This is a genomic window from Janthinobacterium sp. SUN176 (genome assembly GCF_030587335.1).
GTDB classification, from domain to species: Bacteria; Pseudomonadota; Gammaproteobacteria; order Burkholderiales; family Burkholderiaceae_D; genus Janthinobacterium; species Janthinobacterium kumbetense.
This window is the reverse complement of record NZ_JAPWIA010000001.1, coordinates 511,466-626,808: the sequence shown is the minus strand read 5'-3', so window position 1 is coordinate 626,808 and position 115,343 is coordinate 511,466. Positions and strand designations below refer to the sequence as shown.

92 protein-coding genes and 1 tRNA gene (2 of these 93 running past the window's edge) are annotated in these 115,343 nt (G+C 63.8%); 40 read left to right on the top strand and 53 right to left on the bottom strand.

All coding sequences use genetic code 11. The features are described from left to right. From O3299_RS02905 to O3299_RS02825, 17 genes are all read right to left on the bottom strand, one after another. Positions 1 to 786: the 5' portion of an AAA family ATPase gene (locus tag O3299_RS02905; protein ID WP_305061456.1), read on the bottom strand. It extends 258 nt beyond the left edge of the window; the window shows 786 of its 1,044 coding nt (coding positions 1-786); it begins with the start codon at positions 784 to 786; its stop codon lies off the left edge, out of view. Next, complete coding sequence (locus O3299_RS02900) at positions 783 to 2,162, bottom strand: capsule biosynthesis protein CapK (protein WP_305061455.1); 1,380 nt, start codon at positions 2,160 to 2,162, stop codon at positions 783 to 785. The genes O3299_RS02905 and O3299_RS02900 overlap by 4 nt, the downstream gene beginning before the upstream one ends. After that, positions 2,159 to 2,752: a hypothetical protein gene (locus O3299_RS02895; RefSeq protein ID WP_305053288.1), complete on the bottom strand. Its 594-nt coding sequence runs from the start codon at positions 2,750 to 2,752 to the stop codon at positions 2,159 to 2,161. The genes O3299_RS02900 and O3299_RS02895 overlap by 4 nt, the downstream gene beginning before the upstream one ends. 1 nt (position 2,753) lies before the next feature. Further along, positions 2,754 to 4,538 carry a VWA domain-containing protein gene (locus O3299_RS02890; protein ID WP_305061454.1) on the bottom strand — a complete coding sequence of 595 codons (1,785 nt, stop codon included), beginning with the start codon at positions 4,536 to 4,538 and terminating at the stop codon, positions 2,754 to 2,756. Continuing rightward, a complete protein-coding gene (locus tag O3299_RS02885; protein WP_305061453.1) occupies positions 4,535 to 5,512 on the bottom strand; it encodes a hypothetical protein in 978 nt (325 codons plus the stop codon). Before O3299_RS02885 ends, O3299_RS02890 begins: the two co-directional genes overlap by 4 nt. A gap of 9 nt (positions 5,513 to 5,521) precedes the next feature. Further along, entirely contained in the window at positions 5,522 to 6,007 is a 486-nt protein-coding gene (locus tag O3299_RS02880; protein ID WP_305061452.1) for a hypothetical protein, read from the bottom strand. Continuing rightward, positions 6,004 to 7,584 carry an AAA family ATPase gene (locus O3299_RS02875; RefSeq protein ID WP_305053292.1) on the bottom strand — a complete coding sequence of 527 codons (1,581 nt, stop codon included), beginning with the start codon at positions 7,582 to 7,584 and terminating at the stop codon, positions 6,004 to 6,006. The genes O3299_RS02880 and O3299_RS02875 overlap by 4 nt, the downstream gene beginning before the upstream one ends. 75 nt (positions 7,585 to 7,659) lie before the next feature. Then, complete coding sequence (locus O3299_RS02870; protein WP_305061451.1) at positions 7,660 to 7,782, bottom strand: hypothetical protein; 123 nt, start codon at positions 7,780 to 7,782, stop codon at positions 7,660 to 7,662. 14 nt (positions 7,783 to 7,796) lie between these two features. Continuing rightward, a complete protein-coding gene (locus O3299_RS02865; protein ID WP_305061450.1) occupies positions 7,797 to 8,315 on the bottom strand; it encodes a hypothetical protein in 519 nt (172 codons plus the stop codon). A gap of 2 nt (positions 8,316 to 8,317) precedes the next feature. After that, the gene (locus O3299_RS02860) at positions 8,318 to 9,466 is read right to left on the bottom strand and encodes an ABC transporter permease (RefSeq protein ID WP_305061449.1); all 1,149 of its coding nucleotides are present in this window, start codon (positions 9,464 to 9,466) and stop codon (positions 8,318 to 8,320) included. Beyond that, positions 9,463 to 10,644 (bottom strand): ABC transporter permease, encoded by a 1,182-nt coding sequence (locus O3299_RS02855; RefSeq protein ID WP_305061448.1) that lies wholly within the window; start codon positions 10,642 to 10,644, stop codon positions 9,463 to 9,465. Before O3299_RS02855 ends, O3299_RS02860 begins: the two co-directional genes overlap by 4 nt. A 6-nt stretch (positions 10,645 to 10,650) precedes the next feature. After that, entirely contained in the window at positions 10,651 to 11,625 is a 975-nt protein-coding gene (locus O3299_RS02850) for an HlyD family secretion protein (RefSeq protein WP_305061447.1), read from the bottom strand. 2 nt (positions 11,626 to 11,627) lie between these two features. Next, the gene (locus tag O3299_RS02845) at positions 11,628 to 13,052 is read right to left on the bottom strand and encodes a TolC family protein (protein ID WP_289899050.1); all 1,425 of its coding nucleotides are present in this window, start codon (positions 13,050 to 13,052) and stop codon (positions 11,628 to 11,630) included. A 177-nt stretch (positions 13,053 to 13,229) separates the two neighbouring features. Then, positions 13,230 to 14,840 (bottom strand): bifunctional aspartate transaminase/aspartate 4-decarboxylase, encoded by a 1,611-nt coding sequence (locus O3299_RS02840; RefSeq protein WP_099664621.1) that lies wholly within the window; start codon positions 14,838 to 14,840, stop codon positions 13,230 to 13,232. A gap of 76 nt (positions 14,841 to 14,916) precedes the next feature. Next, positions 14,917 to 16,605 (bottom strand): aspartate-alanine antiporter, encoded by a 1,689-nt coding sequence (gene aspT / locus O3299_RS02835; protein WP_305060089.1) that lies wholly within the window; start codon positions 16,603 to 16,605, stop codon positions 14,917 to 14,919. Between the two features lie 56 nt (positions 16,606 to 16,661). After that, entirely contained in the window at positions 16,662 to 18,344 is a 1,683-nt protein-coding gene (gene aspT, locus O3299_RS02830; protein WP_099664623.1) for an aspartate-alanine antiporter, read from the bottom strand. Between the two features lie 272 nt (positions 18,345 to 18,616). Then, positions 18,617 to 19,483 (bottom strand): ABC transporter substrate-binding protein, encoded by an 867-nt coding sequence (locus O3299_RS02825; RefSeq protein WP_305061446.1) that lies wholly within the window; start codon positions 19,481 to 19,483, stop codon positions 18,617 to 18,619. 248 nt (positions 19,484 to 19,731) lie between these two features. Here O3299_RS02825 and O3299_RS02820 point away from each other — a divergent pair, with 248 nt between their 5' ends. Further along, positions 19,732 to 19,995: a heavy-metal-associated domain-containing protein gene (locus O3299_RS02820; protein WP_077402408.1), complete on the top strand. Its 264-nt coding sequence runs from the start codon at positions 19,732 to 19,734 to the stop codon at positions 19,993 to 19,995. 33 nt (positions 19,996 to 20,028) lie between these two features. Here the strand turns inward: O3299_RS02820 and O3299_RS02815 are convergent, their stop codons facing one another. From O3299_RS02815 to O3299_RS02805, 3 genes are all read right to left on the bottom strand, one after another. Next, the gene (locus O3299_RS02815) at positions 20,029 to 20,511 is read right to left on the bottom strand and encodes an SCP2 domain-containing protein (RefSeq protein ID WP_180278580.1); all 483 of its coding nucleotides are present in this window, start codon (positions 20,509 to 20,511) and stop codon (positions 20,029 to 20,031) included. A 77-nt stretch (positions 20,512 to 20,588) separates the two neighbouring features. Further along, a complete protein-coding gene (locus O3299_RS02810; protein WP_034783050.1) occupies positions 20,589 to 21,485 on the bottom strand; it encodes a U32 family peptidase in 897 nt (298 codons plus the stop codon). Between the two features lie 9 nt (positions 21,486 to 21,494). Continuing rightward, positions 21,495 to 22,529, bottom strand: a complete 1,035-nt coding sequence (locus O3299_RS02805; protein ID WP_289906743.1) for a peptidase U32 family protein — start codon at positions 22,527 to 22,529, stop codon at positions 21,495 to 21,497. Positions 22,530 to 22,693: 164 nt separating this feature from the next. Between O3299_RS02805 and O3299_RS02800 the strand changes: the two genes are divergently transcribed. From O3299_RS02800 to O3299_RS02770, 7 genes are all read left to right on the top strand, one after another. After that, positions 22,694 to 23,104 carry a hypothetical protein gene (locus O3299_RS02800; protein WP_305053300.1) on the top strand — a complete coding sequence of 137 codons (411 nt, stop codon included), beginning with the start codon at positions 22,694 to 22,696 and terminating at the stop codon, positions 23,102 to 23,104. Positions 23,105 to 23,227: 123 nt separating this feature from the next. Then, positions 23,228 to 24,976 (top strand): ribonucleoside triphosphate reductase, encoded by a 1,749-nt coding sequence (locus O3299_RS02795; protein ID WP_305053301.1) that lies wholly within the window; start codon positions 23,228 to 23,230, stop codon positions 24,974 to 24,976. After that, a complete protein-coding gene (gene nrdD / locus O3299_RS02790; RefSeq protein WP_092712624.1) occupies positions 24,973 to 25,173 on the top strand; it encodes an anaerobic ribonucleoside-triphosphate reductase in 201 nt (66 codons plus the stop codon). Before O3299_RS02795 ends, nrdD begins: the two co-directional genes overlap by 4 nt. Continuing rightward, entirely contained in the window at positions 25,163 to 25,870 is a 708-nt protein-coding gene (locus tag O3299_RS02785) for an anaerobic ribonucleoside-triphosphate reductase activating protein (RefSeq protein WP_305053302.1), read from the top strand. Before nrdD ends, O3299_RS02785 begins: the two co-directional genes overlap by 11 nt. Before the next feature lie 148 nt (positions 25,871 to 26,018). Continuing rightward, positions 26,019 to 30,074: a Pls/PosA family non-ribosomal peptide synthetase gene (locus O3299_RS02780; protein ID WP_305061445.1), complete on the top strand. Its 4,056-nt coding sequence runs from the start codon at positions 26,019 to 26,021 to the stop codon at positions 30,072 to 30,074. Between the two features lie 21 nt (positions 30,075 to 30,095). Continuing rightward, positions 30,096 to 30,611: a 4'-phosphopantetheinyl transferase superfamily protein gene (locus O3299_RS02775; protein ID WP_305057106.1), complete on the top strand. Its 516-nt coding sequence runs from the start codon at positions 30,096 to 30,098 to the stop codon at positions 30,609 to 30,611. A gap of 198 nt (positions 30,612 to 30,809) precedes the next feature. Then, entirely contained in the window at positions 30,810 to 31,715 is a 906-nt protein-coding gene (locus O3299_RS02770; protein WP_305061444.1) for a LysR family transcriptional regulator, read from the top strand. Here the strand turns inward: O3299_RS02770 and O3299_RS02765 are convergent. After that, positions 31,712 to 32,389: a phosphoribosylanthranilate isomerase gene (locus O3299_RS02765; RefSeq protein ID WP_305057104.1), complete on the bottom strand. Its 678-nt coding sequence runs from the start codon at positions 32,387 to 32,389 to the stop codon at positions 31,712 to 31,714. The two genes, O3299_RS02770 and O3299_RS02765, sit on opposite strands and share 4 nt — an antisense overlap. A 125-nt stretch (positions 32,390 to 32,514) precedes the next feature. Between O3299_RS02765 and O3299_RS02760 the strand changes: the two genes are divergently transcribed. Both O3299_RS02760 and O3299_RS02755 read left to right on the top strand, forming a co-directional pair. Then, on the top strand, positions 32,515 to 32,742 hold the full coding sequence (locus O3299_RS02760) for a protein L (RefSeq protein WP_099664633.1): 228 nt from the start codon (positions 32,515 to 32,517) through the stop codon (positions 32,740 to 32,742). A gap of 62 nt (positions 32,743 to 32,804) precedes the next feature. Then, positions 32,805 to 33,209 carry a hypothetical protein gene (locus tag O3299_RS02755; protein WP_099664634.1) on the top strand — a complete coding sequence of 135 codons (405 nt, stop codon included), beginning with the start codon at positions 32,805 to 32,807 and terminating at the stop codon, positions 33,207 to 33,209. Here the strand turns inward: O3299_RS02755 and O3299_RS02750 are convergent. The 7 genes from O3299_RS02750 to O3299_RS02720 all read right to left on the bottom strand — a co-directional run bounded on the left by O3299_RS02750 (position 33,206) and on the right by O3299_RS02720 (position 38,442). Next, the gene (locus O3299_RS02750) at positions 33,206 to 34,234 is read right to left on the bottom strand and encodes an RNA methyltransferase (RefSeq protein ID WP_305061443.1); all 1,029 of its coding nucleotides are present in this window, start codon (positions 34,232 to 34,234) and stop codon (positions 33,206 to 33,208) included. The two genes, O3299_RS02755 and O3299_RS02750, sit on opposite strands and share 4 nt — an antisense overlap. A gap of 68 nt (positions 34,235 to 34,302) precedes the next feature. Beyond that, positions 34,303 to 34,644 carry a zinc ribbon domain-containing protein YjdM gene (locus tag O3299_RS02745; RefSeq protein WP_077402365.1) on the bottom strand — a complete coding sequence of 114 codons (342 nt, stop codon included), beginning with the start codon at positions 34,642 to 34,644 and terminating at the stop codon, positions 34,303 to 34,305. 91 nt (positions 34,645 to 34,735) lie between these two features. After that, positions 34,736 to 35,701, bottom strand: coding sequence for a CDF family Co(II)/Ni(II) efflux transporter DmeF (gene dmeF / locus O3299_RS02740; protein ID WP_305061442.1), 966 nt, complete (start codon positions 35,699 to 35,701; stop codon positions 34,736 to 34,738). Between the two features lie 10 nt (positions 35,702 to 35,711). After that, positions 35,712 to 35,987, bottom strand: a complete 276-nt coding sequence (locus O3299_RS02735) for a metal/formaldehyde-sensitive transcriptional repressor (protein ID WP_099664637.1) — start codon at positions 35,985 to 35,987, stop codon at positions 35,712 to 35,714. 121 nt (positions 35,988 to 36,108) lie between these two features. Beyond that, positions 36,109 to 36,945 (bottom strand): TlpA disulfide reductase family protein, encoded by an 837-nt coding sequence (locus O3299_RS02730; RefSeq protein ID WP_305061441.1) that lies wholly within the window; start codon positions 36,943 to 36,945, stop codon positions 36,109 to 36,111. A gap of 59 nt (positions 36,946 to 37,004) precedes the next feature. Next, the gene (locus O3299_RS02725; protein WP_354004637.1) at positions 37,005 to 37,733 is read right to left on the bottom strand and encodes a DUF2325 domain-containing protein; all 729 of its coding nucleotides are present in this window, start codon (positions 37,731 to 37,733) and stop codon (positions 37,005 to 37,007) included. Positions 37,734 to 37,836: 103 nt separating this feature from the next. Then, positions 37,837 to 38,442 carry a hypothetical protein gene (locus tag O3299_RS02720; RefSeq protein ID WP_305061440.1) on the bottom strand — a complete coding sequence of 202 codons (606 nt, stop codon included), beginning with the start codon at positions 38,440 to 38,442 and terminating at the stop codon, positions 37,837 to 37,839. Positions 38,443 to 38,727: 285 nt separating this feature from the next. Between O3299_RS02720 and O3299_RS02715 the strand changes: the two genes are divergently transcribed. From O3299_RS02715 to O3299_RS02670, 10 genes are all read left to right on the top strand, one after another. After that, the gene (locus tag O3299_RS02715; RefSeq protein WP_305061439.1) at positions 38,728 to 41,892 is read left to right on the top strand and encodes a type VI secretion system Vgr family protein; all 3,165 of its coding nucleotides are present in this window, start codon (positions 38,728 to 38,730) and stop codon (positions 41,890 to 41,892) included. Beyond that, a complete protein-coding gene (locus O3299_RS02710) occupies positions 41,889 to 43,649 on the top strand; it encodes a hypothetical protein (protein ID WP_305060104.1) in 1,761 nt (586 codons plus the stop codon). Before O3299_RS02715 ends, O3299_RS02710 begins: the two co-directional genes overlap by 4 nt. A gap of 2 nt (positions 43,650 to 43,651) precedes the next feature. Then, positions 43,652 to 44,677 (top strand): PoNe immunity protein domain-containing protein, encoded by a 1,026-nt coding sequence (locus tag O3299_RS02705; RefSeq protein ID WP_099664642.1) that lies wholly within the window; start codon positions 43,652 to 43,654, stop codon positions 44,675 to 44,677. A 342-nt stretch (positions 44,678 to 45,019) separates the two neighbouring features. Then, positions 45,020 to 46,045 carry a PoNe immunity protein domain-containing protein gene (locus O3299_RS02700; protein ID WP_305061438.1) on the top strand — a complete coding sequence of 342 codons (1,026 nt, stop codon included), beginning with the start codon at positions 45,020 to 45,022 and terminating at the stop codon, positions 46,043 to 46,045. A 27-nt stretch (positions 46,046 to 46,072) separates the two neighbouring features. Next, on the top strand, positions 46,073 to 47,179 hold the full coding sequence (locus O3299_RS02695; protein ID WP_305061437.1) for a PoNe immunity protein domain-containing protein: 1,107 nt from the start codon (positions 46,073 to 46,075) through the stop codon (positions 47,177 to 47,179). 233 nt (positions 47,180 to 47,412) lie between these two features. Continuing rightward, positions 47,413 to 48,489, top strand: coding sequence for a type VI immunity family protein (locus tag O3299_RS02690; protein WP_305061436.1), 1,077 nt, complete (start codon positions 47,413 to 47,415; stop codon positions 48,487 to 48,489). Continuing rightward, positions 48,486 to 49,367: a PoNe immunity protein domain-containing protein gene (locus O3299_RS02685; protein WP_305061435.1), complete on the top strand. Its 882-nt coding sequence runs from the start codon at positions 48,486 to 48,488 to the stop codon at positions 49,365 to 49,367. The genes O3299_RS02690 and O3299_RS02685 overlap by 4 nt, the downstream gene beginning before the upstream one ends. A 1-nt stretch (position 49,368) precedes the next feature. Then, positions 49,369 to 50,286 (top strand): PoNe immunity protein domain-containing protein, encoded by a 918-nt coding sequence (locus O3299_RS02680; RefSeq protein WP_305061434.1) that lies wholly within the window; start codon positions 49,369 to 49,371, stop codon positions 50,284 to 50,286. Positions 50,287 to 50,288: 2 nt separating this feature from the next. Then, a complete protein-coding gene (locus tag O3299_RS02675) occupies positions 50,289 to 51,125 on the top strand; it encodes a PoNe immunity protein domain-containing protein (protein ID WP_305061433.1) in 837 nt (278 codons plus the stop codon). Then, on the top strand, positions 51,122 to 52,225 hold the full coding sequence (locus O3299_RS02670) for a hypothetical protein (protein WP_305053321.1): 1,104 nt from the start codon (positions 51,122 to 51,124) through the stop codon (positions 52,223 to 52,225). Before O3299_RS02675 ends, O3299_RS02670 begins: the two co-directional genes overlap by 4 nt. An 18-nt stretch (positions 52,226 to 52,243) precedes the next feature. Here O3299_RS02670 and O3299_RS02665 read toward each other — a convergent pair whose 3' ends face one another. The 5 genes from O3299_RS02665 to O3299_RS02645 are packed head-to-tail and all read right to left on the bottom strand — an operon-like array spanning position 52,244 to position 59,160. Further along, on the bottom strand, positions 52,244 to 53,887 hold the full coding sequence (locus O3299_RS02665) for a DUF2235 domain-containing protein (RefSeq protein WP_305061432.1): 1,644 nt from the start codon (positions 53,885 to 53,887) through the stop codon (positions 52,244 to 52,246). A gap of 3 nt (positions 53,888 to 53,890) precedes the next feature. Beyond that, positions 53,891 to 54,553 (bottom strand): hypothetical protein, encoded by a 663-nt coding sequence (locus O3299_RS02660; RefSeq protein WP_305061431.1) that lies wholly within the window; start codon positions 54,551 to 54,553, stop codon positions 53,891 to 53,893. A gap of 13 nt (positions 54,554 to 54,566) precedes the next feature. Then, positions 54,567 to 55,487 carry a DUF4123 domain-containing protein gene (locus O3299_RS02655; RefSeq protein WP_305061430.1) on the bottom strand — a complete coding sequence of 307 codons (921 nt, stop codon included), beginning with the start codon at positions 55,485 to 55,487 and terminating at the stop codon, positions 54,567 to 54,569. 2 nt (positions 55,488 to 55,489) lie between these two features. Further along, positions 55,490 to 58,369: a type VI secretion system Vgr family protein gene (locus O3299_RS02650; protein ID WP_305061429.1), complete on the bottom strand. Its 2,880-nt coding sequence runs from the start codon at positions 58,367 to 58,369 to the stop codon at positions 55,490 to 55,492. Then, the gene (locus O3299_RS02645) at positions 58,366 to 59,160 is read right to left on the bottom strand and encodes a hypothetical protein (RefSeq protein ID WP_305053326.1); all 795 of its coding nucleotides are present in this window, start codon (positions 59,158 to 59,160) and stop codon (positions 58,366 to 58,368) included. The genes O3299_RS02650 and O3299_RS02645 overlap by 4 nt, the downstream gene beginning before the upstream one ends. 220 nt (positions 59,161 to 59,380) lie before the next feature. Between O3299_RS02645 and O3299_RS02640 the strand changes: the two genes are divergently transcribed. From O3299_RS02640 to tssA, 7 genes are read left to right on the top strand one after another with little or no spacing between them, the layout of a single operon-like run. Continuing rightward, positions 59,381 to 60,223 (top strand): M15 family metallopeptidase, encoded by an 843-nt coding sequence (locus tag O3299_RS02640; protein ID WP_305053327.1) that lies wholly within the window; start codon positions 59,381 to 59,383, stop codon positions 60,221 to 60,223. Positions 60,224 to 60,233: 10 nt separating this feature from the next. Beyond that, positions 60,234 to 60,503, top strand: coding sequence for a PAAR domain-containing protein (locus O3299_RS02635; RefSeq protein ID WP_077402302.1), 270 nt, complete (start codon positions 60,234 to 60,236; stop codon positions 60,501 to 60,503). Positions 60,504 to 60,534: 31 nt separating this feature from the next. Then, positions 60,535 to 61,965 carry a hypothetical protein gene (locus tag O3299_RS02630; RefSeq protein ID WP_305061428.1) on the top strand — a complete coding sequence of 477 codons (1,431 nt, stop codon included), beginning with the start codon at positions 60,535 to 60,537 and terminating at the stop codon, positions 61,963 to 61,965. 53 nt (positions 61,966 to 62,018) lie between these two features. After that, positions 62,019 to 65,783 carry a type VI secretion system membrane subunit TssM gene (gene tssM, locus O3299_RS02625; RefSeq protein WP_305061427.1) on the top strand — a complete coding sequence of 1,255 codons (3,765 nt, stop codon included), beginning with the start codon at positions 62,019 to 62,021 and terminating at the stop codon, positions 65,781 to 65,783. Next, positions 65,780 to 66,763: a type VI secretion system-associated protein TagF gene (gene tagF, locus O3299_RS02620; protein ID WP_289911746.1), complete on the top strand. Its 984-nt coding sequence runs from the start codon at positions 65,780 to 65,782 to the stop codon at positions 66,761 to 66,763. Before tssM ends, tagF begins: the two co-directional genes overlap by 4 nt. Before the next feature lie 2 nt (positions 66,764 to 66,765). Further along, complete coding sequence (locus tag O3299_RS02615; protein ID WP_305061426.1) at positions 66,766 to 67,578, top strand: OmpA family protein; 813 nt, start codon at positions 66,766 to 66,768, stop codon at positions 67,576 to 67,578. Between the two features lie 48 nt (positions 67,579 to 67,626). Beyond that, positions 67,627 to 68,664: a type VI secretion system protein TssA gene (gene tssA / locus O3299_RS02610; protein WP_099664659.1), complete on the top strand. Its 1,038-nt coding sequence runs from the start codon at positions 67,627 to 67,629 to the stop codon at positions 68,662 to 68,664. Positions 68,665 to 68,677: 13 nt separating this feature from the next. On the opposite strand, the gene tssH is transcribed toward tssA, so the two are convergent. The 8 genes from tssH to O3299_RS02570 form a co-directional block, all read right to left on the bottom strand. Then, the gene (gene tssH, locus O3299_RS02605) at positions 68,678 to 71,335 is read right to left on the bottom strand and encodes a type VI secretion system ATPase TssH (protein WP_305061425.1); all 2,658 of its coding nucleotides are present in this window, start codon (positions 71,333 to 71,335) and stop codon (positions 68,678 to 68,680) included. Positions 71,336 to 71,388: 53 nt separating this feature from the next. Then, positions 71,389 to 72,474: a type VI secretion system baseplate subunit TssG gene (tssG, locus tag O3299_RS02600; RefSeq protein WP_305061424.1), complete on the bottom strand. Its 1,086-nt coding sequence runs from the start codon at positions 72,472 to 72,474 to the stop codon at positions 71,389 to 71,391. Beyond that, entirely contained in the window at positions 72,438 to 74,282 is a 1,845-nt protein-coding gene (gene tssF / locus O3299_RS02595) for a type VI secretion system baseplate subunit TssF (protein ID WP_305061423.1), read from the bottom strand. Before tssF ends, tssG begins: the two co-directional genes overlap by 37 nt. Positions 74,283 to 74,284: 2 nt before the next feature. Further along, complete coding sequence (tssE, locus tag O3299_RS02590; protein WP_035817453.1) at positions 74,285 to 74,776, bottom strand: type VI secretion system baseplate subunit TssE; 492 nt, start codon at positions 74,774 to 74,776, stop codon at positions 74,285 to 74,287. A gap of 95 nt (positions 74,777 to 74,871) precedes the next feature. Further along, positions 74,872 to 75,363 (bottom strand): type VI secretion system tube protein Hcp, encoded by a 492-nt coding sequence (locus tag O3299_RS02585; RefSeq protein ID WP_035817450.1) that lies wholly within the window; start codon positions 75,361 to 75,363, stop codon positions 74,872 to 74,874. A gap of 33 nt (positions 75,364 to 75,396) precedes the next feature. After that, positions 75,397 to 76,881, bottom strand: a complete 1,485-nt coding sequence (gene tssC, locus O3299_RS02580; protein ID WP_099664664.1) for a type VI secretion system contractile sheath large subunit — start codon at positions 76,879 to 76,881, stop codon at positions 75,397 to 75,399. 1 nt (position 76,882) lies between these two features. Continuing rightward, a complete protein-coding gene (gene tssB, locus O3299_RS02575; protein ID WP_077402277.1) occupies positions 76,883 to 77,392 on the bottom strand; it encodes a type VI secretion system contractile sheath small subunit in 510 nt (169 codons plus the stop codon). A gap of 73 nt (positions 77,393 to 77,465) precedes the next feature. Next, positions 77,466 to 78,038 (bottom strand): hypothetical protein, encoded by a 573-nt coding sequence (locus tag O3299_RS02570; RefSeq protein ID WP_251351918.1) that lies wholly within the window; start codon positions 78,036 to 78,038, stop codon positions 77,466 to 77,468. A 289-nt stretch (positions 78,039 to 78,327) separates the two neighbouring features. On the opposite strand from O3299_RS02570, the gene tssK reads away from it, so the two are divergent. The 4 genes from tssK to O3299_RS02550 are packed head-to-tail and all read left to right on the top strand — an operon-like array spanning position 78,328 to position 84,784. Beyond that, positions 78,328 to 79,674 carry a type VI secretion system baseplate subunit TssK gene (gene tssK / locus O3299_RS02565; RefSeq protein ID WP_099664665.1) on the top strand — a complete coding sequence of 449 codons (1,347 nt, stop codon included), beginning with the start codon at positions 78,328 to 78,330 and terminating at the stop codon, positions 79,672 to 79,674. A gap of 9 nt (positions 79,675 to 79,683) precedes the next feature. Then, on the top strand, positions 79,684 to 80,466 hold the full coding sequence (icmH, locus tag O3299_RS02560; RefSeq protein WP_099664666.1) for a type IVB secretion system protein IcmH/DotU: 783 nt from the start codon (positions 79,684 to 79,686) through the stop codon (positions 80,464 to 80,466). After that, entirely contained in the window at positions 80,466 to 84,287 is a 3,822-nt protein-coding gene (gene tssI, locus O3299_RS02555) for a type VI secretion system Vgr family protein (RefSeq protein WP_305061422.1), read from the top strand. Before icmH ends, tssI begins: the two co-directional genes overlap by 1 nt. A gap of 41 nt (positions 84,288 to 84,328) precedes the next feature. Then, positions 84,329 to 84,784, top strand: a complete 456-nt coding sequence (locus O3299_RS02550; protein ID WP_099664668.1) for a hypothetical protein — start codon at positions 84,329 to 84,331, stop codon at positions 84,782 to 84,784. Here the strand turns inward: O3299_RS02550 and O3299_RS02545 are convergent. The 11 genes from O3299_RS02545 to cysS form a co-directional block, all read right to left on the bottom strand. After that, on the bottom strand, positions 84,781 to 85,929 hold the full coding sequence (locus tag O3299_RS02545) for an FAD-dependent oxidoreductase (protein WP_305061421.1): 1,149 nt from the start codon (positions 85,927 to 85,929) through the stop codon (positions 84,781 to 84,783). The two genes, O3299_RS02550 and O3299_RS02545, sit on opposite strands and share 4 nt — an antisense overlap. Beyond that, positions 85,929 to 88,115, bottom strand: a complete 2,187-nt coding sequence (locus O3299_RS02540) for a LodA/GoxA family CTQ-dependent oxidase (protein ID WP_305061420.1) — start codon at positions 88,113 to 88,115, stop codon at positions 85,929 to 85,931. Before O3299_RS02540 ends, O3299_RS02545 begins: the two co-directional genes overlap by 1 nt. Positions 88,116 to 88,162: 47 nt before the next feature. Next, positions 88,163 to 88,522 (bottom strand): hypothetical protein, encoded by a 360-nt coding sequence (locus O3299_RS02535; protein WP_289906656.1) that lies wholly within the window; start codon positions 88,520 to 88,522, stop codon positions 88,163 to 88,165. Next, a complete protein-coding gene (locus tag O3299_RS02530) occupies positions 88,519 to 90,222 on the bottom strand; it encodes a tyrosinase family protein (protein WP_305061419.1) in 1,704 nt (567 codons plus the stop codon). Before O3299_RS02530 ends, O3299_RS02535 begins: the two co-directional genes overlap by 4 nt. Before the next feature lie 67 nt (positions 90,223 to 90,289). Next, positions 90,290 to 92,335 (bottom strand): multicopper oxidase family protein, encoded by a 2,046-nt coding sequence (locus tag O3299_RS02525; protein ID WP_305061418.1) that lies wholly within the window; start codon positions 92,333 to 92,335, stop codon positions 90,290 to 90,292. A 341-nt stretch (positions 92,336 to 92,676) separates the two neighbouring features. Then, positions 92,677 to 92,769, bottom strand: a tRNA-Ser gene (locus O3299_RS02520). 110 nt (positions 92,770 to 92,879) lie between these two features. Next, on the bottom strand, positions 92,880 to 94,127 hold the full coding sequence (locus O3299_RS02515; RefSeq protein WP_099664679.1) for an aspartate kinase: 1,248 nt from the start codon (positions 94,125 to 94,127) through the stop codon (positions 92,880 to 92,882). Between the two features lie 196 nt (positions 94,128 to 94,323). Further along, complete coding sequence (tilS, locus tag O3299_RS02510; protein WP_305061417.1) at positions 94,324 to 95,742, bottom strand: tRNA lysidine(34) synthetase TilS; 1,419 nt, start codon at positions 95,740 to 95,742, stop codon at positions 94,324 to 94,326. A gap of 100 nt (positions 95,743 to 95,842) precedes the next feature. Further along, the gene (locus tag O3299_RS02505; protein WP_034756951.1) at positions 95,843 to 96,817 is read right to left on the bottom strand and encodes an acetyl-CoA carboxylase carboxyltransferase subunit alpha; all 975 of its coding nucleotides are present in this window, start codon (positions 96,815 to 96,817) and stop codon (positions 95,843 to 95,845) included. 54 nt (positions 96,818 to 96,871) lie between these two features. Beyond that, positions 96,872 to 97,585 (bottom strand): DNA-3-methyladenine glycosylase, encoded by a 714-nt coding sequence (locus O3299_RS02500; RefSeq protein WP_369811602.1) that lies wholly within the window; start codon positions 97,583 to 97,585, stop codon positions 96,872 to 96,874. After that, on the bottom strand, positions 97,582 to 98,979 hold the full coding sequence (cysS, locus tag O3299_RS02495) for a cysteine--tRNA ligase (protein WP_282408500.1): 1,398 nt from the start codon (positions 98,977 to 98,979) through the stop codon (positions 97,582 to 97,584). The genes O3299_RS02500 and cysS overlap by 4 nt, the downstream gene beginning before the upstream one ends. A gap of 279 nt (positions 98,980 to 99,258) precedes the next feature. On the opposite strand from cysS, the gene O3299_RS02490 reads away from it, so the two are divergent. The 4 genes from O3299_RS02490 (at position 99,259) to O3299_RS02475 (ending at position 102,108) form a co-directional block, all read left to right on the top strand. Next, positions 99,259 to 99,888: a peptidylprolyl isomerase gene (locus tag O3299_RS02490; RefSeq protein ID WP_305061416.1), complete on the top strand. Its 630-nt coding sequence runs from the start codon at positions 99,259 to 99,261 to the stop codon at positions 99,886 to 99,888. Positions 99,889 to 99,961: 73 nt separating this feature from the next. After that, complete coding sequence (locus O3299_RS02485) at positions 99,962 to 100,453, top strand: peptidylprolyl isomerase (protein WP_070221314.1); 492 nt, start codon at positions 99,962 to 99,964, stop codon at positions 100,451 to 100,453. Positions 100,454 to 100,539: 86 nt separating this feature from the next. Next, positions 100,540 to 101,295 (top strand): UDP-2,3-diacylglucosamine diphosphatase, encoded by a 756-nt coding sequence (locus tag O3299_RS02480; protein ID WP_099664683.1) that lies wholly within the window; start codon positions 100,540 to 100,542, stop codon positions 101,293 to 101,295. A gap of 69 nt (positions 101,296 to 101,364) precedes the next feature. Next, on the top strand, positions 101,365 to 102,108 hold the full coding sequence (locus O3299_RS02475) for a DUF72 domain-containing protein (protein ID WP_305061415.1): 744 nt from the start codon (positions 101,365 to 101,367) through the stop codon (positions 102,106 to 102,108). Here the strand turns inward: O3299_RS02475 and O3299_RS02470 are convergent. After that, positions 102,105 to 104,372, bottom strand: coding sequence for a hypothetical protein (locus tag O3299_RS02470; protein ID WP_305061414.1), 2,268 nt, complete (start codon positions 104,370 to 104,372; stop codon positions 102,105 to 102,107). The genes O3299_RS02475 and O3299_RS02470 overlap by 4 nt on opposite strands. A gap of 214 nt (positions 104,373 to 104,586) precedes the next feature. On the opposite strand from O3299_RS02470, the gene O3299_RS02465 reads away from it, so the two are divergent. From O3299_RS02465 to O3299_RS02445, 5 genes are all read left to right on the top strand, one after another. Next, complete coding sequence (locus O3299_RS02465) at positions 104,587 to 104,967, top strand: GntR family transcriptional regulator (RefSeq protein ID WP_077402228.1); 381 nt, start codon at positions 104,587 to 104,589, stop codon at positions 104,965 to 104,967. Further along, positions 104,964 to 105,836: an ABC transporter ATP-binding protein gene (locus O3299_RS02460; RefSeq protein WP_305061413.1), complete on the top strand. Its 873-nt coding sequence runs from the start codon at positions 104,964 to 104,966 to the stop codon at positions 105,834 to 105,836. Before O3299_RS02465 ends, O3299_RS02460 begins: the two co-directional genes overlap by 4 nt. Continuing rightward, positions 105,833 to 106,834 carry a hypothetical protein gene (locus tag O3299_RS02455; protein WP_251351931.1) on the top strand — a complete coding sequence of 334 codons (1,002 nt, stop codon included), beginning with the start codon at positions 105,833 to 105,835 and terminating at the stop codon, positions 106,832 to 106,834. The genes O3299_RS02460 and O3299_RS02455 overlap by 4 nt, the downstream gene beginning before the upstream one ends. Positions 106,835 to 107,595: 761 nt before the next feature. Further along, a complete protein-coding gene (locus O3299_RS02450) occupies positions 107,596 to 114,624 on the top strand; it encodes a hypothetical protein (protein WP_305061412.1) in 7,029 nt (2,342 codons plus the stop codon). A gap of 122 nt (positions 114,625 to 114,746) precedes the next feature. Then, positions 114,747 to 115,343, top strand: the 5' portion of a protein-coding gene (locus tag O3299_RS02445; protein WP_305053346.1) for a TolC family protein. Its footprint extends 672 nt past the window's final position; the window shows 597 of its 1,269 coding nt (coding positions 1-597); its start codon is at positions 114,747 to 114,749; its stop codon lies off the right edge, out of view.

Below are 115,343 nucleotides of genomic sequence, written 5' to 3'. Positions count from 1 at the left end.
GCAGTAGAAATACGTCGTCATGGGCGAGGTATCGCAAAACAGCCAGCGCCGCGCGGCCAATAGCGCGTGCGCTTCGCGGTGCAGCTGTTCCCGGCCGATTTTCAGCAAATCGTCATAGTTCAATATGCCATCCTGGCTTTCCCACAGTTCGCGGCCATACTCAGCCACCCAGGCAGTCTCGAAATGCGCCGCCAGCGTCTGCGCCAAGGTGGTCTTGCCGCTCGATTCGCCGCCGAGCACGCACACGCGCGCGACAAAATCGGCGCGCACAATCGGCGACAGGAAGGCGCTGTGCGCATGCGGATCTTGCCGCACCCTGGTGCCGGACTCGGGTACCAGGGTCCTCGCCTGATCCACGCTCACGTGCGCCACCGGCCCGCCGGCATAATGCCGTTCCAGCACCTGGGCAAAGCCGGGGCCATAGTCTTCGCTGGTGAACACGGCATCGACGGGCAGCGCCAGCACCGTCCAGCACAGCCAGCCCATGAAGTGGCGATGCAGCTCGCCATCGTCGTCGTTGTGCGGCAGATGGCGGACAGGCACGCCGCGCGCGGCGCACAGGGCCGCCAGGCGCGCATCGTCCAGCACCACGATGTGCGCCTGCGGAAATTGCGCGCGCAGCCACCGTTCCCTGCGCGCTGGCTCATAGCCGGGAAATTCGGGCCTGGTGTAGCTGACCACCAGTAGTTCTTCGCAGGCGTCTTGCGCGCGCTTGATCAACAGTTCATGGCCCTGGTGCAGCGGGCAAAATTTGCCGACCACGAGGCCGCGTTTATAAAGGTTCATGCCACTGCTTCCTGCAAATCCGAGGTGTATTGAATGATCTTGTCTTCCGCCAGCAGGGTCTCGACGGTGATGGCGCCGAAAAAAGGCGCGAGCAAGGCGCGCGCCCGGTCAGCCTGCGGCATGGCGTTCGGCGCCAGGCGCAGCGCGATGCCGCCGTCGCCATGCTGGTGCACGCCGAACAGGGCGATGGCCAGCGGTTTCAAGGCATGCGTGATATCGATATTATTGATCCACTCGCCCGTCATCGTCCTGTAGCGCAGGGGGCTGCGGCCGGCCAGCCCCACCAGCACGGGGCCGTGCGGGCCATGCGCCAGCGAGGCGTAATCGCCCGTGCGGTAGCGCACCAGGGGCAGGCAGAAATTGAAGCCGCCCGTCACCGTGATTTCGCCGCGCGCGCCGTCCGGCACGGGCTGGCCCGCACTATCGAGGATTTCCACGTACAGCCGGTGCTGCAGCAGCACGTGGCCGCCCGCCTGCTCGTCGTAGACGGCGACCGGCCCCACTTCATTGAGCGAATAGATATCGAGCACGGGGCAGCAGAACGCCGCTTCGAGACGCGCGCGCATGCCGGGCAACAGCATCATCGACACGGACAGCAGCGCGGCGGGCTTGTGCGCCATGGGCAGGGTCAGCAACTCGGCAAACGAGATGGGGTCGCCCGCGATCAGCTCGGGCGCCATGGCGTCCAGGTAGCGCGCGCGGTCGTCCGGGGCGCGCCAGTCGTCCGGGTGCAGGTTGATCTTCGCCAGGCCGGATTCGTTCATCGTCGGCGTGACGGAGACATAGGTGAAGCAGCGGCGCTGGTGCCCCAGCAGCATCACGCCCACCTGCCCCGCGCCATGGCGCAGGGTCACGCCGAAGCGGCGCAGCGCGCGCTTGTGGAAGGCCAGGTAGCGCCCCGCCACCAGCGGGTGCGAAGCGATCAGCAGCGGATGGCCCGTGGTGCCCGTCGTCTGGAAATTGATCATGCGCGCCAGGTCCGCATCGTCGGGCACGAAGGCGGCGATGTCGTGCGCCAGTTCGGCGCGGCTGATGGGCGCCACGTCCGCCAGGCGCGCGGGCGGTGAGCCGCAGGCGCGGTAATGCGGCACCGTGGCGTAGACCGTCCTGAGGAAATCCGCCAGCCAGGGCGGCGGCACATCGGCGCTCCAGCCGATATCCGCCTGCATGACTTCCTGCTCGTAGGCGCGCAAGGCCGCCACTTCCGCCGCCTGCAGCTTGTTGCCGCTGCGGTTGCGGTAGCTGGGCGCCGCCGGGTGGCTGCGCAGTTTTTCCAGCATGCGCACGCCCTCCTGCGTCAGGGTGGGACAGTAGTCGCGGTCCGATTCCCAGGCGCCGCCCGGCAGATTGACATCAGCTTTGCCAGCGAGCGTCATTCGCGCGACCACTTGTCGGCCGATTCCTCGGCCGCCTTCTTCGCCAGCGCCTCGCGGATCTCCCGCGCGCGCTGTTCGGCCAGGCGGCTCGCTTCAAGCAGGCGGCGCCGCTCCGTGCCGCTGATGGCGGACAATCTGTCCGTGGCCTGCGCCACGCTTTCGTCGAGGGGCCGAAAATCCAGGCGCGCCAGCACGATGCGCGCAAGTTCCTCGCGCCGCTCGGGGTCTTGCGTGAACTGGTGGGCCGGCGTGGCGGCGGCCAGTTCGCGCGCCGCCTCGCCCAGTACCTGCAGCAAGGCTGGCTGCGGCAACTTCTGCGCGGTGAACCACTCGTCGGCCAGCAGCCAGCACAGGATCATGGCCAGCGCCAGCCGGTTGCGGTCCGCCTTCACTTGCGCGCCGATGAACCCCTGCAGGGACGCGGCCGGCGCGCGCGCGCCATGCAGCAGCAAAACGTCGTTGACCAGCGCCGCCACCGCCACTGCCTGCGCATTGGCGACGCCGGCGATGCGGGGCTCGGCGAGGAATTCGACGGGCGTGTCGGCCAGGCGGTGGGTTAATCTTTCGAGGTGGGGTCCGGGAATCTGCATGTCATGATTGTATATAGTGGCGCTGGCTGAACGCCCGCGCAAAGTCCAGCAAGTCCTCGTAGCGCTCAACGGCGTGAATATCCCAGCCCTGCTCGCGGCGCGCGCGTTTCAAGTCGTCATAGGTCTGCTGCAGCCACTGGTGGCTGGCCGCGCCATCCCAGTCGCGCGCCAGGTTCAGGGCCATGGTGCCGCCCGCACCGCCCTGGGCCAGTGCTTTCGCCGAAATATCCCAGCCGCTGTTGCCCAGTTCATCCTGGTCGAACATGGTGGTGATGCCATCGTCGGAAATCATCAAGATGTGCGCGGGCCGTTCGCGCTTGGCCGCATAGGTCTGACGCAGGCGGTGAATGGGGAAACAGGTGCCGCCGCCAAAAAATTCCGTCAGCACGCCGAGGATCATGTCTTCATCGCGCACGAAACCTGGCGTTAGCATCACTTCGTTCTTGCCGCTCCACAGGGTCACCTGCACTTTCGCGCCCGCGCGCAGGGCGGACAAGGCGATGACGGCTCCGGCCAGGGTCAGGAACGAGGTATGCGCCTGCGGGTTCGGCATGGAGCCGGAACTGTCCACGTACATGTCCAGGTCGACGGGCACGGCGTCGGTGGCGCGCGCCGGTTCGCGGCCATACACGCGGCGCACGGTGGTCACGCCCGGCACGGGGCGCGGCGACTGCATCACGGACTGCAGCCAGTCGATGTCTTCCAGCGGGTCGCCAATTTCCCATGGCTCCAGCCCTTCCATCTGCGGCTCCGGCGATTCGGGCGCCGGGCGGCTGGGAAACGCCACCAGGTGCGGCAAAGCCCGCTCGCGGTAGTAGCGGATGGCGATTTCATGGTCGCTCAAGTCCACGCCCGACGCCTTCAGAATGTCGCCCAGCTCGAACGGTTCGCGCAGCTGGCCGCCGCCCGACCTGACTGGCGCCTCGGCCGCAGGTTCGGCGGCAGGTTCCTCGCCATCGAGGCCCGAGATGCGCTTGTCGTGCACGGGATGGATGGCGCCGTCCTCTTCGTCATCCTCGATCTGCTGCGCGCCATACGTCTGGCAGCCGCGTGCCGCGTCGCGCGTGTCCTGCAGATAGCGGCTGGGGTCAATGTCACCCAGGGCATCCGTATCTTCCACCAGGTAGGGCAGCAGCAAGGTGGCGAAGCGGCCCGCCGCCAGCATCCAGTCGTTCGCGTAAACACGGATCAGGCGCGCGCCAAGCCAGGCATCCGTGTCCAGGCGTTCGTCTGCACTACCGCCTCCGAGTTCGCCCTTTTGCAACTGCCACAGATTTTCATAGATGCGCATGTACAGGGTCCACACGCCGCCGCTGCCTTTGGCATTCGCCTCCGCAGAGCGCCCATGCTGCAGTTTGCGGTAGATATCGGCCATGCGCAGATTCGCCTGGCGCTGCAAACGGTCGTTGATGAACAGGTCCGTGTACAGGTTGGCCACCATGGGCGCATGCTGCTCCAGGGTCGGCAAGGCGCGGCGCATGCGCGCCAGCAGGCGGAACTGGTCGCTGGCGCTGCCCGGCGCGAGAATGTGGTGGCCGATTTCATGGGCAAGCACTTCCAGCGCATAGTCGTCCAGGCCCAGCTCCGTCACCAGCGGCAAGTCCACCACCACGCTCTGGTCCAGCAAGCGGATCATGGCGAAGCTGCCGGACAAGCCCTGCCTGCTGGCCTCGACGCGGCTGGCGCACAGGTTCGGGTCGCGCAGGCGCGTAAATTTGCTCCACGCGGCCAGGGCCTCGGGCCAGGCGGCGCGCCAGCGGTCGATCAAGTCGGCATCGTTCTTCATGCGAGCGGCAGCAAACGGATCGCGTGCGTCCACGGCGACGTGATGGCCAGCGTGTGCGCATTCGCGGCAAGCGCGATGTCACCTGCCGGCAGGTCGAGCGCGATGCTGCGCGCGCCGACGTGAACGGTGGCCCCATCGAGGCGCACGGACGCCGGCACGGCGGTTTGCGCCAACTCAAACTCCTGCGCCGTGGCGCTGTGCAGCACGGCGCCATAGGCATCGGCCACCAGCAAATAATGGCGCTCCGCGCTGCGCACAGCGAAGCCAAAGCCGTCCGGCGTGGCGCGCACTTGCGGCGGCGTGGCGAAGGCGCCGCCCAGGCCAGTAAAAGAACCGAACTCCCTGCCCTCGGCGTTGCCGCGCCACGGATTCGCCATGAGCTGCGCATGCACCTGCGGCCAGTGCGCGCCCGGTTCGCCAAAGGCGGCCAACGCCAGCGCATGCGGCAAGGTGTCGGCGGCGGCCAGCGCGCCCTGGCGGAAATGCGCGACGCCGGCGCGCCAGGCCAGCACCTGGCCCACGGCGCGCAGCTGTGCGACGCTGCCGACTTGCGGCGCGACGGCAGCCATCCCGGCCTGCCATTGCGCGGGCCGCGCGCCCGCCACGGAGGAAATGTGGATGGCGGCGTTGCTCAGCATGCCCAGCACGTCGACGGGGGCCATCGCCAGCAGCGGCGCAAACGATGGCGCCAGTTCGCGCCAGACGGTATTGAGGAAGGGATTTTTCGCGGCCGGACCGGCCAGGCCATGGCCCACCAGCTCCAGGGCCATGTCGTAGGCGGCCAGGGTCGCGCCGCCCGCCCGCTCGGGTGCTGCGGCGGCCACGGCCACCACCAGCGGATCGACGCCATCGTGCAAGAAGGCGCCAAAGGCGGCCATGTCGAGCGCGGGAAAGCGCCGGCGCGCTTCCGCCGCGCGGCCGTTGAACTGGGCGCGGCCACTGGCAAGGATAGTTGCGAAGGCAGGAGAAATCATTGTTCCTCCTCAATCGCTGTGCGAAAAATGCAGCAGATAGCGCTCATCCCCTGATTCGAACGCGATCTCGTCCCAGTGGATCGCGTACCAGAAACCGGAGGGCGGCGTCATCGTCACGATATGCACAGTGAATGCGGCCAGCGACATGTCCAGCGCCTCGAGGAAGGCGTTGACGAGGCAGGCGCGGAAACGGTCCGGCGGCGCCGTCCGCATGTGATCCGACGAAAAGAACCAGCGCTGGCACACCTGCTCCAGGTGCGCGCGCCCGCACGGCGCCACCGTGATCTGCCACAAGGGCGCCGGCAAGTCGCGCGCCGGGATGCTCACACTCAGGGCGTAATCTTTCACCCGCAAGCCCAGCGCCGTGAGCAGGTCCGGCGCATCGGGCAGGCGCTGCAGCTCATAGCTTGCGCACAGGTCGCTGGCCTCGCTGTTCAACATGGCCAGCGCGTCGAGAAAACCGCGGCAATGGTCGATGTTCAGTGCGTCGTTCATTGCGAACGCAACCAGCTGCGGTAATTCGTATAGCGCTGGTGCAGGTACTTGAGCTTCAACAAATCATCATACAGGGGTCCGTACAGCTTTCTTCCTTTTGTACGCTCGCCGATCAGCTTTTCGATGCGGTTCAACCGCGCCAGGGTCTCGCGCTCGCTCACGCCATCGAGGCCCAGGTCGAATTCGGCCGACAGCACGCCGACAGGGTCATCGCGGTCCAGGTCCAGGCGGTTGAATTCATCGTTCGACAGATCGAACAGGCGGCGCAGCCAGCCCAGCCTGTCGCTGCGGTAGGCGGCGTTTTCCGGCAGCGCGAAAAATGGCGCATCCGGGTCCGGCTGCAGCTTGTTATGCAGGACGAATGGCAGCACCTGGCGCAAGTCTTCCAGCTCCACCTCGCCATTGCCGCGGAAATACGCCATGGCCTTGGCGTAGATCAAGAGCGCCATCAGGGTGCGCACGGAAATGCCATTCAAGGTCTGGCAGCCGAGATCCTTCAAACGGTCGCGCCCATTGTCGGCCGCCTGCGCGGCGCCACGGTCGGCGCCGGCCAGGCGGGCCGTATCCTTGGTCATGTATTCGAACTGGCCGCCCGCCGTCTCGAACAGCTCGAACTGGCTGGCGAAGAATTCCAGGCGGCGCCGCACGGCTTCGGGCACGCCCACCTGGCGGATGGATTCGCCAATCTGATCCACCTCCGCTTCCGTAAAGATGATATCGGGTGGCACCAGCTCTTCTGGCCGCACGTTTTCTTCCACGCGCAGCAGCAGTTCATTCAGGAAGCGGGGGTTGAAGGCCAGCGCCTGCACCGTCACGTCGACCCGGTCGCGCAGCGCTTCGATCACCTGGTAGGTGCCGCCGCCCTGGTCATCGTTGGCCGTCAGATACCAGGCCGCTTCCGGGCATTCGTAAATATGGTTCAGCACTTCCGCGTAATTGTCGCCCATGACGGTGAGCAGCGCGCTTTGCGTGCGCGTGGGGATGCGGTTGTATTCATCGACGATCTTCACGCGCATGCCCAGCCAGGCGCGCCAGGCGATGCGGATATCGTCCATGCTTTGCGCGTTGACCAGGTCGGCCGGCAGCGGATTGCCGAGCAAGTCGGCCACCGTCATCTGCGGATGGCCATGCTGCATGGCGCGCTTGACTTCCTTGACGGTGGAACCGGCCAGCACGCCCATCAACAGGGCGCTGGCCGTCTTGCCACGCCCCGGCCCGCCGACGAACAGGCATTTGCGGCGCGTGGCGAACGTCAGCAGGGGCAGCAAAATGAAGCTGGAATAGCTTTGCGCCGACGGCAAATTCAGGGTGCGGCGGCTGTCGCCCACGGCATACGTCTGCGACGGGCCATCGTTGTATTCGATATCGTAATGGGGGCTGATGATGGCGTGGTTGACAATCCAAAAGTATGCCTGACGCAGCTTTTCATCGAAAGGCCGGGCTTGCGCCTCGCCTTCCGCTCCCAGCGCGATGGGGCCCTGGTACAGGTCCGCCACGTCGAACTGCCGCGCGGCGGGCGCCGCCTTGGGTTTGGTGGGGGCCTGGGACAGGCGCTGGAACAGATTAAAAGACGGCATGGCAATATTCTTCCATTAAGGAAATGAAATTATTGCACAAGCCACCTGCAAGCACCGGTTCGGATGAAAAGCAGCTCAGCCCGCCATCGGTGTGGCCAAAAACACCGGCTGCCGCTCGGCCAGCGCCGTCAGCGCGGCCACGGCCGGAGAATCGCTGGCCGCCATCACGTCGGGCACCATCTGCTGAGCAAAACGCATGATGGATCCCGTCGCTAGCGATGCGGCCAGAGCAGGTCAACCTTCTCGTCGTCGCTCAGCCACCAGCGCTTTCCGTCCTTATCCTTGTGCACACCGAATATTTTCTGGTAGTTGTAGGTCTTGCAGTGCAGCTTCAGCCAGGCGTGGTAGTAGTCATCAAGAAAAGCGCTGAATATCTGCTGGAAGCGTGGTTCGCTGGCGTCTTTTTCGGGCAACTCGAAGGTGCCTAACCTGGCAACGATGTGCGCGATGTCCGTCCTGCTGACGCCGTCGAGTTTCACGGGATCGGGCAAGGCGATCCTGAACGCCAGCACTTCCGCCCCCTCCTCTTCCCACCACTCGCGCAAATTGAAGCGGGAAATATCTTTTCCGCTTAGTGCCTGTAATTGATCCGCGAGTCTGTCGTATTCGGCGTTGTCGTCGTCGCCATGTGTGTCACAGAACTGCGTATAAGCCAGTATCGATGCCAAAATCGTGGCATACCTTTCTTCTGCCACAGCCAGTGGGGGCTCCAGCGCGTTCTCTGGTTTCATGCTCATCCTTGTTTGATGACGGGTGCCGACGCCTCGGCGCGCCAGCGCCACCAGCCCAGCGCCACGCACACGAGCAGCAAGGCCAGCAGCCCGGCCACTTCATGGCGGATTTCATACAGCGAGGCGCCCATTTGATTAAGCGCAACAAAGCCCTGGATGCCGGCCGTGGACGGCAGCAGCCAGCGCAGCCATTGCAGCACGACGGGCATGGACGACACGGGCCAGGTCAGGCCCGCGAGGAACAGCACCGGCATCGAGGTGGCGATCATCAGCTGCGTGCCCCGCTCGCGCGTGCGGAACAGCATGCCCAGCAGCATGCCGAAGGCCGCCTCACACAGCGAGAACAGCACCAGCAGCAAGAGCATGCCGCCAAAGTTGCCGCCACGGGGGTAATCCTGGAACCAGAAGACAAAGCCGAAGAAATAGCAGCAGTTCAAAAACGCCACGCAGGCAAACGCCAGCAGCATGCCCATGTACCCACCCGCCGTGCGCCTGCCCGCCACGGGGAAGGCCTTGCGCTGGTACCATGTGCCGAACAGCATGGTCATGCCGATCAGCAAAGTCTGCTGCACAATGAGAGTAGCCACTCCTGGCACGACATAGGCGCCATAGCCTTCCTTGACGTTAAACAGGGGCACGGCGTCGAAGGCGATGGGCGAGCGCTGCTGGTTGGCCTGGATGGTGGACGGCGTGCCCGCGCCCAAACGCTTGAGCTCAATACCGGCCGACACCGTGCCCACCACTTCGGCCAGCCCGTTCAGGGCCACCTTGTTCAGCATCAAATACAAGCCATTGCCCGCCACTTGCGCGTGGGCGGCGCGGCCGGCCAGCACGTCCGTCTGCAAACCATCGGGAATGATCAATACGCCCATGATCTGGTCGCGCCATAATAAATCCTGTGCGACGGGCAGGTCCGGCGTGACGGCGACCACGTGCAGCGATGGGTGGGCCATGGCGAAGCGCGTCAGCTGGCGCGACATGGCGCTGCGGTCCTGGTCGACGACGGCCACGGGCACGCGCTGGACGATTTCCGTCGAATACGGCAGCGGATAGAAGAATGAATAGATGATGCCGCCGATAAACAGCAAGGTCAGCGCTCCCTTGTCCGTCAGCATGGCGCGCCAGGTGGCGACAAAGGCCGGCCAGATCATGTGCGCCCCCAGGCCGCAGGCGCATTCGCGCGGCGCGCCAGCAGGAACACGCCCACGGCGCCGCAGCCGATGGCGATGCCGGCCAGTATCAGCATTTCCTGCACGCCATAGCGCCACGGCGCGCCGGCCAGCCAGTATTTCGTTTGCAGCTGCAGATAATGCGTAAGCGGCAAGGCTTCCGCCCAGGCGCGCGCTGGCGCCGGCATGGCCATCAAGGGAAAAGCCTGGCCCGCAAACGCGAACGCGGGCGCCGTGATGAAGGCCGCGCCCGACAGCGCGAGGCGCAGGGACAGGGTGGCGGCGATCAGCAAGGTGGCCAGGCCGCAATACGCGAGCACCAGCAGCAACATGCTCAGCAGCAATGCCGGCAAGCTGCCCGCCACGGCCCAATCCCGCGCCAGGCTGAAGAACAGCAAGTACAGCAGCGCCAGCGCGCAATAGGCGACGAGGGGGAACAGCAGCTTGGCGCCCACGGCGCGCAGCCAGCTGCCATGGGCCGAGGCCAGCCATTGCGGCACCGTGCCGTCGCGCAACTCGCGTCCGATACTCGTGACGACGGCGACGACGATGAAAATCTGCAGCATGGCCGGCATCAGCGCCAACGTTAAAAACGCTTCATAGCTGATGTTTTCGTTATACAAACTGTTCAGGGTCGTGCGTATCGGTTCGAACTGGGCCGCCGCCTGCACGCCCGACATACCCTTTTTCACCCGCGCCGTCATCTCGATGCCGGCCGACAAGGTCGTGCTGACCGTGCGCACGTCGCGCAGCAAGGCGCCCGCGTGCGAGGAAAACTGCGCGTTGTACAGCCATTGCACGGTGGCTTGCCGGCCGCCCAGCAGTTTCTGCTCGAAATCGTTCGGGATCAGCAGATAGCCGAACGCCGTGCGTTCGCGCAAGCGATGCAGGGCTTCATCGCTGGACGCCACTTTCGCCGCCACCTCGATGCCGGGCGAAGCGTCGAGCCAGCGCGTGAGCTGGCGCGACAGGGTGGAATTGTCGTTATCGATGACGACGATGGGCAAGTCGCGCGCGATGCCAGCGGAAAACACCAGCCACAACATGCCGCACAGCACGACAGGAATCCAGCTGAGCATGCCGAAGTCCCAGAAGTCGCCGCGCAGCCGCCGCCACTCGCGTGCCAGCGCCGCCGGCTGCTCTTTGTCAATCTCGCTCATCGGCTATCAGAGCGGCGGGAACACAACCGACATGCCCGGACGCAAGCCCTCGACCTTGATGGCGGGACGCAAACGGATTTCAAACGTGCGCAAATCCGTGCCGCCCGGACGGGCCGCGCGCCACGTGGCGAAGTCCGACAGCACGGCAACCGAGCTGACCTTGAAGCTCAGTTGCTGTTTCAAGGCCGGCACGTTCGCCGTGTGCGTGCTGCCCATGGAAAACGCCGCCATCTCGTCTTCACGCACTTGCAGCACGGCCCAGGCGTCATCGAGGTTCACCAGGGTAATCACGGGGAAACCTTGCGGCGCCAGTTCGCCCGGCTGGATCTGGATCTTGCTGACCTGGCCGGCCACCGGCGCGGCGATCTTCGTCTCGGCCAGCGCGATCTGCGCTTCCGTCAGTACGGCGCCTACCTGGCGCGCCTGGGCGGCGGCGGCCGTCTTGTCTTCGGGACGGGCGCCCTTTTGCGCCATATCAAACTGGGCGCGGGCCGCTTGGGCCAGCTGGTCGGCGGCGCGCCATTGGGCCTGCGCCTCATCACGTTTCTGCTGGGCAATCACGCCTTGCTCGAACATATTGTTGACGCGGGTATAGGTGGTCTTGGCGATGGTGGCCCCCGTTTGCGCCCGCTCCCAGTTCGCTTTCGCAGCCGCAATTTCTTCCGGACGCGCTCCCGCTTGCGCCTTGTGCGCCACGGCTTCGGCCGCTTGCGTGGCGGCCGTCGCTTGCGCGATCTTCGCATCCACTTCCGGACTCGTCAGCTGAAACAGCAGCTCACCTTTCGGCACCGTCTGGCCCAGCTTGACGTACAGCTCACCCACCCGGCCCGGCACTTTCGACGAGACATTGACTTCCTGCGCATCCATCTGTCCCTGCAATGGCAGGCGCTGCGGCTGGAAGGCCTGGTACAAGCCCCAGCCCACGAAGGCCAGGACAATGACGGCGGCGACTATGGCCAAGGGTTTTTTGGAGGTACTCATTATTATTTGTCCACAGGTAATTGGATATCGGCCGCGGCCGCCAGGCTGCCCAGGCGCTGCGTTTCGCCCGTCGCTTCCAGCAATTGCGCCAGCCCCATCACATAGTTATAGGCCGTCTGCGCGCGCTGGGTTTCCACCTTCGCCAGGTTCAGGCGCGCGTCGACCACTTCCAGCGACGTCACTTGCCCTTGCTGGAAAGCCACGGTTTGCAGGCGGATATTTTCGCGGGCCAGCTCCACCGACGAGGCCGTGGACAGGTACTGGATGCGGGCGTTTTCCAGCGCGCGCCAATTCTTTTCGATCAGGGTGGGAATGTCGCGCTCGGCCTGGCGCGCCACCACTTCCACCCGCTCCTGGTCCAGCTTGGCGGCGGCAATCATCTTGCCCGTATTGATGCGGTGCACGAGGGGCACGGACACGACCAGGCCGACGGCCCAGTTCGAGCGCACGAGCTTTTCATTGCCGCGGTTCAAATTGTAGTTACCGATGGCAAACACGGTAGGCGCGTATTCCTTGCCATGCAGCTTCAAGGCTTGCTCGGCCTGCACGCGCTTGCTGTCGATCTTTTTCCAGTTCGCATTTTCGCGCATGCCCGTGCTGATGAACGATTGCAAGGTGCCAACCGGCAAACTGTTGACGAACAGCGGCGTGCTGGGGCGCACTTGCGTATTGACGGCGAGCAAACGATCGAGCGCCACCTGGGCGATTTCCTCGTCGCTGCGCGCCTGCGCTTCGTCGCTGCGGGCGCTGTCCAGGGCCACGTCGGCGCGCAGGCGTTCCGCGCGCGAAATCAGGCCGCCCTTTTCCAGCTTGGCCGCGTCGCGCTGGTGCTGCGTCACGCCGGCCGTCACTTCGGCCCGCACGGCCACCACTCTCTTGGCCAGCAGCAACTGGAAATAGCGCTGCGCCACCAGGGTGGCCAGTTGCTCTTCCGCTTCCGTGCGCTCGGCCTGCGCGGCCAGGGTCAGGCTCGATGCCAGCCCCTTGACGGCGTCCAGGCGCCCGCCCGTGTAGATGGGCCACATGCCCAGCAAGCCGAACGAGGTCAGGTCCGTCACCACTTCGCGGTTCAGGGAATTGGGAATGTGCGGCGTGGGCAAGCCGGGAATGGGCGGCAGCACGGATTCGATGCCGCCCACCACGCCGGACAAGCCGCTCGTGTCGATACTCAAATCCGTCGACAAACGGCCGCGAAACGCCGTCAAGTCCACGGAAGGACCATCGATATTCGACAGCGCCTCCGCCTTGAGGGTTTTGGCGCGCACGTCGAGCGCGGCGCCCTGCACGGCGCCCGAAGCCTGGGCCGCCTGCTGCAGCGCTTCGTTGAATGTCAGCGGCGCGCCGGCCGGCAACTGCGCCAGGGCGGGCATGGCCGCGCCCAGCGCGCCCGCCAGCAATAATGATAAGTGTCCTTGCAATCTGCCCATGTAGCGTCCAGTCAATGAATGAGGGGAAAGCACGGGGTTGCCATGTTTATACTTTCACAATAGCAATTATATCTACGGATGTCTATTCCAGCCTGCACTATTGGTTACCGGAGCCGACACATAAAAACGGGCGCCTCTTGCGGGGCGCCCGTTGAGCTCAAGCAGCTACCCGGCGAATTACTTCTTCGCCTTCTTGCCGCCCTTCTCCTTTTCCTTTTCAAATACGGCAAAGAACTCGGACGCCATGTTGCGGATGGCGCGGCCGATGTTGGCGTAGTCGTATTCGTTCAGGTTGGCCAGCGACACGCGGCCGGACGGGTGCGTGGTGCCGAAGCCGCGGCCAGGCAACAGGATGACGCCCGTTTCCTCGGCCAGGCGGAACAGCGCTTCGTTCGGTTTGAGCTTTTTCAGCAGCCACTGCGAAAACTCCACGCCATGCATCTGCGCGGCCAGCGATTCCATGTCCAGCAGGTGGTAGTAGCGCACGGAATTGGCGTCGTGCACCATCGGCAAGCCCAGTTCGCGGTACAGCGCTTCCTTGCGGCGCAGCACGATACGCTTCATCGACTGCTTGTACTTTTGCTCTTCATCCATCAGCGAGAACAGGGAGAACAAGGTCATCTGCGCCTGCACGGGCGTGGACAGGCCGGCCGTATGGTTCAGCGCCACCGTGCGGCTGTCGGCTACCAGGCGGTCGATGAATTTCAGCTCGCGCGGCTCCGTCGTGATGGAGTGATAACGCGCATCGAGCTGCTTCTTGATGGTTTCCGGCAACTTGGCAATCTTGTCGTCGAGTACATTTTTCTCATGCGTGGCCACCACGCCCATGCGCCAGCCCGTCGCGCCGAAGTATTTCGAGAACGAATACACGAGGATGGTGTTGTACGGGCACATGGCGAACAGCGAGACGAAGTTGTCGGCAAACGTGCCGTACACGTCATCGGTCAGGATGATCAGGTCCGGGCGCTTCTTGATGATCTTCGCAATGTATTCCAGTGTGTCATCGTCGATCTTGACGGATGGCGGATTGCTGGGATTGACGAGGAAGAAGGCCTTGACTTTCGGGTCCAGCAGCTTGTCCAGCTCTTTCTTTGTGAATTGCCAATTGTTCGATTGAGGCGCATCAATATGCACGGTGTTCAGCTTGTAATCATTGAGCTGGGGAATCTCGATGTACGGCGTGAAGATCGGCATGCCCAGGGCAATCGTGTCGCCTTCCTGGATGATGTGGTTCGATTTCAGGCTGGCGAACAGATACGTCATGGCCGCCGTGCCCCCTTCGACGGCGTACATGTCGAAGTTGCCGACGAAGGGATGGTCGCCGATCATTTCGCGGTGAATATACTGGCCGACGATTTTCTCGGACAGGCGCAGCATGCGATCCGGCACGGGATAGTTGCAACCGAGAATGGCTTCGCACATCTCGTAGATGAAGTCGCCCGCGTCCAGGCCCAGCTGGTCGCGTACATACGACATGGCTGCCTCGATGAAATGCACGCCGGGGTTGCCTTCATGCTTGCGCACGAAGATTTCGAAGCGCGCCTCGATGCCGTCGCGCGTGGGGAAGCCGCCCACGTCATCCATGTACACATAGGAACGTTCCGCTTCCGTCATGGCAAACTGGCCGAACTGGAAGAAGCCGTGGCGCGGCGTGGTGGCCAGGAAATTCGGGTTGCCGCGGCCCGCATTGAGCATCAGACGGTTGCTTTGCTTGGCCGTCTGGATCAGCGCATCCTTCAATTCGAAGGGGCTCAACAGCGCGAGTTTGCTTGGGTTACTGAAATCCATTTCAACGACTCCTTATCAACTGACAATATGGGAAAAGCCCCGCACAGGCGGCTTAGGTCCTGCAAATACGCCCGACTCAGACGAAGGCCACGATCAGCGGCCCCAGCAAGGTCAGGAAAACGTTGGCCAGGGCATACGTAATGGCAAACGGTACGGTGGGGATCGAGTTTTGCGCCGCGTTCAGCACTTCGCCGAACGCGGGATTGGCGCTACGCGAACCGGACAAGGCGCCCGCGAAGATGGCGACGTTGTCATAACGCAAGATGTAGCGGCCGATCAGCATGGTCAAGATCATCGGCAGGATGGTCACCACCACGCCCACGCCAAACAGGGTCAGACCGTGTTCGCGCACGGTTTGCACGGCTTGCAGGCCGGACGTGAGGCCGACGACGGCAACGAAGCCGGCCAGGCCCAGGTCTTTCAGGATTTGCACGGCGCCGCTGGGCATGTAGCCAAACGTCTGGCGCTTGGCGCGGAACCAGCCGAATACCAGGCCCGACAGCAGCACGCCGCCGCCGCTGCCCAAGGTCAGCGGAATCGAGCCGATGCGCGCCACCAGCAAGCCCACGAGCAAACCGACGACGAGGCCGGCGCCCATGTAGACGAAGTCCGTCTTGGCGCTCGGCACGATCATGTAGCCCACTTCAGCCGCCACGCGCTTGACGTCCTGCTCGGCGCCGTAGATGGTCACCACGTCGCCCGTCTGCACGACGGTTTCCGCTTGCATGGGCAGAATCTTGCCCATGCGGCTCAGTTGCACGACAAAGATGCCGTGGCGTACACCCGGCGCCGTGGCGCTGCGGATTTCGCCCACCGTCTTGTTGTGGTAAGCCTTGTTGGTCAGCACCATGTCGCGGCGCTGCATCACCAGTTCCATGCCTTCGACGGCCAGCAATTCCTTGCCCAACTGGGAAGACACGCTGAGCATGGCTTCGCGGCGTCCCACCAGCAGCACGATATCGTCGGCCGCCAGCACCAGGTCCGGGCTGACGTCGATGATCTGGCCATTGCGTTTCACGCGTTCGATGGTGATGGCCGTGCTCGGATGGGCGCTTTCGATGTCCGCCACGGAGCGCCCGGCGCCCGGACCCACGTCGTAGATGCGGCCGATGAGGTCGGGCGCGGCCGGCGTCTGGCCCGGCCCCAGCACTTGCACGCCCGCCTGCAACGCCGTTTCCGCCTTGATCGCATCTTCGCGGATGGTGCGCCCCATGAGTTTCGGCAAGATATTGACGCAGACAATGATGGCGCCAAACGAGCCGAACACATACGTCACGGCATAGCCGACGGCCACGTTGCCCTGCAGGCGCGCCACCTCGTCGGCCGCCAGGCCCAGCTTGGTGATCGCGTCGCCGGCCGTGCCGATGATGGCCGACTGCGTCAAGCCGCCCGCCGCCACGCCGGCCGCCAGGCCCTTGTCCAGGCCAAAGACCCTGGCCAGGATGACCACCGTCAGCAGCGCCGTCACGGCCAGCACGACGGCCAGGATGATTTCGCGCACCGACTGGCGGCCCAGGGAATTGAAGAATTGCGGCCCGCTTTCATAGCCGACGGCGTAGATGAACAGCGCGAACAGCACCGATTTCACGCCGGGATCGATGGCGACGCCCACCTGGCTGACGAGCACCGCCACCAGGAGTGAACCGGCGACCCCGCCCAGCTGAAACGAGCCGAACTTGATCTTGCCGATGTAGTAACCCACTGCCAGGGAGAGAAACAAGGCAATTTCAGGCGACTTCTTGAATAACTCATGCAACCATTCCATGCGGACCGCCTTTCGTGTTGAAGGAATTCTTTACTGCGTTTGCCCTTGCTGGCTGCTCATGCATGCACCGACCCGGCCAGGGCCACGATCAGCGGCCCCAGCAGGGGCAGCACCACGTTCGAGATGGCATACGTAATCGTGTAACCCAGCAAGGGCGTGGAATTGCCGGCCGCGTTCTGCACGGCGGACAAAGCCGGCGTACTGCACTGCTGGCCGGCGATGGCGCCCAGCAGCACGGGCGCTTCCAGCTTGAGGAAAAAGTGCCCCACCAGCAGCGACAGCGAGGCGGGGATGACGGCGATCAAGACCCCCATCAGCGGCAAGGACAGACCGTACTGGCGGATCAGATCGATCGCCTGCGGCCCCGACGCCAGGCCCACGCAGGCGATGAAGGTGGCCAGGCCGATATCCTTCATCATGTCGAGCGCGCTGGAGGGGATGCCCTGCATGCCCGGCTTGCGCGCCTGGTACCAGCCGAACACGAGGCCCGTCAGCAAGGCGCCGCCGCCCGTGCCCAGCGAAAACGGGATGCCGCCCAGCTTGGCACTAAAGCCGCCGATATACACGCCCAGCACGATGCCGATGCTGGCGTAGACGATATTGCTGCGGTCGCCCGTGGGCACGCGCTTGCCGATGGCGGCCAGCGCCGTGTTCAGCTCGCGCCCTTCCGTCGTGCCGTACAGGCGCAGCACGTCGTCGCGCTGCAGGGCCAGGTCCGGCAAGGGCGGCATGCTGTGCTCGCCACGCACGACGGCCGCCACGTGCACGCCGGAGGGCAAGGCCAGCTGGCGCAAGGGCTGGCCCACCAGCGCGGCTTGCTGCAGCACCACTTCGACGGCCGAGACGGCCATATTCAAACCCGTCGTGTCGGCAAATTCCTCGCCCAGGATGGCTTCGGCCGCCACCAGCGCGGGACGGTGGCCGATCACCAGCACTTCGTCGTTATTGCGCAGGCGCAATGCCGGTTCCAAGGGCAAGACCTTGCCATGCCGGCGCACGCGCGTGATGCTGGCGCGGCCCGCAAAGATATGCTGCAAGGCGTCGAGGCGGCGTCCCGCGCCGCGGCTGATGCGGTAGGCGCGCCCCACCATCTCCGGCGTGGCTTGCACGCCGTCGCCGTCGGTCTGCGCGCCGCCCATCTTTTCCCACAACTTATCGGCTTCTTCGCGTAGGTTGACACGCAGCAACAGCGGAAAAATCTGGCTGGTGACGATGACGATGGCGATCAGGCCGAAAATGTACGTGATGGAATACGCGGTGACGACGTTGGCCTGCAGCTCGGCGATGCGGGCGGCCGGCAGCGCCAGCTTCGAGATGGCGTCCGTGGCCGTGCCGACGACGGCCGACTCCGTCGCCGCGCCCGCCATCATGCCGGCCGCCGTGCCCTGGTCCAGGCCCAGGAAACGCGTGGCCAGCAGCACCAGCGCCAGCACCACCACCACTTCGATCAGGCACAGCAGCCCTAGTCGCAAGCCCTTGGCATTCAGGTTGGCAAAGAACTGGGGGCCGCCCGCATAGCCGAGGGCAAAGATGAACAGCATGAAGAAGACATTCTTGACGCTGGCGTCCAGGGTGATGCCCAGCTGGCCGATCAGCAGCGCGGCGACCAGGGTGCCGCACACGCCGCCCAGCTGGATGGGGCCGAAGCGTATCTGCCCTGCCGCGTAACCGAGCGCCAGCGCCAGGAACAGGGCCAGTTCCGGCACCTGGTGCAATACGGACGTGATCGAATCGAGCATGGACGAACCTTCGAAAAGATAACGGATGGTGACAAGGGGACAGCGCGTTCGGCGGCTGGCGGCAGCTGGCTGTGGAACGGGCGCACGGCTCCCGCACGACACCTGCGGCAAGCGCTTGTGCTGGGAACGTAGTCCAAAAGAGTTGCAACGTGGAATTATGTTCGGCGAAAATTTAATAAGTGTCAACAGGTGTTCTGTTGAACTCGCTTTGCGCTTCATCAAACATCGGGCGCACGATTGAAGCCGCTGTTTGACATTAATCAATAAGATTATTAGTAATGTTTGGGACGATACCAAAGTGCCTTGCGCGCCAGCGGCGTCTCCTCGGGCAAGTCGGGATTGGCCAGCTCCAGCACGTGGCGCCGGGACAGCTGCAGGCCATCCGCGAGGCGGCCGAAATGGCGCTGGAATAGCTGCGCGAAACTGCCATCGGCGAGCATGCTTTCCAGTCCCCTTGCAATGTGGCGTGCCAGTTCCGGTCTGTGCCGGCCGACAAAGAAGTACAGCGCGGCCGGGTAGCGGATGACCAGGTAGGCGTCGAGCGCCAGCGGCAAGTGCGCATGGCTGGCCAGTTCGCTTTGCGCCTCGATTACGGAACGGGGAAAGTAATCGATGCGCCCTGCCGCCAGTTGCTGGAACAGGCCTTCGTAGGTACTCGAGGTATCGAGGCGCAAGCCATTCGCCTGCAGGATGGCGGAGTCGGGCCAGTCGCGCATCTGGCCGGCCGACAGCCGCGCCAGGGCGGCGATGCTGCGCACGCCGCGCAGCAGTTGCGGCTGGCGGGCCTGGATCAGGGCCACGCGCCAGCCGATCAGGCCGCGGTCGATGGGGATGCGCACCGGCAACAATTGCGTTTCGCGCGCGCGGCTCGTCATGGCCCAGACGACGTCGACACCGCCCGACGCAGTGGCGATTTCCTGCATCGCGCGCGTCTGCACCATACGCAGTTCGGAGCGGCGCAAAGCATACGCCTGACCCGACCTGGCCAGCGCCTGTTGCAGCAAGGCCGTCACATAACCTTGCTGCGGATCATCGAGCGCCTGGTGGCGCGGATACACGAGCGGCAGCGGCGGCACCGCGCCGGCGGCCGCACCCAACGGCCACAGGGCGGCAAGCTTGAGCAGGGGGCGGCGCTGCATGGCCCCTCCTTTCCAGCGCTGTCATAGCGTTCTTATCAGAATGACAGTATCGCGCAGCAGGGCACGCTTGTCGACTGGAATACGGCAACTGTGTACAAAACAACAGCACTTTCAAGGTGACCCGCAGGGCTGGGGATTAATCCAGATCAATAAAACCGCAAATACAAAATAAATCTTGCGTGCTGCTCTGGACGGCATGCGCATGGCTCGCCTACGCTGTTTTTTTATCTGAAAAACAAGAGGAACCCATGCAGACAGCACGCTTGAATATTATCGGAATGGATCATGAAGGCTGCGCCGACAGGCTGACGGGCGCGCTCGAAGCCGTCACGGGCGTGGCCACCGTGTGCGTCTCGCTGGCGCGCCACGGCGCCACGGTGCAGTTCGACGAACGGCTGGCCACGCAGGAACGCCTGCTGGCCGCCGTCAATGACGCCGGCTTCATGGGCGAGGCGACGGATGAAGAACAGCTGGCCTCGTGCAGCGGCGCCTGCGGCCACTGCCGCCACTGAACGCCATTGAGCGCCCGCCCTCCCTTTTTTCGCTCAGCCTTCCCGCGCGCCCCGGTCGCGCAGATGCGCCAGCACGCGGCGCGGCCCCAGCGCCTGCAGGTCGAATGGCGGCAACTCGATGGCATCGAGCGTATTCTTGAACAGCAAGCCCAGTTCCGTGTCGCCTTCCAGGCTCAAACGGCGGCTGAAGAACAGCGTGTCCGGATCTTCCTGGCGCCGCGCCAGCAGCATCAAATCATGCACGCTGGCGGCGATGCACAGGTCCGGCACGTCCGCATAGCGCTCCGCCACGAACACCGTGCCCTGCCACTCGAAATCGAAGGCGATGCCCGCGTCCAGCAGCCGCAAGCGCAAGCTGCGCCCTTCCAGGCTGCCCCGCACGTCGTCGGGCAATTGCGGCGCCAGCAGGCGGTTCAAGCCCTGCACGAACAGCCAGGAGGCGGGATACGGGGGCAGCTTGGACAGCAATTCGGCCAGCGGTTCGGGCAGCCGGTACGACACTGCGGGCTTGCTCATGCCCGGCCTGGCGGGGCTTGGGGCCGGGACGGGCAATCTTTCCAGTTGATCTTGCATGGTGCTTCCTTTCGAGGCGTTCAATGGGCGGCGTGCTGTTCCATGCCGGGCTGGCCGTGCCAGTAGCCGTCGCAGGCGCCGGCCGGCTGGCAGGCCGCCAGCTGAGCCTGGGCGCCGATGCCGCTGACCTGGCCGCGGCGGGCGCGGTCGAAGATGGCGATGACCTGTTCCGTATGCATGGCCTGCGGGCTGATGCGCGCCACCGCCACGCCCATGTCGCGCATGGCGTCGAGTTCGCGCACCAGGTTGTAGACGAGCGCCGACTGCGTCTGCGTGCCATTCAGTACGAGGAAGGGCACTTCGTCGCGCGTGCGCAGCAGCAGGCCGTCCGGCTCTTCCAGGCAGCTGTAGCCGCAATCGTCCTTCGGCAGGTTGCGGTTGCGCGCCGTGAAGCAGCGCGCGGAAAACGCCAGCGGCATGCGCCCGTAGGCGAAGACTTCCGTCTCCAGCCCTTCCGGCTTCTGGCGCTGCATCTCGGCCAGCGCCGTCTGCCCCATTTCCAGCGGCATCACCCAGCGCCGCGCGCCCAGGCGCGCCAGCAATTGCAGGCTGGGGCCATTGAACAGGTTCAGATGGGGACCGGCGACGAAGGACGTGCCCTTTTCCATGCAGTGCACGGCGCCCATGTCGTTGGCCTCGACGCCGTAGCGGCCATTGCCCGTGATGCGGCGCAGGGTCGCCAGTTCGGCGCCCGCCTCGATCAGCGCCTGCGTCGACAGCACCACTTCCTTGCCGGCGGCGGCCAGCATGTCCGCGATATCGAGCCAGTCGGCCAGGCGCACCTCATGCCGGCGCGAGCAGACGGTTTCGCCCAGGTAGACGATATCGACGGCGGTACCGGCGATCTGCTGGTAAAACTCGAAGACGGTGGCGCGCGGCCAGTAGTACAGCAAAGGGCCCAGTGAAAGCTTCAGCATGTTCATCCTCTATTTCCAAGATCTGTGGTAAGCGCCCAAGGTGTGCTGCTGGCCTTCGGCCAGCTTGTCCATGGCCGCCATCCAGCCCGGCTTGACGGCATAGCGCGCATTGCCTTCGCGGCAGGCGTCGATCGCTTCGCGCCACACGCGCGTGACCTGCGCCACGTACGCGGGGCTGCGCTGGCGCCCTTCGATCTTCACGGCGCGCACGCCCATGGCGATCAGCTGCGGCAGCAGCGCCAGGGTATTCAGGCTGGCCGGTTCCTCGATGGCGTAATACTCTTCGTCATTGACTTCGAAACGCCCCTTGCACAGGGTGGGATAGCTGGCGTTTTCGCCGGGCGCATAGCGGTCGATCAGCACGCCGTTCAGGCGCGACTCGAGGCCGTTCGGCGTTTCCAGCCAGCGCACGGATTTCGCCGGCGAGCACACGCCGTGGGTGTTCGGCGCCTCGCCCGTCGCATACGACGACAGCGCGCAGCGTCCTTCGACCATCACGCACAGGCTGCCGAAGCCGAACACTTCGATCTCGACTTCCGTCTTGGCGATCAGTTGCTCCACCTGCGCCATCGACAGCACGCGCGGCAGCACGGCGCGGGCGATGCCGAAGTGTTCATGGTAAAAATTGATGGCTTCGTAGTTGGTGGCCGAACCTTGCACGGACAAGTGCAGGCGCAGCTGCGGGTGGTGCTGGGCCGCATACGCCATCAAGCCCGGATCGGCCACGATCATGGCGTCGATGCCGGCATCGGCGGCGCGGTCGATGGCGCTGCGCCACACGGCCCAGTTGTGCGGCTGCGGATAGGTGTTCAGCGCCAGCAGCACCTTGCGCCCATATTGGTGGGCGTAGCGCACGCCCTCGGCGATGGCCTTCTCGTCGAAATTGAGGCCGGCGAAATTGCGCGCATTGGTGGCGTCGCGAAAACCCAGGTAAACGGTGTCGGCGCCATTGTCGATGGCCGCTTTCAAGGCAGGCAGGCTGCCGGCGGGGCAGACCAGTTCCAGCGGTCCGGCCACGCGGGTGGCGGTGGTTGATTCAAGCATCATGGTGTTCACAGTCCTGTATCGGCTCAGGGTGCAGACTATAGCCCCGCCCAGGCTGCCCAGTCCTTGACGCAGGTGAAGGAATGCATGCATGGCTGGTGCGCGTTCAACTTGCTTGACCTGGCTGTAAAATGCCCCCTTTTCTCCCTCTTCGATTGCCCGCCATGCCCCGCAAACCGCTGCTGATCTTTCTGCTCACCCTGTTCCTCACCGTGCTGCAGGTGCAGTGGGCCTCCCCCACGGAAGGCTACGACGCCGAGGCGCTCTCCGTGCTGTCGCCCGAAGTACTGGGCGCGTATCCGGGCGTGCTGCTGCTGTTCCTGCAAGCCGTCTTCGCGCGCCGCGCCATGCCCGTGACGCGCCAGGCCGCCATCTGCACGGGACTGCTGGCCCTCTACTGGCTGCTGGCCAATTACGTCACGTTCGACGCGCGCGTGGCCAGCTGGAGCACCTTCTCGGCGCGGGAAATCTGGGCGCACGTGCTGCCCGCCTCCATCCTCAGCATCGCCGTCTGCGGCGCCGCCTACTTCGCCGCGAGCGCCTTCATCCTGCGCCAGGGCCGCCTGAAAAAGTAAACGGGGGCGCTTTTTTCACCTGCATCAAGGATTCGTCATGCCACTGCACGCGCCCTTTGACGCCACTATATTTAGTGATTAATCTCCATAAAAACACCGCATGTTGTGTTTATTGGAGGTTTCATGACGACGAATGCAGTTTCCCCCACACGCGGCCAGGTCGATGTCGCCGCGTCCATCAATGAATACCTGGACCGGCGCGACTGGCGTGTCAACGCCAACGCCAACCAGGGTTACTCGCTGGGCGGCCTGATACTCAACGTGTCGGGCAAGGTCATCGCCAACTACTGGCTGGACCAGGTCTATCCGCCGGAAGTGGGCGCGGCGCACCGCGAAGCGGCGCTGCACATCCACGACCTCGACATGCTGGCCGGCTATTGCGCCGGCTGGTCGCTGCGCACCCTGCTGCATGAAGGCTTGAATGGCGTGCCGGGCAAGATCGAGTCCGGTCCGCCGAAACATATGTCGAGCGCCATCGGCCAGATCGTCAATTTTCTCGGCACGCTGCAAAACGAGTGGGCCGGCGCGCAGGCGTTCAGCTCCTTCGACACCTATATGGCGCCCTACATCCGCAAGGACAGCCTGCGCTACGAAGACGTGCGCCAGTACATGCAGGAACTGATCTTCAACCTCAACGTGCCATCGCGCTGGGGCACGCAGACGCCGTTCACCAACCTCACCTTCGACTGGGTCTGCCCGGACGACCTGCGCGAGCAGATTCCCGTCATCGCCGGCCAGGAGATGGACTTCAGCTATGGCGAACTGCAGGCGGAAATGGACATGATCAACCGCGCCTACATCGAGATCATGATGGCGGGCGACGCCAAGGGACGCGTGTTTACCTTCCCCATCCCCACCTACAACATCACCGAGGATTTCGACTGGCATAGCGAAAACGCCGAACGCCTGTTCGAAATGACGGCCCGCTACGGCCTGCCCTACTTCCAGAATTTCATCAATTCGGAACTCAAGCCGAACATGATCCGCTCCATGTGCTGCCGCTTGCAGCTGGACTTGCGCGAACTGCTGAAACGGGGCAATGGCCTGTTCGGTTCCGCCGAGCAGACGGGTTCCCTGGGCGTGGTGACGATCAACTGCGCGCGCCTGGGCCACCTGTGGCGCGGCGACGAGCCAGCCTTGATGGCCGACCTGGACCGCCTGCTGGAACTGGGCAAGACCAGCCTGGAAATCAAGCGCCGCACCATCGAGGAATTGATGCAGCAAGGCCTGTTCCCGTACACGAAACGCTATCTGGGCACCCTGCGCAACCACTTTTCCACCCTGGGCGTGAACGGCATCAACGAGATGATCCGCAATTTCAGCGGCGACGCCTGGGACATCACGACGCCAGAAGGCCACGCGCTGGCCGTGCGCCTGCTCGACCACGTGCGCGCCCGCATGGTGGCCTTCCAGGAAGAGACGGGCCATATGTACAACCTGGAAGCGACGCCGGCCGAAGGCACGACCTACCGTTTCGCCCGCGAAGACCGCAAGCGCTATCCCGCCATCCTGCAGGCGGGCACCGTCGACAACCCGTACTACACGAATTCGTCCCAACTGCCCGTGGGCCACACGGACGACCCGTTCGAGGCGCTGGAATTACAGGATGTGCTGCAGCGCAAATACACGGGCGGCACGGTGCTGCACCTGTACATGACGGAAGCACTGTCCGACGCGAACGCCTGCCGCGAACTGGTGAAACGCGCGCTGAGCCGCTTTTCGCTGCCCTACATCACGGTCACGCCCACGTTTTCCATCTGCCCGCGCCACGGCTACCTGGCCGGCAAGCATGAATTCTGTCCCACCTGCGATGCGGAGCTCATTGCCCGCAAGCAAGCCCAACCTGCTCCATCACTTGAGGAAACGCCATGAATGCACGTCCCGACTTCACTCCCGCCATCACCCTGCTCGATACGGAACGCCAGCGCTGCGAAATCTGGACGCGCGTGATGGGCTACCACCGCCCCGTCGCCTCGTTCAACATCGGCAAGCAGGGCGAATTCCACGAGCGCCAGTATTTTACGGAAGCGAGCGCCCGGGTTGGCCAGCCCGCCTGCCATGGCGGCTGAATTGAAGGTGGGCGGCCTGACGCCCTTTTCCGCCACCGACTATCCAGGAAAACTGGCGGCGGTGGTGTTCGTGCAGGGCTGCCCCTGGCGTTGCGGCTATTGCCACAATCCGCACCTGCAGGCGCGCACGCCGGAAGGCGCCATGCCGTGGCAGGACGTCCTGACCTGGCTGCGCCGCAGAACGGGCCTGGTCGACGCCGTCGTCTTCAGCGGCGGCGAAGCGTGCATGGATCCGGCGCTGGGCCGCGCCATGCAGGACGTCAGGGAACTGGGTTTCGGCATCGGCCTGCACACGGCCTGCATCTATCCGCAGCGCCTGCAGGAAGTGCTGCCCCTGGTCGACTGGGTGGGCTTCGACATCAAGGCGCCGTTTGCCGACTATCGACATGTGACCCGCGTGGCCGGCAGCGGCGACCCGGCGCGCGCCTGCCTGGACGCCATCCTCGCCAGCGGCGTGGCCTACGAATGCCGCACCACCACCCATCCGGACCTGCTGCCGGACGACCAGCTGCTGGCCCTGGCCTCCACTCTGGCCGCCAAAGGCGTCGATAACTACGTGCTGCAGCAATTCCGCGCCGAAGGCTGCGCGGATGCGGCACTGTCCGGGCGCCCCCTGCACGGCTATCCGGCGGCGCGCACGGTGGCGCAAATCGGCGCCATGTTTCCCCGTTTTACATTCCGTAACCATGGCAGTTGAGCCGACAAGCAGATTATTTCGGAAAGCCCCGCAAAATTCCCCGTTCTGCAACGCTGAAATGTCTTGCGTGCTGTAATGTATCAACTGTGCTGCGCACCACGCGCAGCCCGTCAGATTCCTCACACCGCATTACAGATAAGCGTCATCCATGAACGATTTCACCGCAGCCAGCCCAGGCACCCCTTCCACCCATGCCGACATCCTGTACGGCCCGCCGCGACCGGATTTGCTGCGCGAGGAAGTGCTGGCCGACCTGCTGGAAGCGACGGCCCGCCGCTGCCCGCAGCAAATCGCCCTGATCGATGGCGCGCGCCGCATCACGTATGCGCAACTCGATGCCCAGGCGGGCCTGGCCGCGTCGCGCCTGGTGGCGGCCGGCGTGAAGCCGGGCGACATCGTGGGCCTGTGGCTGCCGCGCGGCGCCCATTTGCTGCTGATGCAGGCGGCCATCGCCAAGGCGGGTGCCGCCTGGCTGCCCGTCGATGAAGACACGCCCGTCGAGCGCCTGCAAGTGTGCCTCGATGACGCCAATGGCTTTGGTGTCGTCAGCTGCGCGCATTTCGCGCCACGCCTGGCGGAGGCCAGCGTGGGCCGCCCCGTGTGGACGGCGGAAAGCCTGCTGGCGCCCGCCGCGCCGGGCGAAGTGCTGCCCGCGCGCGGCGCCGTGCTGCCCGAACACCCGGCGTACGTCATCTATACGTCCGGCTCCACGGGAAAACCGAAGGGTATCCTGATCAATCAACGCAGCATCTGCCACTTCCTGCGCAGCGAAAACGCCGTGCTGGAAGTGACGCAGGACGATACCGTCTACCAGGGCTTTTCCGTCGCCTTCGACATGTCGTTCGAGGAAATCTGGATCGCCTACCTGGTGGGCGCCACCCTGTGGCTGGGCCCCAAGGATATCTCGGGCGACCCGGAAGCCTTGCCGCGCGCCCTGACAGAGAACAAGGTCACCGTTCTGCACGCGGTGCCGACCCTGCTGGCCCTGTTCGCCGAGGAAGTACCGAGCCTGCGCCTGATCAACCTGGGCGGCGAGATGTGCCCGGAGTCGCTGGTCGAACGCTGGTCGCGTCCGGGCCGCGCCATGTTCAACACCTATGGCCCTACGGAGGCCACCGTCTCGTGCAGCCTGGCGCGCCTGCGGCCCGGCGAACCGGTCACCATCGGCACGCCGCTGCCCAACTATGGCTTGCTGGTGCTGCAGGTGGCCGAAGCGGGAGAAAACCGTCCCCTGGCCCTGCTGCCTCGCGGCGAGACGGGAGAATTGTGCATCATCGGCCCCGGCCTGGCCGAGGGTTACCTGGGCCGGCCCGACCTGACGGTGGAAAAATTCCTGCCCAATCCCTGGGCGACCAGCGACGATGACGCGCGCCTGTACCGCACGGGTGACCTGGCGCGCATCGATGCGGACGGCCAGGTGCTGTGCCTGGGCCGCGCCGACGACCAGGTGAAAATTCGCGGCTTCCGCGTGGAGCTGGGCGAGATCGAAGCCGTGCTGGCGCAGCAGGCGGGCGTGGGCACGGTGGCAGTATTGCTGCGCAAGGACGACGGCATCGACCAGCTGGTGGCGTATATCGTCGGCAGCGACGAGGCGCCCGAGGACGCCCTGGCGGCGAAAACCCTGCGCACTGCCCTGAACCTGCATTTGCCGCCGTATATGGTGCCGGGCCGCTTTGAATTGCTGCCGCTGATGCCGCGCCTCACTTCCGGCAAGATCGACCGGAAAGCATTAAAGGCCATGCCATTGGCCACGCCGCCCGCAGGCGAGGCGGGCGAATCGGACGTGCCGGAAACGCCGGCCGAAGCGGCCCTGTTCGCGGCGCTGGCCAAGCTGTTTCCTGGCCAGGCGATCTTGCGCCAGCTGGATTTTTTCAGCGACCTCGGTGGCCATTCCTTCCTGGCTGCGCGCCTCGCATCCGCCCTGCGCGCCGATCCGGCCTACGCCCACATGACGGTGCGCGACATTTACCAGAACCGGCAGATCGGCAAGATCGCCGCCGTGCTGGGTGAAGCGCCTGCGCTGGCCACCCCGGAAGCGGAATGGACGCCGCCATCGACCTGGAAGCGCTGGCTGTGCGGCGCCGCGCAGGCGGCGGCCGTGCCTGGCCTCGTCACCCTGCGCATGGCGCAGTGGATGGCGCCCTTCTTCACTTACCACTTCTTCACGGGCGACACGGGCGATACGGTGCCGCGCGCCATCGCTGCCTCGATCGGCGTATTCCTGCTGGCGACGCTGGCCGAATTTGCCATTGCGATTGCCGGCAAGTGGCTGATCGCCGGGCGCCTGAAGCCGGGCAGCTATCCGCTGTGGGGCGTCACCTACTACCGCTGGTGGCTGGCAGACCGCCTGGTCGAATCGGCGCCCGCCTACCTGCTCAGCGGCTCGTCCCTGAACAGCTGGTGGCTGCGCGCGCTGGGCGCCAAGGTGGGCAAGGAAGTTGTCATCGGCTCGATGACCCTGCGCGCGCCTGACCTGCTGGCCATCGGCGACAACGTCAGCGTGGGCAATGCCGTCAACTTTGAAAACGCCAGGGTCGAGCGGGGCCGCCTGTTGCTGGGCCAGATCCGCATCGGCGACGATGCCTGCATCAGCTCTTACGCTATCCTGGAAGGCAATACCAGCGTGGGCGCGTTTGGCCACCTGGAGGGACAATCGGCGCTGGCCGATGGCGCAGCGGTACCTGCCGGCAGGGTCTGGACTGGCTCGCCCGCGCGCGATATCGGCCCGTTTGACGTGGCCAGCCAGCCGCCGCGCCCCGCCGTCTCGCGCCTGCGCCTGACGGGCGAAACCCTGTTCTTCTGCTTTGGCATGGTCCTCATCGCCGTGCTGTTCTTCATGCCCGTCTTCCCCAGCTTCGTGCTGATCGACTGGTTCGACGAGCGCGAAATGATGCCGTGGCTGCAGGGACGCGACGTGACGACCCAGCTGGCCCGCTACTTCCTGCTGGCCTTCCCCGCCAGCGCCGTGCTGATCGTGCTCACGGCCCTGCTGTCGGCCGCCATCCGCTGGGGCGCGCTGCCGCGCCTCAAGCCGGGCAGCTCGCCCGTGCACAGCAATATCTATTGCGCCAAGTGGCTGGTCAGCCATATCCAGGAATCGAGCCTGAACGTGCTGCACGGTATTTACGCCACCGTCTACGCGCCGTACTGGTACCGCCTGCTGGGCGCCAAGGTGGGCAAGGGCGCCGAGATTTCCACGGCGCTGGGCGTGGTGCCCGACATGCTGACCCTGGGCGACGACACCTTCATCGCCGACGCCGTCATGCTGGGCGACGAACAGATCGACGGCGGCTGGATGACCATGCGCCCCACCGTCATCTCGCACCGCAGCTTCGTCGGCAACGGCAGCTATATCCCGGATGGCACCGTGCTGCCCGAACACGTGCTGATCGGCGTGCACACGCATGCGCCACGCAATGAGCAGATGCACAGCGGCGACACCTGGCTGGGCTCCCCGCCCATGCACCTGCCCGCGCGTGAACAGGTCAGCGGCTTTGCCGAGCACCTGACGTTCAAGCCATCGCTATTGCGCCGCCTGGGCCGCAGCCTGATCGAAGCATTCCGCATCGTCGCGCCGCACGCGGTGGTGATCGCCGTCGGCTATACCCTGGTGCTGGACGTGATGCCGATCGCGGGCGCCGGGCGCTGGGGCGAGGTGGTGGGCGACCTGGCCATCGCCGGCCTGGCCTACGGCATCGGCAATTTTTTGGTGGTGGTGCTGTTCAAGTGGCTGCTGCTGGGACGCTACCGCAAACACGCGGCGCCCATGTGGACGCCATTCGTGTGGATTTCCGAAGGCGTGACGAATCTGTACGAAGGCATCGCCGTACCCAACTTCATGCGCTACCTGCGCGGCACGCCGTGGCTGCCTCTTGCCTTCCGCCTGTTCGGCTGCAAGATCGGCCGCGGCGTCTACATGGACACGACGGACATCACGGAATTCGACTGCGTGCACATCGGCGACTACAGCGAATTGAACGCCCTCACCTGCCCGCAAACGCATCTGTTCGAAGACCGCGTGATGAAGATCGACCACGTGGACATCGGCCAGCGCGTCTACATGGGTCCGCGCAGCTCCGTGCTGTACAGCGCCAAGGTGGGCGACAATGCGCGCCTGGGACCGTTGACCCTGGTGATGAAGGGCGAGCACATCCCCGCCGGCAGCAACTGGGCGGGCTGCCCGGCCGCGCCGCTGCGCAGCTGATCGCAGTCGATGAATCGTACGGTGCTCTGGTCTGGAAACGGCGTGCTGGTGATCGGCATCGCCGCCGTGCTGCCGCGCGCCGAGGCCCGCTTGCGCATCCGCGCCGCCGTGCGCGAGGCGCTAGCCCAGTGGCTGAAGCTGGACATCGAGGCGATTTCGGTGGAGTCGACACCTGGCCAGGCCCCGCGCCTGCTGCTGGCCGGCCGCCCAGCGGGTTTGTCATTGACCCATGACGAGGGCATCTCGCTGGCCGCCGTCCATCTGCACGGCCCTGTCGGCCTTGACGTGATGCGGGTGCAGGCTATTGCCGACTGGTGCAATCTGGCGCGCGATTACCTGGGGCCGCAGGTGACACAGGAGCTGGCTTCATTGCCCGATGCTCAACGCCCCTTGGCCCTGGCGCAAGCGTGGACGGCGCGCGAGGCGGCACTCAAGTGCGCGGGCTTGCCGCTGGCGGAATGGGACGGAGCTGCGCCAGCTTGCCGCCTGCAGCCTTTGAGCTTGGCGGCTCCGTATGTGGCGACCCTGGCATACTAGTCTTCCTTGCCCTCGGCCGCCGCGCCGATCTGGACGAAAATCAGTTTTACAATAATACTGACGAGCAGTCCCAGCACCCCGATCAATTCCAGCATGGCCATTCCTTTGCAGTGACAGCAGACCAGGCCACTGTAACGCGAACCCCGGGGCCAGGCTAATATCAAATCAGGCAGTCTACGATCTCAAAAAGGCATACGATTGATTTCCATCAGACAGTTCCGCTATTTTGTCGAAGTCGTCGATGCGGGCAGCTACTCGCGCGCGGCGGAAAAATTATATATCGCGCAATCGGCCCTGAGCCGGCAGATCAAGGAGCTGGAGGGCGAGGTGCAGGCGCTGCTGCTGACGCGCGACGCGCGCCATATCGAACTGACGCCTGCGGGACAGGTCTTTTATGAGCGGGCCAAACGCATCCTCGAAGATATCGACGAAACCGTGCGCCAGACGCGCCATGTGGGACAAGGGGCGCAAGGCATCATCCGCCTGCTGCATTCGAGTTCCGTCACCCTCACGCCCGCCATCGGCGCCGTACTGAACCGCCTGCTGGCGCAGTTCCCCGGCGTTTCGCTGGATATCTCCAAGGGATCGTCGGAAAACCAGGCGGCAGACATCGAGGAAGGCCGCGCCGACCTGGGCCTCGTGCGCCTGCCCACCCTGCGCAAGCATGCCAACATCGTCGTACGCGAACTGTACGCGGAAAAGCTGGTGGTGGCCGTGTCAGCGATGTCGCCATTGGCCGCGCTGGAACGCACGACGATCGCCGCCCTGCGCGACGAAGCCTTCGTCTCGATCCCGCACAAGGACCGGGGAGGCCTCAGCTACCTGGTGGCGGGCCTGTGCCTGGCGCAGGGATTCTTCCCGAAGGCGGCGCGCGCCCTGTCGCGCAAGACTTCACAGCTGAACCTGATCGAAGCGAACATGGGCATCGCCATCGTCCCGGACAGCATGCGCCTGGTGGCGCCGCCCGGCGTGCGTTTTATCGCCCTGCCGGACGAGGAATCGCATTCCATCGTGGGATTGATCTCGCCGCGCGCGGCCAGCGGCAAGGTGGCCGCGTTCACGGAAGCATTCGTGCGCGAGATGGCCAAGCTGCCGGCCGATTAGCCTTCCGCATACAGCGCCGCATCCGCGTCGCGCACGGCCGCCATCAGCAAGGCCAGCTTCATGACATCGAGCTTGCCGTCCGTGCGCACGCGCGAGCACAGGTCGATGCCGTAGGGGCGTACCTGGCGCAGCGCATCGGCTACGTTGGTGGCGTCCAGCCCGCCGGCCAGGAAGACGGGACGGGGGCTGGCGCGCACGAAGCGCGCGCTGACAGACCAGTCGTGCGTACGGCCCGTGCCGCCCAGTTCAGGCACGGCAGCGCCGGGACGGCCCGAGTCGAGCAAAAACGCATGGACGTGGGGCGCATAGGCGGGGATCAGCGCCAAAGCCTCGGGCCCCTCCACGTGGATCACCTGCACGCGCCGCACGTGCGGCAGCAAGCGCGCCAGTTCGGCCACCTCGCCCGGGTCGATATGCCCGACGATCTGCACGGTGGACGGCTGCGTGGCGCGCACGTGCTCGGCGATGGCTGGCGCCGTCGTCTCGGACGTCAGCAGGAACGTGGCCACGGGCGGCGGCGTCCAGGCGGCGATTTGCGCGATGCGCGCATCGGGAATCGGGCCAGGGCCGGACGGCATGGCCGCCACCAGGCCCAGCGCGTCGGCGCCGGCGGCAATGGCCAGTTGCGCTTCGTCGATGGAAGCGATACAGCAAATCTTGATGCGGGTTCTCATGGCCTGGCGTGTTCAATCGGGATGATCAACATTACAACACAGGGCGGCGCGCGCGCCAAGACACGCGGTCAAGCCCACGCGCGATTGTGTGCCAGAATGGGGCCTGCCCACTTCCCGAGGAATCCATGGCCGACTACAAGAACCCCAGCTATGTGGCCCGCTCCATGCACCCGCGTTTCGATGAACTGACGTCACCGGGCGACGCCGTGCCGTATTCGGGCATCTACCGCTGCGACGGCTGCGCGCACGAAATCGTCTCCACGGAAGGCCACGTCATGCCGCCGCAAAATCACCATCAGCACAACAGCGAGCAGGGGCCGATCCGCTGGCGCCTGATCGTCAGCCCGCGCTGATTGACAGGCGCCAGGTGGCGGACGATACTTGATTTATCCGGGATCGCCATTGGAAGCCGCGTATGCGCATCGTCGACTTTGAAATCCGCAAGGAGTGCCCGCCGCAGTTGTGCGACTGCGAACGCGAGCGCCTGCTCGACGATCCGCAGGCAGACGTTTCCATCCTGCGCCTGAACCTGACGGAAGAAAAGCGCCTGCTCGCGCATATCGAGGGCATCGCCACCCATGCGCAGTTGCGGAAGCTGCAGCAGCGCTTGCGCGACAACCTGGGCGTGGAATTGCAGATTACGCCGGGCAGCGGCGAAGTGCGCACCGTGCGCGGTTTCCAGATCCGTCTGCTGGAGCGGCCCGGCCTGTGCCGCAAGACGCGCGCCGCCATTCCGGCCGCCGTACGCCGCTGCCTGGCCGCGCATCCCGAAATCGCGTTTGCAATCCTGAATGAAAACGACTTGCTGGGTGGTGTCTAGACGCCGGCGCGGATGGGAATGACCCGGCCCTTCGCTTCGCGCGCCCGCAACTGTCCGCAGCCGCCCTCCACGTCCTGCCCGGCCGAATCGCGCAATTTGGTCAGTACGCCGCGCGCGTGCAGGGCGGCGGCGATCGCCCGTGCCTTTTCCCAGCTGGGGCGCTTGAACGGCAAGTCGGCTATGGTGTTATACGGGATCATGTTGAGCACCGCATATTTCCCCTGCAAGAGCGCGACGATGCCGTCCATCTCATCCTCGCCATCGTTGACGCCTTCCATCAGGGTCCACTGGTACTGCACCGGGTAGCCCGTCAGGCGCGCATACGACTCGCCGAAGTCCACCAGTTCCTGCGGGGTGAGCCTGGGCGCGCGCGGCAGCAGCTGTTCGCGCAGCTCTCGCTTCGTCGTATGCAGGGACAGGGCCAGCGCCGGCTTGACGCGACCTTGCGGCAGGCGCTCGAAGGCGCGCGGGTCGCCCACGGTGGAAAACACGAGGTTCTTGTGGCCGATATTGCCCTCGGTGCCCAGCAGGTCGATCGCTTCCATCACGTTGTTCAGGTTATGCGCCGGTTCGCCCATGCCCATGAAGACGACTTTTTTCACGGGGCGCAAGGTACGCGCCAGCACCACCTGCGCGACAATTTCTCCACTGGTCACCTGCCGGATCAAACCATCGCGGCCCGTCATGCAGAACTGGCAGCCGACGGCGCAACCGACCTGGCTGGACACGCACAAGCCATCGCGCGGCAGCAGCACGCTCTCCACCGTCTGGCCATCGTGCAACCCCACCAGCAGGCGCGCGGAACCGTCGGCGCCCGGGTGGGTGCTGAGCAATTTCAGCATGCCCTGCAATTCCAGGTCGAGCGCGGGCAAGGCCTCACGCACGGGCAGCGGCAAAAAATCCTCGGCGCGGCGCCGGCCCTGATCGTGCGGCTGCGCCTGTATCCAGTCGCGCAGCACGCGCTGTTCGTGCAGGGGCTTGGCGCCCAGGGCGCGCAGGCGCTGGCGGAGATGGTCGATTTGCATGGCGTCTGAAATAAAAAACGGCGCGCCGGCAGGAATGCGAGGCGCGCCGCGAATGGCAAGGAAAAGGCTTAGACCTTTTTCACGAACTCGGTTTTCAGGCTCATGGAACCGAAGCCGTCGATCTTGCAATCGATATCGTGGTCGCTGTCGACCAGGCGGATGTTCTTGACCTTGGTGCCCATCTTGACGACACCGCCGCCGCCCTTCAATTTCAAGTCCTTGATGACGCTGACCGTGTCGCCGTCCTGCAGGATATTGCCGGCCGAATCGCGGTACACCTTGGCGCCCTCTTCCGCCGCTTCTGCGGCCGTGGCCGACCATTCATGCGCGCATTCAGGGCAGATCAACTGGCTGCCGTCTTCATACGTGAATTCGGATTGGCATTGCGGGCATGGTGGTAATGTGCTCATTTTCTTCTCTGTCTGGTGAACAGCGCGTGCTGTAAAAGCCGACATTATACTGCCTACGCCCCGCATCAGCTTGCTTTTTTCGCCATCATTATCAATGGCGGCGAATAATCTCGATGGTGCTGTGGACAATTTCTTCGTGGATGCCGATGCGCGCGCGCAGTTCGGCCGCCGTCAGGCTGGCGTCGCGGCTGACGACGGACAAGGCGCATGAATACAGCTGCTTGCCGACCCGCCACACGTGCAGGTCGACGACGCGCGGCGTGTCGCCGGCGCTTTCCACTTCCACGGCTTCGCGGATTTCATCCACCACGGGGTGGTCCATCTCGCGGTCCAGCAAGACCTTGCCCGTCTCCTGCATCAGCTTTTTCGCCCACAGGGCCACCAGCACGGCGCCCGCGATGCCCATCACGGGATCGAGCCAGCTCCAGCCGTAAGCCCACGCGCCGGCCAGCGCAAGGATGGCCAGGACGGATGTGGCGGCGTCGGCCAGCACGTGGATGTACGCGGCCTTCATGTTCAAGTCTTCGCCGTGGCCATGCTGCTCATGGTGACCGTGATGGTCATGATGCCCGTGCTCGTGGCCATGGTCGTGGTGCCCGCCGAGGATCAGCGCGCACACGAGGTTGACAGCCAGGCCGAAAGCCGCCACCGCCATCGCCTGCGGATAGTGTATGGGCTGCGGCGAAAACAGGCGCTCGACGGAAGCGGCCACCATCAGCACGGCCACGCCCAGCAGCAGGATGGCGCTCGTGTAGCCGGCCAGCACTTCGATCTTCCACGTGCCGAAGGCAAAGCGCGGGTCGCGCGCATAGCGGCGCGCGGCCGCATACGCAAACGCGGCCAGGCCGATGGCCAGCGCGTGCGAACTCATATGCCAGCCATCGGCCAGCAGGGCCATGGAGTTGTACCACCAGCCGGCGACGATTTCCAGCACCATGGTGGCCAGGGTGATCCACATGACGATGCGCGCGCGGCGTTCCGCCTTGTCGCTGGCGGCGCCAAACACGTGTTCATGCTGCCAGGCGGACAGGTCTTCCTTGATGGATGGCGTTTGCATGACGTGCTCCTTATTTGAGGTAAGTGCGCAGGATGCCCGCGATGTCGTCGGCGCCCCTGGCCCGCTCGTCGCCGGAGATATCGGGACTGGCCACGTGCTCGCGCAGGTGTTCTTCGATGACTTCAGCCATCAGGCCATTCACGGCGCCGCGCACGGCCGCGATCAACTGCAGCACTTCGCCGCAGTCGCGCCCCTCTTCCAGGCCCCGTTCCAGCCCTTCCACCTGCCCCTTGATGCGTTTGATCCTGTTCAGCAGCTTGGTCTTGTTGTGCGCCGTGTGTCCCATGGTTCCAATCCGATAAATACTATAGGGGGGTATACTATCAGAAAGCGCGCCGCATGCGTCAAGGCGTTAAAAAAGCCGCACATCCTCGCGGATGGGCGGCTCATTCAGGCAAGAACAGGCGCTATGGCGCCGGGGCGATCTTGCGCAGCTTGCTGGCCAGCGAGGCGTCGGACAATTCGCCCAGGTGCGTATCGACCAGGCGCCCCTGCGCGTCATAGAACAGGGTGGTGGGCAGGGCCGAGGAACCGGCCGCCTTGCCCAGCGCCGCCTCGCTGTCGAGCAGCACATTGCGCAAGGTCACGCCGCTCCTGTCCAGGAAAGCGCTGGCCGCCGCCGCATCCTCGCGCTGGTTCGCATACACGAAGACGATATCGGCGCGCGCCTGCTGCGCGGCGGCCAGCACCGGCATTTCGCGCCGGCACGGCGGGCACCAGCTGGCCCACAGATTGACCACCAGCGGCTTGCCGCCGGCCAGCGCCGCCAGGGTCACCGGCGCGCCATCGAGCGCCTGCAGCGCCATGGCCGGCAAGGCCGCCGGCTTGTCGTAGGCCAGCGAGATCCCCGCACTCAGCACGCCCCATGCCAGCGCACCCGACGCCACACTGATGGCGAGAGGCCAGCGCATGGCCGCCATGGCGGGACGCCGGCAGCGCCACGCGGCGATGGCCAGCGCGGCGGCGATGCCGGCCGGCGCCATGAAGCCGCCATCGCGGATGTTGAGGATGGACCAGGGCACCGCCAAGGGGGAGCTGAAATACTGTTCGTGCCAGCGCAAGACGAATGCCAGTCGCGCCGCCAGCAGGCCGGCAATCAGCATGTCGGAAACGAGGGGACCGGCGTCCGGCAGTTGGCGATAGCGCCGTAGCGACCACGCCGCGCCGTAGGCGACGCACAGGGAAACGATCAGCAGGACCAGGCCCGTAGGCAGGGCCAGGGGGCCGATTTGCAGGGACAGCATGGGCGCTCTTTATAACGTCGAATGGACGGCCATTCTGCCCGATGCGGATTAAGCGGGCGTTAAGAAGCGGCCAGCGCTTCCTTGCGCACGAAATGCATGGCTTGCGGCTGGTCCACCAGCACGCACTGCTTGCCCGTGCGCTTGCAGTGGTCATGCACGCGCCAGTAGGCGTCGTGGCTGACGCAGCCCGTCTGGCAAATCACCAGGTCGGCCGCCACCAGGCCCGCCTCCAGCGCCGCCGCATCGTCGGCGCCATCGTCGCCACCGGCATGGTGCAGGAAGCGCCCGCCGGCCTGCTCGATGGCTTGCTGCGCCACGTTGGCGCCACCCGCGTCCTGGCCAAGCTCCAGGCTTGAATAGTTGCTTACATATAGCACGGCTTTTTCGCGCACGTCGGCCTGCAAGGCAGGCACGGGCACGGCGGAAGGCGCGGGCAGCCACTGCAGGCGCAGCAATTCGCGCATCAGGTCCTGCACCCGTTCACCGAGCCACTCGACCCGGCGGGCCAGCCGGGCGCGCGTCGGCAAGCCCGGCACGCTGGCCGCCAGTTCGGCCAGCTCGTCGCGCGCCAGCGCCAGCCGGGTATCGCGGATCACAACCTGCGCCCGCGCGCGCATCAATTCCGACTCTAGCTGCGCGATGCGGGCCGCCTGCGCAGCCAGTTGCGCACTGCAGCGCGCCTGCGCGCGGCCATATTCCCCCATCAGCACGCGATGCTCGTGCGCGATCATGTCTTCGTTGCCATACACACTGCCCATCATGCCCTCCTTCACCGACCGTGGCGCCATGGCGCCAGCCCATCGCACCCCTATGGATTCGAATTATAAATGAGAATCATTATTATTTGTCTATGCGCGTGTGCGCAGTAGGGGTATGCGGTAGCCGCCAGCGTCACGCAGCCGGCGGGCAAGACAGCAGGCGCTGCCATACATCGTCCTGCACCTGCCGCACATGCCGCAAGCCGTCGGGGCCACGATAGATCCCCAGCGTGTTCGGCCACGCCACATCGATGAACAGCAGCCGCGCTGGATCGATCAGCAGGGACTGGCCCACATAATTGCCCTTGATCTCGCCCTTGTTCACGATCAGCAGGCGCGCGCCACCGGCCAGCGCCCGCTCTTCCAGCGCCACGCCGCTGCGCTCGGCCACATCGCGCAGCCAGCGTTCGCGCCAGCGCGCCTGCTCCCCGAACTGCCCCGTTGGCGGCCGGTCCAGCTTGACGACGGCTGCCACGGGACCGTCAATGCCCGCCTGCAGCGAAAAGCCCATGCGTTCCTGCAGTTCGACCGTGTAAGCCTCGCCCTTGACGTCGATCTGGTAGCGCCCCGTCCCGTCCTGTACCCGCAGCTCGGCCTGGTGATAGGCGGGTTGGACGCAACTGGCGTACTGATGGACGAGCACATCGAGAAATGGTGGTTCGACGGGCGATGCCGCCGCCATGGCGGGCGACAGGCTGGCACACAGCACGGCGGCAGCCGCGCATTTCATTGTATTCATTCTTGCTCCGGTTCACGTGGGATGGCTGCCGAAAAACAGGCACGGCACGCCATATTATTGTTTTTAAGCAATATTTCGCAGTATTTTTTGCAATGGTGGAATTGGCAAGAGCGGCACTCTAGCAGAAGGGGCAAAAACGACCCGCACGGCCCGCGCACGACCCGGCCTGCCGCACGATTCAATTGAATCGCGCTTGTTAAATCACTATTTCTAAGGTGTAATCTTATAAGCAAGTCATTGAATTAAATGCAAGTACGCTCATTTCTCCACACGGAGTTCCAATCAATGTCCGAACCGGTCCAAGCAAGCGCGTCGCCGTCACCTGCTACGTCACCCGTCGCCAACGGCTTCAGCCAGGCCACGCGCCTGCTGAAGCTGAGCACGCCCCTGGGCCCGGACAAGCTGCTGGCCGAATGCGTGCGCGGCGAGGAAGGCCTAGGACTGGGCTATGTCTTCAACATCGCCGCCCTGTCGCTCGACGCAGCCATTCCCCTCAAGTCGCTGATCGGCCAGCCCATCCTGCTGGAATTGCGCACGGCCGCCGGCACCGAGGACTGGCGCCCGTTCCACGGCCACATCACCGCCGTCGAACTGGCGGGCGCAAACGGCGGCTTTGCCCGCTACAACCTGACCATGCAGCCGTGGACGGCCTTCCTGGCGCACGGCCGCGACAGCCGCGTCTTCCAGGACCTGGCGGTACCGGACATCCTCGAAGTCGTCTTCGCCCGCTACCAGGGCCAGGGCATGCTGGCGCCCGCCTGGCGCTTCGACCTGCTCGACCGCGCGGCCTATCCGAAACGCAGCATCTGCAGCCAGTACCAGGAAAGCGACTGGGCCTTTGCGGAACGGCTGATGAGCGAGGAAGGGCTGTTTTATTATGCGGAACACACGGGCGATACGGGCAGCGCCAGCCTGGGCAGCCATACCCTCGTCATCGCCGACCACAACGGCAGCTTCAAGCCCAACGCCCAGGCCAGCATCGCCTACAGCCAGCCAGGCGCCGTCATGCCGCAAGACACGATGGACCGCTGGCGCATGCAGTTGCGCCAGCAAACCAACGGCATCGAACTGTCGAGCTGGGATTACCGCGCGCTGGGCCAGCGCCCCATCAGCACCGCTGGCGCCAGGGATGGGACGATGGCGCTGCTCAGCCGCGACGCGCCCGGCGCCTATGCCTACCCGTCGCGCGAGCACGGACAACGCCTTGCCGAGCGCCAATTGCAGGCGCTGACGGCGGCCAGGGAAGTGTTTACCGGCGCCGGCACCGTGCGCACCCTGGCGCCCGGCACCACGTTCACCCTGAGCGGCCAGGCGCAAACGGACGCCGCGGGCGAGGGCGACGCAGCGACCTTCCTCGTCACCCGCACGGTGCACTTGATGCATAACAACCTCGATGCGGAACTCGGCGGCGGACTGCTGCAGCGCTTCGGCAAGGGCTTGCTCGACGCGCTGATCGGCGACGAAGCGGCCGGCAGCCTGCATGCCGTCGGCGACACCATCGGCGAACGCCCGCCCTACCGCAACCGCATCGACGCCATCCGCAGCAAGATCCCCTACCGCAGCAGCCATGCCGATGACCACGGCCAGCTGCTGCATCCGCGCCCCAGCATCATGGGCCAGCAGACCGCCATCGTCGTCGGCCCGGCCGGCGTCCAGCTGCATACGGACCGCGACCACCGCGTCAAGGTGCAATTCCACTGGCAGCGGGGGGCGCAAAGCCATAGTCGGCTGGCGCATCCGGCCGCCGACGGCCACACGGGCGCCCCCGGCGACGATAGCGCCGGCACCTGGGTCAGGGTCGCCACGCCGCTGGCCCCCGTCGCCGGCGCCAACTGGGGCAGCAACGCCCTGCCCCGCGTGGGCCAGGAAGTGCTCGTCGATTTCCTGGAAGGCAATATCGACCGCCCCGTCGTCATCGGCACGCTGTACAACGGCCGCGGCCAGGCCGACGCGCAAAACAACCAGGTCAGCCAGGGCACGGGCGCGGCGACGGGCAACGCGCCGGCCTGGTTTCCCGGCCAGGCCGGCGCCCATGCCCACCCGGCGGCCTTGTCCGGCATCAAGACGCAAGCCATGCAGGCCAGCCAGGGCGGCGGCGGCGCCTACAGCCAGCTGGTATTCGACGACAGCCCGGGCCAGGGCCGTGTCGCCTTGCAGCGCCACGCCGGCCCTCACCAGGGCACGGCCGAACTGAACCTGGGCCATTTGCGCCACCAGAGCGACAACCAGCGGCTGGCGCCGTCCGGCTTTGGCGCTGAGCTGAAAACAGAACACAGCGCTGCCCTGCGCGCGGGAGCGGGCATGCTGCTGTCGGCGCATGGCCGCGATGCCGGCGGCAGCCAGATGGATGCGCAGGAAGCGCTGGAACAGCTCAGGCAAAGCTTGCAACTGCAGACCTCGCTGGCCGAGCAGGCGCAAAAACATTTCGCGCTCGAAATGCCCAGCCCGGCCACAGCCGGTGCGGCCGCGCCAGCTTCCGCTGCCACGCAGGACCAGGCGGAGACGCCTGCGCCAGCCGCCCAGCTCCCCGCCCTCGCCCAGATGCAGCACAGCATCGATGTCCTGGGCGCGACGGCCGAGGGCGCCGCCGCTGCGGGCCAGGGCCAGCAGGCGGCGGGCGGCGAAGGCCAGGCCAGTGCGTATGGCGACCCGCAGCTGCAATTATCCAGTCCGTCCGGCATCGCCGCCACCACGCCGGCCAACGCCGTGCTGGTCGCCGGCGGCAATGGCAGTCTGGCGGCGGGCGCGGATCTCAACTTTGCCGCGCAGGGCAACAGCCTGTACGCGCTGGGCAAAGGCATCAGCCTGTTCACCTATGGCAAGACCAGCAGCAAGGATAAGCCCAACCAGGAAACCGGCATCCGCCTGCATGCGGCCAGCGGCAAGGTCAGCAGTCAAAGCCAGTCCGATGCGACACGGCTGACGGCCGACAAGGCCATCACCGTCAGCAGCACCGCCAAGAGCGTCACGGCGGCGGCCAAGCAGCACATCCTGATGACGGCCCAGGGCGCGTACATCCGCCTCGAAGGTGGCAACATCATGCTGCATGGCCCGGGCAAGATCGATTTCAACGCCAGCATGAAGGAATTGACGGGGGCGGCGAGCAGCCAGCCCACCTTGCCGGCGATGCCGAATGCGGCCGACCTGGGCCGGACAGTCGAACTGAACCTGCATTATGGCGATCTCGAACCTGTCATTAACTCCCCCTACAAAATCACGTTCGCCAATGGTACTTCACTCAGTGGATTGCTCAACGACAAGGGCCATGCCCGCCTCGAAAACATTCCTCCCGGCGCATATCACATTGAATATGGCGAGGACCAGCGCGACTGGGTAGCGCCGCCATTGGTAGCGGAACCCCGTCTGCAGCAAGCGAGGCAGCAGCTGAAACAGGCTTCCGCATTGCTGGAAGCGGCCAGGAAAAGCAGTAAACCGGATCCCCAACCATGAGCCAGAACTTTGTCGATGAGATTGTAGAGTTTTTCAAGGACCTGATCCTGGGCGACTTCGAGGATGACCAAGGCAAGGCCGCCATGATCGTCGGCGGCGCCATTTCCCTGATCCCCGTGGTTGACCAAGTGATGGATGTGCGCGATGTCTCGGGCATGATCTACCGGGTCGGCAGGAAAGGCGTGTCGCGCGCGACCCGCGATGACTGGGTCGACATGGCGCTGGCGGCGTTCGGCTGCATTCCAGAAGTCGGCAGCCTCTTCAAGACCATCATCAAGCCTTTGCGCAAGTACCGCAAGGAGGTTGGCGCGGCGGCCGCTGGCGGCAATGTCATGATCGAAGCCATGCTGGGCAAGAGCAAGGGCGCCGCGATCAAATTCCTGAAAACCTTCCAGTGGGCGCAAAACACCCAGCTGGCAATCAGCACGGCCATGAGCGCGCTGGACAACTGCGTGCAATTGCTCGGCTACCTGTCGACCAGCCATTGGTGGCTGCCGTCGGACTTGCAGCATTTGGCACGCGACATGAAGCCGCAAGTCGAAGCGGTGCGCGGCCCCCTCAAGGCCGGCATTGCGCAAGGCGCCAAGGCGTTGCAGGACTTGATCGAGGACATGCTGGGCGAAGACGCGTTATGGGCGGCAAAAAAAATCGCCGTCGCCGCCGGCACCGGCGCCAATACGGCAGCCAGGCACAATCACAAGCCCGGCAACACACATCCGCACAGCGCCAACGCCCAGTTCAAGTCGCCCACGATCAGCACCGATAAAAAAACCAAGGGCGTGGATACCAAAGCAAAAACCAAAGAACGGGACTCGCCGGGCAAGGGCAAGGAACACAAACCCGTGGACGACTCGCACCGCCAGAGCAGCGACGGCGGCACCGCACCGGTGAAGAATACGTCGCGGCCGATTCGCGAATTGCTGTCCAAAGTGCCATTCGGGCCAAAGGGACTCATCGGCGAGCATATGGCAGATTATTATCATATGGAACACGTGCTTAAAAAAGCCACCGCCTGGCCGCACGGTAACGTCAATGGAAAATGGCGCTTTGACTACCCGCGCGTTGTCGGTCCCGATAACGCACACAAACGCCCGACAGAGCTTGTACCCGAAGACTTAAAAAAAATGCTACAAAATGGTGTGGATACCATCTGGCAGACAAATAGCGACACTTTCCATTTCATCGAAGCAAAATTCAGTAGCAGTGCCTACACACTGTTCCAGCGGCTGCAAAAGGAAGTGGAACGTGGCAATATCCCACGCCCCCCGGCATCCCTCAACGACAGAGAGCTGATGTTATGGACTTTGCTCGGTGAACGTATAAAGGGCACGCAGATGGGGAAAAAATGGCTTACCAACAGCACCAAAAACGGTGCCATGCAATCCGTTGAAAATTTAAAAAATCGCTGGACATATCTAATACTGGGAAGCACCGCACTCTCTAATCCGTTTGTGACGGCGGCACACCCGCATGGCAAGCTCAAGTTAGCAGCAGCACCTGGAGTTGTCGACCATCTTGCAGCGACATTGGAATTACTCGCGTCAGGTGATCATTACAATATAAAAATACATGACAAACACAAAGAAACTCATGGCATAAGCGACACATTCAACTATATGGAAATTGATCGCATAGACAAAGGACGTAGAAGCCTCGAAAAAGCAACGTCTAAAAAACCAGTCGATCAACAAGAACAGCAAGAGAACAAGAATAAATCAAGCAAAGCAGTTTCAGGAAAGAGAAAGCGGAGAAAATAACAATGAAGAACCCAGAATTCCATGAACGCCGTCGCCAACAATTCCTTTATGAGGAGCTTTACACTAAAACTCGAGAAAATCAACTTTCACTAATTAAAGGTCAACTTGCCAACAAAAAAGTGGCCGAATCAACACAAAGTCAAACTGTCATTTACCAGTTTTTGTATTTGGAAGCGCTATGGATCTGGATACTCGACTATACGGCAGGTGAGCCGATCGACGCACTGGCGCCGCGCATTGCAGGCATCGTGGATAAATTTGAAGAATGGAATGAAGTCGATCAACTTTATCAACAGGAAGCGGCGCTTGACTTTCCAGAATACGGGCCATACGAATACGAGGGAGCGCCACAGTTTTCCATCCTTTCCGATTATGAAGACACGCTTCAACTACTCAGCATCGCCATCCTGCTACGCGATCAGCGTTCGGTGCGACGCATCATCCACGTACTGCGTAGCCACCGTGGCCACGATGGGCTGTTCGAGCAATTAATTGGCGCATATGTCGAGGACAGTCAAGACCTCGACACCTGCATTATCAGCAAACCCTACGACACCCTGTTGCAAGTATTCTATGAGGAAGATGAGAAAGCTAGCTTAGTCCTGCTGCAAAAATACCTGAAACAGTGGTACCCAGCTATGAGAAATCATCCGCGCTGGTACGATGAGCATCTCAACATCAACGAGGAAGGCTATGCCGCCTATTACGGCTACTGGGCATTCGAAGCAGGGGCGACCGTCTTTATACTCGACCTGGACGACAGCCAGATCGACCATCTGGTCTACCCCAAAGACCTGGTCGATTATGCACGACAGTTATGGGAAGTAGGCCGCTTTACCAGTCAGGAAACAGAACCACTGATGCGCAAGGGACGCGTCGAGGGCGGCCAGCCCTGCCCTCAAACTGGCTTCTGGGAAACCCCAGCAAAATTACACAGCCGCAGCCACTTCGCGCAAGGCCAAATAATGCCTGTTTTTGACGATGCGGCATACGGTGAAACCATCTGGTATTGGAGTGAAGAACAATAGCCAAATTCCATCTCGCACAGCCAGCGACTGGCCCAGCGCAGGAGGCTTTGGAATTGCACGCCTACGCCGCCGAGGCCTGCCCGCAGACCGGACAGTGGCAAGCGCTGGACATTCCGCCGCAAACCCGGCGATTTGAATAAGGCGAGATCATGCGCAATCTGGATTGCGCCTATGGCTTGACGGTGTGGCGCTTCCTGAACGCATAAAAAACAGCGACGGTACTGATGTTCGAAACCATCGAGCTGATGCTCGACTGAAAAAGGCAATCATGCATTGCGGTTTCAGCATGCGCGCACCTTCTTTGACACGAATACAATTTACCCAAGAAAAAAGCAAGTAGCCATGGAAGATTTACCCTTTCATCACCGATGCAGACAGCAATTTCTCCATGAAGAACTTTACAATAGAACACGGAAAAATCAACTTCTTCTCATTGAAGTAGGAAATGATAATGAAAATGTAGCCAACACAACGCAAAGTGAAAATTCGATTTATCAGTTCTTGCATCTCGAACTATTTTGGCTCTGGATGTTGGACTACACCGCAGGCGTCCCCATCCATGAACTTGCCTCGCGCCTTGCCGTTATTATCGACGCATTTGAAAAATGGAATGATGTATATCAATCGTTTCAACAGGATGCTGCACTTGAATTTCCAGAATTTGGACCTTACGAATATGTAGGCGCCCCGCAATTTTCCAATCTTTTTGAATACGAAAATACCCTTCAATTAATTAGCATTGTCATTTTACTGCGCGACCAGCAATCGATCATGCGCATCATTAATGTGCTACGTAGTCACCGTGGTCAAGATGGCTTATTCGAACAATTAATTGGAGGATATGTCGAAGAAGAAATAAATCTAGACAGTTGCATTCTTGAAAAACCCTATGACACGCTGCTGCAGGTATTTTATGAAGAAGACGAAAGTGCGACGCTCAATCTTGTGAAAAAGTATTTGAAATTATGGTACCCAGCCATGAAGGATCATCCACGCTGGTATGACGAACACTTGCATATCAACGAGGAAGGTTATTCCGGTTATTATGGTTACTGGGCATTCGAAGCAGGCGCAACAGTCTATCTACTCGATCTCGATGACAGCGGTATCAATCACCTGGTCTATCCAAAAGACCTTGTAGACTACGGGCGAAAATTACGCGAAGAAAACCGTTACACCAGCTTGTATACGAAACAGCAGCACAATGTCCGCCGTGTTGAAGGGGGAAATCCGTGTCCCCAAAGTGGTTTCTGGGAAACCTCAGCAAGGTTACACAGCCGCAGCCACTTCGCGCAAGGCCAGGTGATGCCTGTTTTTGACGATGCGGCATACGGCGAAACAATCTGGCATTGGAGTGAAGGACAATAGTCAATATTTCATCTCACACAGCCAAGTATGTTAGGCATTTACGTTGAAAGTAATGTCCGACAACATCTTGAAGAAATCTGCACCAAACAAGAAAAATGGTACTTCACCATGAAAAATAACGTCTTTCACGAACGGCGTCGGCAACAATTTCTTTATGAAGAACTTTATAAAAAAACACGGATAAATCAACTTTCCTTGATCCGCCGAGGAGAAAAAAACAGAAAGGATGCATATTCGATAGGCGAAAGCTCCTCCGTTCATCATTTCCTGTATCTGGAATTACTCTGGATATGGATGCTTGACTACACGGCTGGCATAGCCCTCGATCAACTGGCGCCTCGAATCGCCGATATCGTGGACAAATTTGAAGAGTGGAACGAAGTGGATCAAAAGTATCAACAGGAGTGTGCACTGAAGTTGCCTGAATATGGTCCATATAAATATTCGGGGGCGCCCGATTTCGCGACACTTTCCGACTACGAAGACACGCTACAACTGCTGAGCATTGCCATCTTGCTACGCGATCAGCGTTCGGTCCAACGCATCATCCACGTACTACGTAGCCATCGCGGTCAAGATGGCCTGTTCGAGCAATTGATCAGTGCTTATGTCGACAACGTCGTCGAGCGCGATACCTGCGTGCTTGGCGCTCCTTATGACACCTTGCTAGGTGTCTTTTATGAAGAAAATGAGACTGCCACACTCAGCTTGCTCAAGCAATATTTACAACAGTGGTATCCGGCAATGAAGAATCATCCACGCTGGCACGACGAGCACCTTAGGATCAGCGAAGAGGGCTATGCCGGCTATTATGGCTATTGGGCATTTGAAGCCGGAGCTGCAGTCTTTATTCTCGATCTGGACGACAGCGCTATCGATCATCTGGTCTACCCTAAAGACTTGGTCAATTATGGCCGCAAGTTACGCGCGGAACACCGTTACACAAGCATGGATACTGACTTAATAAATAAGGCCGGTCGTGTTGAGGGTGGTCACCCCTGCCCCCAAACTGGCTTCTGGGAAGCCCCAGCAAGGTTACACAGCCGTAGCCACTTCGCGCAAGGCCAAGTGATGCCTGTTTTTGACGATGCGGCATACGGTGAAACCATCTGGCATTGGAGTGAAGAACAATAGCCAAATTCCATCTCGCACAGTCAGCGGCTGGTCCAGTGCAGGGGCCTTTGGAATTGCGCGCTGAAGCCGGCTAGGTCTGCCCGCAGGCCGGCCAGTGGCAAGCGCTGGACGTTCCTCCGTCAACCCGGCGATTTGAACAGGGCGAGATCATGAGCAATCTGGATTCTGCCTATGGCTTGACGGTGTGGCGTTTTATGAAGGCGTAAAGAAACAATGCAGTGAGAGGAGAAAAGATGAGTACAACGGAACGTTTTTTTACTGCCGAAGATGTAGAGGGAATGGTTGCTGACCTCAAAGAATGGCCAAACATGTCCTGTGACGATGGTAATCAAGATCTGGGGGTGTCTCCTTTCATAACATTTTACTTCTTGTATGATACTAAACGCCATCTTGACATATCCAATCTCATGATTAATATCCATGAAGAATTTTATAAAATCACAGGAAATCCATATATTATCGCAACGCATCCGAGTTCTGAGAGACCGCACCCTTACGGATCGAAACGTTTACCTGATCTGCGTGAGTTTGCAAGAAAAACAAAAAAAGAAGACTATTTCATTTTCAATTTTACCGATCAGAAAAAACATAACTCGTCGCCTTCCACTGCTGGATATTTCTGGAAAATGCGGGATCATATGAACGATAATTCAGAACCGTCAAACAGGGATTACTCATTCATTCAATTCTACTATCGCTGGTCATGGTGGAAGGATAACAAAAATGCATGGCGGCGGTTTGTTCTGGAAACCATGGAAAAACTAAAACCTGATCAGGTTTATAGCGGCTTTTCGATGGCCAATCCGATTGCTTTCGGCACCCGCTCGGCAGTGACCGTGTGGGAACGCTCTCTGGCACCTCGATTTTTTGGTTTGGACATTGATTATCCTTTTTCCATGAGCGGCTCGCTGGCAGACGGCATTCGCCCGCCAACCTGGGGCTTCCTGCTGTCGGATATGTGGCGCGAAAAATTGGATCTCAGCCGCGACCAGATAAAACTCAGCCTGCAACATCCGCACATCCGGATCGACGAGCTCGGCGCAGGCCTATGGATCGAACTGGGCGAGGAACCGGCCCTCTACCCGGTGGAGGACGGCGTGCCGGAATTGCCGGCGCTGCTCAACAAACTGCTCAAGCCGATCCGCAACGACCACATGGCGCTGCTGGGCTTTGGCCAATGGGACGGCGCCCCTAACGAACGCTTCAATGACGCCGACTCGCTACGCTGGATGCGGCGCTTCGACGCCGACAGCGACTGGCCCAGCGCCGAGTTGCGCCAGCGAGAAGCAAAAACGACGGACAAACAATGATGGCCGCCCCGTTCGACATGCGGCGCCGGCAGAAATTTCTCTACGAAGATCTTTATCATAAAACGCGGGAAAATCTGCTCGCATTAATTGAAGTCCGACTTGCAAATAAAAAAATAGTGGAATCAACGCTGGAAAAATCTGTGGTACATCAGTTTCTGTATTTGGAAGCGTTCTGGATCTGGATGCTGGATTACACAGCGGGTGAACCGATCGATGCACTGGCGCCGCGTATCGCCGGCATCGTGGATAAGTTTGAAGAGTGGAATGAGGTCGATCAATTCTGTCAACAGGAAGCGGCGCTTGATTTTCCGGATTATGGGCCGTACGAATACAAGGGAGCACCAGACTTTTCCACGCTTGCAAATTATGAGAACACGCTACAACTACTCAGTATTGCACTATTACTGCGCGATCAACATTCGGTCTTACGCATTATCCACGTGCTACGCAGCCACCGTGGCCAGGATGGATTATTTGAGCAATTGATTGGCGCATATATCGAGGATAAGCAAGATCTTGATTCGTGTATTCTCGAAAAGCCCTATGATACTTTGCTTCAGGTTTTCTATGAAAATAATGAGAGAGAGACACTCAAACTGGTCCAGAAATACCTGAAACAGTGGTATCCAGCCATGAAAGATCATTCCCGCTGGCACGACGGGCATCTGAGAATCAGGGACGAGGGGTACGCTCCCTATTATGGTTACTGGGCCTTTGAAGCCGGTGCGACCGTCTTTATGCTCGACCTGGACGACAGCCAGATCGACCATCTCGTTTACCCCAAGGACCTGGTCGATTATGCGCGACAGTTATGGAAAGAAGGCCGCCACACCAGCGTGGAGATGAAACCATCAGCCGAACAAGAACCCGGCGAATAGAATGAAAAATCCACCATTCGATGATCGCCGCCGCCAGCAATTCATTTACCAGGAACTGTATGAAAAAACCCTGGAAAATTCGCTTGCCCTGATACAAGTCCAACAGAAGAATAAGGAATCGGCTGAATCCGCGGCAGATCTCAGTCTGGCTTACAATTTTCTGTATCTTGAAAATTTCTGGATTTGGCTACTCGATTACACTGCGGGCATGCCCATGGAGGACCTCGCACCACGCCTGTCTGGCATCGTGGACAAGTTTGCGGAGTGGAATGAAGTCGATCAAGTACATCAGAAGGAAATATTATCGAAACATCCTGAATATGGCCCATATAGATATCGGGCAGCACCAAATTTTGGCGACCTTGCCGATTATGAAGATACGCTGCAATTACTGAGTATCGCTATATTATTGCGTGACCAGCGTTCGGTCAGTCGCATCATACGCATACTTAGCAGCCACCGTGGACAGGATGGCTTGTTCGAGGAACTGATTAGCGCCTATGTGGAGGATGCGATCATGATCGACACTTGCTTACTGGGCAAACCGTACGATGTCTTGCTGCAGACAGTGTATGAAGATGATGAAAATTCGGCACGAAATTTACTCAAGAAATATTTGAAACAATGGTACCCGGCGATGAAGGACCATCCACGCTGGTACAACGGCCATCTCAGAATCAGCGATGAAGGCTACGCGCCATATTATGGTTATTGGGCATTTGAAGCAGCTGCAATGGTTTTTGTTTTTGACCTTGATGACAGCGACATAGACCATTTGGTCTATCCAAAAGACCTCGTTGACTATGCGCGACAGTTATCGAAAGAAGGTCGCTATACCAGCATGGATAGGAATGAGGCAAGCGATGGCGGGCATGTCGAAGGCAAACAGCCCTGCCGTGACACGGATTTTCGGGAGTAAGAATGCAGACTCTGGACGAACACACTTTTTTGGCCAGGCGCAGGGAACCGCTGCTGTCCTACGCAATTTACCTTGAAAGCAAAGACAGTCTGGACGAGTGCTTCGACATGGTGGAGGCAGGCTTGCAACAGCCTGCCGAAGTACTGCAAAATATCCCGCCAGAAAATTTCATGACGGCCACGCGCCAGCGGGCCTGGGATGGCATAGACCTGCTCAGCCTGGCCTACAGCGCCGGCCATACGATAGCCGATCTGCGCGCGCTGTACCCCACGATACTCGAATACTGGGAAGAGTTTGCCAACTATGACAGGGCTTTTGACGTGCAGGCCTGCGCTGCGGAACAGGGATTTCCCCACTTCGCCCTGCCCGGTGATGGCTACGAGCAGGTCAACCGCATGATCTGCCTTGGCATTCTCCTGGGTTGGGGCAATTTGCTGCCCCGCCTGGCGCCAGTCATCGATTTCAACAACCACGAAAAAGATGGGCTGGTCGAACGCCTGCTGGCATTTTCCATCGATAACAGGGATACCGCCTGGCCGGAATGTACCCGCCACCTGCCCTACATCAAGACGCTCAAGATATTCGCGGCAGAAAAAAACCAGCGCCCGGCGCTGATGAAGGATTACCTGAGGCAATGGTATGACGCCAGCCGCCGCGAACCCTACTATGACAGCCACGCGCGCGACACCTCCTTTTCAGGCTACTGGTCATGGGAAGCGGCGGCCATCACCTGCCTGCTCGATATCGACGACAGCAGCTACCGCGATGCCAAATTCTATCCCGCCGACCTGGTGGCATTCCACCGTCAGCCAGCCTGTATGCGATCGGAGCCGGCATGAGCCACAACCCCGCCGTGATCGCAGCCTGCCTCATCTTCGCCATGCCCGCGCAGGCGCACGCCGCAGACTCGCCCTTTCCGGGGATTTATTCCGTCATCGATCCCGTCACGGGCATAACGCAGGATGTGCTGAAAATCGAACCGTTCATCAACGGCGCATTCAACGTCTTTCCCCGCTTCGCAGGGGAACGGGCGTGGGCTGGCGTGCTCTCTGGAAAGGTGATGGGCGCCAGGGACCGCTATCTGGAGGATGCACTATTTCCGCAGGACAGCAAGGTGCGCACCCTGGCCATCGCAGACATCGGCTACCTCTACCGCACGCCCGGCGACAGCTATTCGCGCGACGGCCGTTCGGATACCGGCTACCTGAGTCATATCTTTGCCATCGGCATCAAGTCCATGCAGCGCCGGCCGCTGCTGGCAGGCCATGCCGAACGCAGCGAGCGCGGCCAGCACGATTACCGGCCCCGGGCCGATGAAGCGAAGATAGCGGTCAGCACCCTGAGCTACAGCGCCCGTCCCATCCAGGTCGGCGTCAGCGATGCCGGCAATCCGGCCAATGCCGTCGATACCGATCCCCTGAACCCTTACATGAGCAGCGCCGCCCATTGCTGTTTCTACCTGCCGGCCACGCCGCACAAACCGGTACAGCTGACCATCGAGTACCGCTGGTTGCCTGACGGCAAGCCGGAAACGCGCACGCTGCCGTTGCCTGCCGGCAATATCACCGAGGAACTACTGGTCGTCGTGCAAGCCGATGGCAAGCTGGCACTGGAATTTCGCGACCCGCACGAATCGCAGTCGATGACGGCGGATGGCAGCGTCAAGGCCGGCAACGGCAGGCTGTATCCGGCCCTGCCCGCTGCCGAGCGCAAGGCCGTGCTGGCCGCGGAACTGGCGCGTCAGCAACGTTCTCTCAAAGACATCAGCAAGAAACTGGAAAAACTGCCGCCGACCACACCGTTGCAGCTCACGCAGCGGGTGGCGGAACTGGTCGAAGAGCGGCAGGCCGCCGTGACGTATCTGGAAGCGTTTTCCGCGTGCAAAGCGGCCGTGCGCGAGTGCGACAAGCAAGCCAGGGCGGCGGCCCGCGCCAGATAGCGGTTAGGCCCGTTTCTGCTAGGCTATCGCCGTGTCGCCACCTGTCGATGCTTCTTTCGGCACCAGCATCGCCTCTTTTACGCCGCCCGATACCGGTTTTGCCCCCTCATATCGCCAATAAAGATATTTCTTGCCTCGTTTCCCCATGAAATACTGCCGGTTTCGGGACCAGCGACTGGCTTCAACAAAGCCGATACTGGCGTCACTCATCTGATTCTTGAATCCCGCAACAGAATCATGCACATAGCGATCGAAGAATTTGTCAAATAAAGTCCGCTCGGCCACCGACAGCGACTTTCGGAGCTTGCCTTTCCAGGCATCGTAGATCGCGTCCTCCAGCGGTTCCGTGGCACTGCGAAAAAATCCTGTTTTCTTTTCTGCAATATTCTGAACGTCGCGTTCCCATTCGCTGTCCGTCGTGGTCATGTACTTGTCAGGCGTGGCATACATGACGGACTGCCCCTTTGCGATGATGGCTTCGCGTTCTTTGCGCGCCGCGCGCTGGCGTTCCGTGCGTCCCCAGCGCCAATGATAGTAATTGTTCATGTGGCTGATGACTTGCGTCTCGAGCCGCTTGTCCGCGCTGACGTGCTTCATGTAAGCGTCGAAGCATGCCTCCAATTCGCTGCTGATGTTAAACAGCGAGCCATAATCCTGAAGAACCTCTTCGGGTGACTTGAACGGCACCCCGGCGGCATATGCCGACAGATACATATTGCACAGCGGAATGCGCGCCAGTTCATTTGACCGTCCCTCCTGATTCATGTCGTCATAACCGCCGCCCACGTCGGAGTGTGCCCCGGGATAAAGAGTTTCCCGACAGTTCGAGTCAGTGGCCTGGTCGATTCGGATAGAGTCTGATGGAAATTTCTCGCGCACTTCATGCGCTGCGACATAATGCTCGCAAAAGCGCACATACGGTGGAATACGCAGATCGGAGGCCCATTCCGCATGGCCGCCCTCGTCTGCCAGATACATCACGCCGCCCCAGACAGGTCCCAGGTGATATTTGAGATTCGACTCAAGGCGGCTACCGCCAAACCCCACCGAGGCCACGGTATCAAAAATACCGAGGAAGTAAATCACCAGACGCGGCTGAATAAATCCGCCACTTTTGATCCAGATCAATCCATCTCCCTGCTGATAACACTGTCCAGCCAACTGACGCACAAAGGCCCGCGCCTGGGCCGCCCCCCGACTGAAACCAAACACGGCAACATTGATTTGATTTACATGCGGCATGTGCTTGTCCACCCGCACCTTCAACTCCTTCAGCATCCAGCTGATCCGGGCCTGCCCTTTTGCAGCCGATGCCATGCCGAGCGCCCCATCGATTCCATCACCGCTGTCTTGAATTTCCGGAAACGGCGTGCCGACTCCTGGCGTATATATCGCGTAAGTCTTGTTTTTTTCGTCTTCGGCCGTATGCGCAAACTTTCCCAGTTTCGCAATATTGCTGTACTTTACATTCGACGAAGCCAGCGAACCATTTCCATCTTTTTTGAAATTATTTCCAGTTCCGTCAAAAAAACAGCTGATCCAGACGGGCTTTTGGCAATCCGACTCCTTCGCACATTTCTCCAATTCCTTGCGATAAATTCCTCGGGCAAGTCTTTCACTCTTCGTGACGTCGCTAAGCCGGCGTATCGTTGGTTTACTCATGGTCTATTCCCTATGCGGTGTGCGAGGTATGCCATAAAAAGGATTCTCGATTTCCTGCTTGCAGAACTGGCCTTGGGGAAGGCGCGTGGCATGCAGTTTCACTTGCTCGGCAGCAAGTGGCGCCTGCGTCTTGAAGGTTCCCAGATGTGCCTGGACTGTTCCATCGGCAAGAAAGTGCAAGAGCACGGTGGTTGGACGATCTGGCCCTTTGGCGGGCAGAATGTCCACAGTGGCCTGACACCAGCGGCTTCCGGGAGAACTCAGCCTGGAAGTGCGTTCGTCGTAGTCAACACTCGATTTTCCATTGTGGTAGGCAGTATCGAACACCACGCTCCAGACCACCCGCACTCTCAGCGGTTTATCCACGGGACTATCCCAGATAAAACAGCAATTTCCGCTGCTGAAACGGACTTTTTCACCATTGTCCATTTCCGCCTCGCTGGCATCGCGAAAAAAAATGGAACCGCCGCTGGGAGCTTCATCGATCTTGAATGGCATTGAAATACCCTTGAAGGTGATGGAGTAAATATCGTACGGCGTGTAGTTATATGAGGTGGTAGTGAAGGTTTTCTCGCTTAATTCCTGTTGCAAGCGATTTTCCTTTTCCTTGGAATTGCAAGCGGCCAAAATAAATAGGCACAATACGATAGAGGTCAGTTTTTTCATGTCGGGATCGCATTCATATGCTGGAAGCGGAAATTTCTTCGAGTGCAGCCCATTGCTGGGGAGTCCAGGCCAATATCCGGTCGCTGAATGACTGCGCCGTTCCCGTGGCCTGCAAAGCGATGGCGGCGATTGGGGACAGATGAAAATCGGCGCCCAGCATGAGCGACAACATGCAGTAGCTTTTCAAGTCTGTGGGCGAACTGAGTCCATATGCCTGCGCCCTGCCCAGCTGTTGAAAGAAAAAGTCATAGCGCTGATCCGGAGGCAAACCGTCGAGCGCCTGCGGATCATCGCTCTCCATTTGCTTCATCAGCATGTACGGCGCTGTTCTATTCATCAGCTCGACATATTGATGTTGTGTCAAAAGCATTCGTTCACTTCCAAGGGGCACAGACTCCTCATCCTTCTCGCCAGGTACAATTTGTGGCACCCCACGCACGTCCATGTACAACCAGCCCGTGATTTCCACGAGTGCAGCCTTGCGCTGCGCCGTTTCCAGCACGTCCAGCCAGTGCGGCAGGATAAGCGGATCGTAGTAGCGCATGATCCACTCCGTACCGTCATCGTGCTCCACCTCGGTCAGCCACGTCAGCCGTTCCAGCACTTGCGGCAGGGGCCGGTCAGAAACAATCAGCGACATGAAATGGGCGCTGCCGGCAGTGCAAAGCAATTGGGCGAGCAAGGGACATTGCTCGCGCTTGATATGCCGCAACAATATCGGGCCGGCGTACAGGGCGTCTGGCTCGGCCAATTCACCTAACAAGGAATACAACTCAACGCTGTGATCGCTTGGCAAGCGGATACGGGCCAAACCATCAAACTTGGCGCCATCAATCAAGCTGTACAGGGTCACACCCTGGTCGGCAGGATGGCTATCGAGCAGCGCAAGCAACTGCAAACCGCAGGCGGGGGCCCCGCCATCGTCGTCGCGCATGCTTACTCCCCCTTCGCGGCAAAGGGCGAGCCGCTCCTGGCCGCATTTAACAGACATTCCTTGCAAATACTGCGAGGCATGACCGGCAGCGGGTAGCTTGCACGGGATGGCCCCGTAAAACTCTTCTTGCCGGCATGCACCGTGATCTTGCCCGGACATTGCACGGTGATGTTGCCGCCCTCGATCGTGATGTTCGCCCCGCCCGCCGTCGACAGGCGGATGCTTTTCGCCGCCGCCCAGTCGATGTGCGCGGCGGCGCTGACGATGTTGACTTCCTCGCGCGCCTGCACGTTGAGCACGTCGGCCTGCGCCTGCAGGTCGATGGCCTGTTTGGCGGCGATCAGTTGCAGGCCGATATTGTTCTCGCCCGCCTTGACCACCCCGGCCAGGGCGCCGATGGCCTGGCCGCTGTGCACACGCAGCTGGCCGCCGCCGACGAACTGGGTGTCCTGGCCGCTCATCAAGGAGGTGGTTTCGCCATTTGCCAGCTGGATATCCTGGCCCGCCAGCACGCCCAGGCCCGCGCGGGCGGCGATGGCGATGATGGCGTCGCTGCTGTGCGGCAACTTGTCATCGCCGGGGCTGGTCGGCTTGCCCGCCGCGTCGCGCCTGGCGGCGGCCGTATCGTCCTGGCTCAGCATGCCGGAGACGCTGGTCAAAAACGCCGGCAGGGGCGACGCCTTTTCGTCGAGCACGCTGGCATTCGCCTTGGCCGGCCCCAGGTGGCTGGCATACGCGACCGTCTTGTGCGTGACGGCGGCGGCGCTGAAGGTTGCACCCAGCTTGGCCGCCTGCTTGAGCAAGACCATGCCCGGCGCATTGTCGCCGGCCGGATCGCGCGCCTGCGCGTCGTGATTGACGAGGTAGCTGGAAATCAGGAGCCCGGCGCCGGCCCGCACGGCGCCGTAAGCGTCGGTGCGCAGCTCGGCGCCCGTGCCGCGCAGGCTGCCCCGGTAATTGTCGGCCGCATGGATCAGGTGACCAAGATTGAGTTCGCTTGCCGCATGGCTGCTCTTGAGCTGGATGCGCCCCTGCTGGTCGGTATCGTCGAACAGCAACTGGTTGTAGCCGGCGGCGCCGAATTCCTTGCTGCGGATACCCCATTGCGCCGCGCCGTTGCGGTGGCCGGCGCTGCCGCCGGCCGCGCCATGCCAGACCGGGCTGTTGCCGCCGGCCACGTTGCCCTGCGCCGACGGCGCATGGTCGCGCGCCGGCTCGAATACGCTGGCATCCGCGGGCTTGTCCGTGATGCCGCCCGGCGAGGGCGCGACGCCGCCCTCGCCCTGCCCGTTGTACAGGGCGCCGACGATGATGGGGCGGTCGATATCGTTTTCCAGGAATTGCACCAGCACTTCCTGGCCGATGCGCGGCAGAAACTGGCTGCCCATGCCGCCGCCGGCCGAGCGCTGCGCCACGCGCACCCAGCACGTGGCGCCACCCTCCTGCTGCCAGTGGAAACGGATGCGCACCCGGCCCAGCTTGTCGCAATGGATCTCGCTGCCGCCGCTGGCGCCGCCGTCGGCGCCGACGACAATGGCGCTCTGGCTGCCGCGGGCCGTCGGTGCCGGATGGTGGCGCGCATCGCCGCCCTCTGGTGCCGGGCGCCATGGCGTATCGGCCGCGATCGCCTCAATATGGTTGGCATAGCCACTCTCGACCGCCTGAGCGATCACTTGCTGGACATGCGCGATATCGCGCGGCGCCAGCGCCTGGCCAGCCAGGCCTTCCTGCAGCAATTCGGGTATGGGGCCGAACAGCTCAGCCAGGCCCTGCCTGGCCGGCGCCGGCAAGTTATTCACGCCCACGCTGTACACGCGCAACACGACCAGCGCCGGCGCGTCGGCGCCGTCCTGCTGCAACGGTCCCTGCGTCAGGGTAAAGCGCGTGCCGGCACGCAAGGTGCGCACGGTCGAACGCGCCTGCCAGCGTTCGCCGCGCGCTTCGAGCGCCTGCATCCGCAGCAAGGCATAGCGTTCGGCCTGGGCCGCATTGGCATAGAAATACTGGCCTGGCGTGTCATAGCTTTCCAGCGCGGGCGCGTTTTTCCCGCCCGGCGCCAGCCGCGTCGGCACGCTGGCGCTGACGGCCTTCTTGGCCTTGTAATCGTAGCTGAGCACGGTCGCCACCGCCGTGCGCAAGGCGCGTGCCCGGCAGAGCGCCTGGATGGCGTCGGCCTGCTCCATGGCCCGCGCGCCATGAAAACGGATGCCGCCGCCTTGCGCGCTGCTGGCGTCTTCCGGCACCGCGCTCAAGGCGCTGCTGTCGGCGAACAGTACCAGGCAATGGCCACCCTCGTGTTCTTCGAAACGCCAGGCCAGGCCTTCTTCGCCCAGCAGACGCGTGACGAAGGCCAGGTCCGACTCGCGGTACTGGCAGCAATAGCTGCGCGGCTGCGCCTCGGCCATGAACGGCCCCGTGTCGCCGCTCCAGCGCCAGTCGGCTTGCGGCGCGTAAGCCTGAAACACGCTGTCGACGATTTCGATGACGCTCTTGTCTTGCCAGACGCGGCTGTTGCGTACCTGGCTCAACAGCCATAGCCACGGCGTCAGGCGCAGCCGGAAACGGGCCAGTCCGCCGTCGCTGCCCAGCATCGCCGCTGCGCTGACATAGCCGCTGAAGACAGCACGGCTGCCGTCGGCCAGGCTGACGTGCAGCGCGGCCCGCTTGCCCAGCAGGGGCGCCAGCGCCACATTCGCCTGCGTGGACAGCACGATGACGTCGCGCACGCCCACGGCCTGCAACTGCTCGTCGGCGACAAACGCTTCCACCAGCCACTGCGCCGTCCCGCCGTCGCCGCCGTCCAGCGACAGCTCATACAATCGCGTCACGCTGCTGAAACCCGCGAGGGAAGCGTTGACCTGAGCGGCGCTGGCGGCGCTCATTTTTCGCCTTTCACGGCAACTTGCCCGGCCTTGCATTGCACATACTCGGCATGGCCCTGGCAGGCGCGCGCGCGGCACGCGGCGGCGGCGTCGCGCTTGAGCGCCGCGCATTGCTGCAACTGGGTCCGCAGATTGGGAACGGTTTTCTTCGGCGCCGGCGCGGCCTGCGCGTGGGCCAGCAGGGCCGACAGCAGGGCGATATCGCTGTCTTCCGCGCGGCGGGCGGGCGTAGCCGCAGGCCCTTTCGCCGGCGGTTTTTTGGCTGCCGGACGGGGTGCCTTGGCCACCTGTTTCGTGACGGGTTGCGAGGCGGCGGCTGGGGGCGACGGCGTTTCCAGCGCCTTGCTCAGGACATCGCCGGGGTGCGCAGCACCCGCATTCCGGGCAGCGCCTGTGGCGGCTGTGGCGGCCGCGCCGGCATCGAGCATCTCGCTCAGGCTCTGCTGCGGTGCGGCGGCGCCGGGCGGCGCCTCGTCACGGATGCTGGCGACGACCGGCGGCGCTTCCACGGCGGCGGTGGCGACGGGCGGGGAAACCGGCGCCGCCGGCGCATCGTCGTCGCCAACCCGTTCTCCGCGCTGCCCCAGCCAGACGCCCGCTGCCAATAACAGCAGCAGCGCGCCCACGCCTCCGCGCAGGGCCAGGCTGCCGCGCCTGGCCTTCGCAGACGCGCCGGCGTGGCCACCCTCGAGCGTGCTCAGGATGCGGTTACGGTCGGCCTCCGCCTGCTGCGCCTGCGTCAACAGGCTGGGCCGGGCCGGGAGCCGGGGGCTATCGTCATGAGTTCGCAAAATGTGCGCTCCTGTAATATTTGCAAGACTTTACGCTATTCAACAAAATCATGACGCGTGCCATAAAATCAACAGTGCGCACCCTCCGCACAATTGAAAAAAGCCGCCCTTAATTATCAGTTTTGTAAGATATACTTCCAGGCAATATCCATCGCAGCCCTGTTTTTCCCGATGGACAGCACCGTTCCCCGCAGCCAAACATTTCTTGATTGAGGTTAGCGTGTTCCTACTCGCGGTAGCGCTGTATTTCATCCTGGCATGCCTGATCAGCTGGCTGATCCTGTTCCCGGCCGGGCGCGATTTCGTGCTGCACGCCGTCGATGGCGCGGAGCAGCGCCTCGCCGCCTGCCTGCAGCGCGTGGCCAGGCGCAGGCAGACGGGCATGGCCAGCCTGGGACAGCGCAGCAGCGCGCTGTGGACCCGCACTGCCGACCTGCTGCGCCGTCATTACCTGCTGTGTCTCGCGGGCGTGGCTACGCTCAGCCTGCCGACCCTGCTGGCCCTGATGGCCGACAGCAAATCCATGCTGGGCGCCTACGATGTATCGACGCGGGAAATGAATATGCAGGTCGCCAGCCTGCTGCAGGGCGAACAGCTGGTGCCGCCCGTCGACCTGCCGCCGCTCGTGTTTGCCACGGAAGAAGTGCGCCAGGAGCGCCCGCTGCTGGTATCGGCCAGCCGCAACTGGACCTTGCTGAATGTGGAATACGCCCAGCGCTTGCTGCTGGTCTTCAAGATCATGAAGGAAAAACATGGCTACGAGATGGCGCTGCTGGAAGGCTACCGCAGTCCCGAGCGGCAAGACATGTTGGCGGGCATGGGTCCCAACGTCAGCAACGCGGCCGCCTTTCAAAGCTGGCACCAGTACGGCCTGGCGGCCGACTGCGCCTTCCTGCGCAATGGCAAGCTGGTCATTTCCGAGAAGGACCCGTGGGCCATGCGCGGCTACCAGCTGTATGGCGAAGTAGCCGAATCGGTCGGCATGACCTGGGGCGGACGCTGGAAAATGATGGATTTCGGGCATACCGAACTGCGCCTGCCCGGCGTAATGAAAAAACATTGAGGGAGCGCGTATGGCGGGTCCGGTAATCAGATTGGGCGACAAGACATCGCATGGCGGCACCGTGCTGGAAGCATCGGCGGTGAGCGACAGCGGCGGCATCGGCATGGCGCGGGTCGGCGACAAGGTCGCCTGTCCCCTGCCCGGCCATGGCGTCTGCCCCATCGTCAGCGGCGACTCCAGCTTCATCGTCGATGGCAAGCCCGTGGCCCGCCACGGCGACAAGACCAGCTGCGGGGCGCTGCTGATCGCCAGCCAGCAAGCCACCATCGACCAGGCATGACGGCCCTGTCCATACGCGGAGGAGCCCGCTGATGCGCCCCTGGTTGCGACGCGGGCTGCTGACCGTGTCCGTCTTTGCGCTGAGCTGGACGGGCGCCATCGCCTATTGGCGCGACAGCACGCGCATGCCGACGCCGGGCGAACTGGCCGGCGCCATGCTGGCGCTACCGCTGGCCCTGCTATTGATGCTCTGGCTGGGTAAAAAACTGCTGGCCAGGCTCTTGGCCGGGCCAGCCCTGGCGGCGCCGGGTCTGGCCGCGCCACTCGAGGCCGAGGCGGCGACACCTCCCGTGGCACCGCTGCCGCTGCATATCGTGGCGGCCACCCTGCGCATGCCGGGCGGCGCCACGCCGTCAGAATTGCTGGCCGCCATGCGCTCCCGCCAGGCGCGCCCTGCACTCGACAGCCAGCTGCTCGATGAAGACGGCTATCCCCTGCTGTGCGGCAGGGTGGACGGCATCGACGAAGAAGAGCAGCAGCAAGTGCTGGCCGCCTGGCTGCGCGAGCATCCGCAGGCCGGCCTGGCCAGCGAACCGTTTCCCTTCAATCCGGAAGACGTGCGCGCGCTGGCCCTGGGCGCCGAAGTGCTGGCCGAACTGGTGGACGAAGCCCTGCAGCATGCGCTGTCCGCAGGCGCACGGGCCTCGCCAGCCAGCGCGCCGCCCATGCTGCGGCTGCACCTGCTGATGCCGGCCTCGTGGAGCGCCGCCCAGCGCCAGGCCGGCGACGCCTGGCTGCGCCACCTGGCGCGCGAGCAGGGCTGGCCAGCGCAGACATTGCCGCCGCCCGCCGAAGCCGCCAACCGGCCACCGGCGCCGTTTGCCCTGTTGAACCAGCTTGCCGGCCATGCCGCGCCACCGCAGCCGCCCGGCCTGTCCATCGTGCTGGCCTGCGATTCGCACCTGGGCGAGCTGCGCGTGCATGTCCTGGCGAGCCAGGGCCAGCTGTTCAGCGCCAGCCAGGCGAACGGACAGATTCCCGGCGAAGGCGCGGCCGGCCTGCTGCTGGCCATTCCTGGCGCGACGGCGTCACCGGACGAGCCCGCACCTGTCCTGCTGCACCGCGCCGCCACGGGCGAACTGCCGCAAGGCGCCAGCCAGCGCGGCCCGGCCGACAAGAGCATGCTGGCGGAACTGAGCAGGCAGGCGCTGGCGGCAGCCGGCGACGATGCGGCGGCCGGCATCGCGCTGGTCAGCGCCGATACCGACCAGCGCGCCAACCGCATGCTCGAACTGATGCAGTGCGCCGGTGCCATCTTGCCCCAGCTGGACCTGGGCGAGCAAGTGCTGGGCGTCGGCACCGCATGCGGCCAGTGCGGCGCGGTCACGACGCTGGCCGCCTTGGCCATGGCGCGGCAGGCGGCGGCCGACGATGGCGCGCACGTTTTATGTCTCAGCAACCTCGATCCATTCCAGCGCGGCGCCCTCGTCGTTGGTCCGCGCGCGAAACACGGCACCACCTGATACAGCGACGTCCCATTCACGCACCTTAACGGTTTGCACACTATAAAACTATGATGCAACGATTCTGGCACTCCCTGACTTCACGCACCAGCCTGCTCATCCTCGGCATCGCGGCCGCCATCCTGCTGCTGTTCGCCTGCGCCGCCATTTTCGACTGGCCAGCCATCCGGCTGCTGCCCTTGCTGGCCGCGGCGGCGCTGCTGGGCGCCATCGTGTGGTGGCTGCGCCGCCGCCGGCGCCGGCGCGAGGGTGCCAGCTTCAACAGCATGCTGGAGCAGCAGGCGGCGGGCGCCGCGCCCAAGGCCGGTCCGGTGCAGCGCGAGGAAACCGAAGCCATCCGCAAGCGCATGCTGGAAGCGATCAATACCATCAAGACATCGCGGCTGGGCCAGCTGTCGGGCGATGCCGCGCTGTATGAATTGCCGTGGTACATGATCATCGGCAACCCCGCCGCCGGCAAGAGCACGGCGATCGCCAATTCCGGCCTGCAGTTTCCTTTTGTCGACAGCAAGATCGTGCAAGGCATGGGCGGCACCCGCAACTGCGACTGGTTTTTCACCACCGACGGCATCCTGCTCGACACGGCCGGGCGCTACGCCATCAACGATGAAGACCGCGCCGAATGGTTCGGCTTTCTCGGCCTGCTGAAAAAGCACCGCAAGCGCGCGCCGATCAACGGCATCATCATCGCCGTCAGCATTGCCGAGCTGACCGGCAGCAAGCCCGAATTCGCCATCGAACTGGCCAAGAACCTGCGCCAGCGCGTGCAGGAACTGACGGAGAAGCTGGAAGTCCATGCGCCCGTGTACGTGGTCTTCACCAAGGCCGACCTGATCACCGGCTTCAGCGAATTTTTCCAGGATGCCGAACGCGCCGAACGCGACAAGGTCTGGGGCGCCACCCTGCCCTACAGCGTCAACAGCTCGAAACAGGATGTGCTGGAACAGTTCGACCAGCGCTTCGATGAGCTGTACGATGGCTTGAAGGACCTCAGCCTGGCCAATATGTCGCTGCTGGGACGCGAGCGCATGCCGCCCGGCGTGTTCACCTTCCCGCTGGAATTCAGTTCCGTGAAGGGACCGCTGCGCGCTTTCATCGCCACCCTGTTCGAAGAAAATCCCTTCCAGTTCAAGCCCGTCTTCCGCGGTTTCTATTTCACCAGCGCGCTGCAAGAAGGCGCCTCCGTCTCCGCCTCGTCGGAACGGGTGGCGCAGCGCTTCGACCTCAAGCCGCAGCAGCAGGAACACAAGACGGTCCAGGCCCAGGATCAGCACGGCTATTTCCTGCTGAACCTGTTTCGCAAGGTGATCTTCGCCGACAGGGAACTGGTGGCGCAATACGCCAGCCCGCGCAAGACACGCTTGCGCTATGCCACGTTTTTCACCGCCATCGCGCTGGCCGGCCTGGCGCTGGGCGGCTGGAGCTGGTCCTACCTGGCCAACCGCCAGCTGGCGGCCAACGTGCAGGCCGACCTGGAGCAAGCCATCAAGGTGCAGGACCAGCGCCTGGACCTGCAGTCGCGCTTCCAGGCCCTGGAAATCATGCAGGACCGCATCGAGCAGCTGGAAGCGTACCGCAGCAAGCGGCCGCTGGCGCTCAGCCTGGGCCTGTACCAGGGGGATTTGCTGGAGCGCAAACTGCGCGAGGAGTATTTTTCCGGCCTCAAGGAAGTCATGCTCGCGCCGGTGGCGCAATCGCTGGAGTCCTTCCTCGCGGAAGTGAACGCGGGCGCCGACCGGCTGCAGCCGCTGACGCCGGCACCGGCCGGCACGGCGGCCGCTGCCACAGTCGGCACGGCAGCCGTTACGGCGGTCGGTACGACAGGCCAGCCCTTCAAGGATGCCGCGCCGACGAATGTGGAGGATGCCTACAATGCCCTGAAAACCTACTTGATGCTGGGCGACAAGTCGCGCGCCGAGGCCGGCCACCTGAACGACCAGCTGACCCGCTACTGGCGCGGCTGGCTCGACGCCAACCGGGGCAACATGCCGCGCGAACAGATGATCCGCAGCGCCGAACGCCTGATCTCGTTCTATCTGACGCAGATCGACGACCCGTCCTGGCCGCAGATCGAGAACAAGCTGGCCCTGGCCGACCAGTCGCGCGACAGCCTGCGCCGCGTGGTGCGCGGCATGCCGGCGCGCGACCGCGTGTATGCGGACGTGAAGGCGCGCGCCGCCACGCGCTTCCCGTCGATGACGGTGGCGCGCATCGTTGGCGAGCAGGACAAGGAACTGGTACTGGGCAGCTACGCCATCCCCGGCACCTTCACGCGCGACGCGTGGGAAAAATACATCCAGCAGGCGTTCCAGGAAGCGGCCAACCGCGAATTGCAAAGCGCCGACTGGGTATTGAAAACGGCGTCGAAGGATGACCTGACCCTGGAAGGCAGCCCGGAACAGATCCAGAAGGCGCTGGTGGAACTGTACAAGACCGATTACGCGCGGGAGTGGCAGAAATTCATCCAGGGCGTCAGCATCCGCGAATTGAACGGTTTCGACAATGCGGCGCAGGCGATGAACCGCCTCGGCGATCCGCAAGCCTCGCCCCTCAACAAACTGATCGAGACGGTGTACCAGGAAACCTCGTGGGACAACCCCTCCTTGCTGGGCCAGGGCTTGCAGCGCGCCCAGCGCGGGGCGATGGACTGGTTCCGCGAAACGGTGCTGCGCCAGAAGCCTGCCGCCGCGGCGGCGGGCCAGGCCGGCGGCGCCATGCCGATGGGGCCCGTCGGCCGCGAATTTTCCGGCGTGGCGCGCCTGGTGGTGGCGCGCGACAAGGAAGCCTCGCCCATGCGCGGCTACCTGGCGGCCCTGTCGAAGCTGCGCGTGCGCTTCAACCAGATCAAGAACCAGGGCGACACGGGCCCCGGCGCCAAGCAGCTGATGCAGCAGACGCTCGATGGCAGCGGCTCGGAGCTGGCCGACGCGCTGAAATACGTGGACGAGCAGATGCTGACCGGCATGAGCGACCCGCAAAAGCAGGCCATCCGCCCGCTGCTGGTGCGCCCGCTGATGCAGACCTTCGCCGTCATCGTCAAGCCCACCGAGACGGAAATCAACAAGGTATGGCTGGCGCAGGTGCTCGAACCGTTCCAGAAAACCCTGGCGCCGAAATATCCGTTCGCGCCCGACTCGCGCATCGAGGCGAGCAATGCCGACATCGGCCAGGTATTCGGCCCGGAAGGCGCCATCGCCAAGTTCTTCAACACCACCATCGGCCCGCTGGTCGTGCGGCGCGGCGACGCCATCAGCGCCAGGACCTGGGCCGCGATGGGCATCACCCTGGCGCCGCCGGTGGTGGCCAGCCTGCCCGGCTGGGTCGCCCCGCTCAGCGCCAACGGTGTGGCCACGGCGGCCGGCGCCGCCGAAGCGCAGACGCGCTTCGACCTGCAGGCTTTGAGCGCGCCCGGCGCCACCGAATATACGATCGAGATCGATGGCCAGGCGCTGCGCTGGCGCGGCCAGCCGCAGCCCTGGGTGCACATGGTCTGGCCCAATCCGCAAGGCGTGCCCGGCTCGCGTATCAGCGCCATCACGCCGGAAGGGCGCACGGTGGTACTGCTGAACGAACCGGGTCATTTCGGCCTGAAGAAGATGATCGACTCGGCCAGGCGCACACGCAAGGAGGGCGGCGTATTCGAACTGAGCTGGGAGAACGGCGGCGTCACCGTGATGGCCAACCTGAAGATCGTGGCCGCGACCGCGCCGGCCGCCACCTCCGCCGGCAACCAGGGTTTCCGCGGCCTGAAGCTGCCGGAATCGGTCGTCATCGGCGCGCCGGAAACGGCCACCGCCATCGCCGGGAACACGCCATGAGCCGCCCTACCGTTACCCAGATCGGCTATTTCGGCAAGATCCCCAGCCGCGGCGACTTCATCAAGCACGGCGACAACCCGGCCCTGCTGAAGATGCTCGATGAGTGGCTGGCCAACGCCATGGAACTGATGACGGCCGATGCGCGCTGGAAGCTGACCTACGACGCGCTGCCGCCGCTGCATTTCGCGTTCATCGGCCCGCGCCGCGGCCGCGCCATCGCCGGGCATATCGCCGCCAGCAGCGATGCCTCGTCGCGCCGCTTTCCCTTCCTGATGATGGGCGCCATGGAAGTGGCGCAGCCGGCCGGCTTCGTGCCGACCAGTCCGCTTGTGCTGTCGCGCCTGTGGAACCGCCTCGATGCCCTGAGCGCCGAGATGTGCGGCGCGGCGGCCGGCGCCGCGCTGCCGGCCGCCGCCGCAGGCGCCAGCATCGAACTGGACTTGCGCGGCAGCGCCTACGATGCCGCCTTCGACGATTTCCTCGGCTTGCAGACGGTGGGCGCGCTCGACGCCCTGCTGGCGCCCACGGGTTTTGGCGGTTCCGTGCGCCAGGTGCTGCTGGCCCTGGGCATGCTGCTGCAGCCCGTCATGGCCAGCAGTTCCAGCCGGCTGGAAAAAAGCCTGGAACTGCCGCTGCCGGCCGACCCGCTGTACCGCAATCTGGTGGCGGCCTTCTGGATGCACCTGATCGCCCCCTTCCTGGCGCGCGCCGACTTCGAACTGGCGCTGTTCATCACCCGCATCCGCGGCCGCCATGCGCTGGTGCTGGGCTTTTGCGGCGCCTCGGCGCAGACCCTGCACGCCATCATGGAACCGCAGGCGGCGCTGGAACACCACATCGCCTTCGACGACCTGGCCTGGGTCGAGGAACACGCCAACAGCGACTACGCCATCAAGAAAGCCTCGAGCTACCTCGCGCAGCCCAACCTGTCACTCAAATCGGCGCACGACACGTTTCGTGCCGCCTTCATCGGGACCTGATCATGCGCCACCTCCGCCTTGCCATCCTTCTCAGCCTGGTATTCGCCCCGGCCGGCGCCGGCGCGCAAAGCGCCGCCGTGCCGGCGGCCGCTGTCTCGGCGCCCGCCGCCGCCACGCCGCAACCGGGCCAGGTCCTGGCCAGCGGCACGGTGCCGGACGAAGCGGCCAAGGCGGCGGTGCTGGTGCGCCTGCGCGAATTGTATGGCGCCGACAAGGTGGTCGACCAGATCGCCGTCGGCCAGGTCGCGCAGCCGGCCAACTGGAACGCCTATGTGCAAAAACTGCTGACGGCGGATCTCAAACAGATCCGCCGCGGCCAGCTGAAGATCGAAGGCAGCGTGGTCAGCGTGCGCGGCGAAGTGGCCAACGAAGCGCAGCGGCAAAAGATCGCCAGCGACTTCGCCACCAGCCTCAATCCCACGTACACCGTCAACAACGGCTTGCGCGTGTCCGCCTCCGACCAGAACATCCTCGATGGCACGCTGGCCAACCGCACCATCGAATTCGAGAGCGGCAAGACCACGCTGACGCCGTCTGGCCGCGCCATCCTCGACGAAATGAGCGCGGCGCTGCACAAGCTGGCGGGCCGCAAGGTGGACATCATCGGCCACACCGACAACCTGGGACTGCGCGCCAGCAACCAGAATCTGAGCCAGGCGCGCGCCGAGGCGGTCAAGACCTACCTGGCCGGCAAGGGCATCGACGGCGACCTGCTCAGCGCTTCCGGACAGGGCCCGGACCGTCCCATCGCCAGCAATGACAGCGCCGATGGCCGCGCGCGCAACCGCCGCATCGAATTTCGCATGGTCCAGTAAGACCGCCACGCCTCCCGCAAGCTATCCGCCCCACTGCCGAGAACACACATGATTTCAGCCGACCAGCTCCTGCTTCCCATCAGCGCCGAACAGCCATGCGGCGTCGACCTGTCCTTCTCCACCGACTTCGACGCCATCGGCCAGGCGCGCAAGTTCGACGACCCCACGCTCGACCAGGGCGAGTGGGTCACCGACCTGAAGGAAGCCGACTGGGCCTTCGTACTGCAACGCTGCGCCACCCTGCTGGGCGAAAAGAGCAAGGACTTGCGGCTCGCCGCCTGGCTGGCCGAAGCTTGCGCCAGGCAAGACCATTTGCGCGGCCTGGGCGAAGGCTATCGCCTGCTGGCGGGCCTGCTGCGCCAGTACTGGGACCTGGGCCTGTACCCGCAGCCCGATGGCGACGACCACGAGCAGCGCATCGGCAACCTGAGCTGGATCCTGGCGCGCACGCCGTCCCTCGTGCGCGCGATGGCGCTGACGGACAAGCAGTCGGGCGGCTGGTCGACGGTCGACTTCGAGACGGCGCGCAAGCGGGCCGCCAGCAACCAGGACGGCGTCAACGGCACCAAGCTGGTGGACATGGAGGCGGCGCGGCGCGGCACGTCGGCGCAGTTCCGCGCCGCCTTTGCCGCCGACGCCCAGTTCTGCCTGGACGCGCTGGCCGAGCTGGAACAGGCGGCCGATACCCGCCTGGGCAGGGATAGCCCGGGCTTTTCCATGGCGCGCGAGGCCCTGCAGGCGATACAGCTCGCCCTGCCTGCCGCCGCCACGGCCATCCCTGCCTCCAGCGTCGCCACCGCGCCGGTGCCGGCTGGCGGCCAGGCGGCGGTGGCTGCCATGCCGGCGCTGCTGCCGGCGGCGCCCGGCGAGCTGCAAAGCCGCGCCCAGGCGCTGGCGCAGCTGCGCCAGGTGGCGCAGTACTTCCGCCAGACGGAACCGCACAGCCCCGTCTCCTACTTCGCCGACAAGGCCGCCAACGCCGGCGAGCAGAACCTGCACGAATGGCTGCGCGGCGTGGTCAAGGACGGCGCCTCGCTGGCCCACATCGAGGAACTGCTGGGCATCGCGCCCGGCAGCGGCCACTGAGCCGGCTAGACGCCTATTTGATCGTGTACCGGAACTGCCCCTGCTTGCCGGCGCTGGCCTTGATGCGGCTGATGCCCTGCCCTTCCGCCATGCGCGCCAGCACGGCTTCGGCGATTTCCGGCAGCAGGCTGCCATTGAGGATATTGTCGACATTGCGCGCGCCCGAATCGACTTCGGTGCAGCGCGCCAGCACCGCCTCGACCAGCGCCTCGTCGTAGAGGAACTCGGCCTGGTGATTGGCGGCGATGCGGGCCGCGATGCGGCCCAGCTTCAGGCCGATGATACGGGCCAGCACATCGTCGCCGAGCGGATAATAGGGAATCACCTTCAGGCGCCCCAGGAACGCGGGCTTGAAAACCTTCAGCAGCTGCGGACGGATGGCCAGCTCCAGCTGCTCCGGCGTCGGCAACTGCTCTTGCGGCAGGTTCAGGCACGCCTGCATCATGGCGGCCGACGCCACGTTCGAGGTCAGGATGATGATGGTGTTCTTGAAATCGATCTCGCGTCCCTCGGCATCGTCCATCACGCCCTTGTCGAAGACCTGGAAGAACAGCTCCATGACATCGGGATGCGCCTTTTCCACCTCGTCGAGCAGCAGCACGCTGTAGGGATTGCGGCGCACCGCCTCGGTCAGCACGCCGCCTTCGCCATAGCCGACATAGCCAGGCGGCGAACCCTTCAGACCCGAGACGCTGTGAGCTTCCTGGTATTCGCTCATGTTGATGGAAATGAGCTTGCGTTCGCCGCCGTACAGCACGTCGGCCAGCGCCAGCGCCGTTTCCGTCTTGCCGATGCCGGACGGGCCGACGAACAGGAACACGCCCTTCGGCTTGTCCGGGTCGTCCAGGTTGGCGCGCGCCGTGCGCACGCGCTGCGCCACCGCCTCGATCGCGTGGGGCTGGCCCAGCACGCGCTCCTGCAGCAAATCCTTCAGCCGCAGCACCGTCTTGAGTTCATCCTTGACCATCTTGCCCAGCGGGATGCCGGTCCAGCCGGCGACGATTTCCGCCACCACGTGGCCGTCGACCTGCACCGGCACCAGCGGCGTCTCGCCCTGCAGCGACGCCAGCTCGGCCTGCAGCGCCAGCAACTCGCGCCCCTGACCCGCGTCGGCCGGCTTGCCCTCCTCGAGCTGCCGGCGGATCGCCTGGATCTGTTCCGACAGCGCCTTTTCGCCATCCCAGCGCGCGGCCAGCTGCGCGTGTTCCTGCGTGGCGGCACCGCGTTCGGCGTCGAGTTGCTGCAGCCGCGCGCCATGGCGCGCGCCGCCGCTCTCCTCGCGTGCCAGGGCCGAGGCTTCCGCATCGATGCGCTCGCGCCGGCGCGTCACGCTGTCGAGCAGGGCCGGCGTGGCGCTCTGCCCCAGCGCCACCCTGGCGCAGGCTGTATCGAGCACGCTGATGGCCTTGTCCGGCAGCTGGCGGCCCGCGATGTAGCGGTGCGACAGGCGCACGGCTTCGGTGATCGCCTCGTCGAAGATGCGCACCTTGAAATGCTGTTCCATCAGCGGCGCCATGCCGCGCAACATGGCGCACGCCAGCTCTTCGCTCGGTTCCTCGATCTTGACGACCTGGAAGCGGCGCGCCAGCGCGGCATCCTTTTCAAAATATTTTTTGTATTCGCCCCAGGTGGTGGCGGCGATGGTGCGCAGCTCGCCGCGCGCCAGTGCCGGTTTCAGCAGATTAGCCGCATCGTTCTGGCCAGCGCTGCCGCCGGCGCCGATCATCGTGTGCGCCTCGTCGATGAAGAGGATGATGGCGTGCGCGCTCTTGCCCACTTCGGCGATGACGTTTTTCAGGCGGTTCTCGAATTCGCCCTTGACGCTGGCGCCGGCCTGCAGCAGGCCCATGTCCAGCGTGTGGATTTCCACGCCCTGCAGGATGTCGGGCACGTCGCCCTGCACGATGCGCAGCGCCAGGCCCTCCACCACGGCCGTCTTGCCGACCCCGGCCTCGCCCGTCAGGATGGGGTTGTTCTGGCGGCGCCGCATCAGGATATCGATCGCCTGGCGGATTTCCATGTCGCGCCCGATCACGGGATCGACCTTGCCGGCGCGCGCGCGCGCCGTCAGGTTGACGGTGAACTGGTCCAGCGCCGGCGTTTTCGACGCCGCCGCGCCGGCCAATTCCCCCACGGGATCGCCGCCGGCGTCGCCCGCCTCTTCCTGCCCTGCGGCCGTCTCGCCGGCTTCCTGCGAACCCTCGGTCAGCTTGTCGAGTCCGTGCTTGATCTCGTCGAGCTTGAATTCGTGGAACAGCGCCGAGCCCCGGTAGGCCAGCTGCGCCAGTTCCGGCTCGGTCAGCAGCGCCTGCAGCAGGTGACCGCTGCGGATGCTCACCTGCCGCCCGGCCCGCAAATCGAGCGAAGCGATCAGCCAGGCATGCTCGAACAGTTTCGGCAGGCGCAAGGAAAACACGGGCGTGCGCGCATTGCCCGTCTGCAGGCGCGCCACTTCGGCGCGCAAATCCGCTTCCAGCATGCTCACGCTGACCCCGCTCCTGCGGGCAATCAGCACGAAATCGCTGTGCGGCTGCTCCAGCAAGGCGAGGAAGACATGCTCCAGGTCGACTTCATACTGCCCCAGGCCGACGCACAGACTGGCCGCGCGCGTGGCGGCCGTGCGGCAGGTGTCGTTCAACTTGCTGATCAGGGTTTTCAGGTTGATGCTCATGGGGCGGCGGTCCTTGTCGGGTGATGGTTGGCGAAATCGGTGGAGTGGCGCGCTCAAGCCGGCGCATGCAGTTCATAGCGGACATCGGCGCGGTCGCACGCCTCGCCGCCGGTGATCAGGAAACTGTCCCAGCCCAGCCGCCCGCCGCTGCGCGGCACTGCCAGCGCCGTGCCCTGCACGTCGGCGGCGCGCAGCACCAGCTGCACTTCGTATTCCAGGCACAGGCCGGTGAACATGGCGAGCATTTTCTCGAGCGCGAGAGCGGCCGCGCCGCCGGGCAGGAAAGCGTCGAAGTGGCGGCGGGCCAGGGGGCCGATGGTCAGACGCAGGCGCAAGTCGCGCTGCCAGACGCGCGCACCGACCATGGCGGTGGCGCCCAGCACGGCGTTGCTGCCGCCCAGCGTACTTTGCTGCTCGCGCGGCACGTCGTACCAGCAGCCGACAAACTGGCTGACGGCGACGCGCTGCCCGAAATACTCGGACAGCACCTGGCCAATCATCACGGCCGACGGCGGCCGGTGGCGCATGGCGGCGGCAAAGTAGCCCACCGATTCGTCGAGCACGCCCGTGCCGTCCTCCGCCAGGCGCTGGCGCAGCGAGGCGTTGCCCAGCCCTGCCAGCGACAGCAGCAGCGGCAGGAACTGATCCTTGCCGTCGAGCTGATATTTGAGCTCCAGCCGGTACTTGCGCCAGGCTTCATAGAACAGGGCCAGGGCGCGGTTCGAGAACGTGTCGAGGAAGGCGCGCGGCCCCTCGTCCTTTTCATACAGCTGGTGGGTGGCGATGCGTTCCGTATAGTGCAGCGGCAGCGCGCCGGCCACGCCGAGAAAGCCCATGAAGGCCGGCGTGACGCGCACGTATTTCAGCTGGGCGCTGCGCAGCGCCGCGCCCAGGGCGTTGGCGTCCGTGGCCAGTTCGCGCGGCTCGGGCGCCAGCGCTTCGATCTGGCTGGGGGCGAAGTCGAGCGAGACGGAATTCTGGAAGCGCAGGAAACTGGCCACCGCATCGTCGTGCGGCAAGCCATTGCGCCTGAGCCAAAGCTCCAGCATGCGTACCGCCTGGAAGTACTGGAAGCGGCAAGGCTGGGCAAACAGGCGCTCGATTACACTAGGCTCGAATCGCCGCTGCGTGGTTTGCATCGCCACAGCTCCTCTCCTGATTTTTTTGCCAGCACCACCAGCTGCGTGAAGCTGTTCGCATGCACATACAAGCCCAGGAAGCACTCGATCACATGCGCAAAGGCGTGGATGCCGCTGCCGACGAAGGCCTCTTCATCTATCGTCAGCCGCACTTCGACGCCGCGCACCAGGCAAGCGAAGGGATTGCCTGGCAGCCAGGCATTGGCGGCCTGGTGGGCGATGGCCGTGATGCCGCGGATTTGCCGCTGCGACGTGGCCGAGCGCGGCAAGTCGTACAGGGCCAACATTTCCTGGAACGCTTCCAGGCCGCTGCCGGCCAGCGACAGGTGATTCAGCGACAGATGCGAAATCAAACGCCAGTGGGCGCCCCTGCCCCGTTCGAAACGGTGCGACTCGCTGGGTTTGCGCAGCAGGCTGATGCTGCGCACGCTGGAGCCACCTTCGAGAAACAGGTCGCCGCCGTGCAAGCCGTAGGTCAGCTGCGCCGGCAAGTCGCGGTTGGTGCAGCTCAGCTCCAGGCTGAGCGTGTCCGTTTCCACCGCGGCCGGATCGAAATCGATGTCGACGATCGAGATCTGCATTTCGTAGCCGGGACTCTTGCTGGCGATAATCTCGTCGCGCCGCATGACCCAGTAGTGGCCATCCCTGGCCGGGGTCTCGCCATGGCGCAGCGAATAGAATGGGCGGAATTCCACCACGGATTCGCCCTGCGGCGTCTGCCGCACCAGCTTGACCGAGTCGATAGCCTGCACCTCGAACGCATACGCGCGGCGCGCATCGGCCAGCACGGGGTAGCTGGCGGCCGTGTGCGTGAGGCGGATGGGCTCACCGCGCTGGCGGAACAGGTTGACCACCGGCGTGCAGCCCAGCAGCAGGTTGTGCGTGTTCATCGTCCCCAGCAGGCGTGCCGTGTTCGAATCGGTGCGCAAGCCGCTCAGCGCCAGGTGCAAGGTGATGCGGCGGCTGCCGGACGGCAGCGCGGCGCACAGCACACCCAGGTCGATGTCGAAGAAATTGAATTTTTCGGGAAAGCAGAAATACTCGGTCAGCAGCCGGTAGGCCGGATGGGAGCGGGCGGAAAACGGGATCAGTGCATCGTCCTCGGCAAAGCCGGCGCTGCGCACGGGAATGCCGTCGAGCGCGACCCAGCTGCCGCCGCCGTCCGCCTCAACATAGGCCTTCACGGTGCGCATGAACAGGGCGTCGCGCAGCGCCGCGCAAAACGAGGGCTGGCCATCGATGAACACGCGCAGCGACGCCAGTCCCAGCTGGCCCAGCGACAGCTGCGCGGCGCTCGACTCGATGGCGATGCGCACGCCCGAGGTGGCATTCGCCGGCAGCAGCACCTGTTCCGGCGCCTCGATGATGGCGGAAAAAGCCGCATGCGTGAGCGCCAGCGGAGCCACCGTCACGGGATAGGCGGTACGGAAGGTGCAGGCCACGCCTTTCACGGGGCGCGTCGTCAGCTCCGTGCCGCGGGCGATTTCCGCAGGCGCCGTCAGCTGCGCCGCCGCGGCGCCGTAATCCATGCGCGCGATCGAGCACGAGGGGAATGGCCGCAGGTAATGCGGATACAGCACTTCGAACAGCGCTTCGGTAAATTCGGGATAATCGTCGTCGATGCGCTTCGAGATGCGCGAATTGAGCAGCGCGAACGACTGGATCATGCGCTCGATGTGCGGGTCTTCGCACACCTCGCCGCCCATCAGCAGGCGGCCCGCGATCTTCGGGTAGCGCTCGGAAAACTCGCGCGAATAGCGGCGCAGGAAACCCAGTTCGCGCTCGTAATAGGGCAGCAATTCGTCCAAGGTCAGGCTCCCGTGGACGCGGCGCGGCGTCCCTTGCTGATCGTGTAATGCAGGCTGGAAGGCTGCAGGATGGCGTCGAAGCTGACCGGTTCGTGCGCCGCATGCACCACCAGCAGCGCGCTGATGGCGAAATTGAGGCGGTTGATGGAGCCTTCCTCGATTTCCAGCGATGCGCGCACCTGGCGCAAGCGCGGCTCGTGGCGGGCGATGGCCTTTTCCAGGCACTGACAGATATAGGCGCGGTCGTCCGTGCTCGACAGGCTAAGCCCGGCGAAATCGTTCAAGCCGTACGTGATGATCGACTTGCCGCACTCGGGAAAGGGTTTGAGCAGCGCCTCGGGCAGCACGGCGCGCGTGTTGAGCAGCGCTTCGAGGTCGCGCGCCACGGTGTCTTTCAAATCCTCGAGCGAGAGGCGCGAGACGGTGCCGCTGGAGGCGCCGTGCACGGGCGTATCCATCAGGCGGTCGAACAGGCCCGGCGTAAAACCTTTCATGGGCTTCCCGTTTCATGGGTGGCGTGGACGCCGCTGCCGGCGGCCAGGAAAGCCAGCGGCGGCAGCGCGCCGCTGGCGTACGCGGTCAGATGCGGTCAGGCTGTCTTGTTGGCCGACAGGTCCCAGCCGCCGGAGGTGTTGCCGCCCGAACCGCCACCCACTTTTTGCTGCGTATACTTCCACTTGACCTTCGAATACTTGAGTGCCAGGTCTTCGCCGAGAATGTCGCCCGCGGCCACCGATGGCGCCACGCTGCTGATCATCACATTCTCCAGTTCGATCTCGAAGTACTTGATGCGCTCGCCCTGGCCATCGGCGCGCAGGAACTCGAGCTTGGCTTTCGGGATGGTCTTACCAGAAGAGCAAGTCTGCAGCAGCAGGGGGCTGGCGAGATCGGCCATCTTGGCGATGACGATATCTTTGTGCTCGGTACGTTCGGCGGTATGGCCGCCGCCCGTCGAGGCGGTCGCCGATTTGGGTTGCAACACCTGCCACTGGACCGACTTGCATTCGATCCAATCTTTGTGGCTGTTATCCGTGGATTCGCCTTTGATGCCATCAATTTGCAAGTATACGTCGATTGCCATGTTATTCCTTTCAAGGGTGTGAAGAAAAATACATTACGATTTGGTCGACTGCGGAAGCTCCGCGACCAAACGGAGTGAAACGGACAATTCGTCAAGCTGGAAATGCGGACGCAAGAAGGACACGGCGCGGTACACGCCGGGCCGGCCCGGCACTTCCGCCACCTGCACCGAGGCTTCGCGCAGCGGAAACTGGGCCTTCTGCTCCTGGCTTGCGTTATCGTCGAGCAACACGTACTGCGTCAGCCAGCGGTTGAGAAAATCTTCCACGTTGGAAGCGGCGGCGAAGCTGCCGATCTTGTCGCGCATCATGGCCTTCATGTAGTGGGCGATGCGCGACACGGCGAAGATGTATTGCAGCTGCGCCGACAGCACGGCGTTCGCGTTGGCGGCGTCGGTATTGTATTTTTTCGCCTTTTGCGCCGACTGGGCGCCGAAAAACGCGGCATAGTCCGTGTTCTTGCAGTGCACGAGGGAGATGAAGCCCAGGTCGCTCAATTCCTTTTCGCGGCGGTCCGTGATGGCGATCTCGGTCGGGCATTTCAGCGCCACCTCGCCCTCGTCCGTCTTGAAGGTATGCGTCGGCAAGTCTTCCACCAAGCCGCCCCCTTCCACGCCGCGGATCGCCGCGCACCAGCCGTAATCCTCGAAGGCGGCCGTCAGCTTGGTGCCGAACGCGTAGGCGGCATTGCACCACAGGTATTTCTGGTGGTCGGTGCCGTCGACGTCCTCGACGAAATTGAAGCCGTCGACGGTGGCGCCATCGAGCGGATTGAACGGCAGCCGGCCCAGGAAGCGGGGCAAGGTCAGGCCCACGTAGCGCGAATCTTCCGATTCGCGCAAGGATTTCCACTTCGCATACTCGACCGTGTCGAAGACCTTGGCCAGGTCGCGCGGCTTGCCCAGGTCGCTGTAGCTTTCCAGCCCAAACAGTTCCGGCGAGGCGGACGAGATGAACGGCGCGTGCGCGGCAGCGGCCACGTGCGACATCTGCTCGATGAAATACATGTCTTCCGGCTGGCGGCTGAATTCGAAGTCGCCCAGCAAGGTGCCGAACGGCGCGCCGCCAAAGGTACCGAATTCCTCTTCGTAGACCTTCTTGAACATGGTCGACTGGTCGAACTCCAGCGCGCTCTGGAAATCCTTGACCAGCTCGCGCTTGGTCGCGTTCATCATCTTGATTTTCAGATTCGTGCCGGTGGCCGTGTTCTTCACCAGGTAGTGCAGGCCCGTCCAGCTGCTTTCCAGCTTCTGGAATTCGGGCGCGTGCATGATGGCGCTGAGCTGCGCGGAAATGAGCTGGTCCAGTTCGGCCACGCGGGCATCGATGGTGGCGGCCAGGTTATTCGATACCACCACCGTGCCATCCATGACCTGGCTGACCAGTTCGGAAATCAGATCCTTGGCGCGGGCGTGTTCGACGCTGGACTTGGCCACCTTGCTCTGCTCGACGATCTGGTCGAGCAAGTCGATTTCGGCGGCGCCAGCAGCGCTCAATGCGGGGGTCAGTTGTGCGGACATATCAATCTTTCCTGACGTGGGAATGTTGTTCCAGCTGGGCCAGTTTTTCCGTGCTGTTGAGCACGTCATTCAGGATGTCTTCCAGTTTGTCGTTGCCGGCCAGCTTGTTGCGCAGGTCGGCCAGCTTGGTGCGCGCCTCGAGCAGCTTGCGCAGCGGCTCGACCTGCTCGACCACCGCTTCCGGGCGGAAATCGGCGATCGCGCGAAATTTCAGCTCGACGCCGAACTGGCCGCCAGCGGCGCCCAGTTCATTCGGCACGCGGAAGGTGGCGCGCGGCTCGATGCCCTTCATCACTTCATCGAAATTGTCGCGGTCGATATCGACGAACTTGCGGTCCTTCAGGCGCTTCTGCTCGAGTTCGGAATTGCCGCCGAAATCGCCCACCACGCCCACCACGAAGGGCAGCTCCTTGTTTTCGATGGCGTCGCCGATCTCGACGTCATAGGTCATCTGCACGCGTGGCGGGCGTACCTTTTGCAAGCGCTTCTGCACACTATCTTTTTTCGACATGACATCCCCCTCCCAAATATTGGCGGCATCGGCGATGCGCCTGTTGAACTGCGGCGTACCTGTGCCTGGCTGGCTACTTCAGGGCATTGAATGGATTGGCGCTGCCCTCATCGGCAGTGCGCTTGCTTGGCTGCTTGCGCGACGCGCGCACGGGCGGCTTGTCCGGCGGCGGCACCAGCACGGTTTCACCCAGGCTCTCGCGCAGCAGCTTGGCCAGGTCCTGCGATTCCGCGCGCAGCGGACCGGACAGGTTGTTCTGGCGGCTCAGGTCGGCCAGCGCCCGCGTCGACAGGCGCAGTCCGCTGATGGCGATCACGCTGTTGGCCAGCTTGTCGGCAGGATCGCGCACCAGCACTTCCTGGGCATTGAGGATGGCTTCACCATACTGGCCCGCATCGTAGCGGCTTTGCGCCATGCGCACCCAGGGCTGCTTGTCGGCGGGCGCCGCGGCGGCCGCCTCCTGCCACAGCGCCAGCGCCGCCGCCTTGTTGCCCGTGTCCACCGCCTGCGTGGCCTTGGCCATCAGCTCTTCCAGCGTCGGCGCCACGACGGGCGGCGGCTTGGCCACCGGCGCCGTACTGCAGGCGCTGAGGGTAAAAGCACAGGCGATAACTGCAAGCGTGCGTAGCGAAACCAGGCGTGTCATGTTGAGCTTTCCTTCAAAAAAGAAGACGGTTTTGGCGATTGAAAAGTTGCTTTTTATAGTTGCTAATTATTTATTTTTCGGAGCGTAGCATGATTTCAAAATTCACTGCGTTCGATAGAAAATACGCGAAAACTCACACTACTTACGCTAAAAACGTACCGTACGCACCATTCTTCAAGATAATGTTAAGGTTCTTGCAGTTGCGAAAAAAGCACCAAGTTGCGCGATGCGAAGCATGATTTTCAGTCGCTGCCGCGCGCCTCACTGTGTCTGGCATAGAGGGCAATTCATGAGCATGGCAAACAAATTGTTATGGGGCGAAGGGCTGTTCCTGCGGCCCCAGCATTTCCAGCAGCAAGACCAGTACCACGAACAGCGCCTGCACGAGAGCGTCAAGGCGCTGCACCCGTATGCGTGGGGCGTGAACCAGTTGCAGATCGACCGCGATGCGCTGGCGAACAACAGCTTGCGCCTGCTGGAACTGTCGCTGGTCTTCCAGGACGGCGAAATCTACAATGCCGCCGGAAGCGACGACCTGCCCGACGCGCTCGACCTGGGCAACTTGCCGTCGTCGCTGCAATCGGTGACCTTCCACGCCGCCTTGCCGGCTTTCAAGCCATTCGGCGGCAACTTCGCCGCCAGCGGCCAGCCCAACAACGCGGCGCGCTACGCCCAGGCCAATCTCAGCACGCCGGACCTGTACACCCAGGCCGCACAGGCCGAACTGACCTACCTGAAAAAAACCCTGCGCCTCGTCGCCGATGCCGAACCGCGCGATTCCTACGTCAGCTTCCCCCTGCTGCGCCTGCGCCGCCTGTCGACGGGCGGCTTCGAGCAGGATCCGGCCTTCGTGCCCCCCAGCCTGTCCATCCGCAGCGCGCCCCTGCTGTTCCTGCAGCTGCGCCGCCTGATCGACGCGCTGCAAGCCAAGGTCAACGCGCTGTATGGGCATCACCGCGAGCCGAGCAAGAGCGTGATCGAATTTCGCTCCGGCGACATGTCCTCGTTCTGGCTGCTGCATACGGCCAGCGCGGCCTACGCCTCGCTCAGCCATTACTTCCATCATCCGGCGCTGCATCCGGAGCGCCTGTACGAACAGCTGCTGGCCCTGGCGGGCGGATTGATGACCTTTTCACGCAGCCATGCGCTGGCCGACCTGCCGCCGTACCGGCATGCCGATCCCGGACCCTCGTTCGCCCAGCTGCACGCCATGATCCGCGAATTGCTCGACACCGTGATCTCGTCGAAATACTTCGCCATCGCGCTGACGGAAACCAAGCCGTCCTACCATCACGGCAAGCTGGACTCGGAAAAGATCGATGCCAAGACGGCGTTCTACCTGGGCGTGTCCGCCGACATGGCCGGCGTGGAACTGGTCGACGTGGTGCCGCTGCGCTTCAAGGTGGGCGCGCCCGACGACGTGGAAAAATTCGTCCTGTCCGCCCTGCCCGGGGTGCGCCTGCAGCATGCGCCGCAGGTGCCGGCCGCCGTGCCGGTGCGCCCCGACATGTTTTATTTCACCATCGAGGCCAAGGGCCAGATGTACGAACGCATGCTGCAGGCGCAGTCGCTGCTGGTGTATGTCCCTTCCGGCATGCGTGAACTGAAACTCGAACTTGTCGCCGTCACTTCCTGAGGTCCAACGATGCACTCCAGCGCCCCCCCTTCCCTGATGTCCGGCAGCCAGGCCGCCTATGCCGCCAGCATGGCTGCCGGTCCCGGCACCGAACACACATTGATGGACTTGATGTACGACGGTTTTTACGCCCTGTTCATGCTGAAGAACGGCAGCGGGCCGCAAGACAATGCCGATTTCATCAGCAAGATGACGCACTTCCTCGATGAATTCAGTCGCGGCGCGAAAAAACAGGGCGCGTCGGCGGACGACATCGACGCCGCCAAATATGCGTTCTGCGCGGCCGTCGATGAAATCATCCTGCGTTCGCCCTACAGCATCCGCGACGAATGGGCGCGGCGGCCGTTGCAGCTGGTGCTGTTCGGCGACCAGCTGGCCGGCGAAAACTTCTTCATCCGTCTCGAAGCGCTGCGCGCGCGCGGCAGCGCGCACCTGCAGGCGCTCGAGGTCTTCCACATGTGCCTGCTGCTGGGTTTCCAGGGCCGCTACATCCTCGAAGGCCCGGAAAAACTCAATTACCTGACGGCGCGCCTGGGCGACGAAATCGCCCAGATGAAGGGCAAGAAAACCGGCTTCGCCCCGCATGCGGAGCGGCCCGACCAGATCATCCACAAACTGCGCAACAACGTGCCGCCATGGGTACTGTGCTCGGTGTTCGCCCTGATCTGCGCACTGGGCTACCTGGGACTGCGCACCATGCTGGCCAAACAGACGCAAGCGCAGATCAATGCCTACAACGACATCGTCAAGCTGGCGCCGCGCGTGGCTAACCTGAGCATTACCCTGCCGTGATGGGCGACGCACAACAAACCCCCGCGGCAACGGGCCAGTTCGGCACGGGCCTGAGCCAGCATGCACGGCTCATCAGCCTGGCCACGGCCCAGCAGTCCGGGCAGCCGGAATCGCTGATGGCGGAACAGTTCGAAGGCCGCGAGGCCGTCAATGAACTGTTCCGCTTCGAGGTCGACGCCCTGAGCACCGCGGCCAGCCTGGACCTGGCCTCCTTCATCGGCGAAGAAATGACGCTGTGCCTGCTGCAGCCCGACGGCAGCCAGCGCGCCTGGCACGGCATCTGCACCGATTGCGCCTGGCTGGGCGCCGACGGCGGCGTGGCGCGCTACCGGCTGCGCCTCGAACCGGCCCTGGCCCTGCTGCAGCTGCGTCGCGACAGTTACATTTTCCAGGACAAGAATGCGCGCGACATCGTCACCGAGCTGCTGGCCGACTACCCGCAGCTGCGCTTCGCATTCGATGTCAGCCAGGCGCTGGCCACGCGCGCCATCTGCACCCAGTACCGCGAAAGCGACTTCGATTTCTTCGCGCGCCTGCTCGCTGCCGAAGGCCTGAGCTGGCGCTTCGAGCACGACCAGCCCGGCGGCGCGCAGGACAGCGGCGATGGCCAGGCGCAGGCCAGGCACAAACTGGTGATCTTCGACAGCAAGGCCACCGCGCCGCAGACGCCGGGCGGCGCCGACATGCGCTTTCACGGCGTGCGCGCTACCGATACGGACGACGCCATCGACCGCTTCGGCGCGCGCCGCCAGGTGCAATCGAACGCCGTCAGCATCAGCAGCTGGGACCCGGCGCAGGTGACGGCGCCCGCCGCCGAGCAAGTCTCCAGCCTGGAGGCCGGGCAATTGCCGCAGCTGGCCGTGTATGACGGTGCCGGCGAGCGCCTGCACGCCGACCGCGCGGCGGCCGGGCCGCACAGCGAGCGCATGCTGCAAGCCCTGGAGCTGGACAACAAGCAGTTCGACGGCGCCGGCGCCGTGCGCCGCCTGGCCGCCGGCCACGCCATGCGCCTGCTGCAGCACGAGCAGCATGCCGATGACGCCAACGCCTTCACCGTGCTGTGGGCCGAGCACCAGGCGCGCAACAATACGGGACCGGCCGGCGCCAGCCTGGGCGACATGCTGTCGAGGCTGGCCAGGACGGCCGGCCTGGGCGGCGTGGCCGACTGGATCGCCGGCCAGATCGAGCCGGGCACCTACCGCAACCGCTTCGGCTGCGTGCGCACCAGCGTGGCCATCGTGCCGCGCGCCACCGCCGCGCGTGCGCCGGCCGTGGCGCTGGGTCCGCAGACGGCGCTGGTGGTGGGCCTGGCCGACAGCGTGGCCACCACGGGCCGCGACCACCAGGTGCGCATCCAGTTTGCCTGGCAGCGCGGCAGCGCCGCCAATCCCGGCGGCCTGGCGCACAACACCGACCAGCAGGGCAACGCGCCCGGCAACGAGGCGTCCGGCGCCTGGGTGCGCGTGGCCGAAGCGCTGGCCGGCCCGAACTGGGGCTCGCAATTCACGCCGCGCCTCGGCACCGAAGTGCTGGTCGACTTCATCGAAGGCGACATGGACCGCCCGCTGGTCGTCGCCCAGCTCTACACGGGCAGCGACACGCCGCCGTATGCGGCCGGCGAGGATTCTGGCGTCAACCACGCGGGCGTCCTGTCGGGCATGCACAGCCACAATTTCGATGGCGCCGGCTACAACCAGTGGGTGCTGGACGATACCCAGGGCCAGCTGCGCACCCGGCTTGCGTCGAGCAGCGCCGCCACCGAGCTCAATCTGGGCTACCTGGTGCAGCAAGGCGCCAGTTCGGCGCAACGGGGCAGCTACCGCGGCAGCGGCTTTGAGTTGCGCACCGATGCCTGGGCCATGTTGCGCGCCGGCGAAGGCATGCTGCTCTCGACCACGGCGCGCGCGCGCCAGGGCGCCGGCGTGGCGTCGAGCCAGCTCGACACCAAGGAGGCGCTGGCCCTGCTGCGCGGCGCCTGTGAACTGAGCAAGGCGGTGGCGACGTCGGCAAGCCAGCAAAAAGCCCTCGTCAGCAAGGATGCGAACCAGGCGCAGCTGGACATGGCGAAGCAGATCGACCCGCAGCAGGATGGCAAGTACCAGGCCAGTGTCGGCGGCCAGGAAGCCAGCAAGGCGGGCAGCGGCACGCGCGCGCCCGATACGGCGCAGCCCGTGGAACGCTACGCCCAGCCGCTCGTGCTGATGGAGTCGCCCAGCAGCATCAACTGGGCCACGCCCGCGTCGACCGTGCTGTTCGCGGGCCAGCAGCTGCACTGGACGGCGCAGGCCGACCTGCACATGACGGCCGGCCAGACGGTCGCCTCGGTGGCGGCCAACGCGGCCACGCTGTTCAGCCAGGAAGGCGGCATCAAGGCCGTCGCTGGCAACGGCCCCGTCTCGCTCGAAGCGCATACCGACCAACTGGAAATCCTCGCCGATCAAGCCGTCACGGTGATCTCCGTGAGCGACAGCATCGACATCAAGGCCAACCAGAAAATCGTCCTGCAGGCGGGACAATCCTCGATCACGCTCGAAGGCGGCGACATCACCTTCCGCTGCCCCGGCCATTTTACGGTCAAGGGCGGGCAGCATCTCTTCAACGGCGGCGCCAGCGCCGCAGCCGGCCTGCCGCCGTTGCCGGACAGCCGCTTGAAACTGTTCGACGAAGGCTTCGTGCTGAAAGACCGCGACACAGGCGAACTGATGGCGCGCCAGCCGTATCGCGTCAAGCGCGCCGACGGCAGCATCGAAACGGGCATGACGGACGCCAGGGGCCTGACCCACATCGTGGCCGCTGCCGCCGTCGAGGCGCTGGTGATCGAACTGCTCAAGTCGCCGGGCCAGTTGCCCGAGACGGAGAACGGCCCAGACCCGGCTCCTGCGCCCAGCTCGGACACGCGCGCCAAGGCGCCCGCTCCCGGCACGACGGCCAAGGCGCCGCCCAACCCCGAACCGAAATTCAAGGCAACGGGTACGTCCAGCACCAGCCCCGTCGACAACAAGCAGCGCAAGGAAGTGCTGATCAAGCGCCCCGCCTGCTGGATCGCCGACTATGAAAAGGAGATTAGCGTCTCCAGCGTGCCGCGCTACAACAACACCTTCGGCGCCACTGGCGCGCCGCATAACTATTTCGACACCGTGCGCTACAAGATCTACGTGCCCGTCAAGTCGAATACCGGCATCATCGCCGAATTGCGCGTCAAGGTGATCACGGTGCTCGAGCCGGCCGACCAGGCGCTGGAAGACCGCGAGAAGGGCACCCCGCAGGCCGCCACGCGGGCCAAGCAGCGCGCCGCCGTCATCAAGTACGTCAAGGGCATCGCCACCACGGGGCTGGAAAGCCACTGGAACAATAAATTCCAGATGAAAATCAGCGATCCGGAATGCGGCACGCGCACCCTGCCCATCATCTACCGCGTCGTTTATGTGGAGAGCAACGAGCACTACGTCATGCAGATCCACAAACGCTACGACCGCGAAAGCGTGACGGGGACCATCATCGACGTGTCCGCCTCGACCGATGGCCAGACACACGCCCATGAATTCGGTCACTGCTATGGCCTGCCGGATGAATACTCGTATGTGGAAGGAGACGACGAGACCGTCAAATACAAGAAACCGGACGGCAGCTGGGATGCGCCCGTGCCTTCGCTCTCGGACGATGAGGAACCGGAACCGGCCGCTGCCAACATCATGAACTCGGCCGGCTCCATCGTCATCCGTGACCGGCATGCCTGGCAGATCGCCATCGAAGTGCAGGACTTGCTACGGACGAAAATAGGACGGCAGATCAAATGCGATATCATCCTGAACGGCTCCTAATCGCACTGCTCGCAGTGTCCCTACAACTCCCAGGAAACGCCATGCCGAACGACATCCTCTCCATCAGCGCCCACTGCATCGATAATCCAGCCTGCATTTTCACGGGCAGCGACATGCGCATCGAGGTGGTCATCAAGAATATCGGCAATGGGGAAGTCGGCTATCCGCTCCAGTACATGCAAGCGCGGGGGCCCAATATGCGCCTGATCGACAACGCGAGCGAACAAAGCCAGGTATTGAAGACGGGCCTGGCCAATCACGCGCTCAAGCGCGCCTTCACCCCCATCGCGCCGGGCCAGTCGATTGCGCTGCAAAGCGTCATCAAGCACACCGAGCTGCGCATGTTCCGTACGGAATTCGTCGACGTGACGGCCGAAATCGGCGTCTCGGCCGGCATCCAGACGGCGGGCAGCGAGGAAGCGCTGCCGTTCAAGGGCGGCGCCAGCCTGAAGATCATCGGCAGGGATACGCTCGAACGCGAAGCGCAGCGCCGTTAATCCGCTAGAGCACCCGCATCCGCATGCAGCTGGCGCCAGAACGGCGCGGCGGGCCAGCGCTGCTCCCAGCCGTAATACTGCTGGCGCTGCGCCAGGTACTGCGCATGGCGCAGCGCCACCGTGTGCGCCACCGCGTCCAGGGTGGCATGGCCGGCGATGGCGCCAGCGGCCGCCATGCCGTTGGCCAGCGCCTTGACGATGCCTTGCGAGGTGACGGGATCGTAGGCCGAGGCGGCGTCGCCGATGGCCAGCCAGCCGTCGCCATACAGTTGCTCGAGGCAGTAGGACGGCGCGGGAAAACTCTGCACGCCGCCTGCCAGCGGCACGGCGCCGCGGGCCAGCGCAGCCGTATTGGGCGCGGCCGCCAGCCCTTCCAGCCAGTGCGCGGCATGCTGCAGGCGCCGCGCCTTGACGGTGGCCGCGTCGCTGTAGAACGCCAGCAGCAAGGTGGCGTCGGGCAGATGGGCGCCATACCACCAGCCATGTTCGACCGCTTCCAGGTGCGTCAGGCCAGAACGGGGGGCGTCGGGCGCGGCGAAGCGCATGGCCAGGCAGACCAGCGGCAGCGTTTCGACCTTGCGGCTGCCGCGCTGGCGCGCGAAGACGGCGCGCGTGCCGCTGGCGTCGACCACCACATCGGCATGGATGCTGGCCGGTCGCAGGTGCGCCGGATCACCCAGCATCAATTCCAGGGCAAAGCCGCCGCCTTGCGCCGGGGCCGACGCGACCAGGCTGGCGCGCAGCAGCACTTCCGCCCCGCGCAAGCGCGCCTGCTGCGCCAGGAAGCGATTGAAACGGGACCGCTCCAGATGCCAACCGTGGCCCAGCGGATGCAGCAGCGCGTCGTTGTAGCCGCGCTTGTCGCTGCCCCACCAGGAACAGCTGCCATGGCAAGGCGCATGCGCCTCGGCGAAAAAATCCTGCGCAATGCCCAGCGCGTGGAATAGCCGGTTGGCTTCGGGCGGAATGCTTTCGCCGATGCGAAATTGAGCGTAGTCGCCCGCCTCGATCACGAGCACGTCGTGCACGCCATGCTGCGCCAGCGCCAGCGCGCAGGCGCAGCCCGCCGGGCCGCCGCCGACGATGGCGACCCGGTAGCGCTGCCGCGATGGCCCTGCCGCACCGGGACTGTCTGCGGCCGCCATCAGGGCTTCGGTTTCGGCTGCGGCTTCGGCCGGTACACCTTGTCGATGGCCGTGTTGCGCCAATACTCGACCAGGTTGCTTTCATCGCTGTCGAACAGGCTTTCGACTTCCAGGTAGTAATCCTTGCAGATGGCCTTTTCGCCCGCCTTGCGCGCAATCGCCGTGCTTTGCACGACCACGCCGATGCGGTGCCAGTTCAGCAGGAACTGCGCGCGGTCCTGGTAGCGGCCCACATGCATGGCGGGCCGGTCGATTTCCGCATTTTCCGGGGTGGTCGACGGCACCCCATCGGCCCGCGTGCCCTTGCCGCGCACGGAATAGCGCGGCGTCGCCAATTCGCCGCCATTGGCGACGACGTCGTCATACGTGTACACGGCCACGGGCCGCTGCGCCGGCCAGGAGGAATACAGCAAGGTATTGTAGCCATTGCCATTGAGCGCCGTGGCCGCATCGATCGCCTGCTGGTTATTCAGCACCGTGCCGCCGGGATTCGGATCGGGCAAATGCGTGGCGCACGAGTTGTAATCGGTATGCCACGGCAAGGCCATGAACTTCGACACGTCGCCGGGCTGCAGCTCGCCGCCGCGCAGCGGCATGTAGCCGGCGCCGAGGAACGGCTGGTCCCTGACGGCTGCCGCGTAATCGAGATGCTGGGCATTGAGGCGGAACGGGCCGCCGGCATCATGGCGCCGCCACGCCTGCCGGTACAGGCCGGGGTCGCGCACGATAAAACCCATCTCGATGCCGGGGCTATAGCGGCCTCCCAGGCAGTTGAACAGGACCGTACGGTCGAGCGCTTCGCCCGCGCCCAGCAGGAAATCGCCGCTGTCGGCCACATAATGGCCATGCGCCCACTGGTCCATGAAAAAATACTGGGCCCGGGTCAGGGTCAGCAGGCTGCTGCCCGCATCGCCCAGCGACAGCGGCATTTGCGGCTTCAGCGACGGCGCGCCCGTCTGGTCGGGATGGCGGATGAAATTCATGATCGGGTAGGTCAGGCCTTCCGCCTTCATCTTGCCCAGCAAGTCGTGCTCCTTGATCGCCCTGGCCGGCAAGCTGGTCGTCCAGCGCTGCAGCGACGCCGCGCGCAGGATGGGCTGGACATCGGTGCTGAAATTGCTCCGGTAGCCAGTCTGGTAGCGGCCGTCCGCATGGACGGCGGGCCGCAGCGCCATCTTTTCCAGCCAGGTGCAATACAGGTCGTCCCACAGCGATACGACGTTCGCCGTTTGCGGCGCGTACGACGGGTCGCTCGATATCACCCAGGCACTGCCCTCGACGCTGCGCGCCGTGCCGTCGGCAAAGAGCAGCATGGCCGTGACGGGGCCATCGGCCACGTCATCGAACCAGTTGTCGTTGTTGACATTGTCGTGCAGGACGGCGGCGGCCGAATAATTGCCTTGCGCGTCGAAGCCGCAGGCCTTGCCATAGCCGCCCAGCACCAGCAATCGTCCATTCTTTTCCGTCGTGATGGCGCCCAGCGAGGCGATGATAGCGCCAGGGCCCTGCGCCGGCGCGCCAGGCTGCCCGCCGCGCGGGAACGACACGGGATAGTCGGGCAGGCTGCGCACGGCGCCGCTGGCCGCATCCGCGCACGACGGCGGCGTCGATGTGTCGAACTGCTGCACGCCCTGGCGCGAAGCCTGCACGGTGCGCGGTCCGGGATCGATGACCAGCAGCTTCAGGCGCAGCGGGTCGGCCGGCGTGCCGAAGTGCGGCGAGCCTGGCGTGCCGAAGGCCGGATTGCGCAGGGCTGGCGCGCGCTGGTTTTCAAACGGCGCCACGCCGTCCCCACCCTCCCAGCTATTGGCTTTCTTGTTGGCCAGGTGCACGGTCCAGACGATGTCCTTGACGATCTTGCCATCGACCATGCTGCCGATGGCCACTTCGGCCGCCCCGCCCCGCCGGCCCAGCGGGTAGCTTTCCACGCCGTCCGCCGCGTCGAACGCATATTGGTAAATCCGGAAGCGGGCCGCCTGCCGCTTGAGCTTTCCGCCGGCGTCGCGCAACTCGGTGCTGGCGATGGTCGTGTCTTCCGTGCCGGGCCGGATCGGCAAGCCTCCCGTGCCATCCTGGCCATCGAGCGGCATGCCGGCCAGGCTTTCCGGGCCCAGATAGTATTCTTCGCTGTTGCCGACGCGGGCGATGCCGATGGCCGGGTGAATTCTCAAACCTGTGTATGCCATGCTGAACTCCTGATCATCAAGGGTGTCTGTGCCGGTTGGCCTGAGAGTCACGGCTGCATGCCGTCCCTGACCCACTGGTCGAAGATATCGATGCCTTCCTGCGGCATCGGCCCGTCGGGCGGCATCGGATGCGGCGCGGACATGACATACTCGCCTTCCCGCCCTCCCGGTGCGCGCAGGCGGTGCCCGGCGTCCACCCGCCATTTTGCGTTGCGGCTGTCATAGTCGTAACCGTGGATGGCCACCTGGATTTGCCAGGCAAACGCCTTCACGCTCGCATAGTCATTCAGGTACAGCCGCTGCACGCCCGTCGACTCGGGGTTCGACAGCTTGATCTTGTTCATGTCGGCCACGTAGCGGGAAAACAGGCCCTGCACATCGCGCTTGAAGCTGGTCCGTTCGCTCATGGCTTGCTCTCCTCATACTTGGGTTCGGCAGGTTTGCGGCGGTCGACGACCTGGATCACGGGCGTGGAAAAATCGCCTTGCCGTATCAGGCCGCGGCCCTTGTCATTCGTGGTGATGGCCGCCGTGATGCGCCAGGCCTGCCTGCGCTTCTTGGGAACCAGGCTGTCGACGATGCCGGTGATATCCGTTTCGATGACATATTTATCATGCTGGTGGGCGCCGGACAGGGCCCAGTGGCTGGTGCTGGTGACCAGGTAGCGGTCGCGGAACGCCTTGTCGCCGATGCGCGCAGTCACCTTGGCGGGATACAGGTAGATATCGGCCTGAAAACTATAGTCCTCGTCCGCATGCGCGCGGTCCAGCACCATGTTCGCCCGCTTGTCGCTGGCCACCCGCCGCGCCGGGATCGTGTAGGCGCTGGTCACGGTGAGGTCGGGCCTGGCGACCGCGCCATCGGCCGCATCGTCGCTGAGCAGGGCGGCGAACAGGCTTTTCTGGTTGTCGCCGAATACAAACCCCGCCTGCTGGTGCCGGTCGATCAAGGCCTGGATATCCTTCTTGCGGGCAAACTCGCCGCCATAGCGCGGCTGGAAGCCATAGCCTTGCCGGAGGGTGTCGAAGTACAGCACCGCCTGGCCCATGTTGGCCGTGTAGTCGCCCGAATCGCTGCGCTGGGCATCGCCGCTGCCGGCGCTCCAGCCGACGGGCCGTGGCAAGCTGGCGTCCTGTTCGCTGCGCATGAACGCCGTGCGCCCGCTGCCGCGTATGCCGGCGTCGCCATGCTCGTCCAGCCACTTCTCGAAACTGTAGTCGAGGAAGTTATGGAAGGCATAGAACAGCGGATCGAGGCCGGCCGTGACGTTGTCGCCCATATTGCCGCCCATGTAGGTGGCGTGCATGTGATTGTGGATCTTCGTCTCCAGGTTGCCGCCGCCCAGGCTGCCGTATTCGTCGCCGCCAAAATCGGCCCAATCCATGTAGTAGATCTGGTAGGCCAGCAAGTTGGGGGAAGCCGTGGCCAGCGAGCTGTCGAGCCCCTCCCTCTTGCGCGTGGCATCGTACAGCGGCGAATCGACATCCTCGAAGGCTTTCGGATAGCGCACGCCGGAAGGCTTGCGGGTGAAGTTCCAGTACGGCAGCGCGACGTTGCGCGTGCTGGGGCCCCGTTCGCCGTTCGGGTCGGCCGCCTGCAGGGCTTGCTCGTAAAAGTACAGCTGCGCCCGGTGCCATTGCAAAAAGGTGTTCTTCTGGTGCTCGCACTCGCCCGGGAATTCCTCGTGGGCATTGTCCTCGGTCGCCACCTTGTCGATGAAATAAGCAATGTCGCAGCTGTTGCGCGTCGGATCGCCCAGCAACTGCTTCAGCCTGTCGCCGGGCAAGGCCGCCTGGCGGTCATTGAAGACGTCGACGGAGGTGCAGTTATGCACCCAGGCTTGCCACAGGAAGCCGCGCCGGTCATACACGTTTTCCTGGCTCTTGCGTTTCATCTCGCTCACCGCATGCTTGAAGGCGTCAAGCTCGGCCGGGGTCAGTTCATCGATATTCTTGCGGTAGCGCACGACGCGCGCGCCGCCCGGCTCCGCCTGGGCCTGCAATTCCGGGCGACACGATACGGTAACCTGCGCCTGTACCGCGGTGCAGACACCCGCGCACAGCAAGCCGGCCAGGAGGGGAAGGATGGAAGTTTTCATGCGTAACATGGGCAGTTGCTCCAAAGACAGGTTGGGAAAGGCGGAAGCGCGCCGGACGCGCTGCCGCCAGGAACGGTCAGTGTCCGTGTCCGCCCGCGTCGCCGCCGCCCTTGCCATCCGGCAGTACCACCTTGACGTTTTGCATCATGCCCTGGTCTTCATGTTCGAGGATGTGGCAATGCAGCACGTATTCGCCGATGTAGCGCTGGTAACGCGTGGCGATCTCGATCTTGTGCTTTTCGATCACCAGCAAGGTGTCTTTCCACGTGCCGATCAGGTCCTTGTATTGCGCATCGACCGCGCCGCCGTCGGTGCGGCTAATGCCGATGATCTGGAAGGGGTTGACGTGGATATGGAAGGGGTGGCTGCCATTCTTCGAAGCGAGCTCCCAGATCTGCTCGGTGCCCAGCACCAGCGTGTGGTCGACGCGGTGCGGGTCATAGACATACTTCAGCTCGGGTATCGGCGAGTCTTCCGGCTTGCCTTCCACCATGAAGCGGGCCTTGCCGCCCAACTTGGCGATATTGAAGGTCACATACTCCTTCTTCTTGCCGCGCATCGCGTCCTTTGCCGCCGCGCTGAAGCCCGCATGCGGGACGAACTTGCCGAGCTTGAGACCATTCTCCAGGTCGCCAAGGATCGTGCTCTTGACGCTATCGGGCAACTGGGCGCCGGGCAGGCTCTGGACGGCATTGCGCAACTCGGCCAGCAGGAAATCGCGCGGCGACTCGCCCGACCTGACGCGTGCGGATGCCTTGGTGTTGGTCTTGGCGGCGATCACGCCGATCAGGCGCGTGTTGTTGACGTCATGCATCGTCGTCATGTTGTTGACGTTGGTTTCCGCATATACGCAATAGGCGCCGGCTTTCGGCAGCGAGAACAGGATATCGCTGCGGTAGCCCGGCTGCAGGTAGTTCAAGGTCTTGGGGATGATCCTGTCGTGCGTCAAGCCGTCGCTGGCCACCTCGAACTGCGTGACGTCCTCGCCATCGCATAGCTCCATCACGTCCTTGTCCTGGTTGGCCACGCTGAGCGCCTTGAACAGCTTTTGCGGATCGTTCGCGCGGCGGATGCGCAGCACCACGGTTGCCTGGAAACCCGTGTCGATCATGCGCCAGCGGTACAGGCGCTGCGTCTTCATCTTCAGCACCGGCTGCACCTTGCCGTTGACGGAGGTATAGCGGCCCGACTTCAGCCAGGCATTCGGATCGTTGACCTGACCGAAATCCTCCAGCACGCCTACCCCGTCCGTGGCGCACGGCGTCGTCGGCGTCAGGCTGTTGCTGGGGCAGTCATAGGGAATTTGCTGCAGCAGCATCACCTCGCCGGCGCTGCCGCTGCCGTCGTCGGGCTGGAATGGCTTCAGTATCACATCGAGGTCGCCATTCGCCGTGGCGCTCGGATAACGGTCGCCTTCGACCACCAGCGCGCCGGCCATGCCGCTGGCGACCTGCATCGCCGTCGCGCCATGCTGGTGCGGGTGATACCAGAACGTGCCGGCCGGATGGTCGATGGGAATATTGTATTCGTACTCGAAATCCACGCCAGGCTTGATCGATATCAACACGTTGTCGCTATTGCCCGAGGGCGAGACCCACAGACCATGCGAGTGCAGATTGGTATCGTTGAAGCAGCCAATGGGACGCGCTGCATTGATATCGCTCGTCGCGCACTGCTCGTCCGGCAGCGCCGGCAACTGGTTATGCAGCTTGAAGCGCACGGTTTGCCCCGGCGCCATCACCACGGTGGGCGCCATGAAGGTGGCCGCATTCTCGTCGCGTCCATCGAGCGCCAGGCCGTCCGTCTGCTGGTAGGAGCGCAGGCGCACCTTGTCATGCTTGGCCGTGGTCGGGTTATAGATGCTGCCGTTGGCATAGCGGATGTACAGGTCGTACGCTTTCTCGTACTCGTCGCGCTTGCTCGCCGCGCGCGTGGCGGGCCTGGCGCGCGCCTTCAGCTTCGGCGGCTCCTGCAGCAGGCGCAGCTCGAGTTTGGGCACGGACTGCAGGTTCAGGTCGACATTCAGATTGACCGTGCTTTCCGCGGCGAAGGCGGCACTGCAAGCGAACGGCATGGCGGCCAGGCACAGCGACACATACCTGCGGGGAAGGCGGTGGGACATGACAACTCCTCGATTGGACTGGACAATGGAAGCATGGCGGGGCATGCGTATTTTTATTAATAACATTGCCATTATCCATAATGACAAAGAGTCAATACTCACACTAAGTCACTTGTTGTATTTATTGCTGAGGTAACTGGGGCCGACGGGCGAGCTGGCTGCTGGAGCCTGAGATGGGGGGGACGGCGTTGGCCGCTGCGCGGCCAACGGCCCGCGCGGAGCGCGGTGGTTGGGCCATTCGGAGAGGGCTGGGCCGGCACGGCCCCGCCCTCTCCGAATCCCACAGTTCCGTCCAGACAAATAAAAAAGCCTCCCGCAGGGGAGGCTTTTTTATTTGATTCTGGCGGAGACGGTGGGATTCGAACCCACGATACAGGTATAAGCCGTATGCATCCTTAGCAGGGATGTGCCTTCGGCCACTCGGCCACGTCTCCTAGCTGATTACTCAACTATGTCTCTGTAGCTAACTGCGCTGCAGCGACGAACGTCATAATATCGATTGCCCCCCCTTTGGTCAAGGGCGTGGGGCAATATTTTTGGATATTTAAGCTTTTTCCAGCTCGAACGCTTTATGCAGCGCGCGCACGGCCAGTTCCATGTACTTTTCATCGATCAGCACGGAGATCTTGATCTCGGAAGTGGAGATCATCATGATGTTGATGCCCTCTTCCGACAAGGTGCGGAACATTTGCGATGCGACGCCGACATGGCTGCGCATGCCCACGCCGACGACGGACAGTTTCGACACTTTCGCGTCGCCCGTGATGCTGGCCGCGCCCAGCGATTCGCGGTTCGCTTCCAGCACGGCCAGCGCGCGCGTGTATTCGCCGCGCGAGACGGTGAAGGTGAAGTCCGTTTTACCGTCTACCGACTGATTCTGTATGATCATGTCGACTTCGATGTTCGCGTCCGCCACCGGTCCCAGGATGTGGTACGCCACGCCTGGGCGGTCGGGCACGCCGAGCACGGTGATTTTGGCTTCATCGCGGTTGAAGGCGATGCCGGAGATGACTGCTTGTTCCATGTTTGTATCTTCCTCAAACGAAATCAGGGTGCCTGAATTGGCTTCTATTTCCAGCGGCAACATCGGGTCGGTCAGCGACGACAGCACGCGCGTGGGAACGCGGTAGTTGCCGGCAAATTCCACCGAGCGCGTCTGCAGCACTTTGGAACCCAGCGAAGCCAGTTCCAGCATTTCTTCAAAGGTGATGGTCTTCAGGCGGCGCGCCTCGGAGACCACGCGCGGGTCGGTCGTGTAGACGCCGTCGACGTCCGTGAAGATCAGGCATTCGGCCGCCTGCATGGCGGCGGCGATCGCCACGGCCGAGGTGTCCGAACCGCCGCGGCCCAGGGTCGCGATGTTGTCGTGTTCGTCGACGCCCTGGAAACCGGTAATGATGACAATCTTGCCTGCATCGAGGTCGCGTTTGACTTTTTCGTCATCGATCGACTGGATGCGTGCCTTGGTAAAGGCGGAATCGGTCTTGATCGCGACTTGCCAGCCAGCATAGGATACGGCTTGTTTGCCGATCGCCAGCAGTGCCATCGACAATAGGCCGACGGACACTTGTTCGCCTGTCGAGGCGATCATGTCAAGTTCACGGGGATCGGGTTGATCCATGATTTCCTTGGCCAGTCCAATCAGGCGGTTGGTTTCGCCCGACATGGCGGATGGCACCACCACGATTTGATGCCCGGCGTCGTGCCACTTGGCAACGCGCTTGGCGACATTCTTGATACGGTCAGTCGAGCCCATCGACGTACCGCCATATTTGTGGACGATTAAAGCCATAAGAGTGAAGTTTCCGCTCAAGAAGAATAAAAAAGGAGGGCTTTACTCTACATGCCGCAATGCAAAATAACAAGCTAAAAAGCGCATTAGCTCATACCGATTGCGTATATGGAAATAACCAATCCATGCAGTCCAGCTGGCTTGAGCAGCCGCTTGGCAGCCACCCCGGGAGTGGCCGTGGCGGCTGCCCTTACGCTCAGCAGGAGACCCAGCGCAAGGCCACGCGGGGACGGTCCAGCAGACTCAGACAATGGCAATCGAGGCCGATCCCCGCCGCGAACAACAATTGTTGCGCCGCACAGACAAGGGGCAGGCGTTCGCGCTCCCAGGCGGGCACGTCAAACGCCTGGTAATGGTATTTCAAGCTCTTGGTGGGACGGTTCAAGGCCAGTTTCAAGCGCTCGCCACCCTGGCGGAAATCGATCGTCAAGGTTTGAGATTGCAACCAGGCAATATCGATACCCTGGCCGCCCTCTTCCACCGCATCGAAATGCAGCACGCCGCCATACGCGGGAAAGGCCAGGCTGGCCTCGCCTTTCCATGCAAACTCCTGGCCGGCTTTTTCCAGGCCAGGAATGCCCGCATCGTCACGCTCGCGCATGCCGGCCAGGTCATCGAGCTTCGGCGTCAGGTACAGACGGTCGCGGTGGCGCCGCACGTGGCATTCGGGATGCGTGACCAGCAATTGCGCATCGGGCCGCGCCTCCAGCAGCTGCGCCAGCATTTCCACCAGCCACGCCGTCGACGGCATGCGCAAGCCGCGCGTGCCGAACCAGTGGCGCAGCAGGTTGTAGCAGCGGTCCGCGCTCAGCGCGCGCAATTTCGCCAGTTCGATGCAGTCGCCGTCGAGACAGTTCGCCAAATCCTGCGTCGCCAGTTCCGTCAACAGGCGCTGCGCCGATTGCGCGTGCTGGGCGCTGCGGGCGAAGCGCTCCTGGAAACCGGGAAACGCCTGCGCCAGCACGGGCATCACCTGGTGCCGCAATGCATTGCGGGCGAAGCGGGGATCGTCGTTCGATTCGTCGTGGATGTGCGCGATCGCATGTTTCGCCACGTACGCCTCCAGTTGCCGGCGCGACACGGGCAGCAGCGGACGCGCCATCACCAAGTCCGGGTTGCCCAGCAGCTCGGGCGCGCTGTTGGCGCCATCCATGCCGGACAAGCCCGCCGTGCCGGAGCCGCGCAGCAATTGCAGCAACACGGTTTCCGCCTGGTCATCCTGGTGGTGCGCCGTCAGCAGCAGGCGCACGCCGTGCGCGGCGCACAGCTCGCCCAGGGCCGCGTAACGGCGCTTTCGGGCCGCCTCTTCCGTGCCCGTCTTCGCATTCTTTTCCAGCGTGACCTTGCGTGCCTCGAAGGCGATGCCCATGCCGGCGCACAACTGCGCGCAGTGCGCCAGCCACGCATCCGCGTTCGGGCTGAGGCCATGGTGCACGTGGAACGCGTGCAGGGCCACGCCGTGCTCTTGCGCCCAGGCATGCGCCAGATGCAGCAGGGCCGAGGAATCGAGGCCGCCGCTGAGGGCGATGCCGACCGCTTCGCCGGCTTGCGGTCCGCAAGTTGCCAGCGCGCTGGCGAAGATGTCGGCGACGGTGGCGTTTTGTTGCTTTTTCATAAGACTCCTGGAATGCAAAGAGGGACAGGTGGCCAAACGAGTGATATCGCTTGGCTGCCTGTCCCTGGTGTTCTTGCTGCCGGCCTGCGCCGGCGATGGTTTACTCGCTCGGCGTGGTTTCCTTGAACTTGCCGTAGCTCAGCAGTTTTTCATGGCGCGCGGCCAGCAAGTCCTTGGTTTTCATGCCGTGGAACTGGCGCAGGGTGTCGGCCAGTGCGCGTTTCAGCAAGGTCGCCATCTGTTTCGGATCGCGGTGGGCGCCGCCCAGCGGTTCGTTGATGATCTTGTCGATCAGGCCCATGGCTTTCAGGCGGTGCGCCGTCAGACCCAGCGCTTCGGCCGCGTCGGAGGCGCGCTCGGCGCTCTTCCACAGGATCGAGGCGCAGCCTTCCGGCGAGATCACGGCATAGGTCGAGTATTGCAGCATCAGCACGGCATCGCCCACGGCAATCGCCAGCGCGCCGCCGGAACCGCCTTCACCGATGATGGTGGCGATCAGCGGCACCTTGAGTTCCGCCATCACGTACAGGTTGTGACCGATGGCTTCCGACTGGCCGCGCTCTTCCGCGTCGATGCCGGGGAAGGCGCCTGGCGTGTCGACGAAGGTAAAGATAGGCAAGTTGAACTTTTCAGCCACTTTCATCAGGCGCATGGCCTTGCGGTAGCCTTCCGGCTTCGGCATGCCGAAATTGCGCATGGCGCGCTCTTTCGTGTCGCGGCCCTTTTGATGGCCGATGACCATGCACGGCTGGCCGTTGAAGCGGGCCAGGCCGCCGACGACGGACAGGTCGTCCGCGTAGCTGCGGTCGCCATGCAATTCGTGGAAATCGGTAAAGATTTCATTCACGTAATCCATGGTGTAGGGGCGCTGCGGGTGGCGCGCGATCTGCGCCACTTGCCAAGGGGTCAGCTTGGCGTAGATATCCTTGGTCAGTTGCTGGCTCTTCTTGGCCAGGCGGTCGATCTCTTCCGAGATGTCGACGGCCGAATCGTCTTGCACGAAGCGCAACTCTTCGATCTTGGAATCGAGTTCCGCGATCGGCTGTTCAAAATTGAGGAAAGTCGTTTTAGTCATTGTACCTCCAGGTTTTACCGGCCACGGCGCCAGGGCGCGCGGCGTCATCTATGTTTATTTTACCGTACCGGCTGGTGCGCCGGGGGCTGTATCGGATGCGGCAGGGGCGGCTGCAGGGTCGAGACTGCGCCACAAATACCACGTCGCCACGGTGCGCCACGGTTCCCAATTGGCGGAAACTTCGCGCGCATCGCTGCGGGAAACTGGTTCGCCGGAGAAATAATTGACGCTGATGCCCTGGATCAAACCGGGGTCGTCGAGCGGCAAGACATTCGGCCGGAGCAGATTAAATATCAGAAACATCTCGGCTGTCCAGCGGCCGATGCCGCGGATTTGCACCAGTTCGGCGATGACGGCTTCGTCATCCATCTGGTCCCACTGGCTCGCGTGCACGCGCTTGGCCTTGAAATGGTCGGCCAGGTCGAGGATGTATTCGGTCTTGCGTTTGGACAAACCGCAGGCGGACAGTTGCTCGGCGCCTGCCTTCAATACTTGCGAAGGCGTGCATTTCGGGCAAGCCAGCAGCAGTTTTTTCCAGGCAGCATCCGCCGCCTTGGGCGTGATCTGCTGCCCCACCAGCGAACGGGCCAGGGTGGTAAACGGGTCGCTATGGCCGACCAGGTGCAGGTCGCCAAATTGCGGGATAAGCTTTTTCATGATGCGGTCGCGCTTCATCAGCTCGATCTTCGCCTCTTCCCAGTAATGCGGCACCTGGATCACCTGCGCCGCCACCGGGGCTTCCCCGTTTTCCCTGGACGTTGGCATCATGCGCGGCGCCAGTTGGTCGAGCCGTCAGGCTTGTCTTCAAGAATGATGCCGGCAGCCAACAATTCGGCGCGGATCTTGTCGGACTGGGCAAAGTCGCGCGCCTTTTTCGCCGCGCTGCGCGCCGCGATGGCCGCTTCGATGCCGGCCGCCTCATCCTGTCCACCGGCGGCCGCGCCGACGGTTGCTTGCAGGAATTGTTGCGGCGTGCGCTCAAGCAAGCCGAACACGCCCGCCAGGCCCTTCAATTGACGCGCCAGGGCGGGCGACTTGCTCTTGTTGACTTCCGTTGCCAGGTCGAACAGGGCGGCCACGGCCAGCGGCGTGTTGAAATCGTCGTCCATCGCTTCGCGCACGCGCACGGCATGGGCTTCGCTCCAGTCGATGGCGCCCTCTTCCACCGCCACGTCGGCCAGCGCCGTGTACAACCGGGTCAGGGACAGGCGCGCGTCATCGAGGTGCACGTCCGAATAATTCAGGGGGCTGCGGTAGTGCGCGCGCAGGATGAAGAAGCGGATCACTTCGGCATCGAATTTTTGCAGCACTTCGCGGATGGTGAAGAAGTTGCCCAGCGACTTGGACATTTTTTCATTGTCCAGGCGCACGAAACCGTTATGTATCCAGTAATTGACGCTGGTATGACCGAACGCGCCTTCGGATTGGGCGATCTCGTTTTCATGGTGCGGGAATTGCAAGTCCGCGCCGCCGCCGTGGATGTCGAATTGTTCACCGAGCAAGGCGCATGACATGGCCGAGCACTCGATATGCCAGCCCGGGCGGCCCTTGCCCCACTTCGAATCCCATTTGACTTCTTCCGGCTCCGACTCTTTCGACGACTTCCACAGCACGAAGTCGAGCGGATCGCGCTTGCCCGTGTTGACGTCGACACGCTCGCCCGCGCGCAGGTCGTCGAGCGACTTGCCCGACAGCTTGCCATAGTGGGGGAAATTGCGCACGGCATAGTTCACATCGCCATCCGCACCCTGGTAAGCCAAATCTTTGGCTTCCAGTTGTTCGATCAGGCGCAGCATCTGCGGCACGTATTCCGTGGCGCGCGGCGTGTGGTCGGGCGTCAGGATGCCCAGCGCGGCCGTGTCTTCATCCATGTACTGGGTGAAACGCGTCGTCAGCTGGGAAATCGTCTCGCCGTTTTCCACGGCGCGGCGGATGATCTTGTCGTCGATGTCCGTAATGTTGCGCACATAGGTGACGTCGAAGCCGGACGCCTTCAGCCAACGGTAAATGACGTCGAACGCCATCATCATGCGCGCATGGCCGATATGGCAATAATCGTAGATGGTCATGCCGCACACGTACATGCGAACCTTGCCCGCTTCCATCGGGACGAATACCTGCTTCTCGCGAGCCAGGGTGTTGTAAATCTTTAGATTGCTCATCGTGCTTTGCAAGTGGAGCGGTCGCCAGCCTGGCAAAACGACAGACAGGCGCGGACACCGGGGGTGCCGCGCCACAGAACTGCCGTGTGCGCCGAAGACTGTACGACCCGCTATATTGTTGTTCTTGTTTGTTAGAATTAGGGCGTTAGCGGTCAAGTATAACATTGATAAAAACCATACTGGCCCGATATGAATCAGGTTTTTACGATGTTCAACCGAATTTTCACTTCTTTACAATTAAAGCAAGTTTAAAGAAAAATAACGATCAAGGACGCCTTCATGCAAGAAATCAAATCGAAACGCCTGTCTTTCCTGGCCCGCTTTTGCACCCTGTTTGCCGGCCTGACCCTGGGCAGCGCCGTCGTGGCAGCCGCTCCGACGACCGCCGTCGACCCAACGCCGCACGTGGCCCTGAAAACCAGCATGGGCGAGATCGTGCTGGAACTGGACCAGGAAAAAGCACCGAAAAGCGTGGCCAATTTCCTGCAGTACGTCAACAGCGGTTACTACAAGGGCACCGTATTTCACCGCGTCATCGATGGCTTCATGATACAGGGCGGCGGCTTCGACAAGAACATGAAGCAGAAACCGACGAAAGCGCCGATCAAGAACGAAGCGCAGAACGGCTTGCAGAACGTGACCTACAGCATCGCCATGGCGCGCACGGGCGACCCGCATTCGGCCACCGCGCAATTCTTTATCAACGTCAACGACAACGGCCCGCTCGACTACCCTGGCCGCGACGGTTTCGGCTACACGGTGTTCGGCAAAGTCGTCAGCGGCATGGACGTGGTCGACAAGATCAAGGCCGTGCCCGTGGCGGACAAGGGCCCGCACCAGAACGTGCCCGTCACCCCCGTGGTGATCGAATCGGCGACTTTACTCAAGACAGCGCCCGCAAAACTGTAAAATAGCGTTTTTGCGGCGCCCGCCTGCCTGGCGCCGCTGAATCAATTATTCATCCAATTTATTAAGGATCATCATGACCTCCGTCATCATCACCACCAATCTGGGCAAGATCACCGCTGAACTGGACGCCGAGAAAGCGCCGAAAACGGTTGCCAACTTCCTGGCCTACATGCAAGCCGGCCACTACGACAACACGATTTTCCACCGCGTCATCGACGGCTTCATGATCCAGGGCGGCGGTTTCGAGCCAGGCATGAAACAAAAGCCAGCCGACACCACCGTGGAAAACGAAGCCAAGAACGGCCTGAAAAACGATACCTACACGCTGGCCATGGCCCGCACGTCGGATCCGCACTCGGCATCGGCCCAGTTCTTCATCAACATCAAGAACAACAGCTTCCTCGACTACCCAGGCCAGGACGGCTGGGGCTACGCCGTGTTCGGTAAAGTCACCGACGGCAAGGAAGTCGTCGACGCCATCCGCGCCGTGAAAACCTCGCGCGCCGGCATGTTCGCCGATGTGCCAGTCACCGACGTCATCATCGAAAAAGTCGAAGCAGTTTAATTCGGCCACTGCACCATGACTAACAGGCATTGCAGCGTTTGCGCCTCTCCATGTACATCACTTTTTGGGAGCGTTGAACGATGACAATGCCTGCCGCACTCTTTATTTCCGACCTGCATCTGCAGAGCTCGCACCCGCGCACCAGCGCGGCGTTTCTTTCTTTCCTGGAACACCATGCGCAATATGCGCAAGCGCTGTATCTATTAGGCGACCTGTTCGAATACTGGGCCGGCGACGATGACCTGGAAGACCCGTTCAATGCGCGCATGACGGCCGCCATCCGCGCCGTCAGCGATGCGGGCGTGCACGTCTACTGGATCGCCGGCAACCGCGACTTTCTTGTCGGCTCCGGCTTTGCCGCCGCCGCCGGCGCCACCCTGCTCAGCGAACCGCACGTGGCCACGCTTGCCGGCCGACGCATCGTCTTGCTGCATGGCGACGCCGAATGCACGAAAGACGTCCAATACATGGAGTTTCGCGCCATGGTGCGCCAGCCTGCCTGGCAAAAACAGTTCCTGTCCATGCCGCTGGCGCAGCGCAAGGCGATCATCGACGGCTTGCGCAAAAGCAGCCGCGAGCACAATGGCGAAAAAACCATGGACATCATGGATGTCACGCCCGATGCCGTAGCACAAGTATTTGCCGAACACGCGAGCACCGTCATGATCCACGGCCATACGCACCGCCCCGCCCTGCATAAAGTTGACGAAACCTTGCGCTATGTCTTGCCCGACTGGGAATGCGACGTGACGCCGCCACAACAGCCGCGCGGCGGCTGGATCGCCATCGATGCGCGCGGCAACATCACGCGCCATGACTTGAACGGCGATATCATCGACTAGGCTGGCGCCGACTGCGGCACGGGCGTTTGTCCGATAGCCGAACCCGCCTGACCCTGCTGTAATGGCGCCATGCACACTGTTTACATCGGCACGGCCGGCTGGAGCCTGTCCAGCGCCGCCGCCAGCCGCTTCCCCCTCGATGGCAGCCACCTGCAGCGCTATGCCCAGGTGCTGGACTGCGCGGAAATCAACAGCTCTTTCTACCGCCCGCACCAGAGCGCCACTTACGCGCGTTGGGCCGCCAGCACACCCGAGCACTTCCGCTTCAGCGTGAAATTGCCGCGCAGCATCACGCACGAACGGCGCTTGCGCAACTGTGCGGCCGAACTGGATCGCTTTGCGGGAGAAGTCACGCAACTGGGAAATAAATTGGGCTGCGTGCTGGTGCAGCTGCCGCCCAGCCTGCATTTCGAGGCGGACGTGGCCGCGCAGTTTTTTCAGGCGCTGCGCCAGCGCTTCGGCGGCATGCTCGCTTGCGAGGCGCGCCACCCAGGCTGGTTCGCGGCGGAAGCCACCGAACTGTTGACCACGCAGCGCATCACGCGCGTGCGCGCCGATCCGCCCGCCGGCCAGCCGGGGCCGCACGTGCCGACGACGGAAGTGGCCTACCTGCGCCTCCACGGCAGCCCGAAAATATACTATTCCGACTACCCGGCCGATTGCCTGGTGGCACTGGCCGCTGAATTGCACGCACAAATGCAGGCGGACAACTGGTGCATCTTCGACAACACGACATCCGGGGCCGCCCTGTTCAATGCACTGGAATTGCAGGCGCGGCTGAGGGATGCAGCAGCCGCGCAATTGCGTCCCTAGGGCAAGGGCGCCTGGATCACGGCCTGCGCGGTAAAACCATACAGCACGCCATTGCCAATGGTGAAGGTGCTCAGTACAGGAGAACCCCAGCCTAGTTGCGGCGTGGAAATTACACCGGCGGTGTCAATTCTGCGTAGCGCGTCCTGGCTCCCCGTGTACAGATTGTCGTTGGCATCTATTGCCAATGGAAAATAGTCACTAGCCATCAGACTTCCGGTTCCCGGCGGACCATCCTTTCCATCGCTCCGCAAGGAAGTGCCGGCAAAATGGCTGACATCCCCATTCTGGGCCACCTTGAAGATCACATGATGCTGGACATCTTCAAAGTAGAGCGCTCCGCGGCGGTCGACGGCCAGACTGGCGGCTGAAATATAGTCGCGCGTGCCTGTCTTTCCATTCAGTGCCTTCATGGCATTCTCGTACGGCATAAACAGGGAAAACTCGCCGCCCGAAGGGCGCCGGTAGATACCATTGCCAGCATTGTGCACCCAATAAATATTGTTTTGCTGGTCGATCGCCAGCGCGAAGCGCGTGCCATGCGAAGTTGGCAAATAATCAATACTGGATACCTCGCCCTGCTTGTTAATCTTGCGCAACACGAGCCGAGGCTGCCCATGGAACTGGTCAGCAAAATACAGGTTGCCTTCCTTGTCGAACGCCATGGCCACCGGCCCCTCCAGGGTCGCGGTGCCACGCCCGCCATCGACCCCGCCGTCTTTTCCCGCAATACCCGCAAAGATACTGACCAGACCATCGGGCGTCACGCGACGGATGACCTTGTTGACATCATCGGCCAGGTAGACATTCCCCGCGCTATCGGCCACGACGGCTCTCGCGTAGCCCAACGTCAAGCGGGTGGCAGCGCCACTACCATCGACGAGGCCGATATGTCCCGGCAAGGCCGGCAGGGTCGACAGCTTTCCATCCTGATCCAGCCTGCGCAGCATATGCCGGCCCAGGTCATACACGACCATGGCACCGGAAGGCTCCAGCACCATTTCAGTGAGCTGTTTGAAGCCTGGTGCCTGACCGTTCGCATCAGGCATGGCAGCACCGAGCAAGGTCGTCACCTTGCCGTCTGCCTGCACTTTCCGGATGCTGCCGCCGTCGGCCAGCAATAACTCGCCATCGCGGTTGAACTGCATGCCGCGAATGCGGAAAAAGCTGGCAGCGCCACCGATACCGTCGACAGAAGAATTCTGCGAGCGGTTCCCCGCCACCTTGACCGCCATGCCATTCTGGATGCGGAATAGATAAGAACCCGTGGCATCCGCAAAATAAACGCTGCCAGCGGAATCAAGCGCAAGTCGGCCCACTCGTTGAAAGTCGCTGCTGACTTCAGGCATGGGAGCAAATGTCCACGCCAGGGTGCTGACCACGCCGTTCGCAGCGACGCGACGTATGGCATTTTTATGCATATCGACCAGCAGCACATCGCCATTCACATCGATGGCCAGACTGCCAGGCAAGCCAAAGCGGGCTTGCTCTTTCTGCCCATCTACATACGCAGACGCCGGCTCAAGATCATCAACCTCACAACTGCTGCGCCGCTGGCCAGCAACCGTACTAACCACACCGGCTGGCGTGATCTTGCGCAGCACGGCGTGACAGTAGTCACTCACATAGAGATTCGCCTGGCGATCAATTGCCAGACGGGAACCCTCAATAAAGGAAAACGTGGCGCTCGACACCGGGCCGTCATCCACGCCGCGCTTGCCCATCACGCCCGCATACACGCTCAAGCTGCCGTCAATTCCCATTTTATGGATGACCTGATTGCCCGCATCGGCGATATAGTAGTTACCAGCGGCATCGCGGACCATCCCTGCCATCTTTTGGATTTTCTCCTGCACCCCTGCCAGCACGACCGGCAGGCAACGCACGGCCAGGGTATTGACATCCGCGTTGCCCATGGTCGCCGCGCCTTGCGCGATGCTGCAGCCCAGCCCCTCGGAGGCGCTGTCGACCTTGCCTTCATAACTGGCGCCCGCCGCCAGCTTGCCGGCAAAACTGAACGCACCGTTGGCCGTAACGGTTACTTTATCCGCGCCGTTTGCCAGCACGACGCTGGCGCCTGGCAGCAAGCCGCTGACCGTGCCTCCCAGCAGGTATCGTGGCGTTTCGACAGGTGCTACGGGCATGGCCGTGCCACCGCTGGAACCGCCGCCGCAAGCGCTCAGTCCGGCCAGCAGGGCGATGCCACAGCTGGCGCGTCTGAACAGGTTTTGCAACTCGTCATATCGATTGATCATTGCTGCTTTCATGGTAAGTGGCGACGATATTCGCCAGAAGCTATCAAATAATTTTTTCAAACACGCAACATTATAGTTTCCACATGGTTAGAAATCATCGAACTGTTGACATTTGCATTTTCACTGTTATAGTTCACTACAACACCAACCCAATACATCACGGAGCTTCGATGCCTACAGCACTTTTTACGCGCCGCGCCGCCCCGCCCTTGTCGGAGCGCATCCCATGAGCGCGGAATGGAACGACAATAGCCCCATCTACCGCCAGCTCAAGGCCAGGGTGGTGGGCATGATGCTCGATGGCGTGCTGCAGTCCGGCGACGCCTTGCCGTCGGTGCGCCAGGTGGCGGCCGATTATCAATTGAATCCCATCACGGTCTCGCGCGCCTACCAGGAACTGGTCGACGATGCCCTGGTGGAAAAACGCAGAGGACTCGGTATGTATGTCTTGGAAGGCGCCCGCGACAAATTGCTGGCCAGCGAACGCGAACGCTTCCTGCGCGAAGAATGGCCAGCCTTGCTGGAACACATCACCCGCCTGGGCCTTGATCTCGATCAACTGCTGCAAGCGAGCCGCGACGGCGGCGCACACGGAGAGAACGCATGAATGCATTGAACAAGGACAGCGTCATCAGCGCGCGCGGCCTGCGCAAGCAGTATGGCAAGCAGGTGGCCATCGACAACATCAGCTTCGATATCGCGCCGGGGCGCATCGTCGGCTTGATCGGGCCTAACGGTTCCGGCAAGACCACCACCCTGAAAGCCATCCTGGGCCTGACGGGCTTCGATGGCGACTTGTCCGTGCTGGGGCGCGATCCCCGCGTGCAACGCGACGCGCTGATGGACGACGTGTGCTTCATTGCCGACGTGGCCATCCTGCCGGGCTGGCTGCGCGTGACCGACGCCATCGATTTCGTTGCCGGCGTGCATCCACGTTTCGACCGCAGCAAGGCCGAACGCTATCTGGCCCACACCAAGCTGTCGCCGAAGATGAAGGTCAAGGCCATGTCGAAAGGCATGGTGGTGCAGCTGCACCTGGCGCTGGTGATGGCCATCGACGCCAAACTGCTGGTGCTCGACGAGCCGACCCTGGGCCTGGATATCCTGTACCGCAAGCAGTTCTACCAGAACTTGCTGGAAGACTATTTCGATGAAAACAAGACCATCGTCATCACCACGCACCAGATCGAGGAAGTGGAACACATCCTCAGCGACCTGATGTTCATTCGCGACGGCAAGATCGTGCTGGCCTCGAGCATGGAAGAGGTGGGCGAGCGCTATATCGAGGTGATGGTGGGCCCGCAGCACGTCAATCCGGCACGCGCCCTGCAGCCGATCAGCGAACGCAGCGTGTTCGGCAAGTCCGTGATGCTGTTCGATGGCGTCGCCCGCACCCAGCTGGCTGCCCTCGGCGAAGTACGCACGCCCAGCCTGGCTGACCTGTTTGTCGCGACCATGAAAGGATCGTACCAATGAGCATTTCCCCTGTAAACAAGATGCAATGGCTGCTCCGGCGCGAGTTGTGGGAACACAAGGGCATGCTGGTGTGGACGCCTGCCCTGATCGGCGTCGTCATGACGGTGCTGGGCGCCCTGATGGCGGCCGCGACCGTCGCAAAGACCAAAATGCACACGGCGCTCATCGTCAATGGCGAGGAAATTTCCTGGAGCACCGTCTTCAATACGCGCACCTTTGGCCCGCGCCGCACGGAAATCATCGACGCCGTCGCCAACAACTATACGTACGCGGCCGCACCGCTGTTCCTGGCGCTGGGCTTCCTCGTATTTTTCTATTGCCTCAGCGCCCTGCATGACGATCGCCGCGACCGCAGCGTGCTGTTCTGGAAATCGCTGCCCATCTCGGATGCGCAGACGGTGCTGTCGAAAGCGGCCATCGCCCTGCTGGTCGCGCCGCTGATCGTGGCCGCTGCCGCCAGCCTGACGTCGCTGGCCCTGATCCTGATCCTCAGCGGCGTGCTGGCGGCCAACGGCATCCACGTGTTTGCCGAACTGCTGGGCTCTTCCGGCCTGTACCTGGGACCGCTGCGCGTGTTTGGCTTGCTGCCCGTGTATTGCCTGTGGGCCTTGCCGACTGTCGGCTGGCTGCTGATGGTATCGAGCTGGGCCAAGTCGAAAGTCTTCCTGTGGGCCGTCGGCGTGCCATTGCTGCTGCTCATCCTGACAGTCTGGGCCGGCAAGCTGACGCAGACGGAAAGCGATGTCAGCTGGATACAGATGAATGTCATCGGACGTGCCCTGCTGGGCACCCTCCCCGGCAGCTGGTATCTGTTCGAACCGGAACTGCTGCCGCGCATGCACGCCCTGGCAGAGGGGGGATCGCACATGACACGCATTGATGTGTTCAGCAATTCCTGGTCCAGCCTCGCCTTGCCGGCCGTCTGGCTCGGCGCGGCGGCAGGCGCGGCACTGATTTACGCCGCCATCCGCCTGCGCAGCTGGCGCGAGGAAGGCTGACAGCGCACTAGCTCTTCCCCGTCAAAAACGCCCCGCCCGTCGGGGCGTTTTCTATTCCTGCGCTGGCAAAACATCTGAAAATAATAACTACCTTTCTGATAGTGATTATTAAAAAATTCCCTCCCTGAATAAAGACTATTCATTCGATAGCATCAATCCGATATAAAAATTACAAATAATTATTTCTATCGTATTTTATTACCAATCAAATTTGATAATCACCATGCAAAAAAGCAACAACTAGCAATTCGATAGCGATAGGGTTTTTTCGATGAAAGGCGCAGAAACACTGCAACCGGGTAGCGGATTCATCCTAAAAGTCCCAATCCGTGACAATCCGTGATTATTCGCTTACGCAAAGCTTGACAGAATAGAGTCATGAAAAATGATAAAAATTGAATTGAAAGTTTCAAAATTGAAACTACCATCAGAGTGAGAGCTGGTGCGGCCTGCATGTAAATACCGCTATCTTTCAAGGTGCATCGGCTGGCAAGCCAGTTATCGCAAAAACAGGATGCAAGAAAATAACGCCATGCAAAACAAATGCAAAAATGGCATTTTAAATATTTCAGGGCCGGCGTTCCATTACGCCAGCGTTTTTTCCCCAGTTATGTTTTACTTTCACCATCTGCATCGGCAATACCCAATTTCAACCACGGCCCAAGCCACGCCGGAGTAAGCAAGGAAACGAAACACATTATTGATTTTTTAATATCTTAAAAAATTGAACGAACATATAACCTTCTTCCGGAGATTTTCAAATGGCCACCACCCAAAATCCAGCACAAGTTCCCGTCAATGCCGAAGGCGCTGGCGTCAAGGTCGCTACGCCCGCTAAAAAAGCGGTCAATCCGAAAAACGGCGACCGCAAGCAATATGACGAAGACGAGCTGATAAAAGGGGCCGATGCCAGCGCGACCATGCCGCCTGAAAATGTCGTGGAAGTCACGGGAAGCGCCGATAGCGGCAATGCCGCTGCCCTGGGCACGGCCGCGGCGGTGGCGGCAGCCGCCTTGGCAGCCGGTGGCGGCGGTGCGGCTGCAGGCCAGGCCGGCAACGGCAGTGCCGATCCCGGCACGTCGCAAAGCGACAACAACGGTGGCGCCGCGGGCGCGGCAGGCACCGGCGCGGGCGCCGCCGGCATCCCCAGCGGCAGCGTCGTGGATGTCGCAGGAGCATCAGCTGGAGCGGGTGCAGGCGCCGGCGCCGGCGCTGCAGGCGGCCTGGGCGGACTTGGCGTGCTGGGCGCGCTCGGCGGCCTTGGCCTGGTAGCCGCCGCGGCTGGCGGTGGCGGCGGAGGCGGTGCCGCGGCTGGCGGTGCCGGCACCGGTGGCACGGGCACTGGCGGCGCGGGCACGGGAGGAACCGGTGGCACGGGCGGAACGGGAGGAACTGGCGGCACGGGCGGCTCGACCGGCGGTAGCACGGGAAATCAATCCACGACGACGACCATTACCGACGCGGCCGTGCTGGCTGCAGCAGCAGCGGTCGCGGCGGCCAGCAATGCCCTGGCCGATGATGCCGCCGCCGCGGCAGCCGCCGCCACGGCAGCAGCTGCGCTGGCAGCGGCGAATGCGGCCACGCTCGCCGACCAGCAGGCTGCCGCCGCTGCAGCTGCAGCGGCAGCAGCCTTGCTCGCAGCCAATAACGCCACCAGCGACGATGTGCTGGCCGCCAGCACGGCAGCCGCCGTGCCCGGTGCGCAAGCCGCTGCCACGGCTGCCACGACCGACGACAACGCGGCCGCGGCTGCTGCCGCGACCGCCGCCATTTCGCTGGCCGCCACCACGTCGGCACAAAATGCCGATGCGGCTGCCGTCACGGCCGCCGCCAACGCCGCCGCCGCGCACGCCGCTGCCGATGCGGCACAGACGCAAGCGGACCAGACCAACGCCCCCGCACTGCAATTGATCGCCGATGCGGCCGATGTCGTCTCCACCGCCGCCAATACCCAGGCAGCGCTGACCGATGCGGCGACGCTGGGCGTCATCTCGGCCAATGATGCCGCCGCCGCCGCTGCCGCCACGGCGCTGGCCAATGCCACGGACGCCGCCGCGCTGGACCTGGCGGCCACGGCCGCCGCCAATGCCGCCGTCACGGCCGGCATACAGGCCAGCCTGACGGACGCCGCCGCTCTGACAGTCATCTCCGATGCCGATGCGGCCACCGCCGCCGCGGCCGCCAGCGTGGCCGCCGCCACCGATGCCGTCGCCCTGACCGCCGCCTCGAATGCGGCCGCTACCGCGGCAGCGAATGCGGCAATCAACGCCAATGCCAGCGACGCCGCGGCACTGGGCATCGCCGCCACGGCGGCAGCGAATGCCGCTACGTCGGCCAGCACGCAAGCAGGACTCACCGACGCCGTGACGCTGACCATGGCAGCGGACGCCGCCGCCGGCGCAGCCGCCTGGGATGCCTCGATCGCCAACGCCACCGATGCGGTGGCCCTGCAGGCCGCCGCCGATGCGGCCGCCACGAACGCCGCAAATGCGCAGACACAAGCGAACATGACGGACGCGCCCACCCTGGGGCTGATCGCCGATGCCGCGACCCTGGCGTCAGATGCGGCGCAGGCGCAGGCCGACCTGACCGACGCGGCAGCGCTGGCCCTGATTTCCAGCGCCGATGCCGCCGCGGCGGCGACAGCGGCCACCCTGGCCGGCAACACGGATGCCGCCGCGCTCGACATCGCTGCCGCCGCTGCCGCCACAGCCGCCGCCAACGCCGTGGTGACAGCCAACCTGAGCGACGCAGCCGCCCTGCAGATCACGGCCGATGCCGCCGCCAACACCTCGACCGCCGCCGCCGCGCAAGCGGCGCTGACCGATGCGGCCGCGCTGCAAATCGTCTCCGACAATGACGCCGCCGCCGCGCTGGCAGCGCAAACCACCGCCGACCAGACGGACGCTGCCGCCCTGGCCGCTGCCGACGCGGCGGCGGCCAGCGATGCCGCGAATGCCCAGGCAGTGGCCGGTCAGACCGATGTAGTTGCTCTGCAGCAAGCTGCCGACCAGGCGGACGCGGATGCGGCGGCCGCCCATTCGCAAGCGAGCCTGCTGGATGTCAACGTCGCCCTGAATGCCTTCAACCTGGCCAACCTCGCCGCCCTGGCCGCCAACGTCACGGCAGGACAGACCAGCGTCGTCGACCTGACGGCGACCGTCAATGCCTTGCAGCTCGACGCCGATGGCGCCGATGCCGATGCCAGCCTGACGGACGCCCTCTTCCTCGCCGGCATCTCCGCCGCCGATGCGCTGGCGGCCGCGACTGCGCTGACCACTGCCAACCTGACCGACGCCGTGGCGCTCGCCAACACCGCCGCCGCGGCCGTTGCGGCGGCGGAAACGGCTGCCCTGCTGGGCGGGATCGACATCTCGGCCGTCAGCGCCGCGGCGGCGGCCCAAGCTGCCGCCACGGCAGCAGCGGCCACCGCCGCCCTGACCGATGCCGGCGCACTGGGCCTTGTCTCCACCGCCGATGCCGCCGCCGAACTTGCCGCCCAGGCCGCCGTCAGCACACTGACGGCCGCCAATACGCTGGCGCAAAACGCCCTGACCGCGGCACAGCTCGTGGCCGGCCAGACCGATGCCGCGGCCCTGGCCGTGGCGTCGTCGACCGCCGATGCGGCCGCCGCCGCAGCCGTCACGACGGCGGGCCAGACGGACGCCATCGCGCTAAGCCTCATTTCCAACGCCGATGGCCTGGCTGCCGCCTCGGCCGCCAGCCTGGCGGCGCTGACGGATGCCACGGCGCTGGGCGTGATCTCGACCACCGATGCCACCTTGGCCGCCACCCTGCTGACAACGGCCAACTTGACGGACGCTGCCGCCCTGGGCCTGGCCGCCGCCGCGGCGGCCGCCGCCGCCAATACGGCGACGAATGTTGCCAACCTGACCGATGCGGTGGCACTGGGCACGCTCTCGGCCGCCGCCACCACGGCCGCCAATACGGCCGCCGCCACCGCCTCGTTGACGGACGCCACGGCCCTGGGCCTCGTCGCCACGGCCGATGCGGCGCTCGCCGCCACGGCGCAAACGACGGCCAACCTCACCGATGCCGTGGCGCTGGGCCTCGTCTCGACGGCCGCCAACACGGCCGCCAGCCTGGCCGCCACGACAGCCAACCTGACGGACGCCGTTGCCCTGGGCACCGTCTCGGCGGCCGCCACGGCTGCCGCCAACACGGCTGCCGCCACCGCCGCGCTGACCGATGCCGTGGCCCTGGGGTTGACGGCCACCGTCGATGCCGCCGCCGCCACCGCCGCGCAAACAACGGCCAGCCTGACGGACGCCGTCGCCCTGGGCCTGGTGGCGACCGTGAATGCCACGGCCGCCGCGACCGCCGCCACCGTCGCCGGCCTGACCGACGCCGTCGTGCTGGGCACCCAGCATACGCTCGACGTCACGGCCGCCACCGTGGCCGCCACCAAGGCGGCGCTGACGGACGCGGCCGCGCTGACCACCATCGCCAACAACGATGCCGCGAGCGCCGCTGCGGCTGCCGCCTATTCGGCCGCCCATCCACTCGACCTGGTGGCCGCGCTGGCCGCCACCGTGGCCGCCACCACGGCCGGCCTGTCGCACACGGCGGCGCTGGCGGCGCAAGCCGACGATGCGGCTGCCGCCTCGACGGCCGCCACGGCTGCCGCCTCGCTGGTCACGCTGAACAATGCGATTGCCGCCGACAATGCCGCCACCGCCGCCGCCACGCTGGCCCTGACCTCGCAGGCTGCCGCCACGGCGGCGCAGCTGGACGACACTCTCGCGGCGACCGCCGCCGGCGTGGCCGCCACTTCGCTGGCAGCGGCGCAGGCGGCGCAAGCGGCCGATGCCGCCGCCGCCGCGACGGCAGCGACGGCAGCCAATGCCCTGGCCGCCCTGAATGCGGCCCTGGCCGCCGACGCGAATGCGGCAGCTACCGCCGCGGCTGCCGTCACGGCCAATGCAGCCACGGCCGCCGCCGTCGCCGACGATCTGGCCGCCGCCACGGCCGCCACCGTCGCCAATGCCTCGCAAGCGGCCGCGCAAGCGGCACAACTGGCCGACAATGCGGCCGCCAGCGCCGCCACCATCGCCGCCAATGCATTGACCGCGCTGAACCAGGCACTGGCTGACGATGCGGCCGCCGCAGCCGCCGTCCTCAACTCCACCAACGCCACGGCCGCCGCTGCGGCCGCTACCGCCGCCGATACGGCGGCAGCCGCTGCCGCCGCCGTCGCCGCCATCTCGGCCGCTGCCACGCAGCATGCGCAGGCGGACGATGCCGCAGCAGCGGCAGCCGCCCTCACGGCGGCCATCTCGCTGGCCGCCACACAGGCCGCGCAGGCGGCCGACCTGGCCGTCGGCACGACGGCGGCGGCGGCAGCTGCCGCACTGGCCGCCCTGAACCAGGCCCTGAACGACGACAGCGTCGCCGCAGCAGCGGCCACGGCGGCCAACAATGCGCAAGCGGCCCTGAATGCGGCCACGACGGCGCTCAACGCGGCAATCCTGACGGCCAGCAACTCGCTTGCCGCCACCAATGCCGCCGTGGGCGCCGACGCCACGGCGGCAAGCACGGCAGCCGCCGCCGCGGCCGCGCAGATCATTGCCGACGCCGCGCTGCAGGCCGACGCCGGCCTGGCCGCCCTCGCCACGGCGGCCAACAATGCACTGGCCGCAGCCAGCGCCGCGCTGGCCGCCGACGATGCTGCCGCCAGTGCCGCGCACACAGCGGCCCTGTCGGCAGCCGCCACGCTGGCGGCGCAACTGGCCGACACGGCCGCTCTCAACGCCCATGCGGCGCTCAACGCGGCCATCGCCAACCTGAACGCGGCGGTAACGGCCGATACCAACGCCCTGGACGCCGACAATGACAAGACGCTCAAGCTGAACCTGCTCATCTCCGCGCAAAATGCGTCCGATGCAGCAGCCCAGGCCGACGCGAATGCGGCAGCCGCCCATGCGGCGCTGGCGTCGGCCCAGGCCGACGATGCAGCGGCCGTCACGGCCGCCAACAATGCGGCAGCCGCACATGCGGCGGCCGTCGCAGCGCAGAACGCCGATGCAGCCGCAGCAACGGCGGCGGCGCAGGCGGCCATCTCGCTGGCCGCCACGCTCAATGCCCAGGCGGATGACGCCACGGCAGCAGCGGCCGCCACGGCAGCAGCGAATGCGCAGCTGGCATTGAACGCGGCCCTCGCCGCCGACGCAAACGTCGCCGCCACCGCAGCGGCAGCAGCCGCTGCCCAGCTGGCAGCGCAAAACGCGCACGACGCCGATGCCGCCGCCGCGGCAGCGGCCGTCGCGGCCGCCATTACCCTGGCAGCCACGCAAGCGGCACAGGCCGATGACGCGGCGGCCGCCCTGGCCGCGGCCAACGCCGCCAACGCCCAGGCAGCGCACAACGCCGCCGTCGCCGACGACCAGGCCGCAGCGGACGCCGCAGCCGCCGCCTCCCTCGCACAAGCAGCAGCGACTGCCGCAGCCGCAGCCGATACTGCCGCCACCGCCAGCGCCGCGGCGGCAGCAGCGGCATTGCTCGCGGCCCAGGCAGCACAAGCCGACGACACGGCCGCCAACCAGGCTGCGGCAAATGCCGCCGCCGCCACCGCCGCGCACACGGCAGCGATCGCCGCCGATGCCCTGGCCATCAGCACGGCGGCAACGGCAGCCACCGCCCTGGCCGCCGCCACCGCGGCGCAGAACGACGATGACGCCGCAGCAGCCGCAGCAGCCCAGGCCGCCATTTCGCTGGCCATCACGCAGCAGGCACAGGCCGACGATGCGGCAGCGGCAGCGGCCACCGTCAACGCCAACAATGCGGCCGCAGCCGCGCTGGCCGCCCATGCCGCCGATGCGGCCGCGCCGCTGGCCCAGGCCCAGGCCGCCGCATCGCTGCTGGCCTTCCAGGCCGCGCAAGCGGACGATGTCGCCGCCGCCAACGCGGCGGCAGCAGCGGCCCAGGCGCATGCCAATGCCAATGCGGCCTACACGGACGATGCGGCAGCGGCCCAGGCCAACGCCGACGCGCAGGCAGCCGATGCGGCCCTGGTGCAAGCGAACGCCCTGGCCGCGCAAACGGACGCCAGCGCCCTGGCCGTGGTGTCGGCGGCGGACGCCGCCCACGCCGCCGCCGTGCAAGCGCTGGCCGACCAGACCGATGCCGTGGCGCTCACCCAGGCCGCCGATGCGGCTGCGGCAGCCGCCCTGGCCGCGGCGCAGACGGCCAACCTGACGGACGCCACCGCCCTGCACCTGGCAGCCGATGCGGCCGCCGCCGCCGCCCTGCAGGCGCAGGCGCAGGCGGACCTGACGGATGCAAACTCGCTGACAGTATCGGCAAATGCCGCAGCCGCAGCGGCAGCGGCAGCCCAGGCCCACGCCGACCTGACGGATGCGAGCCAGTTGTTCGTGCTGAGCCAGAACGCCCTGCACAACCCGCTGACGGTGAGCGACTTCAGCACCGGCCTGCCAGCCGCCGGCGGCGACGTGATCGACATGTCGGCCATCGCCCACCTGACGGCAGCGGTGGCGGTGGGCGTCAACCTGAGCACGGACTTTGGCAACGACAACCTGTTCATCTTCGATGGCACGTCCGTGTCGATCGGCGCGGCGGCCAGCGCCATCGCGGCCGACAACAGCGTCCTGTCGGGCCAGGGCTACATCGTCATCGCCGATGCGCAGAACAGCGGCGCCGTGACGGTGTACCACTCGAGTGACCTGAGCAACGCCAACGCCATCGACACGGCGCTGGTGCTGCTGAGCGGGGTGAACATCACGCAGCTGACGGCGGCCAACTTCATCGTCTGAAGCAGGGCACCCACGCCAGGCACGGCAGCGGGAGCGCACAGCGGCGCGCTCCCGCCCCACCTTGAAATGCGTCAGGCCTCGGGCCGGAAAAATACGGGATGAGATCAAGCGGTTCCCCAGCATTGTCCTCACTGCCACGCATCGCGGCCCTGCTGATGGCCGCGGCCATGGCATCCATGGCGTCTTTCGCCCATGCCCAGGGCGCCACCGCCTGGAGCTTCGACCAGGTCTTGCAGCAGGCGCTGCAAAGCCATCCCGCCGTGCAGGGCAGGCGCTCGGCGCAGGCAGCCGCGCGGGCCGACCTCGATGGCGCGCAATGGCAGCGCTTTCCCAGCCTGTCGGCGGAAGTCCCCACCGGTTCGCAGGAAACGGGCGGCGTGGTGCGCATCGAGCAACCGCTGTGGAGCGGCGGGCGCATCGACGCCGGCATCGATGCCGCCAGCAGCCGGGTCGACGCGGCCGGCGCCGCCATCGAGGAAGAACGCCTGACCCTGTCCCTGCGCGTGATCGCCGCCTACACCGAGGCGTTGCGCCAGACGGCACGCGTGCGTTCGGCCGAGGCGGGCCTGGCCGAGCACCAGCGCCTGCTGGACATGATCAAGCGCCGCGTGGTGCAGTCGGTCAGCTCGCAGACGGACCAGCGCCTGGCCGAGTCGCGCGCCTACCAGGCGGCCAACGACGTGTCGAATGCGCGCCAGGCGCTGGACAACGCGCTGGCG

Excerpts from the sequence above, each read along its gene's own strand:
- O3299_RS02900 (WP_305061455.1), bottom strand. The coding sequence starts at position 2,162 with ATGACGCTCGCTGGCAAAGCTGATGTCAATCTGCCGGGCGGCGCCTGG.
- O3299_RS02895 (WP_305053288.1), bottom strand. The coding sequence starts at position 2,752 with ATGCAGATTCCCGGACCCCACCTCGAAAGATTAACCCACCGCCTGGCC.
- O3299_RS02890 (WP_305061454.1), bottom strand. The coding sequence starts at position 4,538 with ATGAAGAACGATGCCGACTTGATCGACCGCTGGCGCGCCGCCTGGCCC.
- O3299_RS02885 (WP_305061453.1), bottom strand. The coding sequence starts at position 5,512 with ATGATTTCTCCTGCCTTCGCAACTATCCTTGCCAGTGGCCGCGCCCAG.
- O3299_RS02880 (WP_305061452.1), bottom strand. The coding sequence starts at position 6,007 with ATGAACGACGCACTGAACATCGACCATTGCCGCGGTTTTCTCGACGCG.
- O3299_RS02875 (WP_305053292.1), bottom strand. The coding sequence starts at position 7,584 with ATGCCGTCTTTTAATCTGTTCCAGCGCCTGTCCCAGGCCCCCACCAAA.
- O3299_RS02870 (WP_305061451.1), bottom strand. The coding sequence starts at position 7,782 with ATGCGTTTTGCTCAGCAGATGGTGCCCGACGTGATGGCGGCCAGCGAT.
- O3299_RS02865 (WP_305061450.1), bottom strand. The coding sequence starts at position 8,315 with ATGAAACCAGAGAACGCGCTGGAGCCCCCACTGGCTGTGGCAGAAGAA.
- O3299_RS02860 (WP_305061449.1), bottom strand. The coding sequence starts at position 9,466 with ATGATCTGGCCGGCCTTTGTCGCCACCTGGCGCGCCATGCTGACGGAC.
- O3299_RS02855 (WP_305061448.1), bottom strand. The coding sequence starts at position 10,644 with ATGAGCGAGATTGACAAAGAGCAGCCGGCGGCGCTGGCACGCGAGTGG.
- O3299_RS02850 (WP_305061447.1), bottom strand. The coding sequence starts at position 11,625 with ATGAGTACCTCCAAAAAACCCTTGGCCATAGTCGCCGCCGTCATTGTC.
- O3299_RS02845 (WP_289899050.1), bottom strand. The coding sequence starts at position 13,052 with ATGGGCAGATTGCAAGGACACTTATCATTATTGCTGGCGGGCGCGCTG.
- O3299_RS02840 (WP_099664621.1), bottom strand. The coding sequence starts at position 14,840 with ATGGATTTCAGTAACCCAAGCAAACTCGCGCTGTTGAGCCCCTTCGAA.
- aspT (WP_305060089.1), bottom strand. The coding sequence starts at position 16,605 with ATGGAATGGTTGCATGAGTTATTCAAGAAGTCGCCTGAAATTGCCTTG.
- aspT (WP_099664623.1), bottom strand. The coding sequence starts at position 18,344 with ATGCTCGATTCGATCACGTCCGTATTGCACCAGGTGCCGGAACTGGCC.
- O3299_RS02825 (WP_305061446.1), bottom strand. The coding sequence starts at position 19,483 with ATGCAGCGCCGCCCCCTGCTCAAGCTTGCCGCCCTGTGGCCGTTGGGT.
- O3299_RS02820 (WP_077402408.1), top strand. The coding sequence starts at position 19,732 with ATGCAGACAGCACGCTTGAATATTATCGGAATGGATCATGAAGGCTGC.
- O3299_RS02815 (WP_180278580.1), bottom strand. The coding sequence starts at position 20,511 with ATGAGCAAGCCCGCAGTGTCGTACCGGCTGCCCGAACCGCTGGCCGAA.
- O3299_RS02810 (WP_034783050.1), bottom strand. The coding sequence starts at position 21,485 with ATGCTGAAGCTTTCACTGGGCCCTTTGCTGTACTACTGGCCGCGCGCC.
- O3299_RS02805 (WP_289906743.1), bottom strand. The coding sequence starts at position 22,529 with ATGCTTGAATCAACCACCGCCACCCGCGTGGCCGGACCGCTGGAACTG.
- O3299_RS02800 (WP_305053300.1), top strand. The coding sequence starts at position 22,694 with ATGCCCCGCAAACCGCTGCTGATCTTTCTGCTCACCCTGTTCCTCACC.
- O3299_RS02795 (WP_305053301.1), top strand. The coding sequence starts at position 23,228 with ATGACGACGAATGCAGTTTCCCCCACACGCGGCCAGGTCGATGTCGCC.
- nrdD (WP_092712624.1), top strand. The coding sequence starts at position 24,973 with ATGAATGCACGTCCCGACTTCACTCCCGCCATCACCCTGCTCGATACG.
- O3299_RS02785 (WP_305053302.1), top strand. The coding sequence starts at position 25,163 with ATGGCGGCTGAATTGAAGGTGGGCGGCCTGACGCCCTTTTCCGCCACC.
- O3299_RS02780 (WP_305061445.1), top strand. The coding sequence starts at position 26,019 with ATGAACGATTTCACCGCAGCCAGCCCAGGCACCCCTTCCACCCATGCC.
- O3299_RS02765 (WP_305057104.1), bottom strand. The coding sequence starts at position 32,389 with ATGAGAACCCGCATCAAGATTTGCTGTATCGCTTCCATCGACGAAGCG.
- O3299_RS02760 (WP_099664633.1), top strand. The coding sequence starts at position 32,515 with ATGGCCGACTACAAGAACCCCAGCTATGTGGCCCGCTCCATGCACCCG.
- O3299_RS02755 (WP_099664634.1), top strand. The coding sequence starts at position 32,805 with ATGCGCATCGTCGACTTTGAAATCCGCAAGGAGTGCCCGCCGCAGTTG.
- O3299_RS02750 (WP_305061443.1), bottom strand. The coding sequence starts at position 34,234 with ATGCAAATCGACCATCTCCGCCAGCGCCTGCGCGCCCTGGGCGCCAAG.
- O3299_RS02745 (WP_077402365.1), bottom strand. The coding sequence starts at position 34,644 with ATGAGCACATTACCACCATGCCCGCAATGCCAATCCGAATTCACGTAT.
- dmeF (WP_305061442.1), bottom strand. The coding sequence starts at position 35,701 with ATGCAAACGCCATCCATCAAGGAAGACCTGTCCGCCTGGCAGCATGAA.
- O3299_RS02735 (WP_099664637.1), bottom strand. The coding sequence starts at position 35,987 with ATGGGACACACGGCGCACAACAAGACCAAGCTGCTGAACAGGATCAAA.
- O3299_RS02730 (WP_305061441.1), bottom strand. The coding sequence starts at position 36,945 with ATGCTGTCCCTGCAAATCGGCCCCCTGGCCCTGCCTACGGGCCTGGTC.
- O3299_RS02725 (WP_354004637.1), bottom strand. The coding sequence starts at position 37,733 with ATGGCGCCACGGTCGGTGAAGGAGGGCATGATGGGCAGTGTGTATGGC.
- O3299_RS02720 (WP_305061440.1), bottom strand. The coding sequence starts at position 38,442 with ATGAATACAATGAAATGCGCGGCTGCCGCCGTGCTGTGTGCCAGCCTG.
- O3299_RS02715 (WP_305061439.1), top strand. The coding sequence starts at position 38,728 with ATGTCCGAACCGGTCCAAGCAAGCGCGTCGCCGTCACCTGCTACGTCA.
- O3299_RS02710 (WP_305060104.1), top strand. The coding sequence starts at position 41,889 with ATGAGCCAGAACTTTGTCGATGAGATTGTAGAGTTTTTCAAGGACCTG.
- O3299_RS02705 (WP_099664642.1), top strand. The coding sequence starts at position 43,652 with ATGAAGAACCCAGAATTCCATGAACGCCGTCGCCAACAATTCCTTTAT.
- O3299_RS02700 (WP_305061438.1), top strand. The coding sequence starts at position 45,020 with ATGGAAGATTTACCCTTTCATCACCGATGCAGACAGCAATTTCTCCAT.
- O3299_RS02695 (WP_305061437.1), top strand. The coding sequence starts at position 46,073 with ATGTTAGGCATTTACGTTGAAAGTAATGTCCGACAACATCTTGAAGAA.
- O3299_RS02690 (WP_305061436.1), top strand. The coding sequence starts at position 47,413 with ATGAGTACAACGGAACGTTTTTTTACTGCCGAAGATGTAGAGGGAATG.
- O3299_RS02685 (WP_305061435.1), top strand. The coding sequence starts at position 48,486 with ATGATGGCCGCCCCGTTCGACATGCGGCGCCGGCAGAAATTTCTCTAC.
- O3299_RS02680 (WP_305061434.1), top strand. The coding sequence starts at position 49,369 with ATGAAAAATCCACCATTCGATGATCGCCGCCGCCAGCAATTCATTTAC.
- O3299_RS02675 (WP_305061433.1), top strand. The coding sequence starts at position 50,289 with ATGCAGACTCTGGACGAACACACTTTTTTGGCCAGGCGCAGGGAACCG.
- O3299_RS02670 (WP_305053321.1), top strand. The coding sequence starts at position 51,122 with ATGAGCCACAACCCCGCCGTGATCGCAGCCTGCCTCATCTTCGCCATG.
- O3299_RS02665 (WP_305061432.1), bottom strand. The coding sequence starts at position 53,887 with ATGAGTAAACCAACGATACGCCGGCTTAGCGACGTCACGAAGAGTGAA.
- O3299_RS02660 (WP_305061431.1), bottom strand. The coding sequence starts at position 54,553 with ATGAAAAAACTGACCTCTATCGTATTGTGCCTATTTATTTTGGCCGCT.
- O3299_RS02655 (WP_305061430.1), bottom strand. The coding sequence starts at position 55,487 with ATGCGCGACGACGATGGCGGGGCCCCCGCCTGCGGTTTGCAGTTGCTT.
- O3299_RS02650 (WP_305061429.1), bottom strand. The coding sequence starts at position 58,369 with ATGAGCGCCGCCAGCGCCGCTCAGGTCAACGCTTCCCTCGCGGGTTTC.
- O3299_RS02635 (WP_077402302.1), top strand. The coding sequence starts at position 60,234 with ATGGCGGGTCCGGTAATCAGATTGGGCGACAAGACATCGCATGGCGGC.
- O3299_RS02630 (WP_305061428.1), top strand. The coding sequence starts at position 60,535 with ATGCGCCCCTGGTTGCGACGCGGGCTGCTGACCGTGTCCGTCTTTGCG.
- tssM (WP_305061427.1), top strand. The coding sequence starts at position 62,019 with ATGCAACGATTCTGGCACTCCCTGACTTCACGCACCAGCCTGCTCATC.
- tagF (WP_289911746.1), top strand. The coding sequence starts at position 65,780 with ATGAGCCGCCCTACCGTTACCCAGATCGGCTATTTCGGCAAGATCCCC.
- O3299_RS02615 (WP_305061426.1), top strand. The coding sequence starts at position 66,766 with ATGCGCCACCTCCGCCTTGCCATCCTTCTCAGCCTGGTATTCGCCCCG.
- tssA (WP_099664659.1), top strand. The coding sequence starts at position 67,627 with ATGATTTCAGCCGACCAGCTCCTGCTTCCCATCAGCGCCGAACAGCCA.
- tssH (WP_305061425.1), bottom strand. The coding sequence starts at position 71,335 with ATGAGCATCAACCTGAAAACCCTGATCAGCAAGTTGAACGACACCTGC.
- tssG (WP_305061424.1), bottom strand. The coding sequence starts at position 72,474 with ATGCAAACCACGCAGCGGCGATTCGAGCCTAGTGTAATCGAGCGCCTG.
- tssE (WP_035817453.1), bottom strand. The coding sequence starts at position 74,776 with ATGAAAGGTTTTACGCCGGGCCTGTTCGACCGCCTGATGGATACGCCC.
- O3299_RS02585 (WP_035817450.1), bottom strand. The coding sequence starts at position 75,363 with ATGGCAATCGACGTATACTTGCAAATTGATGGCATCAAAGGCGAATCC.
- tssC (WP_099664664.1), bottom strand. The coding sequence starts at position 76,881 with ATGTCCGCACAACTGACCCCCGCATTGAGCGCTGCTGGCGCCGCCGAA.
- tssB (WP_077402277.1), bottom strand. The coding sequence starts at position 77,392 with ATGTCGAAAAAAGATAGTGTGCAGAAGCGCTTGCAAAAGGTACGCCCG.
- O3299_RS02570 (WP_251351918.1), bottom strand. The coding sequence starts at position 78,038 with ATGACACGCCTGGTTTCGCTACGCACGCTTGCAGTTATCGCCTGTGCT.
- tssK (WP_099664665.1), top strand. The coding sequence starts at position 78,328 with ATGAGCATGGCAAACAAATTGTTATGGGGCGAAGGGCTGTTCCTGCGG.
- icmH (WP_099664666.1), top strand. The coding sequence starts at position 79,684 with ATGCACTCCAGCGCCCCCCCTTCCCTGATGTCCGGCAGCCAGGCCGCC.
- tssI (WP_305061422.1), top strand. The coding sequence starts at position 80,466 with ATGGGCGACGCACAACAAACCCCCGCGGCAACGGGCCAGTTCGGCACG.
- O3299_RS02550 (WP_099664668.1), top strand. The coding sequence starts at position 84,329 with ATGCCGAACGACATCCTCTCCATCAGCGCCCACTGCATCGATAATCCA.
- O3299_RS02545 (WP_305061421.1), bottom strand. The coding sequence starts at position 85,929 with ATGGCGGCCGCAGACAGTCCCGGTGCGGCAGGGCCATCGCGGCAGCGC.
- O3299_RS02540 (WP_305061420.1), bottom strand. The coding sequence starts at position 88,115 with ATGGCATACACAGGTTTGAGAATTCACCCGGCCATCGGCATCGCCCGC.
- O3299_RS02535 (WP_289906656.1), bottom strand. The coding sequence starts at position 88,522 with ATGAGCGAACGGACCAGCTTCAAGCGCGATGTGCAGGGCCTGTTTTCC.
- O3299_RS02530 (WP_305061419.1), bottom strand. The coding sequence starts at position 90,222 with ATGTTACGCATGAAAACTTCCATCCTTCCCCTCCTGGCCGGCTTGCTG.
- O3299_RS02525 (WP_305061418.1), bottom strand. The coding sequence starts at position 92,335 with ATGTCCCACCGCCTTCCCCGCAGGTATGTGTCGCTGTGCCTGGCCGCC.
- O3299_RS02515 (WP_099664679.1), bottom strand. The coding sequence starts at position 94,127 with ATGGCTTTAATCGTCCACAAATATGGCGGTACGTCGATGGGCTCGACT.
- tilS (WP_305061417.1), bottom strand. The coding sequence starts at position 95,742 with ATGAAAAAGCAACAAAACGCCACCGTCGCCGACATCTTCGCCAGCGCG.
- O3299_RS02505 (WP_034756951.1), bottom strand. The coding sequence starts at position 96,817 with ATGACTAAAACGACTTTCCTCAATTTTGAACAGCCGATCGCGGAACTC.
- O3299_RS02500 (WP_369811602.1), bottom strand. The coding sequence starts at position 97,585 with ATGATGCCAACGTCCAGGGAAAACGGGGAAGCCCCGGTGGCGGCGCAG.
- cysS (WP_282408500.1), bottom strand. The coding sequence starts at position 98,979 with ATGAGCAATCTAAAGATTTACAACACCCTGGCTCGCGAGAAGCAGGTA.
- O3299_RS02490 (WP_305061416.1), top strand. The coding sequence starts at position 99,259 with ATGCAAGAAATCAAATCGAAACGCCTGTCTTTCCTGGCCCGCTTTTGC.
- O3299_RS02485 (WP_070221314.1), top strand. The coding sequence starts at position 99,962 with ATGACCTCCGTCATCATCACCACCAATCTGGGCAAGATCACCGCTGAA.
- O3299_RS02480 (WP_099664683.1), top strand. The coding sequence starts at position 100,540 with ATGCCTGCCGCACTCTTTATTTCCGACCTGCATCTGCAGAGCTCGCAC.
- O3299_RS02475 (WP_305061415.1), top strand. The coding sequence starts at position 101,365 with ATGCACACTGTTTACATCGGCACGGCCGGCTGGAGCCTGTCCAGCGCC.
- O3299_RS02470 (WP_305061414.1), bottom strand. The coding sequence starts at position 104,372 with ATGAAAGCAGCAATGATCAATCGATATGACGAGTTGCAAAACCTGTTC.
- O3299_RS02465 (WP_077402228.1), top strand. The coding sequence starts at position 104,587 with ATGAGCGCGGAATGGAACGACAATAGCCCCATCTACCGCCAGCTCAAG.
- O3299_RS02460 (WP_305061413.1), top strand. The coding sequence starts at position 104,964 with ATGAATGCATTGAACAAGGACAGCGTCATCAGCGCGCGCGGCCTGCGC.
- O3299_RS02455 (WP_251351931.1), top strand. The coding sequence starts at position 105,833 with ATGAGCATTTCCCCTGTAAACAAGATGCAATGGCTGCTCCGGCGCGAG.
- O3299_RS02450 (WP_305061412.1), top strand. The coding sequence starts at position 107,596 with ATGGCCACCACCCAAAATCCAGCACAAGTTCCCGTCAATGCCGAAGGC.